This is a genomic window from Chryseobacterium capnotolerans (assembly GCF_021278965.1).
In the GTDB taxonomy this organism is placed as follows: Bacteria; Bacteroidota; Bacteroidia; order Flavobacteriales; family Weeksellaceae; genus Chryseobacterium; species Chryseobacterium capnotolerans.
Genome location: NZ_CP065589.1, coordinates 1,155,429 through 1,270,771, shown reverse-complemented (window position 1 = coordinate 1,270,771; position 115,343 = coordinate 1,155,429). Strand labels below are relative to the sequence as shown.

92 protein-coding genes, 1 tRNA gene and 4 pseudogenes (1 of these 97 only partly in view) are annotated in these 115,343 nt (G+C 36.4%); 58 read left to right on the top strand and 39 right to left on the bottom strand.

Features of this window, described 5'->3' with window-relative positions; all coding sequences use genetic code 11:
- The first annotated feature begins 299 nt into the window (after positions 1–299).
- The 4 genes from H5J24_RS05930 (at position 300) to H5J24_RS05915 (ending at position 1,298) form a co-directional block, all read left to right on the top strand.
- Positions 300–455, top strand: a complete 156-nt coding sequence (locus H5J24_RS05930) for a bacteriocin-like protein (protein WP_167387017.1) — start codon at positions 300–302, stop codon at positions 453–455.
- 65 nt (positions 456–520) lie between these two features.
- Positions 521–682: a bacteriocin-like protein gene (locus H5J24_RS05925; RefSeq protein WP_167387018.1), complete on the top strand. Its 162-nt coding sequence runs from the start codon at positions 521–523 to the stop codon at positions 680–682.
- A 114-nt stretch (positions 683–796) separates the two neighbouring features.
- The gene (locus tag H5J24_RS05920) at positions 797–952 is read left to right on the top strand and encodes a bacteriocin-like protein (protein ID WP_167387019.1); all 156 of its coding nucleotides are present in this window, start codon (positions 797–799) and stop codon (positions 950–952) included.
- A 169-nt stretch (positions 953–1,121) separates the two neighbouring features.
- Positions 1,122–1,298, top strand: coding sequence for a bacteriocin-like protein (locus H5J24_RS05915; RefSeq protein ID WP_167387020.1), 177 nt, complete (start codon positions 1,122–1,124; stop codon positions 1,296–1,298).
- Positions 1,299–1,485: 187 nt separating this feature from the next.
- Here the strand turns inward: H5J24_RS05915 and H5J24_RS05910 are convergent, their stop codons facing one another.
- Positions 1,486–2,547, bottom strand: coding sequence for an NADH:flavin oxidoreductase (locus H5J24_RS05910; RefSeq protein ID WP_068943981.1), 1,062 nt, complete (start codon positions 2,545–2,547; stop codon positions 1,486–1,488).
- Positions 2,548–2,669: 122 nt separating this feature from the next.
- On the opposite strand from H5J24_RS05910, the gene H5J24_RS05905 reads away from it, so the two are divergent.
- Complete coding sequence (locus H5J24_RS05905) at positions 2,670–3,053, top strand: winged helix-turn-helix transcriptional regulator (RefSeq protein WP_068943982.1); 384 nt, start codon at positions 2,670–2,672, stop codon at positions 3,051–3,053.
- A 13-nt stretch (positions 3,054–3,066) separates the two neighbouring features.
- On the opposite strand, the gene H5J24_RS05900 is transcribed toward H5J24_RS05905, so the two are convergent.
- Positions 3,067–3,942: a hypothetical protein gene (locus H5J24_RS05900; RefSeq protein WP_068943983.1), complete on the bottom strand. Its 876-nt coding sequence runs from the start codon at positions 3,940–3,942 to the stop codon at positions 3,067–3,069.
- A gap of 93 nt (positions 3,943–4,035) precedes the next feature.
- On the opposite strand from H5J24_RS05900, the pseudogene H5J24_RS05895 reads away from it, so the two are divergent.
- Positions 4,036–4,242, top strand: a pseudogene (locus H5J24_RS05895) (carboxymuconolactone decarboxylase family protein); the annotation flags it as partial.
- On the opposite strand, the gene H5J24_RS05890 reads toward H5J24_RS05895, so the two are convergent.
- Both H5J24_RS05890 and H5J24_RS05885 read right to left on the bottom strand, forming a co-directional pair.
- Positions 4,237–5,355, bottom strand: coding sequence for a GLPGLI family protein (locus tag H5J24_RS05890; RefSeq protein ID WP_232816122.1), 1,119 nt, complete (start codon positions 5,353–5,355; stop codon positions 4,237–4,239). The pseudogene H5J24_RS05895 and the gene H5J24_RS05890 sit on opposite strands and share 6 nt — an antisense overlap.
- A gap of 124 nt (positions 5,356–5,479) precedes the next feature.
- A complete protein-coding gene (locus H5J24_RS05885) occupies positions 5,480–7,912 on the bottom strand; it encodes an alpha-ketoacid dehydrogenase subunit alpha/beta (RefSeq protein ID WP_068943986.1) in 2,433 nt (810 codons plus the stop codon).
- A gap of 135 nt (positions 7,913–8,047) precedes the next feature.
- Here H5J24_RS05885 and H5J24_RS05880 point away from each other — a divergent pair, with 135 nt between their 5' ends.
- On the top strand, positions 8,048–8,341 hold the full coding sequence (locus H5J24_RS05880) for a hypothetical protein (protein ID WP_068943987.1): 294 nt from the start codon (positions 8,048–8,050) through the stop codon (positions 8,339–8,341).
- Between the two features lies 1 nt (position 8,342).
- Here the strand turns inward: H5J24_RS05880 and H5J24_RS05875 are convergent, their stop codons facing one another.
- The 6 genes from H5J24_RS05875 to queA form a co-directional block, all read right to left on the bottom strand.
- Entirely contained in the window at positions 8,343–9,320 is a 978-nt protein-coding gene (locus H5J24_RS05875) for a polyprenyl synthetase family protein (RefSeq protein WP_068943988.1), read from the bottom strand.
- Between the two features lie 73 nt (positions 9,321–9,393).
- Complete coding sequence (locus tag H5J24_RS05870) at positions 9,394–10,272, bottom strand: hypothetical protein (RefSeq protein WP_068943989.1); 879 nt, start codon at positions 10,270–10,272, stop codon at positions 9,394–9,396.
- A 197-nt stretch (positions 10,273–10,469) separates the two neighbouring features.
- Complete coding sequence (locus H5J24_RS05865; RefSeq protein WP_390881135.1) at positions 10,470–11,414, bottom strand: sterol desaturase family protein; 945 nt, start codon at positions 11,412–11,414, stop codon at positions 10,470–10,472.
- Between the two features lie 78 nt (positions 11,415–11,492).
- On the bottom strand, positions 11,493–12,527 hold the full coding sequence (gene rlmN / locus H5J24_RS05860; protein ID WP_068943991.1) for a dual-specificity RNA methyltransferase RlmN: 1,035 nt from the start codon (positions 12,525–12,527) through the stop codon (positions 11,493–11,495).
- 33 nt (positions 12,528–12,560) lie between these two features.
- Complete coding sequence (locus H5J24_RS05855) at positions 12,561–12,908, bottom strand: four helix bundle protein (protein ID WP_068943992.1); 348 nt, start codon at positions 12,906–12,908, stop codon at positions 12,561–12,563.
- A 40-nt stretch (positions 12,909–12,948) separates the two neighbouring features.
- Positions 12,949–13,998 carry a tRNA preQ1(34) S-adenosylmethionine ribosyltransferase-isomerase QueA gene (gene queA / locus H5J24_RS05850; protein WP_068943993.1) on the bottom strand — a complete coding sequence of 350 codons (1,050 nt, stop codon included), beginning with the start codon at positions 13,996–13,998 and terminating at the stop codon, positions 12,949–12,951.
- A gap of 155 nt (positions 13,999–14,153) precedes the next feature.
- Between queA and H5J24_RS05845 the strand changes: the two genes are divergently transcribed.
- The 8 genes from H5J24_RS05845 to H5J24_RS05810 all read left to right on the top strand — a co-directional run bounded on the left by H5J24_RS05845 (position 14,154) and on the right by H5J24_RS05810 (position 21,332).
- Positions 14,154–14,498: a hypothetical protein gene (locus tag H5J24_RS05845; RefSeq protein WP_068943994.1), complete on the top strand. Its 345-nt coding sequence runs from the start codon at positions 14,154–14,156 to the stop codon at positions 14,496–14,498.
- Positions 14,499–14,524: 26 nt separating this feature from the next.
- Positions 14,525–15,217, top strand: a complete 693-nt coding sequence (locus H5J24_RS05840) for an AIM24 family protein (RefSeq protein WP_068943995.1) — start codon at positions 14,525–14,527, stop codon at positions 15,215–15,217.
- 55 nt (positions 15,218–15,272) lie between these two features.
- Positions 15,273–15,974: a M61 family metallopeptidase gene (locus H5J24_RS05835; protein ID WP_232816121.1), complete on the top strand. Its 702-nt coding sequence runs from the start codon at positions 15,273–15,275 to the stop codon at positions 15,972–15,974.
- Positions 15,975–16,087: 113 nt separating this feature from the next.
- A complete protein-coding gene (locus tag H5J24_RS05830) occupies positions 16,088–16,807 on the top strand; it encodes a M61 family metallopeptidase (protein WP_232816120.1) in 720 nt (239 codons plus the stop codon).
- Between the two features lie 46 nt (positions 16,808–16,853).
- Positions 16,854–17,927 (top strand): serine hydrolase domain-containing protein, encoded by a 1,074-nt coding sequence (locus tag H5J24_RS05825; RefSeq protein ID WP_185124662.1) that lies wholly within the window; start codon positions 16,854–16,856, stop codon positions 17,925–17,927.
- A 288-nt stretch (positions 17,928–18,215) separates the two neighbouring features.
- Positions 18,216–19,613, top strand: coding sequence for a Gfo/Idh/MocA family protein (locus tag H5J24_RS05820; RefSeq protein WP_068943997.1), 1,398 nt, complete (start codon positions 18,216–18,218; stop codon positions 19,611–19,613).
- Complete coding sequence (locus H5J24_RS05815) at positions 19,603–20,511, top strand: sugar phosphate nucleotidyltransferase (RefSeq protein ID WP_068943998.1); 909 nt, start codon at positions 19,603–19,605, stop codon at positions 20,509–20,511. The genes H5J24_RS05820 and H5J24_RS05815 overlap by 11 nt, the downstream gene beginning before the upstream one ends.
- Positions 20,502–21,332: a phosphotransferase enzyme family protein gene (locus tag H5J24_RS05810; protein WP_232816119.1), complete on the top strand. Its 831-nt coding sequence runs from the start codon at positions 20,502–20,504 to the stop codon at positions 21,330–21,332. The genes H5J24_RS05815 and H5J24_RS05810 overlap by 10 nt, the downstream gene beginning before the upstream one ends.
- 369 nt (positions 21,333–21,701) lie before the next feature.
- Here H5J24_RS05810 and H5J24_RS05805 read toward each other — a convergent pair whose 3' ends face one another.
- The 4 genes from H5J24_RS05805 to H5J24_RS05790 all read right to left on the bottom strand — a co-directional run bounded on the left by H5J24_RS05805 (position 21,702) and on the right by H5J24_RS05790 (position 25,688).
- The gene (locus H5J24_RS05805; protein WP_068944000.1) at positions 21,702–22,193 is read right to left on the bottom strand and encodes a DNA-deoxyinosine glycosylase; all 492 of its coding nucleotides are present in this window, start codon (positions 22,191–22,193) and stop codon (positions 21,702–21,704) included.
- Between the two features lie 246 nt (positions 22,194–22,439).
- Positions 22,440–24,434: a S9 family peptidase gene (locus tag H5J24_RS05800; protein ID WP_068944001.1), complete on the bottom strand. Its 1,995-nt coding sequence runs from the start codon at positions 24,432–24,434 to the stop codon at positions 22,440–22,442.
- A gap of 365 nt (positions 24,435–24,799) precedes the next feature.
- Positions 24,800–25,144 (bottom strand): phage holin family protein, encoded by a 345-nt coding sequence (locus H5J24_RS05795; RefSeq protein WP_068944002.1) that lies wholly within the window; start codon positions 25,142–25,144, stop codon positions 24,800–24,802.
- Positions 25,145–25,265: 121 nt separating this feature from the next.
- The gene (locus H5J24_RS05790) at positions 25,266–25,688 is read right to left on the bottom strand and encodes a PaaI family thioesterase (RefSeq protein ID WP_068944003.1); all 423 of its coding nucleotides are present in this window, start codon (positions 25,686–25,688) and stop codon (positions 25,266–25,268) included.
- A 26-nt stretch (positions 25,689–25,714) separates the two neighbouring features.
- On the opposite strand from H5J24_RS05790, the gene H5J24_RS05785 reads away from it, so the two are divergent.
- The 3 genes and pseudogenes from H5J24_RS05785 to H5J24_RS05775 all read left to right on the top strand — a co-directional run bounded on the left by H5J24_RS05785 (position 25,715) and on the right by H5J24_RS05775 (position 29,381).
- A tRNA-Ser gene (locus H5J24_RS05785) sits at positions 25,715–25,813 on the top strand.
- 225 nt (positions 25,814–26,038) lie between these two features.
- Entirely contained in the window at positions 26,039–27,247 is a 1,209-nt protein-coding gene (locus H5J24_RS05780) for a PepSY-associated TM helix domain-containing protein (protein ID WP_068944004.1), read from the top strand.
- Positions 27,248–27,258: 11 nt separating this feature from the next.
- Positions 27,259–29,381 (top strand): annotated as a pseudogene (locus tag H5J24_RS05775) (TonB-dependent receptor domain-containing protein).
- Between the two features lie 120 nt (positions 29,382–29,501).
- Here H5J24_RS05775 and H5J24_RS05765 read toward each other — a convergent pair.
- The 3 genes and pseudogenes from H5J24_RS05765 to H5J24_RS05755 form a co-directional block, all read right to left on the bottom strand.
- A pseudogene (locus H5J24_RS05765) lies at positions 29,502–30,541 on the bottom strand (DUF4374 domain-containing protein).
- A gap of 168 nt (positions 30,542–30,709) precedes the next feature.
- A complete protein-coding gene (locus tag H5J24_RS05760) occupies positions 30,710–33,070 on the bottom strand; it encodes a TonB-dependent receptor (protein ID WP_068944007.1) in 2,361 nt (786 codons plus the stop codon).
- Between the two features lie 476 nt (positions 33,071–33,546).
- Positions 33,547–35,667: a type IA DNA topoisomerase gene (locus tag H5J24_RS05755; protein WP_068944008.1), complete on the bottom strand. Its 2,121-nt coding sequence runs from the start codon at positions 35,665–35,667 to the stop codon at positions 33,547–33,549.
- Positions 35,668–36,401: 734 nt separating this feature from the next.
- Here H5J24_RS05755 and H5J24_RS05750 point away from each other — a divergent pair.
- The 5 genes and pseudogenes from H5J24_RS05750 (at position 36,402) to H5J24_RS05730 (ending at position 42,589) form a co-directional block, all read left to right on the top strand.
- Positions 36,402–37,400, top strand: coding sequence for an EamA family transporter (locus H5J24_RS05750; protein ID WP_068944009.1), 999 nt, complete (start codon positions 36,402–36,404; stop codon positions 37,398–37,400).
- A gap of 18 nt (positions 37,401–37,418) precedes the next feature.
- On the top strand, positions 37,419–38,447 hold the full coding sequence (locus H5J24_RS05745; RefSeq protein ID WP_068944010.1) for a methionine ABC transporter ATP-binding protein: 1,029 nt from the start codon (positions 37,419–37,421) through the stop codon (positions 38,445–38,447).
- Entirely contained in the window at positions 38,440–39,096 is a 657-nt protein-coding gene (metI, locus tag H5J24_RS05740; protein ID WP_068944011.1) for a methionine ABC transporter permease MetI, read from the top strand. Before H5J24_RS05745 ends, metI begins: the two co-directional genes overlap by 8 nt.
- Positions 39,097–39,187: 91 nt before the next feature.
- Positions 39,188–39,994, top strand: a complete 807-nt coding sequence (metQ, locus tag H5J24_RS05735; protein WP_068944012.1) for a methionine ABC transporter substrate-binding lipoprotein MetQ — start codon at positions 39,188–39,190, stop codon at positions 39,992–39,994.
- 337 nt (positions 39,995–40,331) lie between these two features.
- A pseudogene (locus H5J24_RS05730) lies at positions 40,332–42,589 on the top strand (glycoside hydrolase family 3 C-terminal domain-containing protein).
- Between the two features lie 486 nt (positions 42,590–43,075).
- Here H5J24_RS05730 and H5J24_RS05725 read toward each other — a convergent pair.
- From H5J24_RS05725 to H5J24_RS05695, 7 genes are all read right to left on the bottom strand, one after another.
- Positions 43,076–43,672 (bottom strand): hypothetical protein, encoded by a 597-nt coding sequence (locus tag H5J24_RS05725; protein ID WP_232816116.1) that lies wholly within the window; start codon positions 43,670–43,672, stop codon positions 43,076–43,078.
- The gene (locus H5J24_RS05720) at positions 43,590–45,260 is read right to left on the bottom strand and encodes an outer membrane beta-barrel protein (protein ID WP_232816115.1); all 1,671 of its coding nucleotides are present in this window, start codon (positions 45,258–45,260) and stop codon (positions 43,590–43,592) included. The genes H5J24_RS05725 and H5J24_RS05720 overlap by 83 nt, the downstream gene beginning before the upstream one ends.
- Before the next feature lie 322 nt (positions 45,261–45,582).
- On the bottom strand, positions 45,583–46,137 hold the full coding sequence (locus tag H5J24_RS05715; RefSeq protein ID WP_068944015.1) for a DUF2652 domain-containing protein: 555 nt from the start codon (positions 46,135–46,137) through the stop codon (positions 45,583–45,585).
- 57 nt (positions 46,138–46,194) lie between these two features.
- Positions 46,195–47,607, bottom strand: coding sequence for an efflux transporter outer membrane subunit (locus tag H5J24_RS05710; RefSeq protein WP_068944016.1), 1,413 nt, complete (start codon positions 47,605–47,607; stop codon positions 46,195–46,197).
- A 17-nt stretch (positions 47,608–47,624) separates the two neighbouring features.
- Entirely contained in the window at positions 47,625–50,765 is a 3,141-nt protein-coding gene (locus H5J24_RS05705; RefSeq protein WP_068944017.1) for an efflux RND transporter permease subunit, read from the bottom strand.
- Positions 50,766–50,774: 9 nt separating this feature from the next.
- Positions 50,775–51,920: an efflux RND transporter periplasmic adaptor subunit gene (locus H5J24_RS05700; protein ID WP_068944018.1), complete on the bottom strand. Its 1,146-nt coding sequence runs from the start codon at positions 51,918–51,920 to the stop codon at positions 50,775–50,777.
- Positions 51,921–52,134: 214 nt separating this feature from the next.
- Entirely contained in the window at positions 52,135–53,169 is a 1,035-nt protein-coding gene (locus H5J24_RS05695) for a helix-turn-helix transcriptional regulator (protein ID WP_082811252.1), read from the bottom strand.
- Positions 53,170–53,272: 103 nt separating this feature from the next.
- On the opposite strand from H5J24_RS05695, the gene H5J24_RS05690 reads away from it, so the two are divergent.
- From H5J24_RS05690 to H5J24_RS05680, 3 genes are read left to right on the top strand one after another with little or no spacing between them, the layout of a single operon-like run.
- Entirely contained in the window at positions 53,273–54,040 is a 768-nt protein-coding gene (locus H5J24_RS05690; protein ID WP_068944020.1) for a phospholipase D-like domain-containing protein, read from the top strand.
- Entirely contained in the window at positions 54,024–55,337 is a 1,314-nt protein-coding gene (locus H5J24_RS05685; RefSeq protein WP_068944021.1) for a hypothetical protein, read from the top strand. Before H5J24_RS05690 ends, H5J24_RS05685 begins: the two co-directional genes overlap by 17 nt.
- An 11-nt stretch (positions 55,338–55,348) precedes the next feature.
- Positions 55,349–56,329 (top strand): hypothetical protein, encoded by a 981-nt coding sequence (locus H5J24_RS05680; RefSeq protein WP_068944022.1) that lies wholly within the window; start codon positions 55,349–55,351, stop codon positions 56,327–56,329.
- A gap of 40 nt (positions 56,330–56,369) precedes the next feature.
- Here the strand turns inward: H5J24_RS05680 and H5J24_RS05675 are convergent, their stop codons facing one another.
- Together H5J24_RS05675 and H5J24_RS05670 are read right to left on the bottom strand one after the other, a co-directional pair.
- Complete coding sequence (locus tag H5J24_RS05675) at positions 56,370–57,149, bottom strand: metallophosphoesterase (RefSeq protein ID WP_068944023.1); 780 nt, start codon at positions 57,147–57,149, stop codon at positions 56,370–56,372.
- A gap of 108 nt (positions 57,150–57,257) precedes the next feature.
- Positions 57,258–58,646 (bottom strand): MFS transporter, encoded by a 1,389-nt coding sequence (locus H5J24_RS05670; protein WP_068944024.1) that lies wholly within the window; start codon positions 58,644–58,646, stop codon positions 57,258–57,260.
- Positions 58,647–58,788: 142 nt separating this feature from the next.
- Between H5J24_RS05670 and H5J24_RS05665 the strand changes: the two genes are divergently transcribed.
- Together H5J24_RS05665 and H5J24_RS05660 are read left to right on the top strand one after the other, a co-directional pair.
- A complete protein-coding gene (locus tag H5J24_RS05665; protein WP_068944025.1) occupies positions 58,789–59,259 on the top strand; it encodes an Lrp/AsnC family transcriptional regulator in 471 nt (156 codons plus the stop codon).
- A 368-nt stretch (positions 59,260–59,627) separates the two neighbouring features.
- Positions 59,628–61,157, top strand: a complete 1,530-nt coding sequence (locus H5J24_RS05660) for a tetratricopeptide repeat protein (protein WP_232816114.1) — start codon at positions 59,628–59,630, stop codon at positions 61,155–61,157.
- A gap of 735 nt (positions 61,158–61,892) precedes the next feature.
- Here the strand turns inward: H5J24_RS05660 and H5J24_RS05655 are convergent.
- Positions 61,893–62,408: a hypothetical protein gene (locus H5J24_RS05655; RefSeq protein ID WP_068944027.1), complete on the bottom strand. Its 516-nt coding sequence runs from the start codon at positions 62,406–62,408 to the stop codon at positions 61,893–61,895.
- A 17-nt stretch (positions 62,409–62,425) separates the two neighbouring features.
- Positions 62,426–63,430 carry a hypothetical protein gene (locus H5J24_RS05650; protein WP_068944028.1) on the bottom strand — a complete coding sequence of 335 codons (1,005 nt, stop codon included), beginning with the start codon at positions 63,428–63,430 and terminating at the stop codon, positions 62,426–62,428.
- 802 nt (positions 63,431–64,232) lie between these two features.
- Between H5J24_RS05650 and mnmE the strand changes: the two genes are divergently transcribed.
- Complete coding sequence (gene mnmE / locus H5J24_RS05645) at positions 64,233–65,618, top strand: tRNA uridine-5-carboxymethylaminomethyl(34) synthesis GTPase MnmE (RefSeq protein ID WP_068944029.1); 1,386 nt, start codon at positions 64,233–64,235, stop codon at positions 65,616–65,618.
- Between the two features lie 421 nt (positions 65,619–66,039).
- On the opposite strand, the gene H5J24_RS05640 is transcribed toward mnmE, so the two are convergent.
- From H5J24_RS05640 to H5J24_RS05630, 3 genes are all read right to left on the bottom strand, one after another.
- A complete protein-coding gene (locus tag H5J24_RS05640) occupies positions 66,040–66,534 on the bottom strand; it encodes a CinA family protein (protein WP_068944030.1) in 495 nt (164 codons plus the stop codon).
- 56 nt (positions 66,535–66,590) lie between these two features.
- Positions 66,591–66,860, bottom strand: a complete 270-nt coding sequence (locus H5J24_RS05635; RefSeq protein ID WP_068944031.1) for a heme oxygenase — start codon at positions 66,858–66,860, stop codon at positions 66,591–66,593.
- Positions 66,861–67,369: 509 nt separating this feature from the next.
- Positions 67,370–67,930, bottom strand: coding sequence for a helix-turn-helix domain-containing protein (locus H5J24_RS05630; RefSeq protein ID WP_199161657.1), 561 nt, complete (start codon positions 67,928–67,930; stop codon positions 67,370–67,372).
- Between the two features lie 165 nt (positions 67,931–68,095).
- On the opposite strand from H5J24_RS05630, the gene H5J24_RS25495 reads away from it, so the two are divergent.
- The 3 genes from H5J24_RS25495 to H5J24_RS05620 are packed head-to-tail and all read left to right on the top strand — an operon-like array spanning position 68,096 to position 71,569.
- Positions 68,096–68,227, top strand: a complete 132-nt coding sequence (locus H5J24_RS25495) for a hypothetical protein (protein WP_262495892.1) — start codon at positions 68,096–68,098, stop codon at positions 68,225–68,227.
- On the top strand, positions 68,228–69,256 hold the full coding sequence (locus tag H5J24_RS05625; RefSeq protein ID WP_068944032.1) for a glycoside hydrolase family 130 protein: 1,029 nt from the start codon (positions 68,228–68,230) through the stop codon (positions 69,254–69,256).
- 45 nt (positions 69,257–69,301) lie between these two features.
- Positions 69,302–71,569, top strand: a complete 2,268-nt coding sequence (locus tag H5J24_RS05620) for a glycosyltransferase (RefSeq protein WP_228407652.1) — start codon at positions 69,302–69,304, stop codon at positions 71,567–71,569.
- A 30-nt stretch (positions 71,570–71,599) separates the two neighbouring features.
- On the opposite strand, the gene H5J24_RS05615 is transcribed toward H5J24_RS05620, so the two are convergent.
- Positions 71,600–72,697, bottom strand: coding sequence for a calcium:cation antiporter (locus H5J24_RS05615; RefSeq protein WP_068944033.1), 1,098 nt, complete (start codon positions 72,695–72,697; stop codon positions 71,600–71,602).
- Between the two features lie 463 nt (positions 72,698–73,160).
- Between H5J24_RS05615 and H5J24_RS05610 the strand changes: the two genes are divergently transcribed.
- The 3 genes from H5J24_RS05610 (at position 73,161) to H5J24_RS05600 (ending at position 74,261) form a co-directional block, all read left to right on the top strand.
- On the top strand, positions 73,161–73,379 hold the full coding sequence (locus H5J24_RS05610; RefSeq protein WP_034692169.1) for a hypothetical protein: 219 nt from the start codon (positions 73,161–73,163) through the stop codon (positions 73,377–73,379).
- Between the two features lie 140 nt (positions 73,380–73,519).
- Entirely contained in the window at positions 73,520–73,858 is a 339-nt protein-coding gene (locus H5J24_RS05605) for a cupin domain-containing protein (RefSeq protein WP_068945157.1), read from the top strand.
- A gap of 139 nt (positions 73,859–73,997) precedes the next feature.
- The gene (locus H5J24_RS05600; protein WP_068944034.1) at positions 73,998–74,261 is read left to right on the top strand and encodes a heme oxygenase; all 264 of its coding nucleotides are present in this window, start codon (positions 73,998–74,000) and stop codon (positions 74,259–74,261) included.
- Positions 74,262–74,352: 91 nt separating this feature from the next.
- Here the strand turns inward: H5J24_RS05600 and H5J24_RS25490 are convergent, their stop codons facing one another.
- From H5J24_RS25490 to H5J24_RS05585, 4 genes are all read right to left on the bottom strand, one after another.
- On the bottom strand, positions 74,353–74,616 hold the full coding sequence (locus H5J24_RS25490) for a hotdog family protein (protein ID WP_283250761.1): 264 nt from the start codon (positions 74,614–74,616) through the stop codon (positions 74,353–74,355).
- A complete protein-coding gene (locus H5J24_RS25485; RefSeq protein ID WP_283250760.1) occupies positions 74,601–74,807 on the bottom strand; it encodes a MaoC/PaaZ C-terminal domain-containing protein in 207 nt (68 codons plus the stop codon). Before H5J24_RS25485 ends, H5J24_RS25490 begins: the two co-directional genes overlap by 16 nt.
- 247 nt (positions 74,808–75,054) lie before the next feature.
- Positions 75,055–75,249, bottom strand: coding sequence for a cold-shock protein (locus H5J24_RS05590; RefSeq protein ID WP_002980989.1), 195 nt, complete (start codon positions 75,247–75,249; stop codon positions 75,055–75,057).
- A gap of 51 nt (positions 75,250–75,300) precedes the next feature.
- Positions 75,301–76,419, bottom strand: a complete 1,119-nt coding sequence (locus H5J24_RS05585; protein WP_068944036.1) for a DEAD/DEAH box helicase — start codon at positions 76,417–76,419, stop codon at positions 75,301–75,303.
- 434 nt (positions 76,420–76,853) lie between these two features.
- Between H5J24_RS05585 and H5J24_RS05580 the strand changes: the two genes are divergently transcribed.
- Both H5J24_RS05580 and H5J24_RS05575 read left to right on the top strand, forming a co-directional pair.
- Positions 76,854–77,801 (top strand): beta-1,6-N-acetylglucosaminyltransferase, encoded by a 948-nt coding sequence (locus H5J24_RS05580; protein ID WP_068944037.1) that lies wholly within the window; start codon positions 76,854–76,856, stop codon positions 77,799–77,801.
- Positions 77,802–78,017: 216 nt separating this feature from the next.
- The gene (locus H5J24_RS05575; protein WP_068944038.1) at positions 78,018–78,587 is read left to right on the top strand and encodes a YciE/YciF ferroxidase family protein; all 570 of its coding nucleotides are present in this window, start codon (positions 78,018–78,020) and stop codon (positions 78,585–78,587) included.
- A 293-nt stretch (positions 78,588–78,880) separates the two neighbouring features.
- Here the strand turns inward: H5J24_RS05575 and H5J24_RS05570 are convergent, their stop codons facing one another.
- Complete coding sequence (locus H5J24_RS05570; RefSeq protein ID WP_232816113.1) at positions 78,881–80,647, bottom strand: BamA/TamA family outer membrane protein; 1,767 nt, start codon at positions 80,645–80,647, stop codon at positions 78,881–78,883.
- A gap of 150 nt (positions 80,648–80,797) precedes the next feature.
- On the bottom strand, positions 80,798–81,493 hold the full coding sequence (locus H5J24_RS05565; protein ID WP_068944040.1) for a DUF1826 domain-containing protein: 696 nt from the start codon (positions 81,491–81,493) through the stop codon (positions 80,798–80,800).
- Between the two features lie 260 nt (positions 81,494–81,753).
- Between H5J24_RS05565 and H5J24_RS05560 the strand changes: the two genes are divergently transcribed.
- The 4 genes from H5J24_RS05560 to H5J24_RS05545 all read left to right on the top strand — a co-directional run bounded on the left by H5J24_RS05560 (position 81,754) and on the right by H5J24_RS05545 (position 84,285).
- Positions 81,754–82,125, top strand: coding sequence for a hypothetical protein (locus H5J24_RS05560; RefSeq protein ID WP_232816112.1), 372 nt, complete (start codon positions 81,754–81,756; stop codon positions 82,123–82,125).
- On the top strand, positions 82,122–82,442 hold the full coding sequence (locus H5J24_RS05555) for a hypothetical protein (RefSeq protein ID WP_232816111.1): 321 nt from the start codon (positions 82,122–82,124) through the stop codon (positions 82,440–82,442). The genes H5J24_RS05560 and H5J24_RS05555 overlap by 4 nt, the downstream gene beginning before the upstream one ends.
- A 92-nt stretch (positions 82,443–82,534) precedes the next feature.
- On the top strand, positions 82,535–83,254 hold the full coding sequence (locus H5J24_RS05550; protein ID WP_232816110.1) for a helix-turn-helix transcriptional regulator: 720 nt from the start codon (positions 82,535–82,537) through the stop codon (positions 83,252–83,254).
- A gap of 221 nt (positions 83,255–83,475) precedes the next feature.
- Positions 83,476–84,285 carry a phospholipase D-like domain-containing protein gene (locus H5J24_RS05545; protein ID WP_232816109.1) on the top strand — a complete coding sequence of 270 codons (810 nt, stop codon included), beginning with the start codon at positions 83,476–83,478 and terminating at the stop codon, positions 84,283–84,285.
- A gap of 63 nt (positions 84,286–84,348) precedes the next feature.
- Here H5J24_RS05545 and H5J24_RS05540 read toward each other — a convergent pair whose 3' ends face one another.
- The gene (locus tag H5J24_RS05540; protein WP_068944042.1) at positions 84,349–89,259 is read right to left on the bottom strand and encodes a PKD domain-containing protein; all 4,911 of its coding nucleotides are present in this window, start codon (positions 89,257–89,259) and stop codon (positions 84,349–84,351) included.
- Positions 89,260–89,712: 453 nt separating this feature from the next.
- Here H5J24_RS05540 and H5J24_RS05535 point away from each other — a divergent pair, with 453 nt between their 5' ends.
- The 17 genes from H5J24_RS05535 to H5J24_RS05455 all read left to right on the top strand — a co-directional run.
- The gene (locus H5J24_RS05535; RefSeq protein ID WP_068944043.1) at positions 89,713–91,041 is read left to right on the top strand and encodes an ArnT family glycosyltransferase; all 1,329 of its coding nucleotides are present in this window, start codon (positions 89,713–89,715) and stop codon (positions 91,039–91,041) included.
- Between the two features lie 106 nt (positions 91,042–91,147).
- Positions 91,148–92,161 (top strand): glutaminase A, encoded by a 1,014-nt coding sequence (gene glsA / locus H5J24_RS05530; RefSeq protein ID WP_068944044.1) that lies wholly within the window; start codon positions 91,148–91,150, stop codon positions 92,159–92,161.
- A gap of 76 nt (positions 92,162–92,237) precedes the next feature.
- The gene (locus H5J24_RS05525; protein ID WP_068944045.1) at positions 92,238–92,825 is read left to right on the top strand and encodes a Crp/Fnr family transcriptional regulator; all 588 of its coding nucleotides are present in this window, start codon (positions 92,238–92,240) and stop codon (positions 92,823–92,825) included.
- Between the two features lie 96 nt (positions 92,826–92,921).
- A complete protein-coding gene (locus H5J24_RS05520; protein ID WP_068944046.1) occupies positions 92,922–93,377 on the top strand; it encodes a DoxX family protein in 456 nt (151 codons plus the stop codon).
- Positions 93,378–94,223: 846 nt separating this feature from the next.
- Positions 94,224–95,927 carry a nitronate monooxygenase gene (locus H5J24_RS05515; RefSeq protein WP_232816108.1) on the top strand — a complete coding sequence of 568 codons (1,704 nt, stop codon included), beginning with the start codon at positions 94,224–94,226 and terminating at the stop codon, positions 95,925–95,927.
- A gap of 92 nt (positions 95,928–96,019) precedes the next feature.
- The gene (locus tag H5J24_RS05510) at positions 96,020–101,260 is read left to right on the top strand and encodes a type I polyketide synthase (protein WP_232816107.1); all 5,241 of its coding nucleotides are present in this window, start codon (positions 96,020–96,022) and stop codon (positions 101,258–101,260) included.
- 19 nt (positions 101,261–101,279) lie between these two features.
- Positions 101,280–105,545, top strand: a complete 4,266-nt coding sequence (locus H5J24_RS05505) for a type I polyketide synthase (RefSeq protein ID WP_068944048.1) — start codon at positions 101,280–101,282, stop codon at positions 105,543–105,545.
- On the top strand, positions 105,533–105,832 hold the full coding sequence (locus tag H5J24_RS05500; protein WP_002977699.1) for an acyl carrier protein: 300 nt from the start codon (positions 105,533–105,535) through the stop codon (positions 105,830–105,832). Before H5J24_RS05505 ends, H5J24_RS05500 begins: the two co-directional genes overlap by 13 nt.
- The gene (locus tag H5J24_RS05495; RefSeq protein WP_068944049.1) at positions 105,823–106,605 is read left to right on the top strand and encodes an alpha/beta fold hydrolase; all 783 of its coding nucleotides are present in this window, start codon (positions 105,823–105,825) and stop codon (positions 106,603–106,605) included. Before H5J24_RS05500 ends, H5J24_RS05495 begins: the two co-directional genes overlap by 10 nt.
- Positions 106,598–107,842, top strand: coding sequence for a glycosyltransferase (locus tag H5J24_RS05490; protein ID WP_232816106.1), 1,245 nt, complete (start codon positions 106,598–106,600; stop codon positions 107,840–107,842). The genes H5J24_RS05495 and H5J24_RS05490 overlap by 8 nt, the downstream gene beginning before the upstream one ends.
- The gene (locus H5J24_RS05485; RefSeq protein ID WP_232816105.1) at positions 107,839–108,999 is read left to right on the top strand and encodes a glycosyltransferase; all 1,161 of its coding nucleotides are present in this window, start codon (positions 107,839–107,841) and stop codon (positions 108,997–108,999) included. Before H5J24_RS05490 ends, H5J24_RS05485 begins: the two co-directional genes overlap by 4 nt.
- A 3-nt stretch (positions 109,000–109,002) precedes the next feature.
- Positions 109,003–109,740 (top strand): condensation domain-containing protein, encoded by a 738-nt coding sequence (locus tag H5J24_RS05480; RefSeq protein WP_232816104.1) that lies wholly within the window; start codon positions 109,003–109,005, stop codon positions 109,738–109,740.
- Positions 109,741–109,763: 23 nt separating this feature from the next.
- Positions 109,764–110,273 carry a WS/DGAT domain-containing protein gene (locus H5J24_RS05475; protein WP_232816103.1) on the top strand — a complete coding sequence of 170 codons (510 nt, stop codon included), beginning with the start codon at positions 109,764–109,766 and terminating at the stop codon, positions 110,271–110,273.
- Positions 110,270–111,520: a condensation domain-containing protein gene (locus H5J24_RS05470; RefSeq protein ID WP_068944052.1), complete on the top strand. Its 1,251-nt coding sequence runs from the start codon at positions 110,270–110,272 to the stop codon at positions 111,518–111,520. Before H5J24_RS05475 ends, H5J24_RS05470 begins: the two co-directional genes overlap by 4 nt.
- A complete protein-coding gene (locus tag H5J24_RS05465; RefSeq protein ID WP_068944053.1) occupies positions 111,517–112,053 on the top strand; it encodes a hypothetical protein in 537 nt (178 codons plus the stop codon). Before H5J24_RS05470 ends, H5J24_RS05465 begins: the two co-directional genes overlap by 4 nt.
- Positions 112,054–112,486: 433 nt before the next feature.
- On the top strand, positions 112,487–113,554 hold the full coding sequence (locus tag H5J24_RS05460) for a DNA cytosine methyltransferase (RefSeq protein WP_068944054.1): 1,068 nt from the start codon (positions 112,487–112,489) through the stop codon (positions 113,552–113,554).
- On the top strand, positions 113,541–115,343 hold the 5' portion of the coding sequence (locus H5J24_RS05455; protein ID WP_068944055.1) for an ATP-binding protein. It continues 1,188 nt past the right edge of the window; only the first 1,803 of its 2,991 coding nucleotides appear in the window; its start codon is at positions 113,541–113,543; the stop codon falls past the right edge of the window. The genes H5J24_RS05460 and H5J24_RS05455 overlap by 14 nt, the downstream gene beginning before the upstream one ends.

The window sequence follows — 115,343 nt, the reverse complement described above, 5'->3', positions numbered from 1 at the left end:
ACACCTGGTTTATAATCAATGATCAGCCGCTTATTTTTATCAAGCATGTAGTTTTTTCTTGGAAAACCAATGATTCTATAACCAGTATAAATGGTTGCAGGGGTAACTTCAAATATTTCCGCTGAATAATAGTTAGCATCATACTATTAAGTTCTTCAATTTGAAAAATTAATCGATGTACAAATAAAGTAAAAAGCGTTTCTATCTATAAAATTCAAACTCTTTGCACTATTTCAAACAAAGTATTGCGAGATTAATAAAAAATATTACATTTGTAACACCAAACAAATCACTACAATATGAAAAATAGTAAGAAATTAGCAAAATCAGATCTAAAGAAAATCAATGGCGGTAATGCTCCGGAATGTCCAACAGGGACCCAGGCATGTTACTATACAGGTAAAGATGGATCTCAAAGATGGAGATGTATTTCTGAAACGGCTGAGTGCCCTTAATCTCTTAAAGTAGTTATTCAATATTCGGAAATATTCATTAATACTAAAACTAAAAATTATTACCTATGAAAAATTTAAAAAAATTAGCAACATCAGAACTCAAGAAAATTCATGGTGGAAATGCTCCGGTATGCGAACCTGGAGAAATAGCATGCAGATATCCTGCGGCAGATGGCTATCCTGCTTATTGGGATTGTGTACCTGCGGCATACGGATGCAGACGTTAAGAACTACTTCTGAGTTCGAAAAACGGTTTATTTTGAACCTAAAAGAAACTGTAAATAGTTTTTTTAAAAAAATCTGTAAAAAAATAATACCCAAACCTCTAATAATTATTAAACATGAAAAATTTAAAAAAATTAGCAAAATCAGAATTAAAGAATATCAATGGTGGGAATGCTCCAGTATGTGAACCAGGAGCAAGAGCTTGCCGATATAAAGCAGAAAATGGACAACCAGCCTACTGGAGCTGTGTGGCAGTAGAATATCCATGTTGATTCTAAGAAATATTAAAAAAGTAAAAGTGCTTTCAAAGTTTTGAAAGCGCTTTTTTTAACTTTAAATAAAACAAATACAAATTATATCACAATACTGTGCAAAGTATTGCAACATTTCAGAAAAATATTATATTTGTCTCTTAACAAACTAATATCAAAATTACTCAACATGAAAAATCTAAAAAAATTAGCAAAGTCCCAATTAAAAGAAATTAATGGTGGAGCAACTCCTAATATCGTTTGCCGTCCCGGAACTATTGCCTGTCCTTACAAAGAACCAGGATTTCCAATGTACTGGATCTGTGAATCAGCTGCCACAGCATGTGGATACCAAGATAATCTTTAAAAATAAAAACCGGCTTTCAGAATTTTCTGAAAGCCGATTCTTTAATAAATAGGTGAAAATTAAATATAAAATAAAGTGAATTATGATGATAATATGAATAGTAAATGGTCAATTTTACCTCGCAAGTGAATAAAATATGCTGTTAAAAAATTGACAGCGAAGCTTATCAGCCATTTACTCTATCCTATTAAAATAATACGCTCATACTTTCTGCTGTAAAGTCCAGAATATCTCCTGTATTGCCATCTTTGATCTTTTTTACCCACTGATAGTCCTGCAAAATAGCACGTCCTACCGCTACAAGATCAAATTCTTCATTGTCTAGTCTTCTTATCAATTCTGTAAGATCTGTTTTCTCAGTTCCCTGCCCTGCGAATGCATTCAAGAAATCACCATTCAGTCCTACAGAACCAACAGTAATCGTTGGCTGCCCTGTGATTTTTTTCGCCCATCCCGCAAAGTTCAAATCAGAACCATCAAACTCAGGTTCCCAAAAACGACGCTGTGAACAATGGAAAATATCAACTCCTGCTTCTTTTAATGGCAATAACCAATCTTCCATTTCATTGGGTGTAAGAGCAAGCTTCGTTTTATAATCCTGCTGCTTCCATTGGGAAAGACGAATGATAATGGTAAAGTCCTCTCCTACTGCTGCTCTTATGGCTTTCACTACTTCAACAGCAAAACGGCTTCTTTCCTTTAAAGTTTTCCCACCATATTCATCAGTTCTTGTATTGGTTACTTCCCAGAAAAACTGATCAATAAGATAGCCATGTGCTCCATGAATTTCAAGACAGTCGAAGCCAAGATCCTTCGCAGATTTAGCTGAAGCAGCAAACTGTGCAATGGTATCCTGAATATCTTCAATAGTCATTGTAGAAGCTTTTTCCATAGGCAATAACGGATAATCTTCAGCCATTCTGGTATCTCCAACATGCCAGATCTGAGGTCCCATTTTTCCGCCATTCTGATGTACGGTATCAATTACGTTTTTCCAGCCGTTTAAGGCTTCAGTTCCATAAAAATCCGGAATATTCTGCAGGTTTTTGGATGCAGGTCTGTTGATGACTGTTCCTTCTGAAAGGATCAATCCAACTTCTGAAGCGGCTCTTCTTCCATAGTAGTCTGCTATTTTCTGTGTTGGAACTCCATTATCAGACTGTGCTCTGGTCATAGGAGCCATTACAATTCTATTTTTAAGGTGTAGATTCTTGTATTGAAACGGTTTAAATAATGATGATGTGCTCATATTTAAAATAACATTTTATAATTGTTACACAAAGTAACTAATAATAGTTTGTTTTTGTATCTTTTATTAAAAAAATAGTGGTAACTTCGCAGTAACTTACATTAGTAACATTAAAGTAACGTATGAAAAAGAATGAATTAATGCAATACAGCTGTCCCTTAGGAAAGGCAATGGCCGCCTTGGGAAGCAAATGGAAACCAATTATTGTATTGGTGATTAAAGACCGAAAGTTGCGTTTTGGAGAGCTTGCAGTACGCATTAATGTGATCTCCAGAAAGGTATTGACCGATCAGCTGCGTGAAATGGAAACTGATGGTTTGGTAATTCGTGAAGAGTTTAAAGAGCTGCCTCCAAGAGTAGAATATTCTCTTACTGAAAAAGGGTTAGCATTATTGCCTATTTTGTATCTTTTGGAAGAATGGGAAGCGAAATATCAGGTGAAAGGAACTTATTCGGAAGATTGTATAGAATTGATTAAGGAAAAGAAAAAGGCTGCTAAAATCTAATTTTATTGACCTCTTACTTAAAACAAACTCTAAAATTATTTTCAACTCTGGTTAGCGTGTTTTTATATTTCCCTGGCCTCCATTTGGAATAATCGGTCAAAATTTTGTTTTTCGCAAGATTCTCCAGTTCATTCTTGTACTTTTCATTCCTATTAAAACCACTTACCCAGTTTTCATTCTTTAAATTGCTGATAGTTCCATCTTTTTCAACAATAAAACTGAGATCAATGAAAGGATAGGTATCTAACTCATATTGCAAAGGAAGCCCTGTCTGAACAAGCAGAACATCCTCTTTCTTGGTAACCTTATTTTCTTGTATCAAATTGGGTTTCTCTTCTTCTGATAGGTCATAAACACTTAAGATTTTTGTTCCGGTTTTAATCTTTTCAATCATCAATTCTTCAGCTGCCTGTTCAATTTTCTTACCAAAATCTTTTCCGTGAATTTCCTCCATTTTTAAATCAACCAAGGCTTTGTAACATCCCTGAATTTGCCCATCGATAACAACACAGCTATAGTCATTATTGATTACTTTAAAATGATTCTTTGTTGCATATTCTATTCTTTCATCTGCATAAGGAGGTGTTTTGCAGCCAAAACAAGATGTTGTTACATAAATATTTTTATATTTTTTCAAATCTTTCTTAGCCCTTTCAATATCATCTTTACACATTCTATCATTTAAACTTGGATTTTTCACATAGCTTCGCAGAAATTCCTCAGAGTTTAGAAGCGGTTCTTCAAAATCTGAAGGTTGCTTTTCCACAGGTTTTGTATGATCCTTACATCCTGACAGCAACAGTGCGAAAAAAAAATAAGGGAGAATTTTCATGGTAATTTCTGGTGTTCCTTGCTTCAAATATACAAATTCCAGTCCTGGTATTTTCATCACCTACTTTCAAAAAGGTTAGTATAGCACGAAAAAGTAAGTATATCGTTTTACAACTATTTCTGACCCAAATTTGCAGAAATAATTTTCACTATGAATTACAAAGAAATTGCAAAACAAACCATTGGAAATCTTTATAAAGCCCACACCAGCATCAGAAAGTCCGGTATTGATGAAAAACTGATTGCATTAGCAGAACTACGGGTATCGCAAATTAACGGATGTGCTTACTGCTGTAGTTATCACGCCAAAGAACTTCTTAATTTTGGTATTGAACAAGATGTGATCAACAAATTACCTGGATGGAAACATACCAATGCCTTTGATGTAAAACAAAAGCTCGTTTTGAGCTGGGCAGAAGCTATTACTTACAACAATGATAATGAGCAGGAAATCAAGGAAAGGGTACTCCAGCATTTTACAGAAAGAGAATTTGTAGAACTGACTGCAAGTATAACTTTGATGAGTACTTTGAATAAACTGAGGATTTCTTTGGCTGAACAGAATTAATATTAAATGGGCTGTTGCATAGGACAGCCTGTTATTTAACCTGATATAAGCTATTCCAGTTCTATAGGGTTTAAATACTTTCTGTTCAGGTCTAATTCTTTCTGCCTTTGATTGATCTTTTCCTGGCCCCCCTAAGATAGTAGTTCCGGAACTTGCCAACACAGCTGCTATATTTTCATTATTGGCTTTTAGTGCCTGTTGAAATTTCGGTTGAGTAGTCTCAATAGCTCCTGTATATCGGGTTTTCTTTATATTGATCAACTTCCCTTCCAGTTCAGAAGTAGGTACAGATTTTACAAGTTCAAAATCATACTCATTTTTATCATCTGTTATTTTAATAATTAAACCAGGTAATCCACTAAATTTATAGGGACCATAAGGTAACGGAATTTCGGCCGCGTACCAGGCTGTCCAATTTCTTCCCTTATAGGTAATTGTTGCTTTTTTACAGTTGAATGTATTAATGATTTTTGTTTCATCTATAAGCTTCCAATTCCCTATTACAGGCTCTTTATAAGTAAGTACTGACATTCCGACCTGTTGAAAGTATTGCACTTTATCATTGGATTGTATGATGGTATAGGAAAATTTTGTTTTTGGTAGTGATGTACCGTTTTTGAAACCCATGACTATACTTCCATCAGGATTTTTGGTGGATACAATAGAATTCGCCATCACTGTATCTTTTTTAAGAGATTGGGTACTCGCAAAAAAAGCACGATTTTCACCTATGTATAAAGAGAAAAATTCTTCGTGCACATAATCTGGAGTCTGAGTATTGAGTTTGGCTTTTAATATATAAGTAAAATTCCCACGGATAACATCATGTTTGTCTGATTGAGAATAGAATAAAATACTGAAAAATAAAACTGATAATTGAAATAATCTTTTAATGTAATTCATGGATAGCGTTTTCACTATAAAAATGCACATATTTTTATAATTACAAAAACAAAATTGAATAATTCCCTATAAAAAAACCGCTTTCAATAGCTGAAAGCGGTTTATAATTTATCTTTAATCCTAATTAGAATATCGCTGGATATTTCTGAGGATTGGTCTCGTTAAACATAGCGTAGATCTTTTCTACCATATCGTCTGCAGACGGCTTACTGAAATAGTCACCATCACTTGCATACGCTGGTCTGTGATCGTTAGCAGAGATCGTTAGCGGATCTGAATCTAAGTATCTGAAAGCTTTTTGCTTTTCTAAGATCTGCTGTAAGATGAATCCTGTAGTTCCTCCCTCAACGTCTTCGTCAATCACAACTAATCTATTTGTCTTCTTAACGCTTTCAGCAATTTCGTGAGATAAATCGAAAGGAATTAATGACTGGATATCAATTACTTCTGCAGAAATTCCCAATTTTTCTAACTCGTTAGCTGCTTCTGTCACAATTCTCCATGTAGAACCGTAAGTGACTAAAGTAACGTCTTTTCCTTCTTTTGTTACTTCAATTTTACCTACAGGAACTGTGAATTCTCCTAAGTTATCCGGTTGCTTCTCTTTCAATCTGTATCCGTTCAGACATTCTACGATGATCGCAGGTTCGTCAGCCTGAAGCATGGTGTTATAGAATCCAGCTGCTTTCGTAAGGCTTCTCGGTACCAATACTAAAATACCTTTTGAAAGGTTAAGAATCCCCGCCATTGGAGAACCTGAGTGCCAGATACCTTCTAATCTGTGGCCTCTTGTTCTGATGATTAATGGAGCTTTCTGACCTCCTTTCGTTCTGTAATGTACTGTAGCAAGATCATCACTCATTCCCTGTAGACAGTAAAGAACGTAGTCTAGGTACTGGATTTCAGCGATAGGTCTAAGCCCTCTCATCGCCATCCCAATTCCTTGTCCAAGAATTGTAGCTTCACGGATTCCGGTATCAGCGATACGTAGTGCTCCGTATTTCTCCTGCATTCCTTCCAATCCCTGGTTTACGTCACCGATATTTCCGGTATCTTCTCCAAAGATTAATGTTTCAGGATATTTTTCAAAGATTTTATCAAAGTTATTTCTGATCACTACTCTTCCATCTACATCTTCAGAGCTGTCTGAATATACAGGTTTAATTTCCTGAATGTTTTCAGCTTTCCATTCAGACTGAGAGTACAAGTGAGAAGAATAGTTATCTTTTTCGATTTCAAATACTTCATGGTACTTCTGCATCAATTGGCTTCTTTCTGCAGACTGAGTCCCTCTTGTTGCCAATAAAGATTTTCTTGCCAAATGGAAGACATCTTTCTTAGCTTTTGAAACCAATTTATTGAAGTGAGTAAGCGCTGTTTCTACTTCAGCATTCTGACCTTTAATATTTTCTACTAAAGGAACAATAGACTGAATTAATTCTTTAATAGCTCTTTGATAGTTTTCCCAAGCTGTTTTTTGTCCAGCCTTAGCTGTTTTTTTAGCTTCTTCATCAATGGCTTCCAATTCTTCAGCAGTAGCAATTACTTCTTCTTTTCCATCAATTTCAATAGAATAGTTCAGAATCCACTCTTTGAACTTCACCAATCCATCAAACTCAGCTTCCCAAGCTAAACGTGCTTCATTTTTATATCTTTCGTGAGATCCTGATGTAGAATGCCCTTGAGGCTGGGTAACATCTACCACGTGTACTACTACAGGGACACTTTCTGTTCTTGCAAAATGCTCTGCCTTCGCATAAGCATCCAATAATGCTGCATAATCCCAAGCTTTCACCTGGATGATTTCACAACCTTGATTCTCTCCTTCTTTTCTTTGGAAACCGCTTAGCATTTCACTGATATCAGCTTTTGCTCTCTGGTTTTTAGTAGGAACAGAAATTCCGTATCCGTCATCCCAGATCGATACAATCATAGGAACCTGAAGTGCACAAGCAGCATTCAATGTTTCCCAGAAGTGGCCTTCTGCTGTAGAAGCATCACCTATTGTTCCGAAAGCAATCTCATTTCCTTCTCTTGAAAACTTCTCAGAACCGTCAAATTTTACATTTTTATAGATAGTAGAAGCCTGAGCCAATCCTAATAATCTTGGCATCTGGCCTGCTGTAGGAGAAATATCGGAAGAAATGTTTTTCTGTGCTGTTAAATCTTTCCAGCTTCCGTCTTCATTTAAACTTCTTGTAGCAAAGTGCCCGTTCATTTGTCTTCCTGCTGAAGCCGGCTCTCTTTCTACACTTGTATCAGCATACATCTGTGCAAAGAAACTTTCTGCGGTTAAGGCATTAATGGCCAATGCAAAAGTCTGGTCTCTGTAATACCCTGAACGGAAGTCTCCATTTCTGAAAACTTTCGCCATTGCAAGCTGAGGAAGTTCCTTTCCATCCCCAAAAATTCCAAATTTAGCTTTTCCAGTAAGTACCTCTCTCCTTCCGAGATAAGACATTTCACGAGAAACTCTTCCTAGCCTGTAATCATCAAGTATTTGATTTTTAAAGTCCTGGAAGGATATTTGCTGTGTTTCAATATAGGTTGTTTGCATAGCTAAGTAAAAAAGTTTTTGTTCTTCAAGTATTCCGCTAATATACACTTTTTAAATTAATTTTAATTTTTAATAATCTTTTTTAAAAATTTGATAATAAAAAAATTGTGCTTTATTTTGAAAAAAATTGTAAAGATGGAAAAAAAATCACCTCATATTCTGAATGCATCCAGCAATCTTTTAGGGTTTTCGTTGATTATTATCACCTCATTAAAAATCGCTAAGATCAGCCACAATACATATTTAGACGAATTTGCAGGACTGGCCTGTATTCTTTTTGCATGCAGCTGTTTCTTTTCATTTCTTGCGATCAGAACAGGAAATAAAAGGCGGGAATACTCATTTGAGAGCATTGCGGATTATTTATTTTTAATTGCTTTATTTTGTATAGTTCTAGCCGTTATTATTGTAACCCTGAAAATTATTTAATTTAAAATTTTCTCTCAATTACATAATCCAGCATAATGTGTAAAGACTTTCTTGCTTCAGATTCCGGGAATTCATTCAGGATATCTTTTGCCTTTTGTTGGAAATCTTTCATTACCGTAACAGCGTATTCCAATCCACCGGAATTTTTAACGAACTCTATCAGTTCTTTTACGCGTTTTGGATTGTTATTATAACGCTTAATGGTATCGAAATAGTATTTTCTGTCCTTTTCGCCGGCAATTTTAAGGGTATGAATTAAAGGCAGCGTCATTTTCTGTTCTTTAATATCAATTCCAACCGGCTTACCAATGACATTAGAACTTAAATAATCAAAAAGATCATCTTTGATCTGGAAAGCCATTCCTGTAAATGTTCCGAAGTCCATCATCTTCTTAGCAAGGGCTTCGTCTGCATTATTGGAAAGCACCCCTATCTCACAACAGGCAGCAATTAAAGTAGCCGTTTTCTGACGAATAATTTCATAATAAACATCTTCCGTAATATCCAGTTTTCTTGCTTTTTCTAACTGAAGAAGCTCTCCTTCAGACATTTCACGGATCGTTCTTGAAATCACCCCCAATAAATCGTAATCTTTATGGTCTGTAGATAATAATACGGATTTTGACAACAGATAATCTCCTACCAAAACGGCAATCTTATTCTTCCATAAAGCATTAATAGAAAAGAAATTACGACGTTTAAAACTTTCATCCACCACATCATCATGCACCAAAGTAGCAGTATGAATAAGCTCAATCATGGAGGCTCCACGATAGGTTTTTTCGGTAACATTTCCTGTCAGCTTGGCACAAAGAAAGACAAACATAGGACGCATCTGCTTCCCTTTGGTGGTAACAATAAAACGGGTTACTTTATCTAATAAAGCTACTTTACTCTGCATTGACTCATAAAACTTCTGTTCAAAAAGTTTCATTTCATCATTGATCGGTCGTTTAATTTCTTCTACTGTATTTGCCAAAATCTGCGAATGCTGGGTGAATAATCGTTAATTATCACAAAGATAATTTTTTTCGCTCAATTTTAAGAGAAAATTAATCCTTGAGTTGCTCTTTGGGGATAAAATAAAGGGAGGACTTTGTCTTTCCCAATGGAGATTTAAACTTTTCTCCTGAAATAGAAATTCCTGTTTCATCTACGGCAATCCCTTCAATCTGCCCTATCGACAGGGCACTTCCTAAATAATAATGTTTTGGTCTTTCTTTAAAAAATATTCCTGGTTCAGTTTCTGTAAAAACATCCATAAACACCTCTGTTTTCTTGCTATAACCTACCAAATAAAGCTTTTTATCAAAGTAAGCAGCATCGGTTACCATAAAGTTTGTTTTATAGGTTTCTGCCTTTACAGCATCCTGTTTTTCGTTCAGTTCAGGATCAATGACATAATGCACCGTTGATTTTGAAACCCATTCTTTGGTAAAAAGATGAAGTTTTCCATGGGCATACACCATAGCTTCTGCATCATAGTCGGTATTAAAATAACTTGATTTATAATCAGTTTGCTCCGGATAATGGAATTTAATTTCTTTTACCTGATTATTTAGCAGGCTATCTCCTTGAAAAGGAACTTTAAAAATAGTAAGATGTCTTCTGCTTCCGTCATTATTTCCGAAATCTCCAATATAAAAATTGTTGCCGTCATTTGTTAACGCTTCCCAATCGGTATTTTTAGCATTTACTTGTAGAGTTTTGATTATTTCTCCGGAAGTTTTATTGATTTCAAACAGTTCCGGAGCGTTTCCACTGTCATTAAAAGTATATAATTTTCCATTAAAAATAGTAAGTCCGGAGGTCTCCTGGATTTTATCATCCAAATGGTTGATTCTGTATCTCTTTATTTTCAGAAAATCGGTCTGTTGTGAAAATGCAGTTTGAAAGGCAAGAAAAGCCAATAGCAGAAATGTTCTTTTCATAATGTAAAAATAGGACTTTTAGTTTAAATGGAAGGTTGCTGAGCTGATGTGGGTTAGAATTTCTTGATGAGTTACAAGGGGTGTGATTCTATTTTGAAGTTTGGAAGTATAAGTATTACATACGAAAAGGAAGAAAAAAGAAAGACGAGCAAAAAGCCCGTCCTTCTTAGAGATTTCTATTGATTGTATTTTTAAAATTAAGCAGTTTTCTGTTGCTGCTGATTCTTTGTCTGCTCTTTTTGTGCCTGCTTTGCAAAGTATTCTTTCTGATATTGTCTTACTGTTTTTCCGGTTCCGTCATGTCTCCATCCCGGTGAATTGAAAATATAGTTGATTCTATCAGTGAATTTTAATCCCGGCTGTTTCAGATCTTTCCAGATTTTTCTCCATTCATAAAAGAGTACTGTATCAGGTCTGTTGTCTGGCATTTTAGGATAGATTCCATATTTTACCGGAATATTCGGATCTTCTTTCTGGAAGGTTCCAAATATTTTATCCCAGATAATCAGGCACATTCCCATGTTTTTGTCCAGATACTTAATGTTACAGGCATGGTGTACTCGGTGATGGGAAGGAGTAACCAGAATATGCTCTAAGAATCCCATACTCTTTACTGTCTGTGTATGTACCCATGTTCCATATACCTGCCCAATAGCATATGCCACCATGATATGCCAGGGATTGAATCCTAAAAAGGCTAATGGTGAAAAGTATAAATATCTGTAAAGCGGCTGCAAAACCGGGCTTCTGAATCCCGTGGTAAGATTAAAGAACTCTGAACTATGGTGCGTAATATGAACAGCCCAGAATGCTCTGGAACGGTGATCCACATAATGCAATACATAGTAAGCAAAATCAGTAATTATAAAACAAGCCAGCAGATACCAGATACTAAGGTCCCATGAAAAAAGTCTGTGGTTGTAAAAGAAAAACATCACCCCCATTGCAAACGCCTTCATAATCAGGTCAAGACCAAAGTTCATCAATGCAAGATAAACGTTTGTAGCAAGGTCTTTTCCACTGTATAGTTTAGCCTCTGAAACGTGGCTGTAAATCATTTCAGCTAAAATAACTGTAGCATGCAAGGGAACAGCCCAGGCATATACGTGTTCCAGCCCGTCCTCGCTCATAAGAAAATCCATCATCACAAAATAATTTTGTGCAAAGTTAGGTTTTTAGATGGTGCTTTAAGGGAATTTTAAGGTTTTTTTAAGGAAATTTTAATCAGCTGTTTTGTTAGCTAATTGTCCGCAAGCAGCATCAATATCACCTCCTCGGCTTCTTCTGACCATTACTGTAACACCCGCATTTTCCAACTGACGGATATAATTCTCTTCAGCCTGCTTGTTACACTGGTCATATTTCCCGTCCCCGATTGGGTTGTATTGAATAAGATTCACCTTTGAAGGGACCTGCTTACAGTATTTGATTAAAGCTTTAATATCTTCATCTCCGTCATTAATTCCTTTCCATACACAATATTCGAAAGTGATTACTGAGCCTGTTTTCTGATACCAATATTGAAGTGCCTCCATAATATCCGTTAATGGGAATTTATCAGAGAAAGGCATAATTTCATTACGTTTTACTTCAATCGCTGAGTGAAGAGAAAGCGCCAGTTTCACACGCAATTCATCATCAGCAAGCATTTTGATCATTTTTGGAATTCCTGATGTAGAAACAGTAATTCTTCTTGGCGACATTCCTAATCCTTCCGGCTGAGTGATCTTTCTGATAGCTTCCACTACATTTTTGTAGTTCATCATCGGTTCTCCCATTCCCATGAATACAATATTGGAAAGTGGTCTGTCAAAGTACATTCTGCTTTGGCTGTCAATCAGAGCAACCTGATCTACAATTTCCGCCACCTCAAGGTTTCTCATCCTTTTCAGTTTTGCTGTAGCACAGAATTCGCAGTTCAATGAGCAGCCTACCTGTGAAGATACACAAGCTGTTGTTCTTGTTTCTGTTGGAATAAGAACAGATTCTACCAATAACCCATCATGAAGTTTCACTCCGTTTTTGATGGTTCCATCGGAACTTTTTTGAAGAAGATCTACAGAAACAGGATTAATGGTATATTCTTCGGAAATTCTTTCACGAAGAGGTTTCGAAAGATTCGTCATTTCATCGATCGAATGGAGGTTTTTACTCCATAGCCAGTCATAGACCTGCTTCGCGCGAAACGGCTTTTCTCCTAAAGATACGAAGTATTCTTTAAGCTGATCTAGTGATAATGTACGGATGTCTTTCATAATATTAAAGAGCCAGGTTAAAAGTAAAAAGTTTTAAAGTTTAGTATTATTAACTATTGCAGCCAAAATGTTTTTCAATTCGTTACTTTCATTCAATAAGTCTTTAAATTCTTCAGAATCATAACAGTCTAATTTTTCTAAAACCCGAAGCCAAAAATTACTTTCTCTGGCTTCTCTTAAAGCAATTTTTACTTTATTTTTAAAATCTGCTTTAGAAGATCCTGCTTGTGATTCTTCATAATTAGCCCCTATCGAAGTTGCTGATTTCCCAAGTTGAAACCTTATTAATTTACTTTCAGGATCATTTGGAAGTGTTCTTAAAAACTTAAGACAATTAACTCCAAATATAAAAGTCCTTGTAAGTAAATCATTTTGTCTCATCTCTGCTTTTCTTACTTTTAACCTGGCTCTTTTTACTTTTTTAAAGGATTAGCATTGCATCACCGTAAGAATAGAACTTATACTTCTCTTTTACGGCTTCTTCATAAGCATGCATGATGAAATCTCTTCCAGCAAATGCAGCAATCATCATAATCAATGTAGATTTCGGTGTGTGGAAGTTCGTGATCATTGAGTTAGCAACTCCGAAATCGTGAGGCGGATAAATGAATTTATTTGTCCAACCGTTGAAAGCAGAGATTTTTTTGTTTGAAGAAACAGAAGTTTCCAACGCTCTCATCGTAGTTGTTCCTACTGCACAAACTCTTCTGTGAGATTCTACTGCTTTATTAATGATCAAAGCATTTTTCTCATCAATGATGATCTCTTCAGATTCCATTTTGTGCTTAGAAAGATCTTCTACCTCGATTGGATTGAAAGTTCCTAATCCTACGTGAAGGGTAACTTCAGCAAAATTGATTCCTTTGATCTCTAATCTCTTCATCAAATGCTTAGAGAAGTGAAGACCTGCTGTAGGGGCAGCTACCGCACCTTCAACTTTAGCATAGATCGTCTGGTATCTTTCTGCATCTTCCGGCTCTACTGCTCTTTTGATATATTTTGGAAGTGGAGTTTCTCCTAGTTCCTTTAGTTTTGATCTGAACTCGTCGTAAGAACCGTCGAATAAGAATCTTAATGTTCTTCCTCTTGAAGTAGTGTTATCAATAACCTCAGCTACCAAAGACTCATCTTCTGTGAAGAATAATTTGTTACCAATTCTGATTTTTCTCGCAGGATCTACCAAAACATCCCAAACTCTTGTTTCCTTATCCAATTCTCTTAAAAGGAAAACTTCAATTTTAGCACCTGTTTTTTCTTTGTTTCCATAAAGACGTGCAGGGAAAACTTTAGTATTGTTGAAGATGAACAAATCGTCTTCATCAAAATAATCCACTACATCTTTGAATAATTTGTGCTCGATAGTTTGTGTCTTTCTATCAAGAACCATTAATCTAGCTTCGTCTCTGTGCTCTGATGGGTGTTCTGCCAATAATTCCGCAGGAAGATCAAAATTAAAATCTGATGTTTTCATTTTTTAAATTACGGTTTAAAAATTATTGAAATTACAAGGTGTAATTTTCGGAGTGCAAATATACGACATTGAACACCCCTTTGTCAAGTATTATTTTCAATCAAATATAAAACCGTGATTTTAAGGGGGAATTTTAAAGCCTAAAAAGAGTATTTTTGAAAAAATTGAATGATAACATAGAATCTGTAAGTAAAATATACGCCACTGATAATCCGTACTCTGACGGACATAAAATTGAAGTTTCCAACTGGAGTGAACGTATTGATAAGTATAGATTGATCTGGTTTGATTTTCATTTAAAAACTGAAGATTATTATGCCCATGATAATGAAAACAGTGAAGAAGAGGATGAAGAACACCTCCAAAATTGTATGAGAAAAGCCACTGAAGCCTTCAAATCACAAATTACCTATTTTGAAGACTATGAATTTGTGGATATGAATCCTAAAAGTAACAAACGGGAGTATAAACTCGACAAACTAAAACAACTAACATTATAAAAACAACAAATTAAAAAATTATAATTATGAGTAAATATTCAATTGAAGCATTTATCAACGAAACAAAAGAAAACCCGCAGCAGAGAGATTATTTTGAACTGGAAACCAAACATCTTTTAGAAATCAACCTTAATAATCAAGCGGTATGGACTAAGAGAGGAAGCATGGTAAGCTACGTGGGGAATATCAACTTCGAAAGACAGGGAATGCTGGCAGGCGGTCTTGGAAACCTGCTGAAAAAAGCGATCAGTGGAGAAGGAAGCAAACTGATGAAAGCTGAAGGTACAGGAAAACTGTATGTTGCTGACTCTGGTAAAAAAGTTCGTATCCTTTATCTGAACAATGAGTCGGTTTGTGTGAATGGTAATGATGTACTGGCTCATGAACAAAGTGTAAATAGTGATATTACGATGCTGAAAAGTATCGCTGGAATGATGTCCGGTGGTCTTTTTCAGGTAAAACTTTCCGGAACTGGCCATATTGCCATTACCACCCACGGTGATCCTTTAACCCTGCTTGTAACTCCTGACACTCCGGTTTTCACAGATCCTAATGCTACTGTTGCCTGGTCTGGAAACCTCAGCCCGGAACTGAAAACCAATGTTTCTTTTAAGAGCCTTATCGGAAGAGGAAGTGGTGAAGAATTTCAGATGAAGTTCTCAGGACACGGTTGGGTATTAATCCAGCCTTATGAAGAAGTATATTTTATGGAAAAATAAAACAACTTACCCTTGGGCAATTTTTGTAATTTAGTACTAGATAAAATAAAATCAGATGAATAGCCTGATCAAATTAGTTTTTGTACTGTTTATATTTCCTAATGCAATTATTGCCCAGGTTTCAAAGAAAGCTTATCAATATCATATAGATCTTGTTCACCTTTCCGGTGATGATGTTAAAGTTTCATTTACTCCACCCAAAAACAATCTTAAACAAGGAAAATTCATTATTCCCAAACTTGTTCCCGGCTTTTATCAGGCTATGAATTTCGGGCAGTATGTTTCAAATCTTGTTGCCATAGATAAAAACGGAAAAAAAATTACAACCAAACGTCTGGACCAAAACAGCTGGATGATAGATGATCTTAAGCATGTCAGCACAATATCATACCAGGTAGCTGACGGATGGGATTCTTTAGAAAAAGACAGTCATGAGGCTAAATCTGCCGGCAGTATGTTTAATAAAGACAGTGTTTTTGTGATCAATTATAATTCCTTAGTAGGATATTTTCAGGAAATGAAAGATATTCCTTATCAGATTAAAGTGACAAAAAATAAAGATTTTTATGCTTCTTCTGCTTTGGATTACAAACAAAAGGATCTAAATACAGATGTTGTCTGGGCAAAAGATTACCGCCAGTTGGTAGATTCTCCGGTTTTATACTGTATTCCCGATACAACATGGCTAAAAATAGGACATACTGAAGTTCTCGTATCATTTTACAATAAAAAGAACGACACTATTCAAAAAAAATAGCTCTTGAAATTGAAAATATCCTGAAGAACCAGCAAGTTTATCTGGGCGGAACTTTACCGGTAAACAAATATGCTTTTCTGATTTATTATGAGGATTCAAATGAAAAAGGATTCATGGGAGACGGGCTGGAGCACTCACAATCAACAGTCTGTCTGTACCGTTCCGAAAACATGAATTACCTTCCCAATGCCTTAAACAGAGTAGCTTCCCACGAGTTTTTCCATATTGTCACCCCTCTTAATATTCACTCAGAAGAAATTCAGCATTATGATTTTCTGAATCCTTCAATGTCTCAACATCTGTGGCTTTATGAAGGGATGACAGAGTACGCTACCATTCATATGCCCATCAAACAAAAAATGATAAGCCTGGAGGATTTCGAAAAAAGCCTGGAGGAAAAGATAAAAGGGATGCAGGAATTTGATAATAAGCTATCCTTTACAGAAATCAGCAAAAATGCGATGGAGAGACAGGATCAGTATATGAACTTTTACCAAAAAGGACCAGTATTGGGAATGTGTCTGGATATCAGGTTAAGAGAGCTTTCCGGAGGAAAAACCGGCACCCAGAACCTGATGCTGGAATTGATGAAAAAATATGGGTCCGGTACATATTTTAATGATGATGATTTATTTGATGAAATTACAAAATTAACTTTTCCAGAGATACGTACATTTTTCAGTAATTATATTGAAGGTAGCCAGCCTGTCCCTTTGAAAGAATATCTGACAAAAGTGGGTTTTACTTATGATGAAACTTCTGGAAAAATAAATCTTTTGCCAAACCCTGATTCAAAGCAAATCGCTTTAAGAAAAGCATGGATAGGACAGTAAACTTTGGATTTTAAAATAAATATTTATTGGATTAAAAACCGTTACTATGAAAAATATGCTACTGGGATTATTTTTGATAACAATCAATTTAGCCTATCCACAAATACAAAAAGTTGAACAGGTCATTGACTCTTGTGTGAAAAGAGATAATTTCAATGGTTCCGTTTTGCTGGCTCAGAATGGAAAGACTGAATTACTTACTTACAAAGGTTTATCTAACCGGCATTATAATCTCCCGTTTTCAGATGAAACCCGGTTTCATATTTTCTCACTTACCAAAACATTTACTGCAGTGCTGATTATGCAGCTTTATGAAAAAGGCCAAATAGATTTAGATGCCAGTATTTCTACCTATTATCCGGAATACAAAGGCGAAGCTGCTAAAAAAGCAACCATAAGAAATTTGCTGACCTACAGCAGCGGCAGAGAAAACAAAGATATCAGTTCTCCTGAATTTATCCATCAGGCATATGACAACACAATCTGGAATCTTGATGATTTTATTACTACATTTCTTTCTGAAAAACTGATTGACACTCCCGGAACAAAATTCAGTTATAATAACGGAGATTTTATATTATTGGGGAAAATCATAGAAAAAATTTACCACAAATCTTTTGAGGAAGTATTAAAAGAGCAGATATTGATTCCGCTCAAAATGCAGCATACAGGATTTCTTCATCATAATGATATTATCAAAAATATAGATGAAGGATATTCCGCAGATCCTTCTGATCCATTTGCTCTTCATATGCCTACCAATACTTATATTGATAATTTCTATTCTGCCGGAGCCATGTATTCTACTCCTAAAGACCTTCTTATTTTTGACCAGGCCGTATTTAACGCTGTATTGTTCTCAAAAAAGACTTTGGAAGTAATGCTTACGGCAGACAAAAAACTAGAGGATACAGCATTAGGTTTTTGGGTATATCCTAAAAAATTCGGAACGATCAGTACCGTATTTGCAGAACGCCAGGGAGAGGGTTATGGCCATAGTGCCAATTGGGTCCATTTGGTTGACAAAAACCTTAGCGTTATCATTCTATCCAACACCAAAGACATTCAATATCTGAATAAAATGAGGGAAAGATTAATTAAGGCTTACTATGGACAGTGATATTTTGTAAAATTTGATCTTAATAATGAAATAAGACTTGAAGATAATAGACGGATAGATAATAGACTGAGAAATGTAAGATTAGACGTGAATAGGATATTTTGCTTCACAAGTGAATTCTCAATTGTCATTGAAAGGTTGATCATTTCAAACCCTAAGTGTTAAACATTTAACTTGTTAAACCCGCATCCCGAAACTCTCAAACTCTCCTACCCTCAAATCCTAAACTCCGCAACTCCCATTCCATCGCAGTTTGCAAAAGTTTTAATATATTTAAGAAAAAAATAGATGGACAACAGCACTTCCCGCAGAAATTTTATCAAAACAGCAGCTTTGGCAAGTTTTGGAGCATTGGTTTTACCCAATTCTTTATTTGCCTATTCAAATGATTTTAAAACAGATAAGAAAGTCCGTGTTGGCTTTATTGGGGTAGGACTTCGTGGTCAGGAACATGTAAAACTATTGGCTAAACGTGGTGATGTAGAGATTGTAGCGTTTGCTGACCCTGACAAAAGAATGCTTGCTGCTTCTCAAAAGATCTTAAAAGACAACAATAAACCGGCAGCTCAGGAGTTTTCCAACGGTGAATATGACTACCGAAACCTTTTAAAATTGAAAACGATAGATGCTGTAGTGATTGCAACTCCATGGGAATGGCATCTTCCACAAGGCGTAGAAGCCATGCGTGCTAAGAAAATTGTAGGTATGGAAGTTTCCGGAGCTATAAAGCTTCAGGATTGCTGGGAATTTGTGAAAGTATATGAGGAGACGAAAGTTCCTATTTTCATGATGGAAAATGTATGCTACCGAAGAGATGTTATGGCAATTCTGAATATGGTTCGTAAAGGAATGTTTGGAGAACTCGTTCATGGAAGAGGCGGCTATCAGCATGATTTAAGAGGTGTGCTTTTCAATGACGGAGTTACGCCTTACAATTCAGGAGCTGAATTTGGTGAAAAGGGATTCAGTGAGGCTAAATGGAGAACGGAACATTATGTAAAACGTAATGGAGAACTTTATCCTACTCATGGATTAGGTCCCATTGCCATGATGATGGATATCAACCGTGGAAACCGCTTAACAAGGCTTTCTTCATTCTCTTCCAAGTCTGTAGGGCTACATAAATATATTACGGAACATGCAAAAGGTGGAGAAAATCACCCGAATGCCAAGGTAAAGTTCAATCAGGGGGATATTGTAACCACACAAATTGCCTGCGAAAATGGAGAAACCATTCTTCTAACTCACGATACCAGCTTACAAAGACCTTATGACCTAGGGTTCCGTGTACAGGGAACGGAAGGATTATGGCAGGACTTCGGTTGGGGAGACTTCAATCAGGGCCATATTTATTTTGAAAAAACAATGAATCACACCCACCGTTGGGATAATACGGAAAAGTGGATGAAAGAAAATGACCACCCGATGTGGAAGAGATTCGAAAGCACAGCTGCAGGTGCAGGACATGGCGGAATGGACTTCTTTGTGATGAATACCTTTATTGAATGTATTAAAAGAAATATAGAATTCCCAATGGATGTTTATGATCTTGCCTTATGGTATTCGATTACTCCATTGAGTGAAGAGTCTATTGCCAAGGGAGGCCAGGTTGTTGAAATTCCTGATTTCACCAACGGCAAATGGAAAACCCGTAAACCTGTATTTGGAATGACTGATGAATTCTAAGAAAACATTACTCATTCTGGCTGGTGGATTAGGCAGCCGGTACAAAGGTCTTAAGCAAGTGGATGGAATACTCGATAATGGCTCGCCTATTCTGGAGTATTCTATCTATGATGCTCTGGACGCTGGCTTTTCTAAAGTAGTTATTATCGTCAATCAATTAATTCCTCAAAGTTATATTGAACGCCTTACCACCATTTCTCAAACAAAAGGCTTTGAGCTTCATTGGGTGTATCAGGAAATGAACAGCATTCCTCTGCATGGTTTTGATTATCCGGAGCGTGAGAAACCATGGGGAACCGCCCATGCTGTTTTATGTGCAAAATATGTGATACAGGAGCCTTTTATTATGATTAATGCTGATGATTTTTATGGAAAAGAAGCTTACCTTCTCGCCGCTGATGAAATAAACCACCATCATATTTCCGATTCTCAATTGGGGATGATTGCTTATCCTGTAAGCACAACATTGAGTGGTCATGGAACGGTAGCAAGAGGAATATGTACTTTGGATTCTGAAAACAATCTGATCCGGGTAGAGGAACAAACCTCTATTCAAAAGCTTAATGGTTTCATCATTTATACGGAAAACGGTGAGCATATAAAACTAGATCCCAATACGTTGGTATCCATGAATTTTTTCATTTTTCATCCTCATATTTTTTGTTCTTTGGAAGCCTACTTCTATGATTTCATAGAGTCTTATCCAATGCCAACACAAGAATTCTACATTCCCAGTGCAGTCCAAAAAATGATAGATGAAAAGAAAGTAAAAGTCATGGTGAAATCTTCTCCTTCCCAGTGGATGGGGGTAACTTATGCTGATGATAAAAAGAATATTAAGGATTTTCTGATGTCAGAAATTCAAAAGAACAGATACCCAGCAGATTTATGGAAATAAATGATATTGTCACTCAGTTTATCAATACAGATAATTATAAGTTTTCTCCTATCAATGATGGGCTGATCAACACAACTTATCTTTTGGAAGATCTGGATCACCAGAAAAAGTTTATTCTGCAAAAGATCAATCATCATGTCTTTAAGCAGCCGGAAGTTATCGTCAACAATCATTTAATGATTAATGAACTTCTTCGGTCAAATAATTATCATTTTCAAATTATAGAGCCTGTCCCATCTCTCACCCATGAATTTCTGATAAAAGATGTAAATGATGAACCATGGCGAATGTTAAGCTTTGTAGAAAACAGCATTACCTTTCTTACCGCTCCTTCTTTACAAACTGCTTTTGAGGCTGCTAAAGCCTTCAGCTATTTCCTTAGTATCGTAAATACTGAAAAGCTGCCCACTATTAAAGATACTCTTCCTAATTTTCTCAATTTCGAAAAAAGAATTGCAGACTATAAAAAGGCCCTGGAAAATGCGGTCTCTCATCTAAAAGAGAATGCAAAAGCTGAAATAGAAGTTACCAACCAGCTTATTTCCTTACCTGATGAATGGATAGAAATGGAGAAAAGCAATCAGATTCCCAAAAGAATCATCCATGCCGATGTAAAAATCAGCAATATTCTCTTCGATCAAAACCATAAGCCGCTGGCTGTCATCGATCTGGATACTGTGATGATTTCTACTATTTTATATGATTTTGGAACGATGATTCAGTCCTACACCAATACAACTCACGAAGATGACGGAAGGGCTAAAAACAATTTCAATCCTGAAATGTATAAGGCAGTAAAAAAGGGTTTCTTTTCCATCTAAAGGAAAAGCTGACTCCGGAAGAGTATGCTCACCTTGATTATGCTGCACAAGTCGCTATTTATATTCAGGAAGTTCGTTTTTTAACTGATTATCTGAATGGAAGCGTTTATTATGCTACGAAATATCCGGAACATAATCTGGACAGAACAAAAAATCAACTGGAATTATTGAAGGGATTAAGAGCATATTTAGGCTCTTGATTTTCTAAAAAATATAATATTTAGATTTCCAGGGAATGGCAAACAGAGCGTTTTAGTTATTCATACACTTTGTCATTCCCTAGAAATTTATATTTTAAACCTTCTCTCATACCCATTATCCAGAATTTAAAACTCCCCCAATCTAAATCTCTAACCCCGTCAAACGATATCACTTCAAAAACTCCAAAACTTTCTTCCATTCTTCAAATTTTCTTTCAAAGGAAATGGTATGGAGCGGGCTTGTGGAGGGCATTAGAAAAATAGGAAGCTTATAATTTTTTCCTAAAAGTTTTTGCAAATTCTTATATGATTTTCCGCCATTGCAAAAAATGGCTTTTATATTTGGATATTCCTCCAGTAGTTTTTCAATCTGATTGGCTTCTTCATTTTTAATCTCAGAATCCAGGCTCCCTTTTCTTTCACAGGAATCAATGACATCCCAAAGGGCAATATGATGTTTCTTTAAGGTTTCGATTCTTTTGGAATAATCTTCGGTAAATTCTTCATTCAGTAATTCAAGGATGATTTTCCAGAATTTGTTTTGTGGATGGGCATAATATTGCTGCATCTCTAATGATTTGACTCCGGGAATAGAACCCAGGATTAAAATTTCAGACTGATCATCAATGAGTGGTGAGAAAGAAGAAATTCTGTTTTGCATATTCAAATATATAACTATTTTATTTCCTTCCGGTAAAGGAGATTGATGTTACTGTTTCTTCAGGTTTCAGCTAAAGCCATTGGAACTTATTTTATAAGCAGAGCGGGCTAAAGCCCGCTCTTATTGATATTATTGACCACGTATAATACATATTTTCACAGATGATTGTGAATAATTATCTAAAGGTTGATCTTTTCCAATAAAAAAAGCGGACTAAAAAGCCCGCTTCTATGGATGTATTGTATATTACAAAGTTTCTTTTAACCAGTCGAAGAATTCTCTCTGCCATACCAATCCGTTTTGTGGATGAAGTACCCAGTGATTTTCATTCGGGAAATAAACCAATTTAGATTTTAATCCTCTTAATTTTGCAGCCTGGAAAGCTTCCTGCCCCTGCTCGTAAGGTACACGGAAATCAATTCCTCCCTGAACAATCATAATAGGCTTGTTCCATTTTTCTACGAAGTTACTTGGATTAAATTCTGTATAAGCTTTTGGCTGTGGTTTTTCCCATGGAGAACCAAGATCCCAGTTGGCAAACCAAAGTTCTTCAGTTGTCAGATACCATGATTTCATATCGAATAATCCATCATGAGCAATGAACGTTTTGAATCTGTTTTCGTGAATTCCAGCCAGCATAAATACGCTGTATCCACCATAGCTTGCTCCTACAGCGGCTACTCTGTCACCGTCTACATAAGGTAATGTTTTCGCATAATCTGTTGCTGCAAGGTAGTCTCTCATTGGCTGCCCACCCCAGTCTCTTGAAATCTCTTCATTCCATTTTGTTCCCCAGCCTGGCATCCCTCTTCTGTTGGGCGCCACTACAATATAATCGTTGGCTGTCATTAGGGCAAAGTTCCATCTTACGCTGAAGTATTGTGTCAATGCAGACTGCGGTCCTCCCTGGCAATATACCAATGTTGGATATTTTTTATTAGGATCAAAATTCGGTGGGTAGTGGAACCATACGCCCATTTCTTTACCATCCGAAGTTTTTACCATTTTAAGTTCAGATTTACCTTGTGCTAACTTAGCATAAGTATCTTTATTCGCTTCAGTAACCTGCTTCATCTCTCCGTTTTTAAGGTTTACAGAGAATAATTCTGTAGCATGGTTTACATCTGTTCTTCCTACTAGTACAGAAGTCTTATTATCTGTAAAAATTTCATTCACGTCAAAGTCTCCTTTGGTGATCTGCTGTACTTTTGCAGATTTTGAATCTAAAGAGAAAAGTTGTTTTGTTCCTCTGTAAGCTGCCGTGAAATAGATTGTTTTTGAATCTGCCCCCCAAAGAACATCTCCGGAAACGCTGTCATCCCAACCTGCTGTAAGGTTAGTCGTCTTTCCTGTTTTCCAATCCATGATTTTCACATCATTTTTATCAGCCTCATATCCATCTCTTGCCATACTCTGCCAGATCAAAGATTTTCCATCCGGACTGAATTTTGGATTGATATCATATCCTTTATTTGATTCTGTAAGGTTTTTAGTAGTTCCAGTCGCTACATCATAAGCAAAGATATCGGTATTGGTACTCGTTGCGTATTCTTTACCGCTTTTGGGTTTGGTAACATATAAAAGCTGTGCAGAATCCGGGCTCCAAACAAAATCTTCAGCACCTCCGAAAGGTCTTTGAGGAGAATCCCATGTTTTTCCTTCCAACAGATCTTTAGCTGCCTCTACTTTATCTGAAGTATTTACAACAAATACATGGTTATATTTTCCTTCATTGAAATAATCCCAGTGTCTGTGGTTAAGGTCTGTATATACCTGAGCCGTTGTTTTAGGAGTATCATTGTATTTATCTTTCCCCATTAGCTTTTCTACCAAAACCTGCTTACTGAAAGCAATTCTTTTTCCATCCGGAGAAATCACAATATTATCGGCTTCACCAATGGTATAAAATTCTGCCCATGTTTTTCCGGCATCTTTTGAAAGGTAGATTTTATCTCCTTCCTGAGCATAGATCCCATTTTTATCCCATTGGATCAAAGCTTTTTTACCGAAATCAATTTTGGAAGCCTGATTGTTAAGAACATTCAGAAAATAGTTCTCGTTTTTTGTTTTTTCTGTTTTCAGATCTACCTGTCCTACTTTATAAATAAGGGATGCCTGATCCGGAGAAACTGCCTGCACTCCTACTTTTTTCAAAGTCCAAAGAATTTCAGGCGTCATTACTTGTTGTGCATTCATTAAAAGCGGAGCTGCCAAAGCCAGCAGACTGTACTTAAGTTTCATATGAAGATTATTATTTATTTTTCAAAGGTCATATGCAATCGTATCATCTTCATTAGTATTTGTATTTGCAGATCATGACGATTTCATATGTTCATTTATTTTTAGCAGATCTGTAAAACCCTACTGATTTCATCAAACCCTTTCATTAAATTCAAAGATTGCCAAAGTTAATATTTAAAATAAAAATTACCGAAAGAATTAACATTAAAATTGGAGATATAAAGGAAAATATTGAAAAACAGATAATATTTTCAACAAAATAAAGGGTATTCCACTCGAATCCTCTCAAACATCTCTGCTCCTACCCCAATAAAAAAGCCCGTTGGCAAAATACCAGCGGGCTTTTCTTCTTATTTTTTAATCACTTAGTCTCCATCCGAGAACATTGAATTCGCCAGTGAAGTTACGATTGATAATAATATACTGAAGATAAAAGCCCACCAGAAGCCATCTACTACCATACTGTCGATGAAATAGTCAGCAATCAGGATAATACCTGCGTTAATAACCAATGCAAAGAATCCTAAAGTTAAAATGGTAAGAGGAAGTCCAAACAGACTAAGGATAGGTTTTACAAATATGTTTAAAACCCCAAGTACAATGGCAAAGATAATTGCTGTTGAAAAGCTTTCAAATTGCACCCCTGGTAAAATTTTAGTTAATAGGTATGCCACTATTGCTGTGACAAACAAACGGATAATTAAGTTCATTTTGTTATTTTTTAATAGTTATGGGGATAATTGAGCAAAAGCCATTCCATTTTGGTGAAAAAAAATTCTTTAAATCCTTTATCCAAGGAAGATTTTGCTTAATTCTGTTAAAAAAATAAGATTATTTTATCTTCATCATGGTGACTAATGAGGTGGCTGCATGACTCTCTGAGCCAGAGTCTTCATTCTGAACATAGATTTCTACTCTGATAACACTAATCTTGGAGCCCCCTTTAATAACATAAGCTTTTGAAACCAAAGCATCTCCCATAGCTGGACGAAGATAGTTCACTTTTAATTCAACTGTTACCACATAACAGTCTTCCGGATAATGGCTCACCGCTGCATATCCTGCGGAAACATCTACCAAAGAAGCAATCATTGCCCCATTGAACATCCCAGCTTTCCTGGTCATCATTTCCATTTTAGGAATTTTAATCGAAACAAAATCAGTTTCTACTTCCAACAATTCTGCTTTATAGAATTTCAGAGTTTCTGAACGGCCGAAGCTGTCTGTCATGAGTTTCTTTTTCTCTAGGGTCATTGTTTTTGAAATTTTAGTGTAAATTTAAATAATTAAATTCATGCCAGGTAAAGATGAAATGTAAAAACATTTAGCACGTTTGACTGGCAGTCAAAAGGTCACGGGTTCGAATCCCGTATTCTCCACTTTATCTATTTATAAGTTCAGGCAAAGAATTCTATTATCCAACATCTATATTACAGGGATAAAATCTTTTAATAATCTCTTTTTTTATCTGATGTCAATTCTTTTAAATCCTAATAAAAATCAGGTTTTCCTGATGAAATAAAGGTTCTCTTTAGGTAGAATTCTTACAAATAAAGTTATATTTGCAGTTCATTATTTTTAATAAGACTAAATAACGATAAAAAATGAAACAAGCTGATAAGAAAAAATCTAAAGGGACCTTCAAAAAATATATTCTGAAAGCTCATTTATGGCTTGGACTGCTTTCCGGGATTATTGTCTTAATTGTTTCTTTATCAGGTGCTTTTTTTGTTTTCAATGAAGATATTACCGCTATCTTACGAAAGGAAGACATCTTTCATGGAGAAAAAGACATTCAGCATAAAAAGCCTATTCCTTTACGCGAGTTAAAAGATCTGGTGAATGCGCAACTGAAAAATGAAATTGTAAAAGCAGATGAAGTCACAATTCCTATAGATCCTTCCCGTTCTTATCAATTTGGGTTAGTTAAAGGCAACCCTGACGGCTGGAATCATTTCAACAGTATTATTGTCTATAAAAATGTTTATGTCAACCAATATACCGGAAAGGTAATTGCCATATATGATGTAAAAAACAATCCTTTCTTTATCTGTATGGCCCTGCACCGCTCACTACTGCTAAGTAATAGTGTAGGTGGTACTATCGTGGGAGTATCTACTATTATCTTCGTAATTATGCTGATTACCGGGATTATACTTTGGTGGCCGAAGAATAAAAAAATGCGTAAACAGCGTCTATGGTTCCAATGGGAAAAGGTAAAGGGCTGGCGGCGCAAGAACTACGATGTACATAATATCCTTGGTTTTTATGCTTCCTTTCTTGCCATTATTGTGGCTATTACCGGGATTATGTATTCGTTCCGTATTACTCAGATGTGGGTATATGTATTACTTAATGGTTTTTCCTCTGCTACACCAGATTTCAGCCAATACAAAACAACGGCTCCTGAATCTGTTGAAACAGCAACAACTATCGACCGCATTATAGAACAGGTAAAAATTCATTATCCAAAAGCTTATTCTTTTGGAGTCGATCTGGAAGATCATGCGGAAGCAGACCACAAACATGAGAATTTAAGCATCTGGATCAAGGAAAAAGAATTTACTTATGCTGAGTCTTCCATGATGATTTTTGATGAACATTCAGGGAAGCTTCTGTTTAACCGTTCACACGAAGAAAAACCTATGGCTGAAAGAGCTACAGATGCTACCTACGATTTGCATGTGGGAGCCTTCTTCGGGATGCCTGGAAAAATATTAGCATTTATCATGAGTCTGTTCTGCGCCTCACTGCCCATAACCGGATTTATGATTTGGTGGGGACGTAGAAATAAAAAGAAAACAACAACCTAAAATCTATTATCATGAAGAAGCATTATATGTGGCTCCCTTTAATGGCGAGCTTGAACGCCTACGGGCAAACCGAAAATCTGAATGACTCCTTGCAGGCAGAAAAAATTTCAGAGATTAGCAGTGTTGTACTCAAAGGTAACAAAGCAGTCTTTCAGCAGAAAGCTGATAAAATGATTTTTAATGTAGAAAATAGTGTGCTGTCTGATGGTACTACTGTATTGGAAGTCCTGGGTCAAACACCAGGAGTAGTCGTTTCGCAGGACGGAGAACTCTCTTTACGCGGAAAGAAAGGAGTAAGCGTGATGATTAATGGGAAATTAAGTTCTCTATCCACCAAGGAATTGGCCAACTTATTGCGCTCTACCAACTCTACTCTGGTGAAGAATATTGAGATTATTGCCAACCCTTCTTCCAAATATGATGCTGCCGGAAATGCAGGCATCATCAACATTGTCCTTAAAAAAGTTCACTGGAAGGAATGAGCGGTAACTATTATCTCAATGGCGGAAGAGGCCGTAAAAACAGAGTTAATACCGGGCTTAGCCTCAATTATACCCACAAGAAACTATCCCTGCACGGAGATTACAGCTATACCTTCCGTGGGGAAGAGGAAAGACGAAACTTTAATCAGATTTTCTTTGATGAGAAACAGCCTCAGCAAATCATTCGGACGACAGATCAAAATTCAACAACCAATGAGCCTTTAACCTCTAATAATTTTAAATTCGGTGCAGATTATGCATTGAGTGATAAAACCACGATAGGGGCTTTATTTGATGCGAAAATAGGCCGATATGAAGATTTTTCGAATGGCGAAAACAAAATATTTCAACCTGCAGACCATCTGTTTGCTCATGTACTTTCCGGTAATGCGAGTAAAGAAAATTGGTACGATTACACCTATAACGTAAAGGGTACACACCTCTTCAACGATAAGGGCTACAAGGTAGATCTGGATCTGGAATATGAAACTTCCCGTTTCTCTTCCCGCCAGAATCAGTTTTCGGATGCATTAGTCAACCAGGGAACAGAGAAGTTTAACAATAGAAAAGGAAGTATTGCCTCCCGTCTGAAAGTCTTCAATGCTAAGGCTGACTTTACATTGCCTTTTAGTGAGAAGCATAGTCTGGAAACTGGGTTGAAATCTACCATAAAGTCTAATAATAACCCTTCGGAGTATCTTGTACAGCAGGGTGAAGAATGGATCAATGATGATAAAGCAAGTAATGAATATGAATACAAAGAGCAGATACATGCATTGTATGCCAATTACAAGCTTAATCTAACAAAATGGACATTCCAATTAGGGGTAAGAACTGAAATGACCCATACGGACATCAATCAGAAAACATCCCAGGAACAGCGAAAAAGAGATTATACCAATTTATTTCCAAGTGCATCCGTAAAATACCAGGTGAATGATCAGCATGGATTTTATGCATCATACAGCAAAAGAATCAACAGGCCGAGTCATTTCGATCTGAATCCTTTCCGTTTCTACGATGATCCATTCAACTACTGGCAGGGAAATCCCAATCTTAATCCTGAGTTTACCCATGCAACAGAATTGGGGTATACATGGGGAAAATACATTATAGCATCGGCCTATTTTAGTGTAACCAATGATGTCATGACAGAAGTATACAACTACCAGCCGGACACAGGAATTCTGGTAAAGACTCAGGACAACCTGAACAAATCTTATGTATATGGTGCCAACATCACGGCAACAACAAAGCTTTTCAGTTTCTGGTCACTTACTTCCATGTTTAATATATTCAACAATGAGTATAAAGGGAATTATCAGAATTATTCGGTAAACAGTTCACAGCTGTCATTTACCCTGAATGCACAAAACAGTTTCAGTATTATGAAAGGCTTAAAAGCAGAAGCTAATGCCCAATATTTTTCAAAATCAAACATTGGTCTGTACATCCGTGATGCTTATTTTGACCTAACATTGGGTATTTCAAAAACATTATGGAAAGATAAAGCTACTCTAAAATTAGCGGTGACAGATTTATTAAAAACGAATAATTACCGTGTTACCGGAAATAACTTCAGTTCTACTATTCGCCAAAAATACAATCTGGACAGCCGGGTGGTGACGTTGTCTTTCAATTACAAACTTTAGTCTTGTTTATAAGCCTTGTCAGGGTTTATAACCTTGACAAGGCTCCAAAAAAAAGCAGTTCTCAAAATTATTGAGAACTGCTTTTTTTATCAAATCTAATGATCTATTACGATGCTCTAATTAGTCATAAAACTTATCAAACCTAGCAAAACCGGAAATATTATCAGGAAGCTTCATTCCTTTAGTTATTTTATCCGTCTGCAGATCGTAGATCCATACATAATTTCCTCCTTGGCTGGCATTTACAGCAATGTACATTTTTTATCCTGAACAAACATACCTTGTTCATAAGGTTCATCACCCGGTAGTTCATCCAATACACGAACTAACTGTTTGGTCTGAAGATCCACAATTGCATAACGTCCATTATAAGCATTTCCTAATGCCGGATCACGGTACAGAACAACCATCTTATTATTACCGATATAATCAATCATTGTTTCCAGCGTTTTACCTCCCACAAGATCTGTAAGGTTGATATCATACCCTGCATCAGGCGAAGCAGCTCCCTTAAGAGTCCTGAAAAGATGTATTTTGCTTGTTCCAGCTCCCACACGTGGATAACACGCGTAATAAAAGGCTTCATTATCTTTTCTGAAAGAGGTTTTAAAATAAGGAGAACCGTTAGCTGTCCCGGAACTACGGATATCCTTTACCGAATGTTTTACTTTGAAGGTATTATAATCTATTACAGCAAAGTTGTAATAGTCCGGTGTAATCCATTTTCCGTTACGGAAACTATACTGCATATAGATATGTCCATCCATATAAGTTATAGCACCTAGAGTATAGAAATTATAATCATTAGGGAAAGGTTCAAATCCTTCAATCTCTCCCTGGCGGATAATACTAAGATCTGAAGCATTGAAAACACTATAGCGGACATGCTGACCATCACCAGTTTCTCCTACAATAACCAAAGTATTATCATCGACCCATACATAACTGGAAATATCACTGATATAAGTATAAGGAACTTCTTTTACTGTAGTGAGTCTGTCTTTGGTATATTTAAACTTTTTGAAGATTCCCTGATCGGTTTTGTAGTTATAGATAAAACCGTTTTTTACAATATAGGAGTAGGTTCCTTTGGAGTTGATCTCGTCACCTTCTTTGGTAATATCCATTGCTCCTTTTGTAAGGTCGTTGGTAGCCGTCATATAGTGAACGGTATTAGGCCAGCTTCCTAATGCGGAAAGCAGAAAATATTTATAGTCTTTTTCACCACTTCCGGAATCCCCGTAATCTGGTTCATTTTCACAACTTATAATGGTTAAACATGCGAGTAGTAAAAATATACTGTTTCTGAAATATTGTGTCATGATCTTTTACTTAAATAGGTATCTGAATTTTATATAGAAAGCACGTCCCTGCTTCTGAAGTTTGAAATTGTCATATGCCAGTGCATCGCTAAGGTTGGTAACATCGAATGCTACATTATATCTTCCGCTTTTCATAGAATAGCTGATACCAATGTTATGCAGCGTTTGTCTTGGGATAATCGGAATATTCCTTGGGTTTCCATAGGTTTTCCAGTTTTTGTAGAACCATTCAGTCATCTGCAGACCGTAGTAAAGCTCTACACGGCTTTCTTTCTGAAACCAATCATCCTTACCAATGCTTACATTCAAATTTCCAAATAGCCAAGGCTGATTCGGGACATCTTTTTCATAAGTTGCTGAAATGACATCATTACTGTTGTTAGCAAATTTTGTATTGTCATAAGATTTGTTGTAGCTCACATTCATTAATACATTCAGGAATCTTTTGTATTGATAACTTAGTTCTCCTTCCAATCCACGGGTAAAAATATTGGACAGGTTTTCATATTTGAAGGTACTGTTATACAAATTAGGAACAGTGTAAATAAAATCCTTTGTATCACGGATGTATCCTGCTCCCTCAATACGAAAAGCATGCTGCCCCCAATGGTGACTGAAGTACAACCCTACATTTACATTATTACTAGTTTCAGGTTTAAGATTCATATTACTGGTTACCGCAACTCCATCTCCGAAAATTTCTTGTGGTTCCACCAAACGATAAGAACGTTCGAATGATCCTTTTATTCCCAATCCTTGGGTAATCTTCACTGTTGTGGCAAAACCGTAGCCCCAATTACTAAAATTATCCTTTACCGGATTATCGGTTCTCGTTACCGGTTCAAAAACCATTTTCTGAAGTCCTACACTGTAATATTTACCAAAGAAAATATTAGTCCAGTGCTTATTGAAGAATTCCTGTTGATAAGCCATAGACAAAATCTGTTTGGTCATTTTAGCAGGGGGCACATCTTTTTTCTCCTCTTCAAGTTGATTGAACGTGGTATTCTTAAGATAATCGAGTACATAATTGAAAATAAGCTTATGATGATCAACGATTCTGTAAGTTGCTCCTACTTGTGAGTAAAGACGGTCTTCGTGCTGCATGATGATGCTTCTGCCTCCTTTTTCACTGGTAGCGGAAGCTACATATGTACCATCCCAACTGTATTTACGCATAAGGGTATCGGTTGCTTTCTGAACACTTTTAGAGAAACCTGCATACACATTCACATCCAGATGATCATTGAAAAGGTTCGCTTTTTTATACTTCATAAAGTAATTTTGAGCTTCCCCGTTTTGTTTTACTCCACCATAAACAACGTCCTGATTAGAGCCTGTCTGTATCTGCTTGTCGAAAACTGATTGAGATGCACCAACAAAGAAGGAATCTGCCCAGCTTTTGTTTTCTAACCCAATTTCAGCCATTCCAAAAACAGACTGATACCGGTCGTTAAAACGTTTTAGATTTCTGAGTTCATATTCGTTTTTTGCTGCGTTCCATATTTTCATATCCTTCATCAGATAGCTGTTATCCGAGTGGTTATAAAAACTGTTGACGCGTAATATCAGCCCTGTTTTATCATCTTTAAACTGCCCGTTCAAGTTGATACGCTGGGTATTGAAAGACCCTAAACTTATTCCGGCATCCAGATAATTTTTACTGCTGGAAGGCGTAATGATATTTACAGCACCTCCCATTGCATCAGTACTCAGATGAATAGGAACCACTCCTTTATAAATTTCTACACGATCGGCCATATTTACAGGCAATGTACTCAGGTCTACTCCTTTCCCCAGCATTTCCAGGGGAACACCATCGATAAAAAACTTCACCGCTTTACCAGACATTCCATTGATCGAAAAGTTATAATCAGAACCTACACCACCCTGCTGACGGACTTTAATTCCGGTGGTTCTGTTCAAAACCTGATTAAGATCGGCGGTGGTATTTGCTAATTTGGCTACATCTATAGCATTCACAGTAAAAGCACCGTCCTGCAGTGCTTTCACTTTACCTTTGCCGTGTACTATAACTTCTTTTACAACCGAGTGATCCTCTGCCAGTAAAATGCTTACCGGAGATACTTCACTATTGAAGTTTACTTTCTTTCTGAACTTTTTATAGCCATCCAGGCTGAAGATCAATATCGCTTCTCCTTTGTTATAACTAATCCTGAAATTTCCGTTTTGATCGGTTTGTGTTTTAATTTTTGTGTTTTCTACAGAGATGGATACTCCGCCTAATCCTTGTTTGATGTTATTCTGTACAACTCCCTGAACTGCAAAACCAGTGTCTTGTGCTTTGATGTGAGAAATGGAAAGTGTAAAAATGAGAAAGATAAAAATACGTTGATATAATTTCATTATTTATAATTATTATAAATAGCAAAATTAAAGGTTACCTATGAATCCCCAAAGAAAAAGGCTTCTTTATTTTTAATTATTCTAATTAGTGTTATTATTTTCTCAATATACTTAAAATCAAACAAAACATAAACAACTACAAATCAACGAACAACATTAAAAAAATTCTAAATCAACTTTTGGCGGCATGAAAAAAATCATCTAAAAAACAAAAAATAACTTTATGAATTCACAATAATCTCCTGAAATTCTGGTAAAAAAATAATCTGAAATTGATTTTATAGACTTAAAGTGTCATTGCTTTATATCATCTTACAGACACTTGAATACGGAGAGATAAGTACACTTTAGATGAAAATATGAAAATCAAATTTCATAAAACGCTGGAGAACTTTATATGCTCAAAGTATATAACTTCTAGTAGCTTAGGTGTTAAAGCTTTTGTAACTTTTCTGTCTAGCATAAAGCTGGCAGTATCAGCTAAGCTGTACCTGGAAATCATCTGGTAAAGAAAGTACACCTTCTGTAAGTCCTTCCGGATGGGTGCTAAAGCCTTTCAATTTAGACGTTTTACCTTTTAAAACAAGATCTAAAAGCTGTTTATCTGAAAGCTTTTTGCCAAAGATTTCAAAGGTTATCTTAAACCCACAATTTTTAAAGTCAGAACATCCCACTGCAGTTTTCCCTTTGATCAGATTATGTTCCTTGCATTTCGGGCACTTTGTTTCTTCCCAGGACTGAAGTTCTTTTTTCTGGGCAGGTTCTCTCTTTTTCTTTTCCTTCACCTCTTCTTGCTCTTCGCTCTGCAGGGTAATGACTTTCCCTTTTCCGTAAACAACTTTATCCGTAAGTTCTGTTACCATCTGGATCAGTTCTTCTTTGAAAAGGTTGGCTTCATACTCTCCTTTTTCAATTTTACGAAGTTTAGATTCCCATTCACCGGTCAGTTCCGGGCTCTTTAAAAGTTCGTCTTCAATGGTATCAATCAGCTGAATACCTGTTTGGGTGGCAATCAGGTTTTTACGTTTCTTTTCAATATATTTTCTTTTGAAAAGGGTTTCTATGATGTTGGCACGGGTAGATGGTCTTCCAATCCCGTTATTCTTCAGCATTTCACGTAACTCTTCATCTTCCACCTGTTTTCCGGCAGTTTCCATTGCTCTCAGCAAGGTTGCTTCAGTGTAAGGCTTTGGAGGGGTGGTCTTTCCCTGATGAATCATAGGATCGTGAGGCCCGGTTTCCCCAACAACAAATTCAGGAATGGTTTGTTCCTCTTCTTTTTCTTTATCAGTAGATTCTTCTTTGGGCTCTTTAGCGTATACAGTTCTCCATCCCGGTTCCAGAATCTGTCTTCCGCTGGTTTTGAAAGGAATAGTTCCTACTTTACCTTCTACTAAAGTATTTGAAATTTTACATTCCGGATAGAAAACAGCAATAAAACGTTTTGCGATCAGGTCATAGATCAGCTTTTCTTCCCTGCTCAGATTTTGAGAAGGAGGAACTTCCGTAGGAATGATCGCATGGTGATCGGTTACTTTGGTATCGTCAAATACTGCCTTTGATTTTGGAATCGGAGCTTCCAGTAAAGGAGCAATCAATTCCTGATAAGGATACATTTTTTTTAGAATCCCTTCTATTTTCGGATATAAACTGTCTGATAAGTAGGTTGTATCAACACGCGGATAGGTTACATGCTTCTTTTCATAAAGACTTTGAACATAGTTCAAGGTATTTTCTGCAGAATACCCATATTTTTTATTGGCTTCAACCTGCAATCCGGTCAGGTCAAAAAGCCTTGGATTCTTTTCTTTTCCTTCTTTAATTTCGAAAGAAACAATCTCAAATGGGTTTACTTTAAGGTATTCTAGCCCTTTTTCTGCTCTTTCTAAAGTTTTAAGACGATCAATCGCCGCATTGAAAATTACATCACGGTATTTGGTTTTCAGTTCCCAATATTCTTCTGTGGTAAAGGCATCAATTTCTTTCTGACGCTGAACCAGCATGGCCAATGTAGGTGTCTGTACTCTTCCAATGGAAAGTACCGCTTTATTACCACCAAATTTCTTGGTAAAAAGTCTTGTCGCATTGATTCCCAACAGCCAGTCTCCTATTGCTCTGGCATTTCCGGCCAGGTATAGATTTTTATAATCTTCTGCCGGTTTAAGGCTTGCAAACCCTTCTTTAATAGCATCTTCCGTCAAAGAAGAGATCCATAAACGCTGAACGGGTTTGTTGCATTTTGCTTTCTGCAATACCCAACGCTGGATGAGTTCTCCCTCCTGCCCGGCATCCCCGCAGTTGATGACCTCATCACATTCTTCGACCAATCTTTCAATTACTTTAAACTGATTTTCAACCCCTTTATTCGGGATCAGCTTTATTCCAAAACTGCTGGGAATAATCGGCAGTGAAAATAAATTCCAGGATTTGAATTGTGGTCCGTAATCGTGAGGTTCTTTCAGGGTACAAAGGTGCCCGAATGTCCATGTTACGCAATAGCCATTTCCTTCCATATAGCCCTGTTTAGATGCAGTAGCACCTAACACTTTGGCAATATCTCTGGCAACACTTGGCTTTTCGGCAATACATAATTTCATGAACTCGGGTTTAATGAAGGAGTGCAAAAATCGGGATTTTTTTTGACTTTAGCTAATTAAGTTCACACTTCAAAGTTGATCAATTATTTTTCGAGTTTCAAGAAAACTAATAGTCGAAAGGAAATTTTGAAATAGGAACTACAAACAATTATTTAAATTATACTATTAATCTGTCTGCTTATAATTTTTTTAAAATTCATATATCATAAATTCATACAGATTAGAAATGGTTAATACTAAGTAAAAGATAAAGCTCAATATTCCCGCTCAAACTCAATTAAAAAAAATTACGCAATTCACAAAAAATCCAATTTATTTTACCTTATTCACAACATAAAAAACTCAAAAATTTATTTAAAAATGAATCAAAAAATGGAAAAATAAATTTCAATGATGATAAAATATAAAATCATAAAAATTTAAAACACTGAAAACAAACACTATAATACATTAACAATAATTTAATATTCAAAAACCCTACTTTTTTAGTGGACTAATAAAATTTATATTATATATTTGCAAACGTATTCAGGAAATAAAATAAAATGAGCACAAAAATAACAAATACCACAACCAATATACACATCATTAAAAACATGATGAAGAATATGTGTATGCATGTGCATCAAGAATACTGTGGGTGACCTTACTTTTAATATGACATACTTTCGAAGGCCCTACCGAGTTGTAGGGCCTTTTTATATTTAAAAACCAAAACATTAAAAAAAATAAAAATGAACAATTCTAAAAACAAATGGCTGGTTCCATTGGCATTTACAAACATCTATGTAATATGGGGGATTACGTTTTTAGCTATTTCATTTGGCTTGAAAGGTTTTCCACCGTTCATTCTTTCGGGATTAAGATTTCTGGTAGCGGGGATTTTGATGATCGGATATCTTCTGTCTAAAGGAGAAAAAGCAAATTCCTTGATTAACTGGAAAAAAAACGCAATCACCGGAGTTCTTATTCTTACTGGCGGAACAGGCCTTGTAGCTTGGGGAGAACAATATGTAACCGCTTCTGAAGCTGCGATCTCTATAGCAACCGGACCTTTCTGGTTTATTGCCATTGACAGAAAAAACTGGAAATATTATTTCTCAGATAAATTTATTCCGATTGGATTAGCAATTGGTTTTGTAGGATTGATCTTTTTCTTAAAAGGAAGTGTACATTCAACTGCTGCACATGCCGCTGCTGATCCTCAACTTCGTATTATTGCTTTTGTGGTATTGGGATTAAGTTCTATTGCATGGGTTTTAGGGTCTTTATATTCCAAGAAAAATCCTGCCTCACAATCTACCTTTATGAATATTGCCCAACAACTTATTGTAGCAGGAGCGGCTGCTTTTCTAGTCGCTTTATTCAGAGGGGAATTTACTGATTTTTCGGTCTCAAACGTCCCTGTATCGGCATGGGCAGGTGTTCTGTTTTTGATCTTCTTTGGATCGATAGTCGCTTATTTGTCGTACATTTGGCTGTTGTCTGTGAAACCCGCTGCATTGGTAAGCACCCATACCTATATTAATCCTATTGTAACGGTTATTGCCGGATGGCTTGTGGCTAATCAAAGTATCAATGGAGGCCAGTTATATGGTTTGGCAATCATATTGCTGGGGGTATTGCTGACCAATGTGACCAAGTATTTTAAACTTTCAAAACGGTCTAAGGTCAAAATCAGAAGAGTGAGAAGATTTTTTAACAGGACAGGCAAGAGATATCAGCCTATTTAAATAGTATAAAACATCAGAATGATAGAAATCAAAAATATATCAAAAACATTCTACCAGAAGAAACAGGCTTTCAAGGCATTGGATCAGGTAAGCCTTAATATTGACAAAGGAGATATTGTGGGAATTATAGGGTTTTCCGGTGCCGGAAAAAGTACCCTGATCCGTACCGTCAATCTGCTGGAAAGACCGGATGAAGGACAGATCATTATTAATGGAAGAGATTTCACTCAATTAAGTTCAAAACAGCTTGCTGACGAACGTAAAAAAATAGGAATGATCTTCCAGCATTTTAATCTTCTTTCTTCAAGAACTGTTTTTGATAATGTAGCACTTCCCCTGGAGCTGGATCACATCAGCAAAGATCAAATCAATAAAAAAGTCAACGAATTACTGAAAATTGTAGGTCTTGAAGATAAAGCTAATGATTACCCCAAAAGTCTTTCCGGAGGCCAGAAACAAAGAGTGGCCATTGCAAGGGCTCTAGCCAATGATCCTCACCTGCTGCTTTGTGATGAAGCAACCAGTGCACTGGATCCGGTGACCACTCAATCTATTTTACAGCTGCTAAAGGATATTAATGTGAGATTAGGGATTACAATCCTTCTGATTACCCATGAAATGGATGTCATTAAAGCAGTTTGTAACCACGTTGCCGTAATCGACAAAGGAAAACTATTAGCCAAAGGAACTTTAAGTGAGATCATTTCAAACCGGGAAAATCCGGTGATCCAACAATTTATAAATTCAGACGTCATGACCCTGCCACAGGAACTCAATATCAGACTACAGAAAGAGCCAAAAGATGGCTTATTTCCACTGGTCGAAATAGAACTTAGCGAAAATATTAGTGTTGAACAGATTCTTTCGGCATTATACAATGAGCATAAAATCCCATACAAACTTTTGAAAGCAGATGTAGAATATTTTGGGAATTCTAATTTTGGTAAACTACTTTTGCAACTTCAAGGAGAGGCTGAGGAAAACCAAAAAGCCATTTATTATTTTAATCAGAATAAAATTCAAAATACAATAAAAGGATATGCTTAGTGATGCGGTACTTGCCCTTTTGGCAAAAGGAACCTGGGAAACGGTTTATATGACATTTGTGTCCGGATTTTTTGGATTTGTTTTAGGGCTTCCGGTGGGGATTCTGCTATTTTTAACAAGAAAAGGGCAACTGTTGGAAAATGTAACCTATTACAGAGCATTATCCATTATCGTGAATATTTTCCGTGCGATCCCTTTCATTATTTTAATTGTGTGGATGATTCCTTTCACAAGGATTTTGGCCGGAACATCTATTGGAGTGAATGCCGCATTGGTTCCATTAAGTGTAGGTGCTGCTCCTTTTATTGCAAGATTGGTTGAAAACAGCCTTATCGAAGTTCCTCACGGATTAATAGAAACAGCAAGAGCATTAGGAGCTTCCCCTTTTCAGATCATTAGAAAAGTTTTACTTCCGGAAGCGCTTCCTTCATTAATTAATAATGCTACCATTACTTTGATCACATTAGTAGGTTACTCTGCAATGGGAGGTGCCGTAGGTGCCGGTGGATTAGGCCAGGTTGGATATCAGTATGGATATATCGGGTATGATATTGTCATCATGAATACAGTACTGATCTTATTGGTGCTTTTGGTGTTTATTATCCAGTTTATGGGAGACAGACTTTCTAAGAGGTTTGACCATAGATGAGTTTGAGGGTTATAGAGTTTTAGAGTAAGAGAGATGGTTTTGCTTTTGTGATTTGACTATTTTAACTCCTTTACAAATTAAAAAGAATAGAATGAAAAAAATAAAGATTTTAGGTTTAATTGCTGCGGGAGTACTGCTTTTTAGTGCTTGTTCAGGGAGAAAGGATGATCCTAATTTTATCAGGGTTGGAATTACTTACGGACCAGAGCAGGAAGTAGCTGAAGTAGCTAAAAAGGTAGCGAAGGAAAAATATAACCTTGAAGTAGAACTTATTCCTTTCAATGATTATGTAGTTCCCAATGAAGCTTTGGTGAATGGAGACATTGATGCAAATGCTTTTCAACATGCCCCTTATTTAACAGAGCAGTCAAAGCAAAGAGGATACAATCTTGCAATCGTAGGAAATACATTTGTCTACCCTATTGTGGCGTATTCAAAGAAGATCCAAAATATCAGTCAGCTTCAAAATGAGAGCACAATTGTAATTCCTAATGACCCTACCAATGGGGGGCGTTCTTTACTTCTATTGCAGAAAAACGGACTCCTCAAACTAAAAGCAGGAGTTGGGCTACTTCCAAAGGTTACTGACATCATAGAGAATCCGAAACAGTTAAAAATTATGGAGATTGAAGGGGCACAGATCCCAAGGGTTTTGGATGACAGAGATGTTGTAGTAGGGATCATCAACAATAATTTCGCGGCACAGGCCGGATTGGATTCGGAAAAGCAAGGAATATTCAAAGAAGATAAAGATTCACCCTATGTTAACCTTGTCGTAGCAAGACAGGATAACAAAAACAGCCAGAAAGTAAAAACCTTCGTTAAAGCTTACCAGTCTGATGAAGTGGAAAAGAAAGCCCTTGAAGTTTTTCAGGGAGGAGCTGTGAAAGGATGGTAATCATGTTTGAGTGTGGGAGAGTATGAGAGTTTCGGGACTCTGAGTTCAAAGTTTAAGATTTAATGTTCAAAGTTATTATCCCTTCATTCCTGATTGACGATTCATTTGCGAAGCAAAATTGATTATTGACATATAATGCTTCTATACCGCTTGTCTCCCATCTATTAGTCTATCATCTCTTCGTCTATTCTCTTTTAATCTCTCTCCACAGTTCTACCTTCTAAAAAATCTGTCACAAATCTGTAGGCAGTTTTTTTATGCCTTAAAATTTATTTTCTCAATTTGAGATAATATAAAATTTTTGCTTATTTTTGCTTCAATCCAATAAAAAGGCAATATGTTAAAGAAAACCGCCATTGTAAGTTTATTCACCCTTATTTCTGTTTCTTATATGGCTCAGAACAATACTCCCGTTTATTTAGATGAATCAAAACCTGTAGAACAACGTATTCAGGATGCCCTTTCCAGAATGACTCTGGAGGAAAAAGTAGCAATGCTTCACGCACAGTCAAAATTCAGTTCACCCGGTGTTCCAAGATTAGGAATTCCGGAATTCTGGACCACTGACGGTCCGCATGGGGTACGTCCTGAAGTAATGTGGGACGAATGGGATCAAGCCGGATGGACCAATGATTCCATTATCGCCTACCCTGCCCTGACTGCTTTGTCTGCTACCTGGAATAAGAAAATGTCCTGGAACTACGGTAAAGCATTAGGAGAAGAAGCCCGATATAGAAAGAAAGATATTCTTTTAGGACCTGGAGTAAATATCTACAGAACCCCTCTGAATGGGAGAAACTTTGAATATATGGGAGAAGATCCTTATCTGACTTCAAAGATGGTTGTTCCTTATATCAAAGGGGTACAATCTAATGGGGTAGCGACTTCTGTAAAACATTTTGCTCTGAACAATCAGGAAATGTTCCGCCATACCAGCAATGTAAATGTGGATGACAGAACATTATATGAAATTTACCTGCCTCCATTCAAAGCAGCAGTGACAGAAGGAGATTCGTGGACAATTATGGGGGCTTATGATATGTACAAAGGTCAGTATGCCAGCCAGAATCAATATCTTTTAAATGATATTCTGAAAAAAGAATGGAATTATAAAGGTGTGGTAGTTTCAGACTGGGGAGCGGTTAACAATACTGAACAGGCTATCCATAACGGCTTGGATCTTGAATTCGGATCCTGGACCAATGGCCTTTCTGCCGGAACTAAAAATGCCTATGATAATTATTATCTGGCAAAACCATACCTTGACCTGATTAAAGCAGGAAAAGTGGGAACTAAAGAGCTTGATGATAAGGTAACCAGACTGCTTCGCCTTGCTTATAAAACCACTATGAACAGAAACAAGCCTTTCGGAAATGTAGCTTCTGAGGAGCATAAAGCAGTAGCTAAGGAAATTGGAGAAGAAGGAATTGTTTTGTTAAAGAATCAAGGAAATGTACTTCCTATTGATCTTAACAAGGCTAAAAAAATTGCTGTTATTGGTGAAAATGCCATCAAGATTATGACTGTGGGCGGTGGCTCATCTTCATTAAAAGTAAAATATGAAACCCTTCCTTTAGACGGAATAAAATCAAGATTTGGAAAACAATCTGATGTCCAGTATGCCAGAGGATATGTAGGAGACATAGGTGGTGAATATAACGGAGTAAAATCCGGACAGGACTTGAAAGATACCCGTTCTGAAGCTGAACTTCTAAATGAAGCTGTAGCATTAGCCAAAAAATCCGACTATGTCATTTTCGTGGGCGGATTGAATAAAGCCGACTTTCAGGACAGTGAAGGAAACGACAGAAAAAGCTATGGATTACCATATAATCAGGATAACGTCATTAGAGCTTTAGCCAAAGCAAATAAAAATCTGGCTGTAGTTCTGGTTTCCGGAAATGCTGTAGCGATGCCTTGGATCAAAGAAGTACCAACCGTTTTACAATCATGGTATCTAGGTTCTGAAGCCGGGAATTCCATTGCTTCTGTTTTAGCCGGTGATGCCAACCCATCAGGAAAACTTCCGTTTACGTTCCCTGTAAAGCTTGAAGATAATTCTGCCCATCAGCTTGGAGAATATCCTGGTCAGAAAGATGAATTGGCCGCAGGGAAAGGAAAAGATCAGAAAAACCCGATCAATATCACTTACAACGAAGGGATATTTGTAGGATACCGCTGGCATGATACCAAAAACATCAAACCTCTTTTCAGCTTCGGGCATGGATTAAGCTACACAACTTTTGAGTTCGGAAAAGCTAAAGCAGATAAAAACACCTTATCACTAAACGATACCATCACTTTTACGGTAACAGTTAAAAATACAGGAAAAAAGCCGGAGCAGAAGTTGCCCAGCTTTACATCTCTGATTTAAAATCATCTGTACCACGCCCTGCCAAAGAATTGAAAGGGTTTGAAAAAGTATTTTTAAATCCCGGAGAGGAAAAAGAAGTAACCTTTACCATTGATAAGTCTGCATTAAGTTTCTTTGATGCCCAAAAACACGACTGGGTAGCTGAACCCGGTGATTTTGAAGCTCAAATAGGAAATTCTTCGGATGCCATCAAAACAAAAATAAAGTTTACGTTGAAATAGTAAACGATGGAAGATGGAAACATGAAGATGGAAGTTACTATTTGACGCCAACTCATCTATCTAATTAATTTTGTAGAATTTTGAGCAGGTTTCTTTTTTGAAGCCTGCTTTTTTTGTTTCTCTCGCAGATCAAGCTGATCACGCAGATTTTTCAGATAAAACGTAAAGAAATTTTGTTGAACCGCTTTATTCAAAGGAAGCTAAGAAGTGCGACAAGTCGCTGATGAAGCAGTATGATTAATCATGCGCTTAGAAAGAATCAATGAAATTAATTTTCTCTTCGCTTCCTTACAATATGACATCAGAATATTTTAGATCTTTGCGTTAAAAAAAATTAATAAGCAAGTCTTTAAAAGATCTCCCACAGATTTCACAAATTACGCAGATTTTTTCTCTATGCCCCTATGTGATTATAAAAAATACAGCATTGAAAATAAAAAATAAAGGTTTCAAATTGAAACCTTTATTTTTTATTGAACTAACTTTTTATTTTGCTCCTCCGGCATTTTTCTCAACATCTGTTTTGGTATTTTCCTTCACCTTCTGGTTTCCGAAACGCTTTACAAAAGTAACATTCACTCCATACCAATCCCATAATTCATATCTTCTGACCGTTCCGCCCTGATTGTAAGTAATATCATCAGAATAAGGTCTTTTAAAAATATTCATCAGCTGTATACTGGCTTCCATTTGAGTTTTAGGGAATATTTTGGTGATGGAAATATTATGGAATACATTGGTATTATTTGCCTGTGTATTTCCGTTATTCTGATTGGAAATTTCCATCCAGGCACTCACGTTAACATTCTTATTGAACAAGTTCGTATAAGAAAGATTGGCAGAACCGCCCCAATAATTGATATATGCTCTCCCTCCGATATCATTTTTCAAATTAAAATCATGATTATCAATATAGTACCAACCAAACCCAACGTTCAGATTTAGCTTATTTTTAAGAAAATTCTGATTGGTATTGGCAAAAATATAATACTTTTCAACTCTACCATTGAAGTTGCCAGGATAAGATACGTTTCTTCCGCCTTCGCTTGTGTACGTGGTCCAATAATCCTGGTTGGTGTGCATATATCTTGCAGAGATAAAATACTTTTTTCAGGATTCCAAACTTCAGATAAAGCCTGTCGTTTGGGTTTGGGTTCAAATCCATATTTCCTCTGGAATAGGTTCCGTCAATGGATGGAGTTAAAAAAGGATTGAACTCAGAATACCAGGGTCTCCATATTTTGCGGTCATAAGTAAGGCTCAGATCATATTTATCTGAGAAACTATATTTCAGTAATAAGTTAGGAAGAAAAGTACCATAACCATCTTTTCTTTCGGTTCCTGCTACATCCTGTCTTACTCTAAAATCAATATATTCATATCGAAGCCCTATTCTGGTTTCCAACTTCTTGAAAAACGTTTTACTGTAGTTGGCATATACCGAAGTGATATTATCTTCATAATGGAACTTATCTTTTGTAGAAAGGTCTGTATATTCAGCAGTTCCCAGACTGTATCCATAAAGATTATTAGGAATAATGTGGTTGTTAAGTTCTGTCTTTGCTCCAACTTCAATAGTACCCCAGGATTTTCCTAATGGCTGGGTGTAGTCTACCTTCAGATAATAATTACGCATCTGGGCATTGTTTATGGATCCTATTTCCTTAATCTTAGAATCATCCACAATGGTTTTATTGATGAGTTCATTGTTATCGTTTCCGGAATAATTAGTCCCTAGATTAATATCCAGAATTCTGTTTTTTTCTTTGTCATAATACTTATAAAAAACATTGGTTCCCAGGTTACGATAAAAGCCGTTAGCATTTTGGGCCTGATGATAATCTATAAATTTTTTTTTATCATAATCATACTCTTTTCCATCCGTATTGGACCATGATAAGTTTCGGCTCTGAAAAAGCTCCATAACAAGTCCGATATTATTTTTATCATTCAGTTCAAATTCAGAAGTAGAGGAAAGCGAGGGAGTTTCACTTTTGGAAATGGTTTCATAGCTTAGATCTCTGTTCAAGGTATTATCAGCATAAAATACCAGATTACTGGAACCTTTTTGTACGTAATTATTATTGGCATAACTGCCAATCAGGGTCTGAGTAAATTTCTTCTTATGATAATTCAGGTTAAAATTAGAATACTGTGTATTTTTTGTACCAATTCTGTTACTTAGCGAAATACTTCCTTTCAATCCTTCATCATCACGTTTCTTCAATACAATATTGATCACGGAACCGGTAGCTTCGTATCTTGAAGACGGGCTGGTAATAACTTCAATCTTCAGTAGATTATCTGCCGGAATGGTTTTAAGATATTCCTTTAATTCTTTTCCTGTAAAAACTGATTTTCTATCATTGATATATACGGTTACCGACTGTCCTTCCGCCTTTATAGCATCACTATTATCAATACTTACCAGAGGGGTCATTCTCAAAACATCCCAAGTTGTATTTCCAGCTACAATAGCACTGTTGGCCACATTAAAAACAGTTCGGTCTACTTTAGACTCTACGGTTGGTTTTCTTGCCACAATGGTAACCGCCTCTATCTCTTTTGCATTTCCCTTTACAGTATCCTTAGCAGCCGGATCTGGTGCCTGTGTCTGAGCCAGCGCCAGAGAACCTGTTAATGCTGCTATAGAAAATAATATTCTTTTCATGTGAAATCTTAGTTTTATCTATAAGACCACTATACCGTAACATTTGTTACATCAAAAAAAATTAAGAAACGAAATAAACCTCTAGATTTTAACAGTTTACAAGATTCAATTTTAGAAATAATTTAAAAAACATCAACTATAAATACAAAATAAACAACCAAAACATCTTATCACAAACATATATACAATAAATTCACAGTGATAATAATTTTCATTAACCAAACTTTAACATATTTATTTTTATTTTACCCATAAAAAAGCCCGGATCTTACCCGGGCCGCTAGCAATAGCAAATTTACAAGGATTAAAAAATAAAAATATGCTAGATTGTATTTTCAAAATAATGAATCATACCCACCTCTGGCAGGTGAAGTTGGTCTTTATTAAAATCAGCTTCCTCATTATTTGTATTTTCTAAAAAAGAATTACTGAATAATGCATACGAAGGCTTCTCTGCCCAGCCATTTTTCAAGAGCTGATGAGCCTCCACAATAGGTTTACCATACAACTTTCTGAAATTCCCGATATTATATTGCGAAAAAGCCCCATAGTGAACAATAAACTTCAGTGACAAATCTATTGTCGTACTTAAATTTTTACTCAATTCTTTTATTTTTCCATTGAATGCATTACGCATTTTCCATAGCATCTTGGAAATACTGTGATATGATGGGTTTTCGTCATAACGATAAAACAAAATAGCATCCCCTTCAATTTCAGAAATTTCAAAGTACTGATCGTTCACATCAATCAGCGTAGATAGTAGTTGTCTTACAATATATTCTCCTGTATAAAGTTTGGTATTGAACACAAATTCGGTAAATCCGCTGAAATCCGGAATTAAAATGATTCCCTCCTGTATACCTGTATTCTTCATAATGATCTTGGATTAAAAACCTGCTGCATCTAAAGACGAAGCAGGTTTAATTTTACTTTATTGCCATCCGCCACCTACGGAGCGATACAGCGCAGTGATTGCATTCAATCGTTGAGCTTTCAGAGAAGCCAGTTCCAATTCAGCAGTAAGCTTATTGGTTTGAGCCATGATCACTTCTACATACGTTGCTGAATTGTATTTGAATAACACATCAGCTTTTTTCACCGCCTCATTAGATTTCACGACCAGCCCTTCAGCAATTTTCTGCTGTTCTTCCAGCTTTTGAATCTGTACTAACGCATCAGAAACCTCTCCTACCGCCTTCAATACCGATTGTTTAAAACCTATTTCCGCCTGGTCAGCCAATACTTTAGACTGTTCGTACTGGGTTTTCAGCTGTTTTCCGTTTAAAATAGGCTGAGCAATAGCTCCGGCAGCCATTCCGAAAAGAGACCCCGGAATACTGAACCATTTGCTGATCTGAAAGGCATTCACTCCGCCCTGAGCTGTAATATTCAAAGATGGATACATGCTCATTTTAGCAACATGAATTGCCGCTGCACTTTTCCTCACTTCCAACTCAGCAGTTTTTATATCAGGTCTGTAGCTCAATAATTCCGATGGAATTCCTGCCGAAATATGATCCGGAGACTGTACATTATTCAGGCTTGCACTTCTCTCAATTTTCCCAGGCATAGAACCCGTTAAAATACTTAATGCATTTTCCTGTGTAGCCACAGAACTTTCAATCGCCGGAATCGTTTTCAGAATCTGATCTTTTACAATTTCCTGCTGTTGTACCGCTAAGGCTGTTGTTAATCCCAACTCCTGTTGTTTCACCAAGAATTTCAAGGTATTATCAGCATACGTCAGATTAGACTTTGTAATTTCCAACTGAGTATCCAGCATCAAAAGATTATAATACCCCTGAACTACAGCAGCTACCACTTGTGTCTTTACCGCCTTTGCTGCCTCCTGGGTTTTAAGATAGTCTGCCAATGCCTGCTCCTTTCTTCCTTTAATCTTTCCCCAGATATCAGCTTCCCACGAAAAATTAAGTGCTGCTGTATAATCTTCTGTATACCTTTTTCCCATAAACTGTCTGCCCATCATTCCGTTCATGCTATTGTCAGATGACCTGCTGATATTAGCATTGGCAGTAGCATTGATGGTAGGAATATTCCCCCACTTGCTTTGATCGTATGCTAATGAAGCAAATTCTATTTGTTTTAAAGCGACCTGCAGATCATTATTCTGAACCATCGCTTTATCAATGAGCCCTATCAGAACCGGATCTTTGAAAAAATCTTTGTAACCGATTTTTGCGACATTCTCATTCTGCTCTACCACAACACTGTCACTTCTGAAAGCATCAGGCATCTTCACTTCCGGCTGTTTATACTTCTGAACTCCGCATGAAACAGCTGTTCCTGAAATGAATGCGATATACGCTATATTTTTAATTTTCATTGTTAAAATCATTTGAATTAATACTCCCAGTCCGCATCTGTTACTACTTTCCCATTGATCTTCTCATGCAAAGCCTGGAACATCACAAAAAGTACAGGAACTACAAAAATCCCTAAGATCGTTCCGAAAAGCATTCCTGAAATAGCAGCGTATCCAATTGAATGGTTACCCATTGCAGACGGCCCTACTACAAAAATCAATGGAAGTAACCCCGTAATAAATGCCAGAGAGGTCATCAGAATCGGACGTAAACGAGCTTTCGCTCCTTCCACTGCTGAAGCAATAAGACTTTTCCCTGCTCTTCGTCTCTGAATAGCAAATTCTACGATCAGAATACCGTTCTTCGCCAACAATCCAATCAACATAACCAGAGCAATCTGAACATAAATATTATTAGACAGTTCTGCAAAAGTAATCCCTACAAAAACACCTGATAATCCTACCGGAATAGCAATCAACACCGCCCATGGCAGGATATAACTTTCATACTGTGCCGATAACAGGAAGAACACAAACACAATACACAATCCGAAAATCATTACCGATTGCGAGCTGGAACCAGCTTCTTCACGACTCATCCCTTTATAATCATAAGTATATCCCGGAGGGAGCACCTGCTTGCTTACTTCTTCTACCGCAGCCATTGCCTGACCTGTACTGTAACCCGGAGCAGCCATTACTGTTAAATTAGATGAGTTGAAAAGATTGAAACGGTCTACTACCTCAGCTCCTGTGGTTTGTTTTAAGCTCACCAAAGTAGTGATAGGAACCATTTGACCAAGATTATTCTTAACAAATAACCCGTTCAAAGACTCCTTATCCTGTCTTGTTTCCGGAGTAGACTGCACTAAAACTCTATAGTATTTCCCAAATCTGTTGAAATCAGAAGCCTGAATACTTCCATAATATCCCTGCATCACTCCCAATACATCAGAAACATTCACTCCAAGCTGAGCTGATTTCACTTCATCTACAAGCACTTCAAATTGAGGATAAGTAACATCAAAAGTGGTAAATGCTACCGCCACTTCCGGTCTCTGCATCAAGGCTCCCATCATTCCGTAGGAAATATTTCCAAGGTTCTGAAGCTCGCCGTTGGTACGGTCCTGAAGCACAAGTTCCATTCCACTGGTATTTCCAAAACCATCTACCGTTGGTGTATTGATTACAAGGAAATTCGCTCTTTTATCTTTGGAAAGCATTCCTTGCGTTTGTCCGATAATATCATTGATATTGTTAACCGCTCCTCTTTCTCCTGAGTTTTTTAACTTCACGAAAATAGAAGCCGCAGAAGAAGACATCGATCCACTGAATAAATTCAGTCCATCTACTGAAATCACTTTATCTACCGCAGGATTTTTCATCAAAAGATCTTCCGTATCCGAAACTACTTTAGACGTTCTGTCTTTGGATGCTCCCGGGGCAAGATTAGCCGTTACAATAATAAAACTCTGGTCTTCATCAGGAATAAATCCTTTTGGAGTCGTCATAGACATCCATGCAAACAATCCTCCAAAAGCAAGGATTATAGCCACTGCAATCCATTTTTTCTTTAAAAGGAATAATACTGCTTTTCCATAGCGGAATGTCAGCTTATTGAAACTGGCATTAAATCCGGCAAAAAACCGGTCTTTAAAGTTCATTTTCTCATGAGCTCCTCCATGATGCTGCTTAAGAAACAAAGCACATAAAGCAGGGCTCAGTGTCAACGCATTAATCGCAGAAATCACAATAGCAATCGCTAATGTTAAAGCAAACTGCTGATAGAACAACCCCGTGGAACCACTCATAAATGCCACCGGAACGAATACCGCAGACATAATTAAGGTAATGGAAACAATAGCTCCTGTAATCTCACTCATCGCAGACATGGTTGCAGCTCTCGGATTCAGTTTTTTATGCTCCATTTTAGCATGAACTGCTTCTACCACTACAATGGCATCATCCACCACAATACCAATGGCGAGTACCAGGGCAAACAATGTAAGAATGTTGATGGAGAACCCAAAAATCTTCATGAAGAAGAATGTTCCTACAATCGAAACCGGTACAGCAATGGCCGGAATTAATGTTGATCTAAAGTCCTGAAGGAAAATATACACCACGATAAATACAAGGATAAATGCTTCAATCAACGTATGAATAACCTGTTCAATAGACTGATCCAACGCTTCTTTAGTGGCATATGGAATTTCGTAATCCATTCCAGCCGGGAAAGATTTTTCAAGCTCTTTCATTCTTTCCTGCAGGGCGATCTGAACCTCGTTCGCATTGGAACCTGCCATCTGGAAGATCGCCATCGTAACAGAAGCCTTTTTATTAAAGTTAGAGGAAACCGTATAACTGTAAGCTCCAAATTCTACTCTGGCAACATCTTTTAATTTCAAAACAGAACCATCACTTAAAGCTTTTATGGTAATATTTTCATATTGCTCAGGCTCAGTAAATTTTCCTTTATATCGGAGAACATATTCCATCACTTCCTTACTTCTCTCTCCTAATCTTCCGGGTGCTGCTTCCAGGTTTTGGGTCTGAATAGCACGGGAAACCTCTGATGGAGTAAGATTATAGGAAGCCAGTTTATTCGGATCAAGCCATACACGCATAGAGTAATCTTTGTTACCGTATACCATTGCATCTCCCACTCCTTTTACTCTTTTTAATTCCGGTACAATATTAATTTTCGCATAGTTTTCAAGGAAAAGATCACTCATTGAGCCATCTTTACTGGTTAGAGAAACCATTGCAATCATACTATTTTGTCTCTTGACAGTGGTAATTCCGGCCTGGATCACTTCAGCAGGAAGCTGGTTGGTTACCTGAGCCACCCTGTTCTGAACGTTAATGGCTGCCTGATCAGGATCTGTACCCAGCTTAAAGATAACGGTGATACTCAGCGTTCCATCATTACTCGCTGTAGAAGTAATGTAATCCATATTTTCTACTCCATTGATGGCATTTTCCAATGGCGGAGCTACAGATCTTGCAATTGTTTCAGCATTGGCTCCGGGATAAGCAGCCGTTACCATAACAGTAGGCGGAGCAATATCCGGGAATTTTGTAATCGGCAGGCTGACCATACCGACGATCCCGAGAATAACAAGCAATACGGAAATAACCGTTGCCAGTACGGGTCTTTTTATAATTTTCTTTAACATGATTTCTTCTTACGATTTTTTCTGTTGAGCATTTTTCTTTTGTGCCACTACAGGAGTCCCCGGCTGTAATCTGTCGAAACCGGAAACGATATACTGATCTCCAGCCTTCAAGCCTTTGGAAACTATGAAATGATCACCCGCTTTTCCATTCACTTCTACAGGAAGCATTTCTGCTTTTCCATTTTTGATGGTAAACACAAAAACTTTATCCTGAATGGTTCTGGTAGATGCAATCGGAAGCAGCACAACATTGCTATAGAACTGATCCAATAGGATCTTTCCTGTATTTCCACTTCTTAAAGTATTATTCGGGTTGTTGAATTTTGCTCTTAAGGTAATAGAGCCAGTCGTTTTGTTGAACTGTCCTTCAACAGCATCAATTCTTCCCGTTTCAGTATATTTTTCACCACCGGAAAGCAATAGAGATACTGCTGGTGTATTTTTAATAATCTCATCAATACTGTTTCCCACATATTGCTTCTGGAAATTATTAAAGTCATTTTCACTTAAGCTGAAATAAGTATATACCTCATGGATATCTGATAATAAGGTAATCGGTTCCTGATTGCCCGGGGTCATCAAACTTCCCAAACGATAGTTGAATCTTCCGATAAATCCGCTTACCGGAGCTTTAATCGTAGAAAAATTAAGATTAATCTTCGCTGATTCAATGGAAGATGTTGATTGGCTTACGGCTCCTCTTGCAGCATTATAAGCCGCCTCTGCTTCTTTCACCTGAATTTCGGACACCATTTTATTTTTGAATAGTTCCTTCTTTCTGTCCAAGTCAATTTTTGAAGTGGAAAGATTAGCCTGCGCTGTAATGAATGCTGCCTGTGCACTTTTTAGCTGCTCAGCAAATATTCTGTCTTCGATTTTAAACAAAGGCTGGCCGGCTCTCACATAATCTCCTTCATCAACAAAAATTTTGCTTAAATATCCGGTTACCTGAGGTCTGATTTCTACATTAGAAATTCCCTCAACGGATGCTGCATATTCTCTTGAAACAGAAGCGTCTCCCTGTTTTACTATTTCTACAGGAAGTTCTGGCGCCTGCTGTTGGTAAGCCTGGTTTTGATCACTCTTCTTACATCCCGTCAAAGCGATGAGCGAAAGAAAAAGTAGGGTTGATTTTTGAACAAAAAATCTTTGCATAACTCTAGTCATTTAAATTTTCCTTGCAAAATTCGAACGAAAAAAATTCAATAGAATTAGTCAAAAAACCCCTTGTTTTGTCAAAAAGACTCCTTATTTTTCAAAACATGAGAAATATCATTCATAGACAAATTAAATGATATATTTCTAAAAAACAAATCAAAAATATGGCTTTATTTATCAAAAAGACATCAAAACCACAACTCACTCATTATCAATACAAATCATCTTTTCTGTATTCCAAGGGAGCTCTTCCCGTATGTTTTTTAAAAAATTTACTAAAAGACGCCTGATCGGAAAATTTAAGCTGAGAAGCGACCTCACTTACATTAAGATTGGGATTTTTAAGCAATAATCTTGCTTCTACGGCCAATACATGATGGATAATATCCCGAGGTGTTTTAAACATTGTTTTATTGATCACCTTAGTCAGATATTTCCTACTAATAAATAACCTGTCTGCATAAAACTGAACATTATGTTCTTCTTTGAAATACTGCTGTACAAGCTTAAAAAAACTAGTCGTAAGTTCATCTTCCCTAGGAGTAACGGTATGAGGTTTTTCAATTTTCTTGAAATAGTTGTCTATTTCATAAATCACCAGTGAAAAGTGATGCCAGATCATTTCGTTAAAATAATAATTATCTTTCTCCTTATTATTCAGCTGCTTTAATTCATCGAGGTGAAAATTCAATTTTCTGAACAAATCCGGTTCATTCCTGATAATATGGGTAGGATCCGATGAAAGACTCTTCAGGACATTATTAGACTTATAATTGAAACCAGCCTGAGAAATAAAATCAACCGAAAAGAAAATATAAGTTGCTTTATAATCTTCCGCGATATTTTCTACCCAAAAAGTCTCCAACATAGGACAGAAAATGGAATCTCCCTTAAACACTTCATAACTTTTATCATCTAATCTGAACCCAACACTTCCATCCTGCACTAGAAAAATACAGAAATAGTCTGAACGGTAAGGGATATCCGGCTTTATGATATAATTTGCCTTATCTATATCCATCACCACAAATTCCTTAATCCTGAGATCAAATCCTACTTGCTGTAAAACTTCATCAAAAGCCAGCTGTGAAACAAAATCAGGTTCTTTGAAAGGTTCTTTATAGGATTTTTTAGCCATAGGAAATGGATTATGAGGTACGAAGGTAGTGAAAAAGGCTAACCTATGGAAAGGTACAAAACAATGAAACAGACAAAGCAGCCGGTTATAGATGATATAATGCATCATATTTTGCTTTTCTCTATTTACGGAAAACCGTAAAGAATCCAATTTGAATGTTTATACTTTTGAACCGTTAATCACCTTTTATAAAAAACTAATTATAAATACCATGATTCAAGACTCAATTTCTAATACTGACGAGATTCTGGAAAGGATCAAATCAGAATTGCGTAGTGCAAAATCAGAAATTCTGATTGCAATGGCCTGGTTTACCAATCAGGATTTATATCATATCATCCGCGATAAGCTTAAAGAAAATGTAAAAGTATCGCTTATTCTTTCTGATCAGCCAGACAATGAAAAGCTTGATTTCGATTTGCTTGTCGAGTTGGGATTGAATTTCACAAAAATAAAAAACGTAGGCTATGGAATGATGAATCTTAAGTTTTGCGTGATTGACCGCACCTTAGCAATTTCCGGTTCATACAATTGGTCAAATAACGCCAAAAATAATCATGAACAGGTTTTAATTACCAACTACCCCAAAACAATCAATGAACTTACAGACAGTTTTTTCACCATCAAAAATAGAATTGAGAAACTAAACAGCGGACTCAGTATTGAAGAAATAGAAATTGAAGAAAAGGCATTTGAGAAACCAGCAATGAATAAACTACCCAATGAAGCAAAAGCCCAGCCACTTAATTTTCAGGAACAGTCATTAAAGGAATTTAAAGATGTTCTGGACAACATCATTGCCACCGAAGTGGGCTCCTTTGACAAAAGCCTTCTGAAAGAGAATGCTTACCAGCGAGCGTTTGAAAATCAGGGAGATCATCAGGTGCTACCACAAGCAATGGACAGCCTTTATTCGAATTTCATTAATGAAATTGAAGTGATTACTGAGAAAAAAAACAAGATTGAAAAACAGGATTGAAGAGCAACTTAAAGTAAGTATCAGTAATGTAGAAATGAAAACTCAGAATGAAATCGATACATTGCAGTACAACCTTAACTCCGAGACCCAAAATATAGAAAATACAATCCGTACTACAGAAAAGGAAATTGAGGATAGAAAACACCGCATAGAAACCAATACATCTATTAAAATTCCCTTTATACAGGATAAAATTGATGTTTTGATAAAAAAGATCAATGAGTTAAAAGTAGATTTTGTTATGCCTCCGATCAACTGGCCTTTAACCTCTCTTTTAAGCTTCATTACTGTAATGCTCATCTTGTATATTTTTGTTTTTTACTCTTCTGTAGCCTATATTTTTATCTTTTCAAAAGAAGATATTCTCTCTGAACTCAGAAAAGGAATCGTTACAGAAATACCAGAAGTTTTCAACGCACATGCCATTACCAAAATTTGGAATAAAGGAGTGGGTGGGATTATGTTTCTCTTTCTTTTTGTAAGCATTCCATTAGCATTGGGTATGCTGAAGTTAATTAAGCCTGACAAAACACCTTTTGAAATAGCGAACCAACCTCAAACCCTACTTTTAAAAATCAACAAAACCATACAAGAGAACAAAGGTCTGATATTAATTTTCCTGGTAGACTGCTTCATTGCCTACAAGGTTGCTAAAAACATCAATGATATAGAATATCTTACCAATCAGACAGATAAGAAGTCTTCATTTTCTGAAATTGTATTTTCCCAAAATTTCCTTCTTGTCTTTACCTTAGGAACCTTAGGGGTTTATCTTTTCAGTTTGGTTATCAATAAACTTTATCATTCTCATCACAAGCGAACAAAAACCCATCATCAGGAGAAAACAGAATTTATTGTAAAAAAACTGGAAGAGGAAAAAGAACAGTACCAGCTGAAAATCAATGCTTTCAAAGAAGAAAACAGCCAATTAAACGGTGATAACCAAGGATTGGAAAGAAATAAAGCCACTTTAAGCAAACAACTTCAGGAGCTTCCTGTTGTAACCAATACAAAAGTAAACAACCTCAAGCAGCTTCTCCTAACCTTCAAAGAGAAAGTAGAAAATCTAGCTCAGATCTATAAAAGCCAGGTTGATAATGACAGGCTCCCAATATCAAAAACGGAAATGGAAAACAGAGTAAATATTTTCATGGAAGGCTGGAGTAAATATTTATATGAAATTTACTCTGTCAATAAAGCAGAAGTTAAAACTACTGAAGCTATCAGAGAATGTGAAAATTGGCTTAATGTCATTGCATTTCACGAACAATTCACTTCAGAATTCGCTCAAAATTAATCTTAATTAAGATGAAAAAACAACTTATAGTAAGCTTCATTACCCTATTATCTGTTTCTATACTTTCAAATTGTTGTAAAAAGAAAGATACCTCTTCTACTGATTCATCATCAGACATTCCTAAAATCTATGATTATAATGTCCTCATTATTCCGGATCTATCTAACAGAATCAACTCTGAAATTCATCCCAAGCCATTACACGACACTGTACTCATCAACAATATTGCTGATAATATAGAAAACCTTCTGAAAACTAAAAATAGGCAAATGAATCAGTTGGATACTTATAAAATTGATTTCATCAACCGGGGAATCCTAAATCAGAATATTGCAGATGCTCAAAAATTAGAAATTAATTTCAGAACGTTCAAAGATGATCAACGAGAGTCTTCAGAATATAAAAGAGGACAGCTCAAGTCAGATATCCCTTCGTTAAAAAATAATCTTTCCAAAATTTACACCTACTCTCTACAGAATTTATCAGGCTCCGACGTTTGGAATTATTTCAACCAAACCATAAGTAATTCTCTTATTACTACTCCTGATACAAAAATTGCAATTAGTGATAACCAGTTTATCATTAAAGGAACCAGAAATATTGTTGTTCTATTAACAGATGGGTACATTGAAAGCACCAATACTACATCCGGATATGTTCTTGATCAAAAATCCATCAGAAATATAAGGGATCATTTTTTGGCAAGCGGAAATAACGATCTGGAAAAATTCATCCTATCAAAGCCTGAATATCATATAAGAAAAACCTTTACCCCTTTAAAGAACACCTCTGTTCTGATCCTGGAAATGACAGACCGATCTTTAGACAAAAACGGAGCCAGCACTATACAACCAACAGACTTTGAAATCATGAAAATTCTCTGGTCACAATGGCTTAAAGCTTCCGGAGCTTCAAAGGTTAAGATTTATCCTGCCTTCTCTCAAAAAACAGAAGCTTATGAAGCGTTGAAAAAATTAATGGATAGTATTTAAGTGAATGAAATTGTAAATGAAGCCAAGAGAGCAGAGGAAATTAACCTATACCGATTGCTCTCTTTTCATTATTTTTTATCTCAACAATCAATTCCTTATCATAACCATTATACTTTTCATCAATATACCCATGAGGATTACAGATAACTTCAGTGTTCCCGATAGTATATCTGCATGGAGTATGAATATGACCATGAATCCAATATAACGGCTGATGTTCAAGAATCATATTTTCCAGATTAGAAGCATAAGCGGAAGATAGCGGATCTTCTTTATAGTGTTCCGGTACAGACTGAATACCTGGCGCATGGTGGGTAACCACTATATTTTTAAATTCTTTAGATGATTCCAGACTTTCCTGCAGCCATACTTTTGAAAGCTGATGAATTTTGAAAGTGTCTATCGTTCTCAGTTTTGAGTAAGATGGATCACGTTTGATTTTTTTATAGTCATTCATCTTCGGCTGACAGATCATTCCGTATTCCATTGGATTGCCAAAGATTGAAAAATCAGTCCATAAGGTAACCCCATGAAAATGAATACCTTCCATGTCTACAAAAGAATTTTCAAGCACAAAAACATTAGAATTTTCTGCTGAATCTTTTATTTTATGAAGCGTTTTGGGATACGAACCTTTATAATATTCATGATTTCCCAGAACATAGATGACTGGTTTATCAGGGATAGTTTGTTTGATCCATTCAACTCCTTTCGTTCCTAAGTTGACATCACCAGCCAACACAACAACGTCTGCATTGTCAAAGCATAATTCCGTTCTTCCAAATTCCTGATGAAGGTCACTAATGATTTGTATTCTCATGACACAAAAGTAATGAAGAGGTATGAATATCTAAAAAAAACAAAAAGGAACCGATGCCTAAACACCAATTCCTTACTCATATAGTTTGTGTAATTTTAAGGTCGCTTATCACGAAACAGCGACTTCAGCCTGCTTCATTCTTAAGCTTTTCAATATAAAATATAATAACATTCCAAGGGCTAAAAGAGCATAGCCAATCAGTACAATCAGATTCAGGCTCCCCACTGCAAATTCTGAAGGAAAAACCTGGCTCATTAATGTCATGAATGACAACCCTATCCCAGCTCCCAGGAAGTAACTTGTAGAACTCAAACTTGATGCCAATCCGTAATTGGAAGGTTCAACATCCTGAATTCCCATTACAGAAAGTGCCGTAAAACAGAAAGTCATTCCTATTCCTGAGATGCATGCCGCTCCTAATAAAACTACGGCTAGCGGATGTTCTGTATACACTGAAATTAACAATAACAATCCTCCTGTAAGCATAAAAGACCATCCTAACACTCCCATTTGTGATGAACTCAATCTTTTTGAAATGTGAGGTAAAATGAATTTAGCTGTTAGCGCTGACAGCACACTAAACGGAACAAGCATCAATCCGGAAGCAGCTGCACTATAGCCCATATCTTTCTGAAGCATTAAAGATATCAGGAATAAAAACCCAATAAAAAATGCTCCCAAAGTAAAGAAAGCCGCATTGGAAACCACCAATGAACCATGTCTGAATAAATTCAGATCAAATAAAGGCTCTGAAACGGTTCTTAGTCTGAAAAATACCATTACTAAAAGCAATACAGCTACGACCAATGAACCTACTACAAGAAAAGGCTGTTCTTTGATATGAACCAGCTCATGTGTTCCGTAGGTAAGACTTAAAAGCCCAAGCACCATTAATATCCCGGAAATAACATCTGTTTTTTGTGCAGTTTCATTTTTCTCATCCGCTGGCAAATAATAATAGGATAAGATAAGTGTGATTAAAAGAATTGGAACATTAATAAGGAAAACCCAATGCCAGCTCAGATATGTACTGATAATTCCTCCTACCGAAAGACCACTCCCGGAACCAATCGCAGCAAAAGAACTAAAGATCCCAATCGCGCGGTTTCTTTCCTGCTCTTCCCTGAAAGTATTGGTGACAATAGACAAAGCTGCCGGCATCACAAATGCAGCTCCTAGCCCCTGAAGGGCACGGAATATGGCTAACATATTGAAACTTTCGGAAAGCCCAGCTCCTAATGAAGTTAACATAAAAATTAAAGCTCCCAATAAGAAAATTTTCTTTCTTCCTATCTGATCGGAAAGCTTTCCGCCGATAATCAGAAAACCTCCGAAAAACAACACATATAGTGTTTGCAACCATTGAACAGTTCCCGCTCCGATGTGAAACTGCTCCTGAATAGAAGGAATGGTTAAATTAATAATGGCAATATCCAAAGCCTCTACAAAAGTTCCCACCGATGCTAAAATTAATATTAAATTTCTCCTTGTATCCATATATTCAAATTTCCTGCAAAATTAAAATTAACAGAACGTAATTAAAAATTAAACACTAAATTTGGAACAAAAAAACTAAATAATCATAATAAAAAGAACAAAATAACTAAAACAAAGAAATTAATCCTACAAAACAGAACAAATGGCAACAGAAAATTACACTCCCGACGAAAAAGACCTTTCCATCCTGCGGCTTCTTCAGAAAGATGCCAAGATGAGTGTCCGTGATATTTCAGCAAGAATCAACCTTAGCCCCACTCCTACCCATGAGCGCATTAAACGAATGGAAAAACAGGGAATCATCAAAGAATATACTGCTGTAGTAGACCGTAAAAAGGTGAATAAAGGAATGATGGTTATCTGTATGATCGCCTTGAATGTTCATAATAAAAAAACGGCAGGGAAATTCATTGAAGAAGTAGGCAAATTGAAAGAAGTGGTAGAATTTTATAATATCAGTGGTGATTTTGATTTTATGCTTAAAATTTTAGCTCCCAATATGGATGAGTTCCATGAGTTTTTCATCAATAAGTTATCAGAAATTGAAGGTATTGGCCAGACTAAAAGTATTTTTGTAATGAGCAGCATTAAAGAAAGTGCTCAAATTGTATAAACCGATATAAACCTGCAAATTAAAAAATATCATTCCAATCCTACAGCTTTCATCTAAACAACTAAATATTGGTCTTTTGCATATTTTTCACTAATTTGGCTCTTCAAATCTGTCTACGGAAAAAACAGATTTTATTAAACAACAAAAAAGATGATGATCGTTAAATTTATTAATCCCGGCAACTGTGATAAGTTGTCTGGCACTGCATTACCAATCAGCGCCTACCAATATAAAGAAATCCAATACAGTTTTATTCTACATTAAAACTGAAAACGGCAAATTTTTGAAAAGAAGATGACATCTTTTTTCAGACTTAGTATTGAGATTATTTTTTTCATTTCATCAATGATTACAAATCATAAAAATTTATGAACCACATCAATGATATCAATTTAAAAAATCACCCTATATTTTTATTTATTTTTATTGCAATTTCATTGGGAAGCTGTGATAAAAAAATTGATGTTCGGGAGATCGACAATGCTTTACTGAAAAAAAATGAACAACTAAGGCTTGAAGGAAAAGATACAGAACTTATTGCTCTGAATAATGAAATCATCCAACAGTCAAAAGAAAACGGATATTCAAAAGGAGAAGCTTTAGGATATATTAATCTCGCCAATACATATGGCATGTTGGGAAAATATAAAGCCAGTCATGAATACCTGAAATCGGCAGAAAAAATCACGACCCGGCTTAATGATAATTTTCTTTATGCTAAACTCTACCATGAGTATGGCCAGCTTAATTATGTAACCGGATTGGTTAATACGGCATTAAGTTATAATGCCAAAGCCATTCATTACGGTAAAAAACTCAATGAAAAAGGCTGGCTGCTAGGAAATACGTATGAGCAAAGAGCTGATTTTATTTCTTCTACCTATAAAGACTCAGCATTAATCTACCGCCACATAGGCTTCAGTATGGATCCTTCTGCTCTTAATGCTTCCCTGATTGGGAATTATCACTTACAACAGACCAAAAATCTTGATTCTGCGACTTTTTATAATGACAAAGCATTATCTCTTCTTAAAGATTCCGAATATGGAACTGTAAGACAGGGAATCATTTACTCTTTTTATGCAGATCTCCTTTCTGAAAAAAAACAATATGAAAAAGCATTATCGTTCTATGAAAAGGCGGCGGATATTTTAATTAAAACAAAAAGAATCAACAAATTACCAGACCTTTACCAAGAGATCTCTTTTGTATATAAAAATCTCAATAACAAGGCAATGCAAGACTCTTACGCCTCTAAAGCTGAGGAACTGGACCACAAACTAAAAGTATCTGGAAATGAAGCCATTGACCTTTCACTAAGCGAAATTATTGAACAAAAAAACAAGGATAACAATAATATCATTTTTATATCCATTGGTGCATTTATCCTTATTGCTGCTACTATTTTATTTCTAGTGATCAGAAAAAGAAAATATAAGAAACAAAATAAACACCCTGAAAAATCAAATACCATAACTTTCGCTGCAAAGGAAAGAATTTCTAAGGAAGATTTTGCAGAATTATTGGATCTTGCCAAGAGCAATGATCTAAAGTTCATTAAGAGATTTGAAGAGATCAATCCAGCTTTAATTCAGAATATTTTAAAAATCAATCCACAGCTTACAAAATCGGAGTTGTCTTTATGCGCCATGATCTGGCTTGGCTTTTCATCAAAAGACATTGCAGATTTTACTTTTATACAGCACAGATCTGTACAAACAAAAAAGGCAGGCTTAGAAAAAAACTTTATATTCCTTCCGAAACAGATCTTTACAGCTTTTTTACTTCCTTATAATTTTGAAACACTATTATTTACACAATATATTTCCCACCAATACCCAATGGCAGATTTTTTTTATGAAGCTTACATGATAATTCATTTAAGCCTGCCTTTTTAATAATATTCATCGCATAACACACCCTATAAAATTTCCATTTTAAAGATTCTTTTTATTAAAAAACAACAGAAGTTAAGATCAAAAAAATGTTTTTTCCGTGAAGAGTTTTTAGTTTTTATTTTATAAAAACCAATATTCAGACTTTAACCATCATCTTTTAAAATACTATAAATCAATACATTAAATAACTGGTAGTAGCTATAGTGTAGCTATGTCGTATGCAATTTTTTGGAAATATTTATCATTATTGAATATGTTTGCCATGTGAAAAATATTAATAAGCACCATTAAAGAATAAATATAAATTAAAGTATACAATTTAAAAGAATTATTATAATACCCTCCCCCTCTGCAACACTTTTAACTTTAATCTAATAAAAGTATTAAGAACACAAATGACAAACACAAACGATGAAAATCTAGAGGGGTGGGATTTATTTTAAAAACTAAACAAATAATATTAACTAAAAACACAAATAAAAAGAGGCCTATTAACACAACAACCTATGATGAAACAATATCTCAGAATAATGATCCATCTTTTCATAGAAAGCTGAGAATATTACAACTTATATTATTTGTTTAATTGAGAGATTACACTTGAAAGTTCGTAATCTCTCTTTTTTTATAAAAACATCATAAAAAAAGCAGTGGCATAGATCTATACCACTGCTTCAATACACATTATAAACTTATATATACCGGTTTCCCGGAAAATAATTGCTATTCTATATTTTATTTCCAATAATTCCAGACTGATCCGTCAAATACTGCTAATGTTTTGCTAGCTGTATCATAACACATCATTCCTGGATATGGGCTTTTTACATTAACATGAGGAACTGCAACCTGAGGAAGAATCATTGCTTTATCAGGAGATTCCAATATCAATACTCCGTCTGCTGTACTGGAGGTTGCTCCAATAATCACTCCTTGCCCCACCTCAGCAGAATTGTTCGCAACAACAGCACTTGAGCTGCCAGCATCAGATAAAGGCTTCCATACATCATTCTCGTAAACCTTTACTTTTTTATCATTGACATCAAAAACAAATGTTCCATTTACCAGAGATCCGGTTGGAAGGCCAGAAGTAGCAGGAAGGATCAATCCTTTTGTATTTCCGGATACGTTATCGAAATCCAGAACTGTACTGTTTCCATCTACTGCCTGCTTTCCTATTGCTACCTGTGCAACAGAAAGATTAAAAACAACAAGAGCGGCTGCTATGCTTATATTTTTTATATTTTTCATCCTTTTAAATTCTTAAATTAATCATTACAGCTTCTTTCTATACATTTCCATTCAGCGCCATTATATAACTTCACACATTTATCCTGAAGATCGTATACCAACATTCCTTCTTTCGGATCAGCAATAGCATCTCCTGATTGTGGTGTCTGACTTACGTGCTGAACTCTTGTAATCACAAAACCTTTGTTTTTTGCTTCCATAGCAACGAAACCATTAGGAATATTTTCCGGCCATGCACTGTTTTTTTGCTGAATGGTAATTCCGAATTTCGTAAATCCATCAGGTGCTCCTGCTGCACCAGGTTTTGTACAGAAATCATCCATATCATCAATAATTGTAGGTGCGTTGCCACAACTGTTAGGATCGTTAGACAAACCATTTGGCCAAAGTGACGGACATGTAGCAGAAGTAGCATTAGGACCACAGAAACTTGCTCCGCCAGCACCAAGATCTGTAACACTTCCCATAGCAATAGCTACAATCTGGCTATCATTACTGATAACTGCACCATCACCAACACCATTTACTTGTGCTTTTGCAATACAATACGCTTTTCCAGTAGGAACCCCTACATACTTAACAGATGGATAAGTTTTTGACTGCTGGGTAAATGTTCCGCATATCTCCACTACACTGCTTGTTCCCATTTCTATCATAGACGTTGTCCCCGGAAAAAAACCTCCAAAAGTTGGATCTCCCTGAGTAACTGATCCTGTAAGAGAAAGAAATGATTTTGTTCCCAGTGTAACTTTTGAATTTTGCTGAGAACCATGGGTTCCAATCTGAATAGATCCATTAGATTTTACACTGGCTCCATCCCCAATTTCCAGATTTCCCATTACCTGAATACCTGAAACCTGAAACTGTCCGGATTTTACAATAAGCGTAGCACCATTAGGAATAGTAACAACACTTAATGTAGTATATCCACCATCAATACAATAAGTACTTCCAGCTGTCATGACTTGCCCCGTATAAGGTGTACATGTCTGAGCATATACCAGACTGTAGAAGGCAGTCATTAATAAAAAAACGATTTTTTTATTAAAATCGAAAAAATTTAAGTAGTTCATATGTATTTATGCTAAATTAACAGATTATTCATATTTTAAGAAAAAATATGTGTTTTTTTTACATCATCGAATCCCTACCCAACAATTAATATACCAAACTTCAATTATTATTCTAAATACCAATAGAATACCATGCCGATTTTGTTTAAACAAAAAATATATTTTGTAATGTTTAATTTAAAAACAAAAACAAACCACTGAAAAACAACATTTTACACAACTTAAAACTACATATATTTAAGAAATCTTTTTAGATTATTTAAAAATTCAATATTATCACAAGTATGTATTGGCTTATTACCTTCAAAAAAGGTAAATTTTGAAAAACATAAAACAATATGTATCAATATTGTACGATTTATGAAATACATTATATTATCAGTCCAAAAAACACTTCAATCATTCTATAATCCATACTTTTTAGATGTTAAAACACAAAAAATTGATATTATAAAATTTATCTATCAAAGCAACTTCTAACGATATCAACAGTGGGCTTCTTTTTCTGGTATCATCTAAAGATATTATCACAAAAAGTAAGAGCAGCAAGTATCCAATTAATACCAATGGATGTTTTTGAAAATCACAATCCTATTTAACTTTAAAATTTACCATCACCGTATTTTGTATGTTTCAAACATAACATCCAGAAAACACAATGACATTCCTCAGCAACCTCTCCCAATATAAAGTATAGACAATACATATGGTACTGCTGTAAAATTTGCATTAAAAACCGTAAATTTGCACCATGAATAACGATACTATTTGTGCACTGGCTACAGCCAATGGAATAGGTGCTTTAGGCATTATCAGAGTTTCCGGAAATGATGTTTTACCCATAGTTCAGAAAAGTTTTCCTGCAAAAAAGCTGGAGAAACAGAAATCCCATACTATTCACTACGGGTATTTTATGGACGGTGAAGAAGCTATTGATGAAATCATGCTTTCTATTTTCCTGGCACCAAAAAGTTTCACTACAGAAAATTCTGTAGAAATTGCCTTTCACGGCTCTCCACATATCGGAAAACGTATTCTTGAAACTCTTATAAAAAATGGAGCAAGAATGGCCAAAGCCGGAGAATTTACGCTTCGTGCATTCATCAATGGAAGGATTGACCTTTCTCAGGCAGAAGCGATTGCAGATGTAATTGCTTCTGAAAATGAAGCCTCCAGAAAAGTAGCCATCAACCAGCTAAAAGGTGGAATCACCAACGAAATATCGTTATTAAGAACTGATCTTCTGAACTTTGTTTCTCTTATCGAATTGGAACTGGATTTTGCTGAAGAAGATGTAGAATTTGCTGACAGAACTGCTTTAAGCGGATTATTGGATAAAATTGATTTAAAATTAAATTCCCTAATCGAGAGTTTTCAATATGGAAATGCCATTAAAAATGGTACTGCCGTTGCGATTATCGGAAAACCTAATGCAGGGAAATCTACCCTACTCAATGCTTTACTGAAAGAGGAAAGAGCGATTGTAAGTAATATCGCAGGAACCACAAGAGATACGATTGAAGAGGTTCTTCATATTAAAGGCCATGCCTTCCGCTTAATTGACACTGCAGGATTACGCGAAACAGTGGATGAAATTGAAGCCATTGGTGTGAAAAAAGCTAAGGAAAAGGTAGAAAATGCCAATATTTTAGTTTATTTGACTGATGCTGCTACTGAAGATTTCTCCGAAGATATTGAAATGATCCAATCTTTATTGAGAGAAGATCTGAAATTAATTATCTGCGCAACCAAAATTGACGAAGTTACTCCAACAAAATACGAAACAGTGGAAGATATTTTCAGAAAAGCAATTTCGCATGAATTTGATTTTATCAAAATATCTGCTGTTGAGAATCAAAACATTCAGGATCTTAAGAATGAATTATCTTCTTACGTTGAACAGCTAAAATCACAAGAGAATAATGTGGTTATCACTAACCAGCGCCACTTCGAAGCTTTACAAAAGTCTTTGGATGCCGTAAACAAGGTAAAAGAGGCAATTTCCTTCCAGATTTCTACAGAGTTACTGGCTTATGAACTGAGAAATGCTTTGGAACATCTTGGGGAGATATCTGGTGAGGTTACAAATGATGAAGTGCTGGGAAATATTTTCTCTAAGTTTTGTATCGGGAAATAACCAGAACAAACCATTGAAAACCAACAACTTGCATTAAAATTAATGAAATTTAGAAAATATCACATAAAGCGCTATTTTACAGCGCTTTACGTATTTTAAATAAAGAAATTAACGTTTTAAATTACTTGAATTTGTCCCCAGTTTTATTCCTCAATTCTAAAGTAAAAACTTCAAGATTTTATAGGTTAATTCACTGCAGTTAACAGATACTATCACATTATAAATAAACCAGTTGCTATTTATTCAAATATAATTCTTTAGGGCTTTTTATCAACTTTTTTAAATGCCTCATTAAGAGTGTTGAATCTTGAAAACCTGAGTCCGTAAGAAAATTAAAATGATAGTTTTCATAACTTCTGGCTTCCAACTTCTGGCTTCCATCTCCTGGCTTCAAACCTGTAATTTTTATTCTGAACTGAGATTAAATTAAGATCTGATTAAGTGCACTTTTATAACATCCTAAAATAAATTCCGTATAATATAACTGCGCATCTAATGCCTGAGTCTTATCATGAAGTTCTATGCGTTTGGAAAGCACAATCTCCCCCTTATAACTGAATGAGCAGAATGAATACACTTTAAACCCTGAATTTCTTACAGATGCAGCATATCCCGTAGAAGAAATACCCCAATCTGTTCCAAATGATTCAGCAACCTTTACAGCCATTGTATTTGCCATTTTTTGGGTCTCAAAGCCATTTTCCTCAACTTCAATCCTATTGATATCTAAAAAGTTAATTTTTTCAGGTAAGGTAAAAGTTGTTATTCCTCCTTTGTAAAACAGTTTTGCATTGGGCATTTGGGAAAAAGCCAGCTGTATTAGCCCCGAGGTTACACTTTCTGCTATAGAAACCGTTTCATTCATTGTAATGAGTGAAGTACTGAGATAATCAAGTAAACTTTGCTGAAATTTCATGGCATCTAAAATTTAATGTTAATCTAAAAAGCTTTTTACGCTGCTGAAATCAATGTTCAGATAACGTCATAGTCATTCATGGTTGTTACAAAATAATGCTCAATCATTTCCTTGGCATTGCTGCACATTGATAAAAGATCTTCTCTGGTCATATCTTCAAAAATAAAATCATCATGAACCTCAATAATGAACTCAGTTACTTTTTCAGTGTTCATAAGATCATAAGCCATTAAATCATTTAAATTATCTAATCTGCATTCTTCCTTAAAAAAAGGATGTTTTCGGGAAATGGAATTCTTAAATTGAAAAAGATGTATTGTTTTCATGACTTCCAGCGTTAGGGTGATAATAAGAAAAGCCTGTTTTGTATATAAAAACGTTGTTTATTCATTGATGTTCAAACAGATTTCTTTTTGTTGATTCAGTGGATGCAATATATTATATATCAATAGGGTTAAAAAGGATAGAAACCAGAGGTTCCTATCCTTAATTAATTAAAACCTTCTGAAAACAGATTTACCTATTTTATAGAGATTTTAATAAGCTCATTATTAAAATTGAGAATCCCTAAGTCTATTAATTTTATCATGGTGTATATTCGCTTTTCCCAATCTTTTTTTACTACTACAATGTTTTCAAATAGGGGAGACCAGCATTTTGTATGATGTATACTTTCAACTGCTCGCTATATTTTCCAGTCTAAAATTTGCATTATTTATGGTGATATAAACTTTAATGGATCTGATAAATTCCTGATTATTATATTACAAAGATGGCCGTTTCAATATAGACTACGCTATATATATCCGAAATAATCTTACATATATCACACCTTTTATAAATCTTCCAGATTGCCAAGGCGTCTTTGTTTCAACTGCTTATAAAATGAAGGAGAAAGCCCTGTGATCTTTTTAAACTGGTTAGAAAGGTGGGCCACACTGCTGTAGTTGAGTTTATAAGAAATTTCTGTAAGATTCAGTTCATCATACAACAGCAGTTCTTTTACCTTTTCTACTTTATTAATAATGATAAAATGCTGGAGTGTCATTCCTTTCACTTCAGAAAAGGTATTCGCAAGATAAGTATAGTCATATCCTAATTTTTCACTTATATAATCTGAGAAATTTTCTTTTGGAAGCTCATCTGAATAATGAATCATTTCGATCACTACATTCTTTATTTTCTCTATCAGGATACTTTTTTTATCATCTAATACTTCAAGCCCTGTTTTAAGTAAATTTTCTTTAAGGATTTGTCTTTGTTCTGAGCTAATATCATCCAATAATTCTACTGTTCCCAAATCGACGACAGCATTTTTGATGCCCAGTTTTTCCAATTCCTGATGGACAACCATTTTGCAGCGCAAACTTACCATATATTTTATATACAACTTCATCTCCCTTACGATTTATACCTGTCAATTATTTCATTAACAGCTATTTATCCAAAGTTAGTCTATTCAATCGGAAATATCTATGATTTATACAACAAATTAAAAGACAATTGCAAAGCTTTCCTTTTTTAATGATTGAAATTTACAGGTAACAAAAAATATTTCACAATGTCAAAAGAAAAGGACGGAAAAAAGAAATCAGATAAAACTCCACCCGCAAAATCCGCAAAAGAGAAACGGGAGGATAAAATGAACAAAAGAAAATACAGGGAAAATGAAGCCCGAAATACCAGCAGCTAAATGGTAGCTCTGAAAAAAGACGGAATTATACTCAGAAAAACGACATTAGATTTTGAGAGTGAGGGTGTTTTAAATCCAGCAGTTATTCATGATAATGGAAAAATACATTTATTGTACAGGGCTCTTGCAAAGAATAATTTCTCCACTATCGGATACTGTATATTATCAGATTATAAGACTATAGAAACCCGGCTGAACAATCCGGTTATCATCCCCGAGTTTGAATATGAAAAACATGGTGTTGAAGATCCAAGAATCGTAAAAATCGATCAATTATTTTATCTTACCTATACCAGTTATGACGGAATTAACGCATTGGGAACACTTGCCATATCGAAGGATCTTATATCATGGGAAAAAGTAGGGATTATTGTCCCAAAAATTCTGTACAAAAAGTTTAAATTTTTGACAGAATCCCAAGGTGAAATAGGGGAAAAGTACAGACGCTTCAACAAACTCCCGCCTGCTCATAAAAAGGATAAAGAGATCTTCCTTTGGGATAAAAATGTCATATTTTTCCCAAGAAGAATTAACGGTAAGCTTTATTTTCTTCATCGCATAAGACCTGATATCCAAATTACAAGTATAGAAAACATTGAAGATCTGAATCCTGATTTCTGGAAAGATTACTTCCTTCACTTTAAAGAACATATTGTATTATCTCCTAAATATGAACACGAGGTAAGCTATATTGGCGGAGGATGTCCCCCTATAGAAACCAAGCATGGATGGCTTTTGATATACCATGGGGTACATGATACTATTGAAGGATATGTTTACAGTGCATGTGCTGCTTTACTGGATCTTGATAATCCCAAAAAGGAAATTTCAAGACTTCCTTACCCTCTTTTCAAACCTGAAGAAGAATGGGAACAGAAGGGAGAAGTAAACAATGTCTGCTTCCCTACCGGAGCCATCGTAGAAGGAGATACAATCCATGTTTACTATGGAGCAGCGGATAAAAGAATTGCAGTTGCCTCTTTAAGTCTTTCAGAATTACTGAAAGAATTACTACGGTACATATCATAACTGACTATTCAATACAGAATGTCAGACTTTAAAACAGATATCATCATGAATAAAAATATAAAATCAGACGTGGGGGAAAAGACAAAAAGACGATCTGTACAAAGTAAAAAAAACACAATTCATCATAAGCCTGAAATTATCTTTATAAGCACTTTTCCTCCTAAGGTGTGCGGTATTGCAACCTATTGCCAGGATTTAATACAATCTCTTCAGATAAAGTTCAATGAATCATTTACCATCATCATCTGCCCGATGGAAACTGGGGATGAGCATTATCAATATGAAAAAGATCCAGAATATCGCTTAAATACATCCGATGCCATATCTTATTTAGAGCTGGCTGATAAAATCAACAAAAATGACAGGATTCAACTGGTTATGCTCCAGCATGAATTTGGATTTTTCACTGAAGCTAAAAACGGGTTACTGCTTTTTCTTCAAAACTTAGAGAAAGACCTCATCATTACTTTTCACACCGTTTTGCCGAAACCGGATCGAGAATTAAAAGAAAAAGTAAAAGAAATCAGCAGTTTCTGCAAATCTATTATTGTGATGACAGGTATTTCTGCAGACATCCTTTCTGCTGATTATGATATTCCCTCTGATAAAATTAAAGTAATCCCCCATGGTACTCACCTGCTACCATTTATCGACAAAATTTCACTGAAAACAAAATACGGATTTAAAGATAAAAAGGTACTTTCAACGTTTGGTTTACTGGGTGCTGGGAAAAATATTGAAACCACTTTAGAAGCTCTGCCTGAAATCGTTTCCCAAAATCCGGATGTAATGTTCCTGATTATCGGAAAGACACATCCCGGAATCATTAAATATGAAGGAGAAAAGTACCGTGATTTTTTACAGGATACCATTAAGAGGCTTCATCTGGAAAAACATACGTACTTTATCAACCAATATCTGCCTTTGAATGAGTTGCTAGATTATCTTCAGCTTACCAATATCTATCTTTTCACTTCAAAAGACAGAAATCAGGCAGTAAGCGGTACTTTTTCCTATGCCATCAGCTGTGGATGCCCTATTGTTTCCACCCCTATTCCTCATGCTTTGGAAGTCTTAAATGAAGACCTGGGAATCATTATTGATTTTGAAGCTCCGGAACAGCTTGCTGCTGCCGTGAATACATTACTGAAAAATGAAACTGCTCAGGAAAAATTACGATCAAATAGTCTGGAAAAAATGGCTTCCACAGCCTGGGAGAATTCTTCTATTTCACACGCCTTATTATTTCAACAATACAATAAATACAAAATGACATTACACTATACATTCCCCAACATTAATCTTAGCCATATCAAAAATATGACAACGGATTTTGGAATGATCCAATTTTCTAAAATCAACAAACCTGATATCAATTCCGGGTATACTTTGGACGATAATGCCCGTGCTTTGATTGTAGCCTGCAGACATTATGAAGTAAGCAGAGATGAATCTGATCTTGACTTGATCTCAACCTACCTGAATGTAATAAAGTTTTGTCAACAACCAGATGGTAGTTTTCTCAACTATGTAAATCAAGACAAGGAATTTGCACAACAGAACTACGAAACCAACCTTGAAGATTCCAATGGTAGGGCAATCTGGGCACTGGGGTACCTTCTTTCTATAAAAGCAATCTTACCACAACTGTTTTCTGATGAAGCAGAGTCCATCATTGAAAAAAGTCTTCCGTCTATTGATAAAATTCATTCTACCCGTGCAATGGCTTTTATTATAAAGGGATTGCATTATCAAAACTCTGAAAACAATATTCCATTATTGAAAAAACTTGCCAATCGACTGGTAAAAATGTATCAGCATGAGAAACATAAAGACTGGCACTGGTTTGAAAGCTACCTGACCTATGGAAACAGTGTACTCCCTGAAGCTTTATTGTGTGCCTGGATTACAACCCAGGACGAAATGTATAAACAGGTTGCCATTGAATCATTCAAGTTTTTGCTTTCTAAAACATTTAGTAAGGGAGCCATTAAAGTAATATCCAACAAAGGATGGCTGCAAAAAGAAACGATTAAAAGTGCTGAATCAATTGGTGGTGAACAGCCTATTGATGTCGCTTATACCATATTGGCATTATCCACATTCTATAAGGTTTTTAAGGATGAAAAATACTTGCAGATGATGAGAAATGCTTTTAGTTGGTTTTTAGGAAAGAATCATTTACATCAGATTATTTATAACCCTGCAACAGGCGGATGTTATGATGGGCTTGAAGAGAAAAATGTTAATCTCAATCAGGGAGCAGAATCCACGGTAAGCTATCTTATGGCAAGGCTCTGTTTTCCAAAATAATAAGATTTAATTAAGCTATCTTAAGTAAGTTTATGGTACGATTGTAATAAAAAGATAAATTAAAAATATAGCGATCAGTACAATCCCCTGCATGATATTAGTTCTGCCTGTTGCCAGTGAAACAGTTATAATAAAAAGAGATAGTCCCAAAAGTATTGTTGACTTAATATCTATCCCTAATGTCATTCTTATACCGGTCATTACAGATATAATGGCTATGGCCGGAATACTGAGTCCGATGCTGGCCAAAGCAGAACCAAATGCCAGATTTAATGAGGTTTGGATCTGATCACTTTTTGCAGCTCTGAATGCAGCCAGTCCTTCCGGAAGCAGAACAATACCTGCAATAATGATCCCTACAAGAGATTTTGGGGCACCTGCGGAAACCACTATATGCTCAACATCCTTTGAAAGAAGCTTTGCCAGTAAAACGACTATTCCCAGGGATAATAGTAACAATATACAACTGATATACAATTGTTTTCGGGAAATCAGTTCATGATTGTCTTGTACAGGCTGATTTTTGGATAGTTTGTTCTCTGGAGAAATGAAAAAGCTTCGATGTCTAAATGTTTGGATCATAGTAAATCCAAGATAAAGTCCTAAAGAAATCAAGGCGATAAAAAGCAATTGAAAGGATGTATATTCGCCTCCGAGATGACTCACCGTATAATTAGGCAGAATAAGCACAAAAATAATCACTGACGTGAGCGTAATGAGTGCCGTACTTACCCCCTGTAATGTAAAGCTCTGTTCTCTGTATCTTAAGGAACCTATCACAATACAGCTCCCAATGATTCCGGTAAGGATTATCATTACGGCAGCAAAAACCGTATCTCTGGCAAGGGTAATGGTTTCTAAGCCTTTTGCTCCCATCATAATAGAAATAATAAGTCCTACTTCTATGACCGTAATAGCAAATGCCAAAAGCAAAGTTCCAAATGGCTCTCCCAAACGATGGGCAATAACTTCGGAGTGATACACCGCTGCCAAAACACTCCCCATCAAAAATAAAGCAAGAATCACAGAGTAATACCCTGATGAAAAAACAAAATTGCCAACATAAGATAACCACGCCAGAATAGGAACCAAAAACGTCCACATCCATAAATATTTTTTTATATACATAAAAGCATTAATAATTTTTACAATTGAATTGTCCTTTGGAGAAAATCACAAGATTTATATTCTCTTTTTCAAAACAGTTTCTATAAATGATTTGAAGCAGACTAAAGAGATTATACTGGAAATATCAAATAATGAAAAAGTGAATAGATCGGAACTTAGGGTCCGGATCATCAGTTCAATGTAGTGAATCAGCAAGATACGATTAATTAATCACTTATTAGGAATTATATAGTAGTATTTTAGGTTTGTAATCATGTCTTAAGGCCCAATAATCTCCATTACTTCATGAATAGTCATCAAAGCCACTGTTTTTATGATCACCCGTCTTACAGATGCTTAAAAATAAACTGGAATTTTGCAAAAGTGTGATATGTGCAACATTAAAGAAACAATCTGTAATATAATAGATTATTAAACACCCAACTTTGTACTGTAGCAATGAAGTTACACTAAAATCCACCTTATGGACACAAACCAAAACAAAGGCGACAAATTTTTCAAAACTCCTGGAGCCTGGATTGAGCAGTCAAAACAACTGAAAGAAAAATTTTCAACATTAACGGACCACGATCTGAAACTTGAAGAAGGGAAAGAAAGGGAAATGCTGGAAAGAATCGGAAACAGATTAAGAAAAAACCGTGAAGAAGTTCTCAATATTATCAAAGAAATCAATCTTTCATAAATTGTTTTCAAGGACAGTTAAGGCCAATGAAAAGATATATTTATCAAAAGCTTTCACTGGAAAAAGGGATGGGATATTAGACAGTTCTGTCCCTTTTATTTACAATACCATTTGCTCTTTTTATGTTTAAAACCACAGTGATGAATCATAGAGAACTTGAAAAATCGAAAGTATATATTACAAGCCAGATTGTAGATTACATCCCAAATTCTGTAGTGAGTAAAAATATACTGGAAAAACTGACCGGTAATATCAGTATTTTATCTTTTGATGACAAAGAAGGGTTATCTGAAAAGATTTCTCCTTTTGATACTGTTGCACAGATTATTGAAGGTAAAGCTGAAATCATTATAGACGGAGCGTCTTATTTTATGGAAGAGGGTGAATGCATTATCATTCCTGCCCAAAAATCTCATTCTATAAAAGGAAATAAGCGCTTTAAGATGATCGTAACGATAATAAAAAGCGGCTATGAATAATCTGGATATACTTTCAGGCAGATACATCCATAACCATAAGACCGTATCTTATCCAAAAGAGGTATCAACAGGAAAATGAAAGGTAAGCTTTCTTAATGAACCTCAATCTAAATTTTTTATCTTATTAAATATTTTTGCAATGAAAACAATACACCTCTTTCGGTTTAACGATTCTATTTTCCGTAAAATTCCTTTCTTCAAAGAAGAACATAGGTTGAAAACCGATGTAACGGAAATTGATTTAATGAATATTGAAATAGTAACCGAATATGTCGTAAAAACCCATGATGACTTTAGTTTTGACAATACATCAGGAAATGATCTTTTATCAATGTGCAAAAAAGCTCAAAAAACAATTGAACATTATTTTGTGATAAGACTGGATCACTATGATTTTATATGAAAAAGTTATTTAATCAAATGTTAGAATCATAATCCAAACAGTAAGATATTGGGGACTTCCCGTATTTTAATCTTTTTAATCTGGCTTCTTATTATAAAAAATGATATAGAAAAATTACATCCCCTGTATAGGCAGGTTTCGCATGATTTCTTATAAGAAGCTTAGCTTCCACCACTACTTTTATAGTTCCTCTGAGGTCTGTCACCGATTTCACAGTAGCCTGTAGTTTCACATCGCTATTTACAGGAACAGCCTGGCCAAATTTAAGATTCTCAATCCCATAATTGATTTCCATTTTTACATTTCTCACCTCAGCAATTTGTTTCCAGAGATAAGGGATCAGCGATAACAGCAAATAGCCATGAGCAATAGTTGATGTAAAAGGGCTTTCTTTTTTGCCTTTTCCTCATTGATATGAATCCACTGGTCATCTAAGGTTGCCTCTGCAAACCTGTTGATTTGATTCTGATCTATGGTATGCCAGTCAGAAAACCCGACCATTTGACCTTCCAAAGCTTTATATTCTGTAAAATTATTGATGATCATTATTCTATCTATTGTCTTTGTTTTTATAATAAGCTGACTGGAGTTCTTTCTTGAAAAAACCTCTCACGTTATGTGAGAGGCAAATGAACATTATGAAAATAAAAAGTAATCTAACTTACATTAATGTTCTTTCAAACAATATATCCAGATACCAAAGGTTTTTGGATTTCAATTGTAAAAAAATATAAAAATATGATACTGAAATTGAAAATAATATTTATTTCAAACAGATGATATTAAAGCTTAATTATGCCAGTTTTACATTAACCGCATTTAAACCTTTATCACTCTTTTGTACATCGAAAACGACTTTATCATTTTCACGGATTGATCTTGAGTCTAATCCTGAAGAATGTACAAATATATCTTTACTCCCGTCTGTAGGAGAAATAAATCCGAAGCCTTTTGCTTCATTGAAAAATTTTACTGTGCCTTGTTGCATTGTAATTATTATTAAAAAATTATTTATTGTTTTCTGTAAACTCTACAGATTTTATTTATAAAATGATCTGACCGGCATTGTGAATCCTATCAGTTTTTGAATATTTTTAAGATCTAAGCGCTCTTCGGTATCGCAAAATGAAATAGCGGTACCTTCCGTTCCTGCCCTTCCGGTTCTTCCGATCCTGTGGACATACGTTTCCGGAATATTGGGAAGCTCATAGTTTACTACATGAGGAAGATCATCAATATCAATTCCTCTGGCGGCAATATCTGTAGCTACCAATACTTTAATCTTACTGCTTTTAAAATCATCAAGTGCATTCTGTCTTGCGGTCTGGGATTTGTTCCCATGAATCGCTGCAGCAAAAATCCCTACTCCTTCCAATTGCTGTACCAGCTTATTGGCAACATGCTTAGTACGGGTAAAAACCAGTGAACGCCTCATATTTTCATTTTGCAATAAATCAATCAACAACCCCGTTTTATCTCTTTTTTCCACAAAATAAACGGATTGTTTCACTGTTTGTGCAGTTGAAGATACCGGAGTTACAGTAACCTCTACCGGATTATTCAAAATTGTTTCCGCAAATTTTCTTATACCTGAAGGCATTGTGGCAGAGAAAAATAAGGTCTGCCTTTTCTGGGGAATCAGCTTTAAAACTTTTTTGACATCATTGATAAATCCCATATCAAGCATTCTGTCTGCTTCATCCAAAACAAATATTTCTATTTTAGAAAGATCAATATGTCTTTGATTAACCAAATCCAGTAATCTGCCGGGTGTAGCCACCAGAATATCTACTCTTTTCCTAAGAGCCGCAAGCTGGCCACCTGCTGAGACGCCTCCATAAATAGAAAGCTGTGATAAAGGTAAATATTTGCTGTACACAGCAAAATTCTCTTCAATCTGTATTGCTAATTCCCGGGTTGGCGTAAGTATTAATGTTCTGATCTCTTTATGATCAGGGGTATATTTTTTTAAAAGCTGAAGAATAGGCATTGCAAATGCTGCCGTTTTTCCTGTACCTGTCTGGGCACATCCTATAATATCTTTTCCGGCAAGAATATGGGGTATTGCTGTATACTGTATTTCAGTTGGCTTAGAATACCCTGCTTCTGTTACAGCACGGATAATGGGATTGATTAAATTTAAATTTTTGAAACTCATCATAATTTTCGGTCTTCCCGATATTTTGTAAGCAAATTCCCTTTTCAGAATTTGAATTGGTGTATCATAATGATGAACAAAGAAATTCTTTTCATCATTTTACTTGCTTAACTTCCGATAAATTACCTGTGTAGTATTCATGAGCCTGCAATAACGTATCATTCTAGGATGAAAAGACTTATGGAGTGTTTTCACATTCGAAACCCGATTGATAATTGGGCGGCTGAAAAAGCAAAAACTGAAAGAAAAAATGGTGAATTTAAACTATTACAGAATGGCAAAGGCAGAAACCTGTTTTATAAATGCATTGCAAATGTACCATAAAATAATCAGGCAGCATCAAATTTAATTAACTGATTATCAAAAATATATTTGTACCTTACGCACATAAACTGAATTGTTTGCCTGTGCGGATGATTTTAAATTTCAGCCCCATGCAAACTTCATTTCCCATAACTCACCCCCATTCCCAAACTTCAGATCTGCACTCAGCCCCGCAGGTTACGATTGCTTACTTTATTATCATCCATCATAGACCTGATGCATTTAAAGAGATGTTTCAGAAGATTTATACAAGAGATCAATTTTATCTTATTCACATTGACCGGAAAGCAAAAGCAGAATTTACAGAAGAAATACAATTATATTTAATACACTTTCCCAATGTGTATATTTTGGAAAGCATGAATATTGTATCCGGAGGATTTAGTATGATCCAGGCTGAACTTAATGCGATGGAATATCTTTTGAATGTAAGCCATGACTGGGATTATTTTATTAACCTGAGTGGTGAAGACTCCCCACTAAAATCACAAAACATTATCCGTCAATTCCTTACCGTTAATAACGGAAGAAATTATCTTTTTTATTATGATCAGAAATTTTACAGGCCTGATACACTTCAAAGGATACAAAATCATTTTACAGAGCTGACCCATAAAATATCTTCATTTATTTATAAAAGAGAATTTATGAAAGGTGTTATACCCTATATTGGTGGAAAATGGTTTATTCTAACAAGAGAAACATGTGTCTTTATGACCAACAACAAACGGGTAATGGATTTTGAAGACTATTACCTGCATACTCTTTTACCAGCTGAATCATTTTTCCAGACCGTTTTTATGAATACGGACTTTAGTGATATTATTATCAACGATGACAAAAGAGCAATAATTGAAAAAGCTTTTTTTAACAAAGATCTATATGCTGAAGATTTAATAGCATCTCTCAAATCTGGTAACCAGCTTTTCATCAGAAAAATAAACAATAAAACAAATGAAAGTATATTAAATTATATTAGAGAAAGCTACCTTCTACCGCTACCAGAAATCGACGAAATTGAAAGGGAGCTCAAAAGAGGCGATTCACAAAATAATTGATTTATTCAGGATATAAAAGCCCTGCATTACCCTGTAAAGCAAACCACCTAATCCGCAAACCTGTTAAATAAATTTCTTTTCATAACGTAACATTTTTTATTCTAATGTATTTGATCTGTCTGTTATCAATTTATGAGCTTTATGAGCTGGGTCATATTAAGACACAAATGGCCTTAGAATTGCAACAGTTAAGATTATCACACTAAATCTAATATTATGGCAACTAAAACCGTATCAAAAAAAACATCTTCAAAATCAGCCTCAACTATAAAGGGAGGAAAAACACCAGCAAAAAAAACGGCGTCTAAAGGATTGAAAGATCTGTTTGAAGATGGGTTAAAAGACATCTATTGGGCAGAGAAGGCATTGGTAAAAAACTTACCTAAAATGTATAAAAATGCAACAGATAAAAAGCTTAAGCTCGCTATTGAAAACCACCTGCTAGAAACTGAAGTCCACGTAAAAAGACTTGAAGAGTGTTTTAAATCGTTAAAAAAGAAGGCTCAGGCGAAAAAATGTGATGCTATGCAAGGACTTCTTGATGAAGGAAAGAGTATCATAGAAGAAACTAAACCTGGCACTGTAAGGGATGCAGGCATAATAGCTGCTGCACAGAAAGTAGAACATTATGAGATTTCAACGTACGGGACACTCGCTGCCTATGCAAAAGTTCTTAAGGAAAATGTATGTTTAAAAAATCTTTTAGCAACCCTAAATGAAGAAAAAAAATGTGATAAAACACTGAGTAAAATTGCTGACATTGGACTTAATAGTAAGGCATTGTAATAAAATATCAGTTCTAAAATTGTAAGACCAGTAGAATAGTATTCATGATGCTCCACTATAAAATTAAAACCCCTCAATTAAGAAGGGTAAGGTTGTAGAATGTGTAGAGATTGACTACAACTATTATGTTTCTTCAAAGGTATAGTATATAGTAACATATCCTTATGATTATACTCATAACAAATTAAACTCCTGACTTTCAGAATAATTCATATTTTATATCGGGAAATAAACAGATTTTTTTATTGTTATCTACATCAATTAATATTAGAAGACAATAATTCAAACATTCATCAATTCCCAAAATTCACAAAGTGCGGTACCTCTGTTGCAAAGCTGTTCATTGGCAGCAGGTTATTTCGGTTACTGTTAAAATCAAAAACAGAGTTATTGTCAAAAGGAACCCGTGGATAATAGGTAAAGGAAATCTGAATTCTGTTGAAGACCAAAAACGGATTATTAATTAAAACGCCTAATCCTATTTTAGTGTTGGCACGGGTACTCAACAGTTTATCATCAGGCATTCCCAACCATCCTACTGCCATTGTTAAATACGGACTGAAATGGAAGTTCTTCCAGGTTTTATGAATAAACATCTGAAGCTGATACCTTAAGACCATTTTTTTAGTCCCGATATAATCTCCGTTATAAACGGGAAACTCATCTGGTGAAGAAAGATTAATTCTGTCTTTGTAAGAATAATTATGCTGGGGATTTCCCAACGCTAACGTAGGAGAAAAGAAATGTCTTACCTTAGCAAACTTCCAGTCCATAAGATTGGTAAAATACGTTCCATCTACACGGAAAGATTCTCTGTTTTGGCTGTCTTCATTAAAAAATCTACCAAATTGGGCTTTCAAGGTAAAATATCCCAGCTTTGTAAAACTGCCATACGATGCAGAAATTCCTACATAAGGGTTCACTTCTTTATTTCTCGATAAGCCGCCTGCAATAAGATTCACAGAGTTTCCGTAAGCGATATCCTCCGGCAAATCATATTGAAAAATATTCTTCTGAACAGAAAACCGTCTGTTAATAAGCCCTACAGACATCAAAAAACTGTTGTAAGAACTAAAATACTTATACTGATCAATTCCAGGACTGTCTTTATACTGATAGTTCTGGAATCTCCCTATAATGGCAATATTGCTGCTGACTTTTTCCTTAGGATTTGATGAAACCGGGATCTGATAACCACCCCATAAGTCCTGACTGTACACTTTGATCTGAACTTCCGGAAAAGCAGCATCTGTTTCTATCGGTAGCAAAACATTCCGCATAAAATATTCAAAAGTAAAACCACCAGCCCATTTTGTCAATGGGGAGAAGAAGTCTCGTCTGACATTAAAATTAATTCTTTCATTTCTCAAAAAATCTCGTTCTCCAAGAATTTGAGCACTGATATAAGACCCAAAAAGATTATAGGTTGTATAGCTTCCCAAAACATAATCCTGTTTTTCTTTGGAATCATTTCTGTAAAGAAAATCAAATGTATGACCTAGCCCCAGTACATTTTCTTCAGTTACTCCAAGACCAATTTTACTTCCTGAATAACTCACTCTCGGTTTTAAGCTCCAGGAATCAAGAACTTTTACCACTACATCAATAGAGTCTTTACTGGAAGCATCATCTGCAACACTTATATTCACTCTGTTGATAAAAGGCATTGTTCTCAGCAAACGTTCAGATTCATAGAGTTTCTGAGCATTGTACTCCTCCCCTTCTTTAAAAAGCAAATAATTATTAACGGTAGAAGTTCTTGTTGTAGAATGAAGGTGGTCTGTAAACCAGTCATACCATTTCAGTTTTTCTTTCTGATCTTTGGAATCATATCCAAAAGGATCAATGGTTTCGATCCTGATATTCCGGATGTATCTTTTATTATAGGCTTCCTGCGGCAGCTTTTCAGTTCTGGATTTAACAGAAGCAGAATCGGCTTCCCTACGAAATATGAAGCGATGAAGAAATTTGGTAACTTTTCTTTTATCTGAAAATTCTTCTATTTTATAATAAAGTGAATCTTTCTTTTCCTGTGCATTTAAAAAGAAAAAACCACTCAAAAAGAAAATTAAAATTACAATCGATCTAATCATTAGCCGTCAAAATTCAATACAGTTATAATCTTAATCCACAGCCAACAGACCGTAAAATAAGATAATATCATTTAAAGATACTACTTTTGAATGAAAAACCTAATACTACCATATGATTTAACAAATCAAAAGCAGGCGGTATTCACCTTCGTTTTCAACAGGAGCTCTATGTACACAAGGCAGAACTTTTTGTTCAGGATGATCTACAGCCAGCCTCCAAAGATGTCCTAATCCTAGATTGGTAGGTTCTGCATTGGGTTTAGCCTGATAATGCAGATCAAAAAAACAGTCCTTTAGAAAGTCTTCAAATTCTTCAGGTCCATCATGTAATTCCTTGAGTTTTTCCCGAATTTCAGGAACATCTATTTTGGGTACAGCCTGTTCATTGGGCAATATGTCACTCGAAGCCCCAAAATAAGTACATAAAAAAGTATCTGTTCCAATGGGTGATCGATCCACATGATATGAATAAACATCCGTTGAAATAAAACTGAATTCTTCATCCCGTTCATAATTTTTAAGCAGATTAAGAGAAGGTGACGCTCCGAAATCAGTTAATAATTGTAAATCATTCAGGATTATCTCTCTGGCCATATTTCCTTCCTCTGAGAGTTCTAATCTTAAAAGATCTTCAGTAGAAATTTCAGTAATATTATCTTTTAATTGAAGTTTGGAAACAATTTCTTTAAAATCTCCATCTAATTTCCTGTACCAGCACATAGCATTGATATTTCCCTGAAAATTATTATTTACAAGTTCAGCAAACGTAGAAACCACATCTACTTGATGATTGTCAGAAAATATATTGGTCATATTTTAGGATGTATTCCATGCAAAAATAAGGAATCAATTTTATTACCCATTCCATCCGCCGGAAAACAAAAAATGCTTCGGTGCTTTCACTGTGAGGATCTCTACTATTTTAATAAACATATACTCTATTGTTGATCTTCCATTTAATAACTCATTTTATTATTACAAACTATTTGATTCGTATGAATTATTCTTAGATCTTTAGTCTTTATCATAAAATTTGTCTGATTTATTCTTAAGTTTGCTATCGATCCTACCCTATGAAAAAAATCGATTTCTTCAAAAGAAACTTCTTCCCATTACTTGTACTTTGCAGTGTACTCATCAACTGTACTTCAAAAAATAAGGAAAAAGAAAGTTTCGATTATCCGCTGCTTCAGAAGAGTGATGCTCTCCGCCTTTCCGGGAACTATGAAAAAGCATTACAGCTTAACCAAGAGTACCTCCATATGGCACAAAAAAATGGCTATACAGACGGTGCAGCTCTTTGCTATATGAACATATCCAATCTTTCTGTCACTGTAGGAAACTATGAAAAAGGACTGGTATTTTTAAAAAGGCAGAAGCATTACTCAAAAACTCTGATAATGAAGCGCTCAAAGCAAGGCTATTTCAGGAATACGGCCAGATGAGCAAAGTAACCAAACTTTACAAAACAGCTCTTGAATATAATGCTAAAGCACTTTACCATACCCGCCAATGCTCTTTAACAGATAAAAAGCAATATAACCTGCAGAAAGTTTTTTCGAACAGAGCAGATTTCCTTTATGATATCAAGCAGAATGATTCTGCATTGATGTATTTTCATAAAGCAATGAATATTGACAATACGGATTTGATCAACAGTTTGATTGCAAAACACCATCTATACTATACAAAGCGAATAGATTCTGCAAAATTTTATATCGACAGGGCACTTGCTCTTAACACTAAAAAAAAAGAATATTAGATTCGCAGAAAGGACAAATCTACAGAATTGTAGGCGATTATTATAAAGCGGAAGAGAAAGACTCCCTATCTTTAAAATACTATCAGAAAGGATTGGATATCTTTATCAAAACTCATAAGGTGTATAATATTCCTTTTATGTATGAAGCTATGGCAGAAACCTATGGCTACCTGGGAGATCAAGAGAAAGAGGCAGAATTCAATAATAAATTCACCCACGCCAAAGAACAATTATCACAAAATCAGAATAACACTGTCAATTTGCTTATTGACAAATTACTGACTGAAAAAGAAGTCTCTGCACAGACTTTTAAATTCAATACCATTATCTTTTCAGGCTTGATGTTACTAATAGTCATACTCATTGCCTTTTTGCTATATAAAAAACTGAACCGGGTTAAAAAACAGATCATCGATGAAAGCTCTGACTTAAAGCACAATATAACGCGTTTGCAAAATGAAAATGAAACCTTGAATCATAAAATCAGTGAAAACAATAGTGAACTGATGATGCTGGCAGAAAGTAACGATTCTTCATTCTTAACCCGATTTCAGGAACTCTACCCCAATTTCATTGAAGCATTACTCAAAAGAAATAGCGATCTCTCTTCTGCAGATCTCTCGTTATGTGCTATGATAAAGCTTGATTTCAGTTCTAAGCAGATTGCTTCTTATATGTCCATTGAACACAAATCTGCTCAGCAGAAAAAATACAGATTAAGAAAAAAGCTTGATATCCCAAGTGAAGAAGATTTTCTGATCTTCTTCGAAAGATTAGAGAATGATGAAGATCTCGAAAACAAAAAAGAATAATCTTCAAGTTAGCTTAAAAAAACTCCATATTGTTCAGGACCTGACACTAGAAAGATGTCAGGTTTTTTTTATGCTTTTCCATAAAGCAGAGAATAAAAAGAAACGTAAATTTGACGCCTAAAATCCGGATTGTGCGAAACCTCCAGCTGCGGGAGCTGATCTCTTTAAAAAACAGATATATCTGGAAACATATAATTTCAATACTATTTAAGAAAGAAAACGTGTATTATAAGGAAAAGAAAAAATATTATTTTAAGATCGATACTGAAAACAGTGAAGGCGTTGAAGTCTTCGTAGGTCAAAATGCAGGAAATCAATTAAATAAAGACATTCTGGATGCAAAAGCAGAAGTTCTCATCATCTCTCCCTATATTGATGAAGTAAAGGTGGATGATCTTCTGATGCTGAAGAACAGAAATATCAATGTGAGATTGGCATTCAGTGATCTTCGACCTGAACAGTACGGAAGTGTATTACGAAAGCTGATCCACCAGAATCGGGTGACAGATGTAAAGAAAAAGGAGAAAAGGGAAAGCCTGAAAAATCTTTTCTTTTTATCTTCTATTATTCTATTCTGTCTGGGAATCTTTGCTCTGATTTATTTCGGGATCCATCTTGTTGATGATCTTACCAATTCAAACAATCTGGTTGCCCTTTTAATTGCTATTCCCTCTCTGTATGGATTTTTCAGATGCTGGGAAAAGAAAACAGAAATTGAAAAAATGGAAATTTACACTTATCATTATTCTGAAAATTTAAATTTCAAATACATAAGGAATAACCGTTATGACAATAAATTCTTGCATTCTAAGATTTATATAATTGATAGAAAAGTAGCCTATCTAGGTTCATTGAATTATACCAAAAGTGGATTTACTTCTAATTTTGAATCCAGGATCAGAATTACCCAAAGGGAAAAAGTCAATGAATTGGTTCATTTTGTTCATGATATTTTTGAAGATAATGTGAATCTTAAAAAACATGAGCTTTTCTATCTTGGAAGACAAATTTACAATGAAGAAATGTATTGATATCATTCCATAAAAAAACAGTGTTCTCCAAAGAGAACACTGCTTATTAAAATGAAGTATGGATTAGTTTTTAATCAATTTGCCTTGCAATGATTTTTCTCCTGCCTGCACAATAACAATGTATGTACTCTGCAGCCAGTGGGAAACGTCTACACTTACTTCTCCTGAAGATGACTTCAGTTCTTTCTGGTATTTGATATTCCCCATGGTATCAAAAACCTTGATCTGTGTTGCCAGTAATTTCTCATTACCGGTATCATACGAAACCCTCACGATATCCTTCGCCGGATTTGGCATCAGTTTCAGAGAAGAATCTGTAGTAAGACTTGGTGTGTTTCCTGTCTTGGCAAAAACAGATTTACCTATAATTTTTGGTTCACCCACAAACTTACAATCATCTTGTCCTAAGAATAAGATTGCATCATATCCACCAGGGAAGCTGGCATTAGGATAGAAGGCCAATGGATTGGCATTCATATCATAGGTACCTCCTGCCGGAATAGTAATCATAGATGGAAAATAGGTTCCATATCCGTTAAGACTTGAAATATCAAGCATTGCCGGTTGGCTGCCTGCATTGAATATTGTTCCATGAACATTATAATGATCACCATCCCACTTGAATGCAGTAATATCAACTTCAAAGTTACATTGTGTTTCTATACCGCAGTCTTTTCCAGGATAATAGTTCATTGCTCCTGAATAATATCTGCAATACATTCCACCAGCAGACTGATCAATTCTCAACCTGTAAGTTCCAGGTGAATCAATAAAACTGAATGGGCTGATGAAAGTATTAGTCCCATTTTGTAAACTAACTCCGAATCTTTCCCATTGGTGGTAATCAAAGTTACCTTTTGGTCCTAAAATATAACGATCTTTTTCTCTACAATAGCTGTAACATCCTGTAGGGAATACCCACATCAGGCTTTCGATGCTCAATGGTACATCTACCATGCCAAATACTTTACAGCCACTTGGTGCGGTATAGATTACTTTATATTTTCCTCCTTCATCTACTGTAATGGTCTGCCCAGACATTCCATTACTCCAGTTATATTCACCATTTGCAGGCCCGGACGCTGTAAGTTGAATTTTGTAAGGCTGGCATCCTATCTGAGTATAGGTTACCGTAGGAGCTGCCGGTGGATTGCTCACTGTAACAACAAAATCTTTAGAGCCTGAACAGTCTGTAGTTCCTGGCACACGTGCTTCTAAAGTATAGGTATAAGTACCTGCTGATAATCCACTTACAGTATAAGTAACCGGCTGAACAGTAATCCATCCTGTTGACAATGGAACTCCATTCCTTTTCCATCTGTATTCTAAAGTATTATCCGTTAAAATACCTTTAAGCGTTATTTGGCTATTAGCACAAACATTTGATTGTCCAGATATATTTACATACGGAGGTTTTTTAAATGCAACACCTACCGCTTTAACGCTCATTACATTAGTCATACAGCCTTCTGCTGAAATCAATATCGGCCAATAGTTCCCTGATTGTGTTGGTACAAAATTCATTGAGTTTGGCGCACCCGGCACCTGAACATTACCATTCATCCAAATATAACCTGAAGGTACTGTACCTGAAGGCACAAATGAGATCAATGGAGAAGTTCCTTCACATGCTACTGCATTTGGTGGAGTAAGATTTCCATTTAAATTAGCTTCATAGACAGTAATGTTACGTACAATAGAATTATACTCACAACCTTGAGGAGTTTTAATCATCAAACTTACACTCTTCACTCCTGCAGTATTGAATGTAACATTCATATTCTGTTGTGAAGTCACATAAGAGGTTCCGTCAAAAGACCATGTATAGATATTCCCAGAAGTATATGAGCTTGGTGAAAGGGTAATTACCTCACCTTTACATGCCTTAAATGGAAGCAAGAAATTCGTGCTTGGAACTGGCGCCAGTGTAATTGTTTTCGTAATCGTACATGCTGGCAATGATGGTTGTGATGGTACAGATACCTTCATCGTAAAGGTGTAAGTACCTGGCGCCATATTGTTATAGGTAGCCGTTTGCCCAATCTGATCCGGCTGTCCTGCCATACTGAATCTATATTCTATAGAGCTAGGGTTAACCTCAAATATGGACGATGAGTTATATAAAGTAACATTATATCCGTTACCGCTACAAACCTGACCAATATTAAGCTTAGGCTCATACAGTTTTCGAACCTCAAAACTTGTTGAATACCAACATGTACCATATCTTAAACGTACGCTCACAATATGCGCTCCGGCAAGATTAGTTTGGAATGTGGCTGTAGGCTGTCCCTGAGCACTTACCAACGTAAGAACACTATTAGATACCCATTGGATCTCATCTGGAGGAATACTTACATTTAAATTATTGACTGTAATTGTATTGCATCCAGTCCATTTTGGGGTAAAACTCACCATAGGAGGTGTTGTACAACTACTAGCTGTTGGGCATGAATTGATTACTTTGATCTCCTGTGAATATACATAGCAACCATTAATATCTTTAGCTCTTACCTTATAAGTTCCTGCCAGGCCGGTTCCCGATAAGGTATATGAGTTAGTAGTAACTCCTATTGGAGCCCCATTCTTAAACCATTGCCACTCCACAATATTCGTAAGACCTGTAGAGCTGTTAGCAGTAAGCGTATAAGGCTGTAAAGGATAATCATCACAAACCATAAGATTATACACCGGTGAAACCGTAATAATCGTTTCAGGAAGAATGATGAAACTTGCAGTTGCTTTTGGCTCATATGCACAGCCATTCGTTCCTGTATAAGTCACAGTAACTATTTGAGAAACGTTACCTCCTGTATTATTCTGAATATATCCGTTATTCGGGAAATCATAGACTCCAGAAGAATTGAATGTTGCCGGATGAGTAGTCCCATTAGCAAAAGTAAACGTTACCCCTGTAGCAGAAGTAATTCCTCCCTGATCAACTGTGAAATGAAGATCTGAACCTAAACAAATTTTTCCAATGTTCGTAAAGTTAATTACAGGAAGAGCCAGTTTGCTTACTGGCATTAAAAATACCTTTTTCTGTCCGCATACCACAACTTCCAGTTTCAGGTTAGTTGAATATATGTTAGCCGCAACCTCGTTAATATTTACCGTCACAAATGGAGTGCCTTGCCCGGATATAAAACTTCCGAAATTAGGGTTTTCAAAACTCCATTCCATAGAGTCCGGAACAATATCATCTAAATAAGCTTCAAAGCTCTGTGTACTGCTTGGACAGAAAGGTCCTGAATTCGGCTTAATAAAGATTTTATTAATATCCATTGGTTTTATATCAAATGAAATTGGCTTAGACAGACAAGCTGCCGGGCTATTCGTTCTATAAGCAACAGATACTGAATAAGAAGGTGCTCCCGCATTAAAGATAACAGTAACACTATTACCTGCATTACTTCCCTGGATAGTACCATTCGTAACACTCCATACAGGAATTACTCCAGCGGGCTGAGGTGCCACAAGTGAATAAGTATAAGGTCTGCCTGGGCATACTACTGCCTCTCCCAAGATAAACCCTCTTGGCGGCCTAGGAATACTCACCACCTTAATCAATATTGGATTACTTTCACATCCTCCTCTGATTGCTGTAATCACATAATTTCCTGGTGTTAAGAAAGGATAATCAAGAGCCGCAGTAGTAGGTTGTGGTGACGTATATACCACTCCACCGTTTAAAGTAACATTCCAGATCACCGGAACATTAGGTGTAGCTGTAAATGTCTGTGGTGTTCCCACACAGATCTCCTCTTTTCCTCCTGATATGGTTACAGGCGCTTCTACAACAATCGTTTTTTGTGCATTACCTCCACATAATAATAAAGTATTTTTATAGGAAGCAGTAAGAGTGTAGGTACCTGGAACATTTCCAGTGAAAAGAATTTCATTTCTTTGCTGGTTATAAGTCAACTGACCTGGCGCAGGTCCTGTTACATCCCAGTCAATGTGAGTAGTTGGCCACTGTGGAAGCGAATACGTGTATTGTTTTCCTAAACATACTACTGATTCTCCTTTAATTCTTGCAGTATTTAGAATGACAGGAATCTTAACTGTAGTCCACACTGGGCAGCCACATTCAGATTTATACATCACATAGCCAAAACCATCTTCAGGATCTACACTATCCCATTTTACTTCGATTTCGTTTTCAGAGATATTATGCCATGATCCTCCAATCACTTTCCATTCTCCTTTACAGCCATTCTTCACACTGTATCTTTCGGCACTCCCTTCACATACCACTGAAGCACAGCTAATCTGTACTGGTGGAGCTTCTGTGATTTCTATTTTTTGATACGTTGTTTCTGAGCATCCACATTTGTTGGTTACAGTTAAAGTAACCGTAACTCCTCCAGCCTGTGTATAAGTATGAGAGGGTTCAAAAGCTGTAGATGTGGTTCCATCACCAAAATCCCAGAAATAATTAACAATATCAGTACCTCCATTCGCATGAGATAAATTGTCAAAATGAACCTCAGTATTTTTACATACAATATCTTTCAGATTAACGAGATTAAAGTCTGCAGAAGGTTTATTTATTTTCTCGATGCAGATATCCTGGGTTTCAACAGTTCCATCAGTAAATGTAACTGTCGCCTGTAAAGATCCCGCTCCAGCACTTCCCCATAAGATTTCAGCAGTAAGATTGGCACCTCCTGATGTAGTCTGCAGCACTCCACCGGTAGGTATCCATGCGACAAAACTAATATTCGAGCCATGAGCAGTATATTTCACTTTGCTTCCTTCACAGACCCGGACACAAGTACCGGAATCAATATCTGAAGCAGCAACAGAATTATCTCCTGCCCCTTTTTCTCCACGGAAGTTCTGACATCCGACCTGAGAGTCCCAGGTAATATGGGTTGATGATTGTGCTTGCAGCCCCCAAGGTACAAGGAGCCAGCATAGTAGGAGCCATCTGAAGATGTGCTGCCTACTAAAATAAGTAGTGTTTTTCATGGTTAATAAAAATGTATTAATTTTCGCTTGAAAAATAATGAATTTTTTAACACTAAAATCATTTATTAGTGAAAAATATTACTTTTTTATAAACTTAACATCAAAAATACACTCCAATTCTTGATTATATCTTAATTTAAACCTATTGTACTTATTTTAAAAAAATCAACTGACGCTCATTGTAAGACCTCAAATAATTGATTTTTCACTTATTTAAACACTAATATATAGAATAAAATAAACCAAAATCATAACATAAAATGAATTTTAAACATAAATAACAATAAATAAGTTATAAAAACAAACAACAAGCATAAGAAAAATCTTTTTCCGGTACTTTTATTTTTATCCTTCACTAAGCAGCATTATCCAACCTTATAGAAAAAGATACCTTTCTTTATTTATTAAGCAAAAAGAACTTATTTTGCATGAGAAAACAATCTGGTAATTAACATGAAAAAATACTCTAAGGAAATAATGATAATAGTCATTGTATTATTATCAAGGTTACCTTTTATTTTTAACAGTCTGGGAACTGATTTAGACGCCTGGAGAGAAGTATATACAGGAAAAGTATTACATGAAGACCATATTTATGATGTTTCCCGCTTTCCCGGATATCCGTTTCCTGAATTTTTATATTCATTAGTATATCAATATCCATATTGGGTGATCAACTTATTATCAGTTGCATTTACAGCAGGCTGCAGCTTATATCTCTTTAAGATTTTGAATCTTTTGAAAATAAAACATTCTTTTCTTATTGCCTTGGCATTTCCATTTGTACCTATTATCTATCTCTCCAGCACAGTAGCCATGGAATACAATTGGTCTTTATTCTTTTTACTGGGATGCGTTTATTATCTTCTCCATAAAAAGCTTTGGCTTTCTGCTTTACTTTTCGGCCTTATGGTAAGCACGAGGTTCAACAATATTATTTTTCTTCCGGCCTTTGTTTTCCTATCATATACTTACTCTGAAAGAAATATCAAAAGGGCATTACAATTCTCTGTCTTAAGCTTTATTTTCACCTGCACTTTATTTTCACCCGTTATTTTAAAATATGGTACCAGCTTCCTTCAAAGTTATAGCGACTCAGCAGTTAGTATTGGAAGCATGTTAAGCCTGGCCACCTTATATCTGTATGGAACTTTAGGAATACTTGCCATTCTTTTAGGTTTAATTATCCAGTTATTTAAAGGAGGTTATCCAAACATAAAAAATTTACCCCAAAATAATTTTGCTGTATTCTGTATTCTAATGATCGTTTCCAACCTCGTGTTCTTTATCAAATACCCATTGGAAGCAGGTTATTTAATTCCATCAGTTCCCTTTGTTCTTATTCTCTTACAATATATATTGAATGACAAACTGATAAAGCCAGTATTAACGGCATTATTTCTATCTCCTTTTTTGATCCATGTAACCGCAAAGAAAGTTCAGCTTACAGGAGGCGTATTTATCAATGAAAACTATGAAGATCAGGAATTAGCATACTGTAAAGATGTTATTCGTGAAATCAAAATACATGCTGCGAAACAACCTGCTATTTTTCACTTAGGGAATTTTTCTGAACAGATTGCACTGATGGGGAATTTTCAGAAAAACAGCAATATTAAGATCGTTAAATATCTCAGCCCAAAGGATCAGGAAGATATTATTCATAAAAAACTTCCACTCTATTATATTGATACCGGAAATGCAAAGGAAGAAAACAGCAAAACCCATATGCTGGATCGATATGGAATATTATTTCACAAAGATTTTGAACTAAAAAGATAAAAACCTCTTACCTATACCAGCCACAAAAGATCTTGCACAAAAAATGAAATACCTTATCTTTGTTTTTTCGAGACTTATGATCAACTTTTATTCGAAAATATTCTACATGAAAAAAAATAGCTTTTTATTTTCCGCCAAAGGAATTCTTATTGCAGGATTTTTGTCCTTAAATATAGTGATGTACGCTCAAAAAACAGCAGATGTTTCAACCATTTCAGAAAAAACATTAAGCAGCATCCTGGAAAAGAACAGAAATTATTACACTCAGGGTAAAGTAGCTGACTATATTCCTGAATTGGGCAAAATGGACGCTAAAGCTATTGCCTTTTCTGTAGTTGATAAAAATGGAAAAATATTTAACACGGGTGATGTTAGCAAAAAGTTCACCATGCAAAGCATTTCCAAGATCATTGCTCTAATGGTTGCTGTAAATGAAAGAGGGGAAACAAACGTCTTTGACAAAATAGGTTATTTCGGATCAGACAAACCCTTCAATCATTTTTCCAACCTTGAAACCACCGGTAAGCCTCTTAATCCGATGATGAATGCCGGAGCCATTCTTACCACATCTCTCATCTCCGGTGAAGGTGAAAAACCCTTCCTTAAAGTACTGGACATGGTTCGATACATTACCAAGAATCCTGGCATTGATTACAACAAATCTGTATATGAATCTGAAAAATCTACAGGACATCGTAACCGTGGCATGTTCTACATCATGAAAAACAGCGGATTGATTTCAGGAAATGAAGACCAGCTGGATAATTACTTCAAACAGTGTTCTATTGAACTTACCGCTGAAGACCTGGCGAAAATCGGATATTTCTTTGCCAATCAGTGTGTACGTTTTGATGGAGACACTCAGTATAAAAACGCTGACACTGCCAAACTGATAGAATCTCAAATGCTGACCGCCGGAATGTACGAATTCAGTGGCGAATACTCCCGAATGGTAGGACTTCCAAGCAAATCCGGAGTAGGCGGCGGAATCACCGTAAGTGTTCCCGGAAAAATGGGAATCGGAGTATTCAGTCCTGCTTTGGATCAACATGGAAATTCATTGGCAGGATACCATATCATTCTGGATCTGGCAAAACAATATGGGTTGAGCATTTTTTAAACCCAGCAATTTCAACTAAAATCAAAACAGATCCGGTAAGATTGATTATATTTGGGTAATCCACATATCCAAATCAATGTCAACGCCTTACGAAAGCATCTTAAATCATATCAGCCAATATGTAACTTTATCAGAATCTGAAAAAGAGAGACTATGCTCTTCATTGGAGTATAAAAAGTTCAGACGCAGGCAATATCTTTTACAGGAAGGACAACTATGCACTCATGATTATTTTGTAATAAGCGGTTGTATGCGTCAATACGAAGTGAGTGCTAACGGTCGGGAAAACACTGTGCAGTTTGCATTTGAAAACTGGTGGATATCAGATTGGAACAGCATGCTTTACCCCCAACCATCCGTATATAATATTGAAGCGATGGAAAATTCAGAAGTTTTGATGATAGAAAAGAACGAACTGGAAAAACTATATGTAGAAATACCACCATTGGAAAGCTACTTTCGTAAAATACTTCTGAATGCTTTCATCTCGCTTCAAAAAAGAATACTATTCCAGCAAAAAACAGCTGAGGAAAGATATCTGGAATTCATCAAATCCTATGGCTGGTTTGAACAGCGGCTTTCTCAGCAGCATATTGCTTCTTTTTTAGGAATTACCCGGGAGACTTTAAACCGTCTCAAAGGACAGCAACATAAAGATCATTAGACAAACCTGTGATAAATAGCACAGGTTTTTTGTATTAAAAATCACATCATCATCACCCCATACCTTGCTAAATTTGTTCATCAACACTTAAAAAAAATGGACAAAAAACTCAAACAATGGTTCTCATCCACCCAGGGAGGATGGGGCCCCCTAATCCTTCGTCTCACCTTAGGAATTGTATTATTTCCACATGCCGCTCAAAAACTATTCGGATGGTTTGATGGGCCTGGATTACAGGGTGAAATGCAGTATATGACAACCCATGTAGGGCTTCCACCATTCATAGCGGTTATAGCTATTGCTATAGAATGTTTAGGAACTTTTTGTATACTATTGGGAATTGGGACGAAAATTACATCCATCGCCATATTCTTTTTATTTATAGGAATGATTGTGGTGGATCATGCTTCTCATGGATTCTTCATGAACTGGTTCGGAAAAATGCCAGCCGGAGCAGAAGGCTTTGAATACCATCTATTAGTATTGGGGATCTGTCTCACTCTCATCATACAAGGAGGAGGTAAATATTCAATGGAAAAACAGTCCATATAAACCTCATAAAGATCTATTTCCAATATTTCTCATCCATTTAAGCAGTATTATACTGCTTTTTTTCATTTATATTTCATATTACCTTAATATGTTTACTCTATTACATGAAGCGATCTTTATTTTCAAAACCTTCAAATGGATAAAATAAGTCACAAAATGCAATTCTCCAAGATGCCAATAATATGATATAAATCAATTCCATACAAAATCAACTCAAAAATTCACACATTTTAAATCACCGATTTTGTCGATTTTATGCGGTAAATATTTATGTTATCTTTTTGTAATATATAAAAAAACAAATCTCTTCTTTTTGAAATATTTTATTTTTTATTCCTATATTTGCTTAACATTTCTTTAACTATAATTATTTATTTTTATGGTTACCTAGATTGTGCCGGCTTGTTTATAACGAATAAGAAAATAAACCGTATACTTTAATAACATTTGAATAATTAACATTTGTTTGTTAAAAAATTATTATCGAATTAAATTTATGAATGAGAATTTATCATAAATTTATTATTTTTTATTCATGCATCACAAACAATCAGTCCTCATACCCATTAGATTGATGTTTCAATGCAAAATCGCATATTATTATTTTAATACTAAATGCAATGAAAAACTTGACCATTATGAGGCTAACACCTTTTAAAAAGCCGGACACCATTCTTACCCCTAATCGCTTTAGGGCACTGTATACGTCGTTGAAATATATTCAACAAACAAGCTTTACAATTGAAAATATAATAAAAACCAATTTTATGATTTTGTAACAAGCCATTTCTCTTTCCCTCAAAGACTTATGTGTTTTTTACAAAATCCTTACTAACATATCACGCCATGAAAAACTTAACCATTATTGGACTAACGCCTTTTGAAAAGCCGGATGTCAACCTTATGCCTAAATTGCATCAGGCGGGTATATTTCCTGTCCTTAGCTTAGGCCAAGAGTTGACGACCGCGCAGGCAGCACTTAGTCAACTGGAAGAAACAGCCCTACCCTCTTATGGTATATATGTTTCTAATGAAAAACTTTCAACTCTTCAACTTCCTGAAAAGGTAAGATTTGCGATCTTACCATTCGGAATGACGGTTTCCCAACATTCTAATCTGGATATCATTTATCAGATAACCAGTTTAGAAGAAGCAAAACAGGCTGAGCAATCAGGAGCCAAAGGAATCATCATCAAAGGAAATGAAGCTGGAGGTCAAATAGGTTATGAATCTACATTTGTATTGTTCCAGCGCATTATTAATGAAATCAAAAGCATTCCGGTGTGGGTACAGGGGGGAATAGGACTCCATACTGCCTCAGCCGTGAAAGCTTTAGGAGCAACAGGAGTTGTACTGGACAGCCAACTGGCTTTGTTCCTCGAAAGTTCTGTCCCAAAAGATATCAAGGATTTATGTTCAAAACTTAACGGAACTGAAACTAAAATTATTGCCGATCACAGAGTATTGGTAAGACCTAATTCTCCTTCGTTACCGGATGATATCACTTCTGACCATCTTAAACAATATTTTGCAGATCTTGACATCAGCAAGAGCTACATCCCAATGGGACAGGACATTTCCCTGGCCACTGATCTGTACGAAGAATTCAGAACCCTAAAGAAACTGGCTTTCGGACTTAAAGAAGCGATGCATGGTCACCTGAAACAGGCAAAAGCTCTTCAGGTTATTGATCAGAATAATCCATTAGCTCAGGAACTTGGATTAAAATACCCCATTGCACAAGGACCAATGACCCGTGTAAGTGATGTTCCCGGATTTGCCAATGCAGTAGCAGAAGCCGGTGCCTTACCTTTTGTTGCTTTATCCTTATTGAAAGGAAACTCTGCAAAATCTTTAGTAATGGAAACAAAAGAATTAGCAGGGAATAAAACATGGGGTGTAGGAATTTTAGGATTTGCGCCTCAGGAATTAAGAGACGAACAGACTTCTTACATCCTTGAAGCACAGCCACCAGTTGTACTGATTGCCGGAGGAAGACCTGCACAGGCTAAAATATTTGAAAAAGCAGGAATAAAGACGTTCCTGCACGTTCCATCTCCCGCCCTGTTGGATATTTTCCTTAAAGAGGGAGCCAAAAGCTTTATTTTCGAAGGCCGTGAATGCGGTGGGCACGTAGGTCCATTATCCAGCATGGTTCTTTGGGAAAAACAAATTGAACGTATATTAAAAGAAGACCATCCGGAAAATATCAGTGTATTTTTTGCTGGTGGAATCCATAATGATTTCTCAACGGCATTCGTTTCTATCATGGCTGCTCCATTAGCTGCCAGAGGGGTAAAAGTGGGTGTATTGATGGGAACTGCTTACCTGTATACTCAGGAAGCTGTACAAACAGGAGCCATTCAGGAAGAGTTCCAGCTGCAGGCAATGCAGGCTAAAGATACTGTTTTATTGGAAACTGCTCCGGGACATGAAACCCGTTGTTTAAATACTTCATTTGCCAACCACTTCAATACCGAGAAAGCTAAACTTTTAGCGGCCGGAACAGATAAAAAGAAGTATGGGAAAAGCTGGAAAAACTTAATGTAGGCCGTTTAAGAATTGCAGCAAAAGGCATTGAACGCCAGGGAGATCAGCTAGTAAACATTCCTAAAGACGATCAGCTTGATCTTGGAATGTACATGATCGGGCAGATTGCAACGATGCACAACAAGGTCCTTACCCTTGAAGAACTTCACCAAAACGTTAGTATCAACAACTACGAATATATTCAAAACGCTGAATTATCAGAATTACCAACATCCAGCGAAAAGCCATTAGACATCGCTATCGTAGGAATGGAATGTATTTTCCCGGGTGCTAAAAATCTGGATGAATTCTGGAGAAATATCATTTTAGGAAAAGACAGTGTTACTGAAGTTCCGGACGAAAGATGGAATAAAGATCTTTATTACAAACCGGATTCAGACGAAGCGGATGTATCGCATTCAAAATGGGGTGGTTTCATTCCAAAAATTGATTTTGATCCTCTAGCATTCGGAATTCCACCACAATCGCTTGCCGCTATTGAGCCTACCCAATTACTTACCCTATTGGTAGCAAAACGTGCGATGGAAGATGCTGGATATGGCGAAAAACATATTAACAGAGAAAACATCTCTGTAATCATAGGAGCTGAAGGTGGTAACGACCTTGCCAACAGCTATAGTTTCAGAGGATATTATAAACAGGTCTTCGGAGAACTTCACGAAGAAGTAAAAGAGGCTTTTCCGCATACTACAGAGGATTCTTTCCCTGGTATTTTGGCCAATGTGATCGCAGGTAGGATTACGAACCGTCTGGATTTAGGGGGAAGAAATTTCACCGTAGATGCAGCATGTGCTTCGTCTTTAGCAGCTTTAGATCTGGCTTGTCAGGAACTTGTATTAGGTAAATCTGATATGGTTCTTGCCGGAGGTGCAGATTTACATAACGGGATCAACGATTACCTGATGTTCTCCAGCACCCACGCCCTTTCCAGAAAAGGAAGATGTGCAACTTTTGACAGTGAAGCAGACGGAATTGCCCTTGGAGAAGGAATTGCTATCCTTGTATTAAAGAGATATGAAGATGCGATCAACGATGGTGACCGTATTTACTCTGTCATCAAAGGAGTTGGCGGATCCAGTGATGGAAAAGCTCTTGGATTAACTGCACCTAGAAAAGTAGGTCAGGTAAGAGCATTAGAACGTGCTTATACTCAGGCTGGAATCAGTGCTGCCTCTGTAGGATTAGTAGAGGCTCACGGTACCGGAACTGTGGTTGGAGACAAAACAGAATTAAGTGCTTTAACCAACTTATTCAGCCGTTCAGGGGCATTACCTGGACAGACTCATTTAGGCTCTGTGAAAACTCAGATCGGACATACTAAATGTGCTGCAGGATTAGCAGGTTTAATCAAAGCTTCTCTGGCAGTGTATCACGGGGTAAAACCTCCTACTCTTCACCTGAAGCAGCCTAATGCTTATTATAACGCACAAACCAGCCCATTCTCTTTCCATGCGGAAACAGGATTATGGACTGAAAAGAATCGTTATGCAGGAATCAGTGCTTTTGGATTCGGAGGAACAAATTTCCACACTGTAATTGCTAACCATCCGAAAAAAGATGACTCAATTGCGATGCAGTCCTGGCCTTCAGAATTATTTGTATTCCGTGGGAATACTTATGAAGAAGCCAAAGGACAATCAAGCCAGATCAAAACATTATTGGAAATCAATGATGAGATTCCATTAAAAGATATTGCGTACAGTTTAAGCATCCATTCAGAAAAGCCAATTCAGTTCAGTATCGTAGCTGATACCGCTGTAGATCTGATGATGAAAATTGAATTAGTACTGCTTGGGATAGAGACTAAAGATACTTTCACTGTCAGTAAAAAAGAAGGTAAAGTAGCCTTTACATTCCCTGGGCAAGGAAGCCAGAGAATCAATATGGCTCGTGATCTGTTCGTAGTCTTCCCGGCTATGCGTCAGATTATTGACAATTATCCTGAGCTTGAAAAAGTAGTTTTCCCTTCTACAACATTCAATGAAGCGGATTTAAAGAAACAAAAAGAAACTATAAAAGATACCCGTTTAGCACAACCGCTTTTAGGAATCGTTGATCTTGCATTGGCTAAATTCTTAGAATCATTGGGAATCATTCCTGATATGCTGGCTGGTCATAGCTATGGTGAATTACCAGCTTTATGTTTCTCAGGCGCATTTGGAGAAGATAAATTAGTTGATTTAAGCATCCAGAGAGCTCAATCAATATTAAATTCTGTAGAAGGTGGTGATCCGGGTTCTATGTTAGCTGCAAGTGCCACTCATGAACGTTTACAGCCGATCATTGCTAAAGTGGAAGGATGCTATCCTGTTAACTTCAACGCGCCTACTCAGTGTGTTATCGCAGGAAGTACTCCAGCGATTAATAAACTATTGGAAGTTCTTAAACAGGAAGGTATCTCTGCTAAGAAACTTGAAGTTGCCTGTGCATTCCACAGCCCATTATTGGCAAAATCTAAAGGTTTATATGCTGATGTATTAAAAGACGTTCCTTTCCAGGAAATGCAGATCCCTGTATGGTCTAACACAACAGCAAACGTATATCCTTCGAATCCTTCAGATATCAAAGAAAGATTGACTGATCACCTGGTACAGCCGGTAAGATTCGTTGAGCAGATGCAGGCGATGTATAACGATGGAGCAAGAATCTTCATTGAGGTAGGACCTGGAAAAGTCCTTACAGGATTGGCAAAATCATGTCTTGAAAAAGACCAGTTGACTTTATATGTTGAAGACAGCAGCCGTAACAAGTTTACTCATTTATTGTGCATGTTGGCTCAGTATTTAGGAACAGGGCGCAGCTTCAATATTGAGAAACTTTTCGATGGCCGTTTCGTTCAGCTTGTTGATATCAATCAGCCTGAATTGTACAAGAAAAGCCCTGCCATCTGGCGTGTTAACGGACAGGCTGCACATCCGACAACAGGTTCACTGCCTGCTAATGGTGCACTCCCTATCATAAATCCTATTCCTATGAACAATTTTACGACTCACAATACGCAAGCTCCTGCACCGGAAGGCCTATCTACGGCAGAACGTATGCTGCAGGAATATTTAAACAGTATGAAATTAATGATACAGGCACAACGTGATGTGATGCTTTCCTTTATGGGACAGAATCCTCAGGTGAACCCAATGCCTGTTTATAATACACCAATCCAGACTCCTTCTCCTGAACGTACAATCCCTGTACAACAAGTTCAACAGGCAACTGTTGCAGTAGCAGCTACTGCCGTTGCTGTAAAAGCTGCTCCAACAAGAGATATCAAAGCTTTATTACTACAGGTTGTAAGTGATAAAACAGGATATCCTCAGGAAATGCTGGGAATGGAAATGGACCTTGAAGCTGACTTGAGTATCGACTCTATCAAAAGAGTGGAAATCATCGGAACACTTCGCAGCGAGTTAGGCACATTAGCTAACGGAAACACCAATGAAGATATGGTGATGGAACAATTGGCTGCTATCAAAACTCTAAGCGGATTAGTATCATGGCTTACTGAATTCTCAGGAGCTGAAGCTACAACCGCTCCTGAAAAAAACGGAACAGCTGCTGAAGCGGTTTCAACACCACAGGCTAAGTCTGCTTTATCATTAGAAGACCTTCAAAACGGTATTTTAAATATCGTAAGCGAGAAAACAGGATATCCGAAAGAAATGCTAGGATTAGACTTAGATTTAGAAGCAGACCTTAGTATTGATTCCATCAAGCGTATGGAAATCATTGCAGATCTTAAAAACAAGATCGGTTTCGGAGAAAATCTTGAGCAGGCAGATGATGTGATGGAAAAACTTGCAGCTATTAAAACCCTTCGTGGATTGGCAAGCTGGATCAATGAAATGAGCGGTGACACTACTGAAACAAAAAACGAAGTAAAGGAAGAAGTAACTTCTGAACCTACCAACAATGTATTATCACGTCTTCGTTTTGACATTACCCCTACAGATGCTTCTTCAGTACAAAATACAGAAGTTCTTCAGGGAAAACGTTTCGCCATCACTCAGGATGATAGTAAACAAACCTCAGCGATTAAAACTGAGTTGGAAAAACACGGAGCTATCGTAGAATTGGTAGACGCAGACAAGGATCTATCCCATGTTGATGGATTAATTATGCTAGATCTGTTCTCAGCAACAGATAAGCCAAGCATCATCGATCATGTTGATTTGATTAAAAAACTTGATTTTGATAAAGCAAAATGGGTGTATTTAATCTCTGATATTGCAGCTCATATTCAGGAAGTAACTGATGTAAGTGTTTTACGTCATCATCAAGGGTATCCGGGACTTTTCAAGAGCTTGGCGAGAGAATTCGATCACACAACTTGCAGATTCATCAGCTTAAGCACTCCCCAAGAAGTAGATCAGATCGCTGAAATCACTTTAAAGGAAATCTTAACCAACGATAAACCTGCTGAAGTGATCTATAAAAACGAGCAAAGACATAAGGTAGACATTATCCCTTCCCCATTGTCCACAAGTTTAAATGAAGCACACATTCATTTAGATCAGAAATCAGTGGTATTGGTACTTGGAGGCGCACAGGGAATCACTGCAGAATTGGTGAAACATATGTCTCAAGCATATCCATGTACTTATATTTTAGTTGGAAGATCAGCAGACCCAAGAAATGAAGCTTCGGCAAAAGAATTCGAAGGAATGAAAACCAAGGAAGAAATCAGAGCTTATTTGATTAAATCTGGAAAATTCACTTCTCCTGCTGAAATTGAAAAAGAGACCACAAAAATTTATAAAAACAACCAGATCCTACGCACCATCCGTGATATGGAAGCGCTTGGAAATACGATCATTTATCAATCTTTAGATCTTTGTGATGAAGAAGGATTAAGCAACCTAATCAGCGGTATTTATGAAAAATACAACCGTTTAGATGGAGTAATCCACGGAGCAGGTCTTTTAGAAGATAAATTATTCAAACAAAAAACCACTTCCTCATTCGGACGTGTATTTGATACCAAAGTAAAACCACTTCGTGTATTGGCTGAACAGCTTCGTACAGACTGCCAGTTCGTTGTTCTATTCTCAAGTATCGCATCGGTATACGGCAACAAAGGACAGACAGATTATGCGGCTGCCAACAGTGTACTGGATGATTACGCTAACGCTCTGAATAAAAGATTAAAAGGAAAGGTTATCTCCATCAACTGGGGACCTTGGAAAGGAGCAGGAATGGTTTCTTCCACCCTTGAATCTGAATACGAACGTAGAGGAATTTCCATGATTCCATTGGATGAAGGAAAAGAAATCTTCCTTAACGAAATAAAATATGGAACTGAAAGCCAAGTGCTTATCATGTCAGGAAATAATTGGTAACCCTCTGTATACACTAAGCATGAAAAAAACAGATGTTGCTGTAATTGGACTATCCTGCGTCTTTCCCGGGGCGCAGGATGCCCATACTTTTTGGCAGAATATTGTCAATAAAGTAGATTCTACCCAATCCGCTCCGGCAGATAGGATAGATCCGGTACACTTTAGTGATGCCACCAACCCTGTCGATCGTTTCTATTGCCAACGAGGCGGGTTTATTCCTGATTATGAGTTTAATCCTACCAGCTTTGGAATTTTACCCCTTGCTGTGGAAGGAACTGAACCCGATCATTTACTGACCCTAGATTTAGTTCAGAAAGCTTTGGAAGATGCCGGAGTATTTCAAAAGAATACTTCCCTTGAAAAAGCAGGAATTATCATTGGAAAAGGAAATTATACCGGGCCGGGAGCTACCCGTGCCATTGAAATTGTAAGAACCGGAGAGCAGATCTCCTCCTTATTACAGGAATTGCTGCCTCAGGTATCTTCTGCTGATATTGAAAAAGTAAAACATGCTTTCCAGGAAAGAAAAGGACGTTTCGCTGCTGACACTGCCATGGGATTGATTCCCAATCTGGTAGCTTCATTGGTAGCCAACCGTTTTGATCTTGGAGGCGTTGCTTTTACTGTGGATGCCGCTTGTGCCAGTGCTTTAATCGCTGTAGATCATGCTGTACAGGAACTTCAGAGAGGTCGTTCTGATATGATGATCGCCGGAGGTGTTCACACCGGACAAAATGCTGCTTTCTGGAGTATTTTTGCTCAATTAGGAGCAATGTCCCGTCAACAACAGATCAAACCCTTCAGTATGGATGCTGATGGATTACTGATTGGAGAAGGTTGTGGTTTCGTCGTGTTAAAACGATTGGAAGATGCTGTTCGCGATCAGGATAAAATCTATGCAGTGATCAAAGGTGTGGGTGTCAGTAGTGATGGTAATGGAACCAGCGTGATGAGCCCATCCGTAAAAGGTCAGCTGAAAGCGTTAGAACAAGCCTGGATCAATGCTGATCTGGATAAAAATAAAGTAGGTTACCTTGAAGCTCATGGAACCGGAACTCCGCTTGGAGATAAAACAGAACTTCAGACCTTAGCACAGTTTTTTGGGAAAGAAGAAGCTGCTCCGGTAGCAGGAATCGGTTCTGTAAAATCCAATATCGGCCATGCCATGCCGGCTGCCGGAATCGCAGGATTAATTAAAACCTGTCTGGCTTTACACCACGATACTTTACCACCAACCTTATACTGTGAAAATCCTACTGCAGACATGCAGAACACAAGATTTGAACCTGTACAGGAAGCTAAAAACTGGTCAAAAACCGGACTGCCAAAAGTAGCAGCAGTCAACGCTTTCGGATTTGGTGGAATCAATGCACACGTTGTTCTTGAAGGCTATGATATGCCGAAAAAAGACACGGTATTGCTATTAGCGAGACCTACCCACGCTGAATTAGTTTCTGCATTAAAAAATAATGAAACTATAACAGGTGAAGGAGATTTCAGAGTAGCGATATTCGATCCTACGCCTGCAAGAGTAGAAAAAGCCCTTAAAATTGTTTCTAAAAACCTGATCTGGAAAAACAAACAGGACATCTGGTACACTTCTACCCCATTATTAAAAGATGGCGGTAAAGTAGCCTTTGTATTCCCTGGATTAGATGGACTGGCAAAAGGTGAAGTAGACAGTGTTAGCCGTTATTTCGGATTAACAGCGCCTATAGAAACTGAAGGAGAAGGCCTTTTAACCGATGCTTTAAACATCTTCAACAATTGCAGTATCCTTGACAATTCATTGAAAAAACTGGGAATTATCCCGGATATGAATGCAGGACACAGTTTAGGAGAATGGCTGGCAGGATATTCATCTGAGCTGGCAGAAGCCAATTCTGTAAAAGCCCTAATTGATGTATTGAATCCGGAAACTTTTGAACTAAAAGATTCTAAATTTATTGCCATCGGAGCCGGAATTGAGGTCGTGCAGCCTTTTATTTCAGAAATTTCAGACCTGTATATTTCTAACGATAACTGTCCTAATCAGGTGATTCTTTGTGGTAGCAATGCCGCATTGGACGAATTGGTTCCGTTATTAAAATCAAAACAGATCTTCCATCAGGTACTTCCGTTCCAATCCGGATTCCACTCTCCTTTTATCGCTGATAAACTGGATGTGATCCTTGCCGGAATGGAAAAAGCACAGTTCCAGAAAACAAAGATTCCGTTATGGTCTGCGACGACTTTAGAACCTTATCCAGCAGATCAGGCAGCGATCAGAAAACTGAGTGCCGAGCATTTGGTAGAGCCTGTCCGTTTCCGTGAACTGACCGATAAACTATACGAAGAAGGCGCCAGAGTATTCATTCAGGTAGGTACCGGCGGGCTGATCGGGTTTATTGATGATACTTTAAAAGGAAAAGCATTCAGCACCATTCCTTCCAGTGTCCCTGCCCGTTCTGCATTGGCACAGCTACAACGTGTTGTCGCTTCGTTATTTGTAGAAGGAAAAACCATTGCTCTTGACTTTTTAGAGCTTCAACAGCAATCAAAAAAAGCATCAGGAAAAGGCATTAAACTGGAATTAGGTTCCCCTATTATCCGAAACTTTAAAGAAGTAAAAGCCTTAGCTCAAGCCTTTGAAACACCAAAACAATACACTGCCTCAGCTTCAGCCATGACTGCCAAAAGTGGTCATCCGTTGGTACAGGCATTCCAGGACAATGTTAATGATATGATCCGTATGCAGGAAGAAGTTCTTACTTTATTCCAAAACCGTCCGGAGATTACCATTCCACGTCCTGCTCAGGTTGCTCCTGTAGCACAATATGCAGCTCCACAAGCACCGAGAAGTACAACTTTCACAAAAGATCTGTACGTAACGCTTGAAAGTCATCCATATCTGATCGACCACAGCTTATTAAGACAGCCTAAAGGTTGGGCTCATGTAGCCGATATGGAACCGGTAATCCCGATGACCATGATCTTTGAGCAGCTGGCAGAAATTGCAGAAGCAGAAATACCGGGAACACTGATTCATAAAATCATGAATGTAAGTGTATTCCAATGGATGAACGTAGCGCAGCCTTTTGAGAAAACAGTAAAAGGACAATGGCGTGGCGAAAACCATGCGTATCTGGATATTGAGAACTTCGCCAATGCAGAAGTCACCCTAAAATCAGGTCCTATCCCTACTCCACCCTTCAATCTTTCCATTGGTGATCTTTTACCGATTGAAAGAACCCCTGAAGAAATTTATGATGCACACATGTTCCATGGAGACAAATACCAGGGAATTACTGAAGTTTCAGCCGTTGGAACCAAAGGAATCATAGGAAAGATCAAAGGAAACGGCGGAAAAGGATCTCTATTGGACAATGCCGGACAGTTATTTGGGCTTTGGCTTCAACTTACTTTAGTGAAAGACCGTATAGCTTTCCCGGTGAAGATCAGAGATATTGAATTCTTCGGAGACATGCACGATCAGGAAGGTATTTTTGAATGTACCTGTATGCAAACTGAGCTTAACGATGAGTTTGCCATTGCTAATATCGTTCTGAAAAGAGACGGAAAAGTATGGTGTGCCATCACAGGCTGGCAGAACAGAAGACTGGAAATTGATGCTGCACTGTGGAATGTTTCCATGTCACCATTGCATAACCGCCTTTCTGAAGAGATTGCTCCTGAAGTATTCTTCTTCCACCAGGCTTATACCAGAGTCGCCTCATGGGATTTTATCCTGAAAAGATATTTCAACCAAACGGAAAAACAGCATCATCAGCAATTATTACCAAACAAAAAGAAAAACTGGATGGTAAGCCGTGTAGCGGTAAAAGATGCCGTTAGAAACCTTCTTCGTCAGGAAAAAAATCATGCCTGCTTCCCAATCACCTTTGAGATCCGTTCAGATGAAGTCGGAAAACCTTACCTCATCAGTGATTTTACAGAAGACATTCATATTTCACTCGCTCACAAAGGAAAAGAAGCTGTGGGGATTGCGAGATATGGAAAATCTGTAGGAATTGATATGGAACTCATGGAAGAACGCAGCGAAGGATTCTATGACCTGGTATTTACAGACAATGAATTAGCCTTATTAAAAGGAAAAGACCAGGCAGAGTGGACCACCCGTTTCTGGGTAGCCAAAGAAGCCTACGGAAAGTTCTTAGGAACCGGACTGAAAGGGAATCCAAAAGCCTTCGAAGTCGAACTTATAAAAGATGATCACTTGTGGATCAACAATATTGAAATCAAAACTATTAAACATAAAAATTATATTATCGGATGGACACTGTAAACGCAACATTAAAAATGAACCACGAGGAACTTTTTACTTTATTAAAAGGTTTTATTACTGAAGTGATAGGTGCTGAATTTGTAGAGGAGATGGACATTACTCCGGAAAGTTCATTCACCAAAGATCTTGAAATGGACAGCATCGAGATTGTCTCTTTCTCTGAAAAGATCAAGGCGCATTTTGGCGATCAGATCGACTTTACAGGTTGGTTATCTTCTATGGATCTTGACCAGCTTATTAATCTTGACCTTAGTATGATCATCAATTATATCTACGAATGCCAATAATCACTGTCAATAACAGACAAGTTCATATACAGGAACTCAATAAGGGAGCCGAACAAACCGTGGTCTTAATCCACGGTATGTTCAGTAACCTGTCCATTTATTATTTTAATATTGCCCCTATTCTGGCAAAACATTTCCATGTGGTGATGTACGATCTGAAAAGTCACGGGATGAGTGAACGCTTTTTGGATGGGTACGACCTTGAAAACATGTCATCCGATCTGATGGGTTTAATAGATCACCTTCAACTGGAAAAAGTACATCTTGTAGGCTATAGCTTCGGCGGTCTTATTGCTTTAAAAACAGTATTGAAATACCCTGAACGCGTTAATCAGCTGGTGGTGATGGAAGCTCCGGATCCTCAGGACGAAAAAGCCCGTAACATCATTGATGAGTACAGCAAGGAATTCCTTGAACATTATGTAGCCAATTTTACAGATACTACCAAAGTGCAGATGGGCAAAAGACAAATGGAAAAGAACCATCGTATGTATGAGTTTCTGTTTAATCAAACCAGCATCAAAGCAGATATGATTAAGGAAAAACATTTCCTTGGTGAAGCCGATTTCAATGGATTGACAGCTTCCACTTTATTGCTTTACGGTGCTGATTCCAATTGCAGACCTACAGGAGAATGGCTGCAGGCTCAAATCGGTTCATCCGAACTTGAATTAATCTCCGGCGATCACAATATTCCGATTCAGGAACCTCAGTTGATTGCAGAGACGATCGCTCAGTTTTTATCTAATATTTTAACGAAGAACCATGGCTAAATTTGCATTTATAGTTCCACCCTTGACAGGACATGTCAATCCTACCTTAAGCATCGGTGCTACGCTGCTGGAAAGAGGGCACGAAGTAGCCTGGATCAGCCTTGACCCGACTTTAGAGGCGAAACTTCCGGAGGGCGGAAAATTATTACTGATCCAATACGATCAGACCGACGCAGAAAAGAAAGAAAGCGAACAGTATCTCGATATTATTTCCAAAAAAGTAGTCTACGGAATAGACAGCGTGAAGTTCCTTTACGAAGAAGTTCTTATTCCACTGAACAGACATTGCTATAATGGAATTGTTGCTTTATTAAAAACATACCAACCTGATTTAATCATCGGTGACCATCAGTTATTTGCTGCTCCGGTAGCGGCAAAAGCATTAGGAATTCCTTGTGCAACTTCCGTTACCGCTCCGGCTGCCATTAAAATCATGAATGAACTGCCTAAAGTTCACGAATGGGAAGTCAATCAGATCATTGATCTGCAGAAAGAACTAGGCTTTAATGAAGAGCGTTCTCTGGCAACTTCAGATCTGTTGACGCTTGTTTTAACCTCAACCTATTTCTTTGGGGAAATGGAAGATCTAGCCCCTCAATATCAATTCACGGGACCCGTTCTTACCGAAAGACGGATCTCATGTGAATTCGATTGGGATAGATTAAAAAGTGCTACTAATAAAAAGATTTTAGTAAGCATAGGAACTACTTTCGATCACGATCATAAAAAGGCATTCTTCCAAAAGGTGGTTGATGCTTTTAAAGAAGAAGATTTAACGGTTGTGGTAGTTTCTGATCCACAGCTTTTCGAGCAGTGGCCGGACAATTTTATGGTGTATCAGCAAGTTCCGCAGTTGGATTTATTACCTCATCTTGATGGGGTGGTTTGCCATGGCGGTCACAATACCGTTTCTGAAACCTTATCCAACGGGATTCCTTTAGTCGTGATTCCTATTGCGTATGACCAGTCGCACGTTGCAGGACGTGTGGTGCGTACGGAAGCAGGTGAACGACTTAATTTCAACAGATTTAAAGCCAATCATCTGAGAGAGGCAGTACAACAAATATTAAATAACCCGAGCTATCGTAAGGCAGCTCAAAAAGTAGGACAATCTTTTATGGAAGCAGGAGGAGCATCTACAGCCGCTAATTTATTGGAAGAAGCCATCACAAAGGCTTCAAAACCAGAAAAACCATCTAAATTTTTATTCGTTGTTCCACCGTTTTCGGACATGTGAGCCCTACTTTAAGCGTGGGAGCCAGTCTTATTGCTCGTGGCCATGAAGTAAAATGGTTTGGAATTACGCCTTTAGACAACAAACATATCCCTGAAGGAGGTTCTTATTACTATCCGGAAGAAGACCTTATTCCTTATCAGGAAGAAATTGCCCGAATTTTAAAAAGACAGGATGATGGTCCGGCTTGTTCAGGACCTGAAGTGATGAAATTAGCATTGGAAGAAACCTATGTTCCTTTTGCTAAAATGATGATGCCTGGATTAACCCGATTAACAGAAAGCTGGATGCCTGATGTAATCGTGAACGATTGTATCACATTCGGAGGTGCGCTTTTCGCTCATAAACATAATATTCCTTGTGTAACAACAACACCCGTTCCACCGGATGTCATGGGAGATACTGAAAAGAGTGCCCCAAAAATCTGGGAATGGCAGCAAAATTTAATCAAAGACTTACAAAAAGAAGTAGGCATTCATGAGGAAGGTATTTACATCCATTCTCATAAACTAAATATGGTATTTACGTCACAAGCCTTTGCCGGTTTTGATACTGTACCCTCTCACATGAAATTTGTAGGCCCCGTAAAAGGCCGTCCGAACGATGCTCCATTTGACTGGGATAAATTAAATGCTTCTACCACGCCAAAGATCTTCGTATCACTGGGAACTTTATTGGTAGACATCAGAAAGGCTTTCTTTGAAAAGATCATCGCTGCATTTAAAGATCAGCCGGTAACGGTGATTGCCGCTACTCCACCGGAAATCTTTGAAGAATGGCCGGAGAACTTTATTGTGAACAGCTTTGTGCCTCAATCTGCGGTAATGCAAAGGATGGATATGGTAATCTGCCACGGTGGTTTCAATACTGTGAATGATACCTTCCGTAACGGATTACCGATGTTAATCACTCCTATTGCTTATGACCATTTTCATATTGCGAAATTAATTGAGCAGGCAGGCTGCGGAATCAGCATCCGATACAAGAGACTACGTGTAGAAGCTCTTCGTGAAACCGTTTTTGAATTACTGGAAAATCCTAAATACAGAGCTGCCGCTCAGGAAGTTCAAAATACGTTTAATCTTGCCGGAGGTAATGATAAAGCGGTAGAATTGCTTGAAAACTTTGTACAGGAACATTCCACATTAGCGTCTGTATAGCCTATGAAAAGAAGATTGTTATTTGGCGAACGAATGTTACTGGGAGACGGAACAGAACCGTTCAATGCGGTGATCCCTTTCAGACTCAGAGGTACCTTTGCATTAAAGGATATCCAGCAGGCTTTGGCTCAAATCCAGAAAAAGCATCCGTGGTTAAAAGCGTTGATCGCTCACGATGAGAAAAACATTCCTTGGTTTGATGTTCCTGAAAACCCAATTTCCATTCCGGTACGTATCGTTGCCCGAAAAAGCGAGGATCACTGGCAGGAAGAATCCAGAAGAGAATGGAATACCTTATTTGACCCTAAAAAATTACCCCTGATCCGATTTGTCTGGCTTAAGGGAGAAAACGTTTCTGACATGCTTTTTGCGTTCCACCATTGTTTATGCGATGGTGGTTCTGCAATGGCTTTTCTCAACGAATTTTTAAAAGTACTGGATAATCCCAATGCAGATATTGGAATAGAAAACCCTATTTTAGGTATTGAGGATGTAGTTCCAGCAAATATTTTAAACAGCCGAAAGCAAAAATTAAAAGCCAAATTCATTGGAAGATTAGCCGCTACAGCTATTAAGGTTATTCCTACTGGTAAAAAATCTATTGACCGTCAAAATGATTATTTAATCAGTTGGAAAGTAGATGAAACCATAAGCCAACAGTTGATTTCCTATTGCAAATCCAATGGTGCTACCGTGAACACGTTTTTAAGTGCTGCTTTGCTTCAGGCTTTCAAAAAGTAAAAGGAACCGGAGCTTTTAATAAAGTGTCCTGTCCTGTAGATATCAGACGTTTTGCCACCCAGGTGAAAAACGACCATATTTTTGCTTTTGGATTGATGATTGTGGTTTCTGCTAACGAAAAGCTGAGCTTTATAGAAAATTTACATGCTATGCAGGCTTCTGTAGAGCGTAAAACCTCTAAGCTTGATCCTTATATTACCATGATGGTGATGGAATCCGGGCATGATGCGCTGAATAATTTCACCAAACTTTTAAAGAACGGAAAATCCTCTAACGACTGTATGTTTTCCAATCTGGGGCGCATTCAGATTCCTCATGAGTATAAAGAATTCTCTGTAGATACTATTTTCAGCCCGTCTGTAATTGGTCCGTTGGGGAATACCACCACAATGGTAGTTTCTACCTACCGTGGAAAAATGGATTTTTCATTTGTAGGAAGTGAAGGGTATTTGCCTTATACGGAGGCTCTCGCCATCCGTGATGAAGTCATGAAGATCATTAAAACTCAACTGGAATATATAGCCGTATCATGATCAAAAGAAAACTAATGATGGTGGAAAGGATCATGTATGTAGATCCCGAAACACCCGTAAACTGTATATTTACCGCTAAAATAAAAGGAGAACTTCCGGAGCAGAACTTTAAAACTGCTCTGGAAAAAATCCAGCAGAAACATGCGTTGCTAAGAGTGGTTATAGACTCTAAAACTGAGAAATATCCTTTTTTTATAGAAGAAAAAGAGATTGCTCCTATCCCACTCCGCATTGTAGAAAGAAAAACCGATGAAGACTGGTTGACAGAGTCTCAAAAAGAATGGAAAATCTTATTTGAGGAAGAAAAAACACCGCTTGCCCGTGTAGTCTGGGTAAGAGGACAGGATGTTTCTGAAGTATTTTGGGCCATCCCTCATTGTATTTCAGATGGAACCACAGGAGTAACTTTAATGAAGGAACTTCTTCAGCTTTTGGACAATCCTGCTTTAGAATTAGAACCTTATGAGGCTTTCACTTCCGTAGATGAATTTTTACCTTCCAACTTTAATGTAAAAAGTAAAAAATTCAAAGCCAAACTTTATCTGACCTTCGCCAGGTTCTTCTTTATGTTACAGCAAAAAAGTAAAAAGAGAAACCTTGGAAAAGACTATGTTCTTCACCAGAAACTGGATCCGGCAACCACAGCCCAAATTACGGAGAGATGCAAAGCTAACGGCGTTTCCGTACATGCTTTATTGTGTTCCGCGTTTATGCAGGCTTTCCAGGAAATAAAAGGGAAAGACGCCAAAGGTAAGGTCATCAGTCCGGTGGATGTCCGTCATTTTATTCCCGAGATCAAAGAAGATCATTTATTTGCTTTTGCTCCAACGGTTGACCTTGCGATTAAAAAAGGAAGCTCCGATCTGTTGAACAATGCCAGACAGATTAAAAAAGACCTTGTTCAGAAAATAGGAAAAATGGAAGCCCGCGAACTGCTGTGGATGGGTGAGCAGATGCACCCGATTGTTGACCGTATGATCTCCATGCTTAAATCAAGCAATGGAGGCCATGATGTAACCTTATCCAATATGGGCAGAATCAACATCCCCAACGATTATAAAAACTTCAGTGTAGAAACCATCTTCAGTCCAACCGTAGCATTTCCCTGGTTGAACTCAAACACTTTGGTGACAAGTACGTACAACCATCAGATGGATTTTATATTTTTGTCCAACGAAGACTTCCTTCCCAAAGCCGAAGCCGCTACAATAAAAGAGAAAGCCATAGCGCTTATGACCACCTCATGAAATTGAAATTTAAGCCGAAGCCGCCTAAAAAGCTCAAAAAAACTACCCTTAAACGCTTTCTCATCAAGCGTACGATTTACTATGTCCTTCCGAATGTATTTTTCAATTTCATCATCGCCTATGCCAGCTTCAAAGAATTAGGCTACACCCATTTTTTCTCCGGCGAACAAAACCTGGCCCGCCTTACCCTACCCATGGCCCTGTTTCTCCCCGTTGTCCTCACCATAGACATCATCAAAAGAGTCACAGATGCCGCCGGACAAGGCGCCATTGAGTTTACCGTAGATGAAGCGTTGAATATTAATAAGCTAATGACCAAGCTGAGTATTCTGCATGGAGTGATTACCTGTTCCTTGGTGTTAGCAATGCTTTTTTTAGGACAGTATAATTTTTCTAAGGATTATAAGCTGGATGCTACGGCGATGGCTGTTGTTGTGGGAACACTAGCTGGGATTTTGTCTGTGGTGTTTGTGTATTTGCCGGTTAAAAAATTGAAAAAATATTTATATCCACAAGTAGAAATAATTTCTTAAGAATAAAATATCGGTCCAAAATAAAAAAATACTTACTTATCTAAAGTAAGTATTTTTGTATAATTCAAAGCATGTTGATAAAAAGCAAAAAATTTATATATTTGTAAATAACCATTGAAAAATAAAAACATGTTACAAATAGATCTCATACAACTACTGTATAAAATTCCAAATAAATTTCCTTGAATTTTTAACTCACTATCAATCTCATTATTTGTTATTTGATATTAGAAAATATAGGAAATTCCACAAATTACTTACGGTTTTCCGTAGTAGATATAAAATAAAACTACATAATATTGTTATCAAAGGTTGAAATATTACAATCATGTTATATTCAATTGATTACAAACCGATTAACTATCATTTTATGTAATTTTTATTTTGTATATTTTTGCAATTACTAATAATTTCAAAATAGTAAATTAAATTAATGTCCGACAAAAAAATTAAAGCTGTTGATTTCTTCTGCTCTGGGGGTGGAATGAGTTGTGGTATGCAACAAGCAGGAATTGAAATAATAGCAGGAATTGATCATGATATCTCTTGTAAAAAAACTTATGAAGCTAATATTAAAGGTGCAGAGTTTATTCATGCTGATGTATTTGAACTAAAAGAAGAAACTCTTGAAGAAACGTTAAAACTTAAAAAAAATGATGATAATCTATTACTAATAGGTTGCAGTCCATGTCAGTTTTGGAGTATTATCAATACTGATAAGAAAAAGTCTAACAAGTCAAAAGATTTACTAAAAGAATTCAGACGTTTTGTAGAATATTTTAACCCTGGCCATGTAGTCGTGGAAAATGTTCCTGGGGTTTTAAAGCGACAACATGAAAGTGGCTTGGAAAACTTTATAGTTTGGCTTCGTACAAACGGATATGCAGTTCATGCAAATATTCATGAGGTAAGCAATTATGGAGTACCTCAACATCGTAAAAGATTCACCCTAATCGCAAATAGATTAAGTACTAAAGAACTTCAACCTATAGCGCTAAATACAAAAAAAGTTACTGTCAGAGATGTTTTAGGTGAACATAATGGTTTTCCAAAGGTAAACCATGGACATAAAGATAAATCTGAATTTATGCATTCGGTTGCCGGGTTGAGTGAACTTAACCTTGAAAGACTTAGTTTAACTCCACATAATGGAGGAACTAGGTTGTCTTATGTTTATGACAAAAGACTAGCTGCACCTTGTCACTATAAAAAGATAAATGGATTTAAAGACATTTATGGTAGAATGTATTGGGATAAACCCTCTCCAACAATAACTACAAAATTTTTCAGCTTTTCTAATGGTAGATTTGCTCATCCTGAAGAAGATCGTGCTATATCTTTGAGAGAAGGGGCTACTCTTCAGTCCTTTCCAAAAACTTATAAATTTATTGGTAATAGTACTGAAAGTATTGCAAGAATGATTGGCAATGCAGTGCCCCCAACTTATGCAAAAGCTATTGGGAAGGCAATAATTCAAAATTATATCAATGGCAAAATTTAAAACAAGAGCTAGAGCACTAGATTTACTAGGGAGACAGCAAATTGCTGGTATCCCAACAGCTATTAACGAGCTTATTAAGAATGCTCACGATGCATATGCTGATAAGTTTGATATAGATTTTATACGTAAAGAAAATTTACTTATACTAAGAGATGATGGCCTAGGAATGACCAGAGATGAATTTGAATCCAGATGGCTTACTATTGGTACTGAAAGTAAATTTATTAATTCAAAAACTGCACTTCCTCCTACTGATAACACAAAACCTTCTAGACCAATTATGGGAGAGAAAGGTATAGGTAGGCTTGCAATTGCTTCAATAGGAAAACAAGTTTTAATAATTACTAAAGCAAAAAACAGAAAAGAAAAACATAAAATTGTAGTAATTCTAATTAATTGGGAAATATTTGAATTACCTGGAATTAATCTTGAAGATATAGTAATACCTATAAAAGAATTTGATGTATTACCGAATGAAAATGACATTAATGAATTAAAACAAGAAGTCCAAGAATCTCTTGAAAGTCTTTTAGACAAAAATATCATTTCTGGGAGAGATTTCTCCAAGATTTCAGAAACAGTAAACTCTTTACAAGTTAATCCAAAAGATTTAAATGATAAACTTGTTAGTGATTTCAATATTGAACAATCTGATAGAGGTGGAACTTTCTTTTACATATCTCCCGTTAGCGAAAATTTACTATTCGATATTGATGGTGACAAAGGTTCCAAGGATGCAACCAAAATAGAAAAAATGTTGATTGGATTCCATAATACGATGACACCTAATCATCCAAAACCTATTATAGACATAAATTTTAGGGATTACAAAGGTGATGATAACTTATATATTAATCTAATTGATAAAGAGCAATTTTTCACTCCTGATGAATTTGAATTAGCAGATCATCATTTTAAAGGTAAGTTTGATGAATTCGGTCAATTTAAAGGTGATATTCAAATATATAGAGAAAAAAAATTCGATCATATTGTAAATTGGTCCGGTAATAATTTGAAACCTACAGACTGTGGAGGTTTTGAAATTAATCTTGCTTATGTTCAAGGACAACTAAAAGATTCAGTAGTTGATTTAGAAAATTGGAATAGATTAACAGCAAAGACTGAAAAGTTTGGAGGACTTTACATTTATAAAGATAATATAAGAGTACTTCCATACGGTGATTCTGATTATGATTTTTTAGATATAGAAAAAAACCGTTCTAAAAGAGCTTCAACTTACTTTTTCTCTTATAGAAGAATGTTTGGAACAATAAATATTTCTCATAATGGAAACTATAAATTAGTAGAAAAAGCAGGTAGAGAAGGATTTATTGAGAATAAAGCATACAGACAATTACAAGCTATCCTAAAAAACTTTTTTATACAATTAGCTGCTGATTTTTTTGATATCCAAAGTAAAACACCACAATCAGAGTTTTATAATGAGAAAAAAAATGAACGTAATAATCTTTACAAAGCACTTGAAAGACGTGATAAATTAGCTAAAGGAAAAAAAGAGAATTTTGTAAAAGCTTTGGATCTTTTTTTTAAAAAACTGAATGAAAATAAATATGAAAAAGATATTAATTTAATTCTCGATGAAGCTCAAATTCAACTCAATACGGTAATATATATTAAAGATTTGGAGGAGGCTAGTCAAAAAGTAATTGACGTTGAATTTGAAACGAGACAAAAACTATCAGAATATAAAAGAAGTATTACTGTTACCAGTCCGAAAGGGTTTACTATTTCCAAAAGTGTAAGAATTGATTTTGATACCTACCTGTCT

Coding starts and splice junctions, on each gene's coding strand:
- H5J24_RS05635 (WP_068944031.1), bottom strand. CDS start 66,860: ATGAAAACAATACATCTTTTTCAATTTAAGAATTCCATTTCCCGAAAA.
- H5J24_RS05565 (WP_068944040.1), bottom strand. CDS start 81,493: ATGACCAATATATTTTCTGACAATCATCAAGTAGATGTGGTTTCTACG.
- H5J24_RS05795 (WP_068944002.1), bottom strand. CDS start 25,144: ATGAACTTAATTATCCGTTTGTTTGTCACAGCAATAGTGGCATACCTA.
- H5J24_RS05515 (WP_232816108.1), top strand. CDS start 94,224: ATGAAAAACTTAACCATTATTGGACTAACGCCTTTTGAAAAGCCGGAT.
- H5J24_RS05865 (WP_390881135.1), bottom strand. CDS start 11,414: ATGGATTTTCTTATGAGCGAGGACGGGCTGGAACACGTATATGCCTGG.
- H5J24_RS05535 (WP_068944043.1), top strand. CDS start 89,713: ATGAAAAAATACTCTAAGGAAATAATGATAATAGTCATTGTATTATTA.
- glsA (WP_068944044.1), top strand. CDS start 91,148: ATGAAAAAAAATAGCTTTTTATTTTCCGCCAAAGGAATTCTTATTGCA.
- H5J24_RS05915 (WP_167387020.1), top strand. CDS start 1,122: ATGAAAAATCTAAAAAAATTAGCAAAGTCCCAATTAAAAGAAATTAAT.
- H5J24_RS05885 (WP_068943986.1), bottom strand. CDS start 7,912: ATGCAAACAACCTATATTGAAACACAGCAAATATCCTTCCAGGACTTT.
- H5J24_RS05820 (WP_068943997.1), top strand. CDS start 18,216: ATGGACAACAGCACTTCCCGCAGAAATTTTATCAAAACAGCAGCTTTG.
- H5J24_RS05675 (WP_068944023.1), bottom strand. CDS start 57,149: ATGAGAATACAAATCATTAGTGACCTTCATCAGGAATTTGGAAGAACG.
- H5J24_RS05525 (WP_068944045.1), top strand. CDS start 92,238: ATGTCAACGCCTTACGAAAGCATCTTAAATCATATCAGCCAATATGTA.
- H5J24_RS05500 (WP_002977699.1), top strand. CDS start 105,533: ATGGACACTGTAAACGCAACATTAAAAATGAACCACGAGGAACTTTTT.
- H5J24_RS05655 (WP_068944027.1), bottom strand. CDS start 62,408: ATGAAAAATATAAAAAATATAAGCATAGCAGCCGCTCTTGTTGTTTTT.
- H5J24_RS05660 (WP_232816114.1), top strand. CDS start 59,628: ATGAACCACATCAATGATATCAATTTAAAAAATCACCCTATATTTTTA.
- H5J24_RS05690 (WP_068944020.1), top strand. CDS start 53,273: ATGATTCAAGACTCAATTTCTAATACTGACGAGATTCTGGAAAGGATC.
- H5J24_RS05925 (WP_167387018.1), top strand. CDS start 521: ATGAAAAATTTAAAAAAATTAGCAACATCAGAACTCAAGAAAATTCAT.
- H5J24_RS05870 (WP_068943989.1), bottom strand. CDS start 10,272: ATGAAAAGAACATTTCTGCTATTGGCTTTTCTTGCCTTTCAAACTGCA.
- H5J24_RS05720 (WP_232816115.1), bottom strand. CDS start 45,260: ATGAAAAGAATATTATTTTCTATAGCAGCATTAACAGGTTCTCTGGCG.
- H5J24_RS25495 (WP_262495892.1), top strand. CDS start 68,096: ATGTCAAAAGAAAAGGACGGAAAAAAGAAATCAGATAAAACTCCACCC.
- queA (WP_068943993.1), bottom strand. CDS start 13,998: ATGAAAACATCAGATTTTAATTTTGATCTTCCTGCGGAATTATTGGCA.
- H5J24_RS05920 (WP_167387019.1), top strand. CDS start 797: ATGAAAAATTTAAAAAAATTAGCAAAATCAGAATTAAAGAATATCAAT.
- H5J24_RS05590 (WP_002980989.1), bottom strand. CDS start 75,249: ATGCAACAAGGCACAGTAAAATTTTTCAATGAAGCAAAAGGCTTCGGA.
- H5J24_RS05670 (WP_068944024.1), bottom strand. CDS start 58,646: ATGGATACAAGGAGAAATTTAATATTAATTTTAGCATCGGTGGGAACT.
- H5J24_RS05745 (WP_068944010.1), top strand. CDS start 37,419: ATGATAGAAATCAAAAATATATCAAAAACATTCTACCAGAAGAAACAG.
- H5J24_RS05780 (WP_068944004.1), top strand. CDS start 26,039: ATGAAACAAGCTGATAAGAAAAAATCTAAAGGGACCTTCAAAAAATAT.
- H5J24_RS05605 (WP_068945157.1), top strand. CDS start 73,520: ATGAATCATAGAGAACTTGAAAAATCGAAAGTATATATTACAAGCCAG.
- H5J24_RS05620 (WP_228407652.1), top strand. CDS start 69,302: ATGAATAAAAATATAAAATCAGACGTGGGGGAAAAGACAAAAAGACGA.
- H5J24_RS05615 (WP_068944033.1), bottom strand. CDS start 72,697: ATGTATATAAAAAAATATTTATGGATGTGGACGTTTTTGGTTCCTATT.
- H5J24_RS05495 (WP_068944049.1), top strand. CDS start 105,823: ATGCCAATAATCACTGTCAATAACAGACAAGTTCATATACAGGAACTC.
- H5J24_RS05470 (WP_068944052.1), top strand. CDS start 110,270: ATGATCAAAAGAAAACTAATGATGGTGGAAAGGATCATGTATGTAGAT.
- H5J24_RS05700 (WP_068944018.1), bottom strand. CDS start 51,920: ATGCAAAGATTTTTTGTTCAAAAATCAACCCTACTTTTTCTTTCGCTC.
- metQ (WP_068944012.1), top strand. CDS start 39,188: ATGAAAAAAATAAAGATTTTAGGTTTAATTGCTGCGGGAGTACTGCTT.
- H5J24_RS05520 (WP_068944046.1), top strand. CDS start 92,922: ATGGACAAAAAACTCAAACAATGGTTCTCATCCACCCAGGGAGGATGG.
- H5J24_RS05840 (WP_068943995.1), top strand. CDS start 14,525: ATGAGTAAATATTCAATTGAAGCATTTATCAACGAAACAAAAGAAAAC.
- H5J24_RS05580 (WP_068944037.1), top strand. CDS start 76,854: ATGCAAACTTCATTTCCCATAACTCACCCCCATTCCCAAACTTCAGAT.
- H5J24_RS05835 (WP_232816121.1), top strand. CDS start 15,273: ATGAATAGCCTGATCAAATTAGTTTTTGTACTGTTTATATTTCCTAAT.
- H5J24_RS05460 (WP_068944054.1), top strand. CDS start 112,487: ATGTCCGACAAAAAAATTAAAGCTGTTGATTTCTTCTGCTCTGGGGGT.
- H5J24_RS05505 (WP_068944048.1), top strand. CDS start 101,280: ATGAAAAAAACAGATGTTGCTGTAATTGGACTATCCTGCGTCTTTCCC.
- H5J24_RS05760 (WP_068944007.1), bottom strand. CDS start 33,070: ATGAAATTATATCAACGTATTTTTATCTTTCTCATTTTTACACTTTCC.
- mnmE (WP_068944029.1), top strand. CDS start 64,233: ATGAATAACGATACTATTTGTGCACTGGCTACAGCCAATGGAATAGGT.
- metI (WP_068944011.1), top strand. CDS start 38,440: ATGCTTAGTGATGCGGTACTTGCCCTTTTGGCAAAAGGAACCTGGGAA.
- H5J24_RS05630 (WP_199161657.1), bottom strand. CDS start 67,930: ATGAAGTTGTATATAAAATATATGGTAAGTTTGCGCTGCAAAATGGTT.
- H5J24_RS05725 (WP_232816116.1), bottom strand. CDS start 43,672: ATGCACACCAACCAGGATTATTGGACCACGTACACAAGCGAAGGCGGA.
- H5J24_RS05695 (WP_082811252.1), bottom strand. CDS start 53,169: ATGATGCATTATATCATCTATAACCGGCTGCTTTGTCTGTTTCATTGT.
- H5J24_RS05755 (WP_068944008.1), bottom strand. CDS start 35,667: ATGAAATTATGTATTGCCGAAAAGCCAAGTGTTGCCAGAGATATTGCC.
- H5J24_RS05575 (WP_068944038.1), top strand. CDS start 78,018: ATGGCAACTAAAACCGTATCAAAAAAAACATCTTCAAAATCAGCCTCA.
- H5J24_RS05465 (WP_068944053.1), top strand. CDS start 111,517: ATGAAATTGAAATTTAAGCCGAAGCCGCCTAAAAAGCTCAAAAAAACT.
- H5J24_RS05665 (WP_068944025.1), top strand. CDS start 58,789: ATGGCAACAGAAAATTACACTCCCGACGAAAAAGACCTTTCCATCCTG.
- H5J24_RS05610 (WP_034692169.1), top strand. CDS start 73,161: ATGGACACAAACCAAAACAAAGGCGACAAATTTTTCAAAACTCCTGGA.
- H5J24_RS05800 (WP_068944001.1), bottom strand. CDS start 24,434: ATGAAACTTAAGTACAGTCTGCTGGCTTTGGCAGCTCCGCTTTTAATG.
- H5J24_RS05600 (WP_068944034.1), top strand. CDS start 73,998: ATGAAAACAATACACCTCTTTCGGTTTAACGATTCTATTTTCCGTAAA.
- H5J24_RS05880 (WP_068943987.1), top strand. CDS start 8,048: ATGGAAAAAAAATCACCTCATATTCTGAATGCATCCAGCAATCTTTTA.
- H5J24_RS05510 (WP_232816107.1), top strand. CDS start 96,020: ATGATCGGGCAGATTGCAACGATGCACAACAAGGTCCTTACCCTTGAA.
- H5J24_RS05585 (WP_068944036.1), bottom strand. CDS start 76,419: ATGAGTTTCAAAAATTTAAATTTAATCAATCCCATTATCCGTGCTGTA.
- H5J24_RS25485 (WP_283250760.1), bottom strand. CDS start 74,807: ATGATCATCAATAATTTTACAGAATATAAAGCTTTGGAAGGTCAAATG.
- H5J24_RS05750 (WP_068944009.1), top strand. CDS start 36,402: ATGAACAATTCTAAAAACAAATGGCTGGTTCCATTGGCATTTACAAAC.
- H5J24_RS05810 (WP_232816119.1), top strand. CDS start 20,502: ATGGAAATAAATGATATTGTCACTCAGTTTATCAATACAGATAATTAT.
- H5J24_RS05555 (WP_232816111.1), top strand. CDS start 82,122: ATGAGCAAAGTAACCAAACTTTACAAAACAGCTCTTGAATATAATGCT.
- H5J24_RS05650 (WP_068944028.1), bottom strand. CDS start 63,430: ATGACTGCCTTCTACAGTCTGGTATATGCTCAGACATGTACACCTTAT.
- H5J24_RS05715 (WP_068944015.1), bottom strand. CDS start 46,137: ATGAAGAATACAGGTATACAGGAGGGAATCATTTTAATTCCGGATTTC.
- H5J24_RS05815 (WP_068943998.1), top strand. CDS start 19,603: ATGAATTCTAAGAAAACATTACTCATTCTGGCTGGTGGATTAGGCAGC.
- H5J24_RS05855 (WP_068943992.1), bottom strand. CDS start 12,908: ATGAGACAAAATGATTTACTTACAAGGACTTTTATATTTGGAGTTAAT.
- H5J24_RS05490 (WP_232816106.1), top strand. CDS start 106,598: ATGGCTAAATTTGCATTTATAGTTCCACCCTTGACAGGACATGTCAAT.
- H5J24_RS05790 (WP_068944003.1), bottom strand. CDS start 25,688: ATGACCCTAGAGAAAAAGAAACTCATGACAGACAGCTTCGGCCGTTCA.
- H5J24_RS05680 (WP_068944022.1), top strand. CDS start 55,349: ATGAAAAAACAACTTATAGTAAGCTTCATTACCCTATTATCTGTTTCT.
- H5J24_RS05480 (WP_232816104.1), top strand. CDS start 109,003: ATGAAAAGAAGATTGTTATTTGGCGAACGAATGTTACTGGGAGACGGA.
- H5J24_RS05625 (WP_068944032.1), top strand. CDS start 68,228: ATGGTAGCTCTGAAAAAAGACGGAATTATACTCAGAAAAACGACATTA.
- H5J24_RS05910 (WP_068943981.1), bottom strand. CDS start 2,547: ATGAGCACATCATCATTATTTAAACCGTTTCAATACAAGAATCTACAC.
- H5J24_RS05830 (WP_232816120.1), top strand. CDS start 16,088: ATGGGAGACGGGCTGGAGCACTCACAATCAACAGTCTGTCTGTACCGT.
- H5J24_RS05640 (WP_068944030.1), bottom strand. CDS start 66,534: ATGAAATTTCAGCAAAGTTTACTTGATTATCTCAGTACTTCACTCATT.
- H5J24_RS05705 (WP_068944017.1), bottom strand. CDS start 50,765: ATGTTAAAGAAAATTATAAAAAGACCCGTACTGGCAACGGTTATTTCC.
- H5J24_RS05710 (WP_068944016.1), bottom strand. CDS start 47,607: ATGAAAATTAAAAATATAGCGTATATCGCATTCATTTCAGGAACAGCT.
- rlmN (WP_068943991.1), bottom strand. CDS start 12,527: ATGAAAGACATCCGTACATTATCACTAGATCAGCTTAAAGAATACTTC.
- H5J24_RS05890 (WP_232816122.1), bottom strand. CDS start 5,355: ATGAATTACATTAAAAGATTATTTCAATTATCAGTTTTATTTTTCAGT.
- H5J24_RS05540 (WP_068944042.1), bottom strand. CDS start 89,259: ATGAAAAACACTACTTATTTTAGTAGGCAGCACATCTTCAGATGGCTC.
- H5J24_RS05805 (WP_068944000.1), bottom strand. CDS start 22,193: ATGCAAAACAGAATTTCTTCTTTCTCACCACTCATTGATGATCAGTCT.
- H5J24_RS05560 (WP_232816112.1), top strand. CDS start 81,754: ATGAAAAAAATCGATTTCTTCAAAAGAAACTTCTTCCCATTACTTGTA.
- H5J24_RS05905 (WP_068943982.1), top strand. CDS start 2,670: ATGAAAAAGAATGAATTAATGCAATACAGCTGTCCCTTAGGAAAGGCA.
- H5J24_RS05825 (WP_185124662.1), top strand. CDS start 16,854: ATGAAAAATATGCTACTGGGATTATTTTTGATAACAATCAATTTAGCC.
- H5J24_RS05930 (WP_167387017.1), top strand. CDS start 300: ATGAAAAATAGTAAGAAATTAGCAAAATCAGATCTAAAGAAAATCAAT.
- H5J24_RS05900 (WP_068943983.1), bottom strand. CDS start 3,942: ATGAAAATACCAGGACTGGAATTTGTATATTTGAAGCAAGGAACACCA.